Annotated in this window: 101 protein-coding genes and 1 riboswitch (1 of these 102 running past the window's edge); of the genes, 62 read left to right on the top strand and 39 right to left on the bottom strand. The window is 67.8% G+C overall.

Annotated features, from left to right (window positions below):
- The 6 genes from AC5Y30_RS24550 to AC5Y30_RS24525 all read left to right on the top strand — a co-directional run.
- Positions 1-947, top strand: partial view of an AMP-binding protein gene (locus AC5Y30_RS24550; protein ID WP_499921730.1) — the 3' portion only. It extends 778 nt beyond the left edge of the window; only the last 947 of its 1,725 coding nucleotides appear in the window; its start codon lies beyond the left edge, outside the window; it ends in the stop codon at positions 945-947.
- Positions 948-997: 50 nt separating this feature from the next.
- Positions 998-1,579 (top strand): carboxymuconolactone decarboxylase family protein, encoded by a 582-nt coding sequence (locus AC5Y30_RS24545; protein ID WP_499921728.1) that lies wholly within the window; start codon positions 998-1,000, stop codon positions 1,577-1,579.
- A 32-nt stretch (positions 1,580-1,611) separates the two neighbouring features.
- Positions 1,612-2,736: an NAD(P)H-dependent flavin oxidoreductase gene (locus AC5Y30_RS24540; RefSeq protein WP_499921727.1), complete on the top strand. Its 1,125-nt coding sequence runs from the start codon at positions 1,612-1,614 to the stop codon at positions 2,734-2,736.
- A gap of 136 nt (positions 2,737-2,872) precedes the next feature.
- Positions 2,873-3,057: riboswitch (M-box (ykoK) riboswitch) on the top strand.
- Positions 3,058-3,343: 286 nt separating this feature from the next.
- Positions 3,344-3,589 carry an Rv1535 family protein gene (locus AC5Y30_RS24535; protein ID WP_499921726.1) on the top strand — a complete coding sequence of 82 codons (246 nt, stop codon included), beginning with the start codon at positions 3,344-3,346 and terminating at the stop codon, positions 3,587-3,589.
- Between the two features lie 282 nt (positions 3,590-3,871).
- Positions 3,872-7,003 (top strand): isoleucine--tRNA ligase, encoded by a 3,132-nt coding sequence (gene ileS / locus AC5Y30_RS24530; protein ID WP_499921725.1) that lies wholly within the window; start codon positions 3,872-3,874, stop codon positions 7,001-7,003.
- A gap of 93 nt (positions 7,004-7,096) precedes the next feature.
- On the top strand, positions 7,097-7,957 hold the full coding sequence (locus AC5Y30_RS24525) for a PDDEXK-like endonuclease domain-containing protein (protein WP_499921723.1): 861 nt from the start codon (positions 7,097-7,099) through the stop codon (positions 7,955-7,957).
- Positions 7,958-8,026: 69 nt separating this feature from the next.
- Here AC5Y30_RS24525 and AC5Y30_RS24520 read toward each other — a convergent pair whose 3' ends face one another.
- On the bottom strand, positions 8,027-8,542 hold the full coding sequence (locus tag AC5Y30_RS24520; protein ID WP_499921721.1) for a hypothetical protein: 516 nt from the start codon (positions 8,540-8,542) through the stop codon (positions 8,027-8,029).
- Entirely contained in the window at positions 8,542-9,105 is a 564-nt protein-coding gene (locus tag AC5Y30_RS24515; protein ID WP_499921719.1) for a class I SAM-dependent methyltransferase, read from the bottom strand. Before AC5Y30_RS24515 ends, AC5Y30_RS24520 begins: the two co-directional genes overlap by 1 nt.
- A 52-nt stretch (positions 9,106-9,157) precedes the next feature.
- Here AC5Y30_RS24515 and AC5Y30_RS24510 point away from each other — a divergent pair, with 52 nt between their 5' ends.
- A complete protein-coding gene (locus AC5Y30_RS24510; protein ID WP_499921745.1) occupies positions 9,158-10,561 on the top strand; it encodes a DNA polymerase IV in 1,404 nt (467 codons plus the stop codon).
- Here AC5Y30_RS24510 and AC5Y30_RS24505 read toward each other — a convergent pair.
- On the bottom strand, positions 10,526-11,482 hold the full coding sequence (locus tag AC5Y30_RS24505) for an asparaginase (RefSeq protein ID WP_499921717.1): 957 nt from the start codon (positions 11,480-11,482) through the stop codon (positions 10,526-10,528). The two genes, AC5Y30_RS24510 and AC5Y30_RS24505, sit on opposite strands and share 36 nt — an antisense overlap.
- 54 nt (positions 11,483-11,536) lie before the next feature.
- Between AC5Y30_RS24505 and lspA the strand changes: the two genes are divergently transcribed.
- Together lspA and AC5Y30_RS24495 are read left to right on the top strand one after the other, a co-directional pair.
- On the top strand, positions 11,537-12,163 hold the full coding sequence (gene lspA / locus AC5Y30_RS24500; RefSeq protein ID WP_499921715.1) for a signal peptidase II: 627 nt from the start codon (positions 11,537-11,539) through the stop codon (positions 12,161-12,163).
- Entirely contained in the window at positions 12,156-13,082 is a 927-nt protein-coding gene (locus AC5Y30_RS24495) for an RluA family pseudouridine synthase (RefSeq protein ID WP_499921713.1), read from the top strand. The genes lspA and AC5Y30_RS24495 overlap by 8 nt, the downstream gene beginning before the upstream one ends.
- A 1-nt stretch (position 13,083) precedes the next feature.
- Here the strand turns inward: AC5Y30_RS24495 and AC5Y30_RS24490 are convergent, their stop codons facing one another.
- Positions 13,084-13,842: a class I SAM-dependent methyltransferase gene (locus tag AC5Y30_RS24490; protein WP_499921711.1), complete on the bottom strand. Its 759-nt coding sequence runs from the start codon at positions 13,840-13,842 to the stop codon at positions 13,084-13,086.
- 128 nt (positions 13,843-13,970) lie between these two features.
- Positions 13,971-14,381 (bottom strand): group I truncated hemoglobin, encoded by a 411-nt coding sequence (locus AC5Y30_RS24485; protein WP_499921709.1) that lies wholly within the window; start codon positions 14,379-14,381, stop codon positions 13,971-13,973.
- 284 nt (positions 14,382-14,665) lie between these two features.
- Between AC5Y30_RS24485 and AC5Y30_RS24480 the strand changes: the two genes are divergently transcribed.
- From AC5Y30_RS24480 to dnaE, 4 genes are all read left to right on the top strand, one after another.
- Positions 14,666-15,706 (top strand): SDR family NAD(P)-dependent oxidoreductase, encoded by a 1,041-nt coding sequence (locus AC5Y30_RS24480; protein ID WP_499921707.1) that lies wholly within the window; start codon positions 14,666-14,668, stop codon positions 15,704-15,706.
- Between the two features lie 4 nt (positions 15,707-15,710).
- On the top strand, positions 15,711-16,514 hold the full coding sequence (locus AC5Y30_RS24475; protein ID WP_499921705.1) for an SDR family NAD(P)-dependent oxidoreductase: 804 nt from the start codon (positions 15,711-15,713) through the stop codon (positions 16,512-16,514).
- A 111-nt stretch (positions 16,515-16,625) separates the two neighbouring features.
- On the top strand, positions 16,626-17,057 hold the full coding sequence (locus tag AC5Y30_RS24470; RefSeq protein WP_499921703.1) for a type II toxin-antitoxin system Rv0910 family toxin: 432 nt from the start codon (positions 16,626-16,628) through the stop codon (positions 17,055-17,057).
- A 122-nt stretch (positions 17,058-17,179) separates the two neighbouring features.
- Entirely contained in the window at positions 17,180-20,719 is a 3,540-nt protein-coding gene (gene dnaE, locus AC5Y30_RS24465; RefSeq protein ID WP_499921701.1) for a DNA polymerase III subunit alpha, read from the top strand.
- A gap of 96 nt (positions 20,720-20,815) precedes the next feature.
- On the opposite strand, the gene AC5Y30_RS24460 is transcribed toward dnaE, so the two are convergent.
- Entirely contained in the window at positions 20,816-21,754 is a 939-nt protein-coding gene (locus tag AC5Y30_RS24460; protein ID WP_499921699.1) for an MBL fold metallo-hydrolase, read from the bottom strand.
- Positions 21,751-22,200, bottom strand: a complete 450-nt coding sequence (locus AC5Y30_RS24455; protein WP_499921697.1) for a PPOX class F420-dependent oxidoreductase — start codon at positions 22,198-22,200, stop codon at positions 21,751-21,753. The genes AC5Y30_RS24460 and AC5Y30_RS24455 overlap by 4 nt, the downstream gene beginning before the upstream one ends.
- Before the next feature lie 61 nt (positions 22,201-22,261).
- On the opposite strand from AC5Y30_RS24455, the gene AC5Y30_RS24450 reads away from it, so the two are divergent.
- The 5 genes from AC5Y30_RS24450 (at position 22,262) to AC5Y30_RS24430 (ending at position 27,792) form a co-directional block, all read left to right on the top strand.
- Entirely contained in the window at positions 22,262-22,663 is a 402-nt protein-coding gene (locus tag AC5Y30_RS24450) for a helix-turn-helix domain-containing protein (RefSeq protein WP_499921695.1), read from the top strand.
- A complete protein-coding gene (locus AC5Y30_RS24445; RefSeq protein ID WP_499921693.1) occupies positions 22,660-23,130 on the top strand; it encodes a VOC family protein in 471 nt (156 codons plus the stop codon). Before AC5Y30_RS24450 ends, AC5Y30_RS24445 begins: the two co-directional genes overlap by 4 nt.
- A gap of 64 nt (positions 23,131-23,194) precedes the next feature.
- Positions 23,195-25,021, top strand: a complete 1,827-nt coding sequence (gene fadD11 / locus AC5Y30_RS24440) for a fatty acid--CoA ligase FadD11 (protein ID WP_499921691.1) — start codon at positions 23,195-23,197, stop codon at positions 25,019-25,021.
- Complete coding sequence (locus AC5Y30_RS24435; protein WP_499921689.1) at positions 25,018-26,910, top strand: lysophospholipid acyltransferase; 1,893 nt, start codon at positions 25,018-25,020, stop codon at positions 26,908-26,910. The genes fadD11 and AC5Y30_RS24435 overlap by 4 nt, the downstream gene beginning before the upstream one ends.
- Positions 26,911-27,015: 105 nt before the next feature.
- Positions 27,016-27,792 (top strand): DUF6065 family protein, encoded by a 777-nt coding sequence (locus tag AC5Y30_RS24430; RefSeq protein ID WP_499921687.1) that lies wholly within the window; start codon positions 27,016-27,018, stop codon positions 27,790-27,792.
- Here AC5Y30_RS24430 and AC5Y30_RS24425 read toward each other — a convergent pair.
- The gene (locus AC5Y30_RS24425) at positions 27,789-29,267 is read right to left on the bottom strand and encodes an FAD-dependent oxidoreductase (protein WP_499921685.1); all 1,479 of its coding nucleotides are present in this window, start codon (positions 29,265-29,267) and stop codon (positions 27,789-27,791) included. The two genes, AC5Y30_RS24430 and AC5Y30_RS24425, sit on opposite strands and share 4 nt — an antisense overlap.
- The gene (locus tag AC5Y30_RS24420) at positions 29,264-29,671 is read right to left on the bottom strand and encodes a hypothetical protein (RefSeq protein WP_499921683.1); all 408 of its coding nucleotides are present in this window, start codon (positions 29,669-29,671) and stop codon (positions 29,264-29,266) included. The genes AC5Y30_RS24425 and AC5Y30_RS24420 overlap by 4 nt, the downstream gene beginning before the upstream one ends.
- 96 nt (positions 29,672-29,767) lie before the next feature.
- On the opposite strand from AC5Y30_RS24420, the gene AC5Y30_RS24415 reads away from it, so the two are divergent.
- Genes AC5Y30_RS24415 through AC5Y30_RS24400 form a run of 4 tightly spaced genes read left to right on the top strand, consistent with a single transcriptional unit; the run spans position 29,768 to position 33,021 of the window.
- Positions 29,768-30,319: a TetR/AcrR family transcriptional regulator gene (locus tag AC5Y30_RS24415; RefSeq protein WP_499921681.1), complete on the top strand. Its 552-nt coding sequence runs from the start codon at positions 29,768-29,770 to the stop codon at positions 30,317-30,319.
- Between the two features lie 45 nt (positions 30,320-30,364).
- Positions 30,365-30,802, top strand: a complete 438-nt coding sequence (locus tag AC5Y30_RS24410) for a nitroreductase family deazaflavin-dependent oxidoreductase (RefSeq protein ID WP_499921679.1) — start codon at positions 30,365-30,367, stop codon at positions 30,800-30,802.
- A 38-nt stretch (positions 30,803-30,840) separates the two neighbouring features.
- On the top strand, positions 30,841-32,124 hold the full coding sequence (gene ilvA / locus AC5Y30_RS24405) for a threonine ammonia-lyase (RefSeq protein WP_499921677.1): 1,284 nt from the start codon (positions 30,841-30,843) through the stop codon (positions 32,122-32,124).
- Positions 32,125-32,139: 15 nt separating this feature from the next.
- A complete protein-coding gene (locus tag AC5Y30_RS24400) occupies positions 32,140-33,021 on the top strand; it encodes a phosphatase PAP2 family protein (RefSeq protein ID WP_499921675.1) in 882 nt (293 codons plus the stop codon).
- Between the two features lie 4 nt (positions 33,022-33,025).
- Here the strand turns inward: AC5Y30_RS24400 and AC5Y30_RS24395 are convergent, their stop codons facing one another.
- Positions 33,026-33,697, bottom strand: coding sequence for a pyridoxamine 5'-phosphate oxidase family protein (locus tag AC5Y30_RS24395; protein ID WP_499921673.1), 672 nt, complete (start codon positions 33,695-33,697; stop codon positions 33,026-33,028).
- Positions 33,698-33,737: 40 nt separating this feature from the next.
- Between AC5Y30_RS24395 and AC5Y30_RS24390 the strand changes: the two genes are divergently transcribed.
- Entirely contained in the window at positions 33,738-35,066 is a 1,329-nt protein-coding gene (locus AC5Y30_RS24390) for an aminotransferase class I/II-fold pyridoxal phosphate-dependent enzyme (protein ID WP_499921671.1), read from the top strand.
- 4 nt (positions 35,067-35,070) lie between these two features.
- Here the strand turns inward: AC5Y30_RS24390 and AC5Y30_RS24385 are convergent, their stop codons facing one another.
- The 7 genes from AC5Y30_RS24385 to AC5Y30_RS24355 all read right to left on the bottom strand — a co-directional run bounded on the left by AC5Y30_RS24385 (position 35,071) and on the right by AC5Y30_RS24355 (position 45,452).
- Positions 35,071-35,241 (bottom strand): hypothetical protein, encoded by a 171-nt coding sequence (locus tag AC5Y30_RS24385; RefSeq protein WP_499921670.1) that lies wholly within the window; start codon positions 35,239-35,241, stop codon positions 35,071-35,073.
- Between the two features lie 37 nt (positions 35,242-35,278).
- Positions 35,279-37,018: a malto-oligosyltrehalose trehalohydrolase gene (gene treZ, locus AC5Y30_RS24380; protein ID WP_499921669.1), complete on the bottom strand. Its 1,740-nt coding sequence runs from the start codon at positions 37,016-37,018 to the stop codon at positions 35,279-35,281.
- Entirely contained in the window at positions 37,011-39,311 is a 2,301-nt protein-coding gene (gene treY / locus AC5Y30_RS24375) for a malto-oligosyltrehalose synthase (protein WP_499921667.1), read from the bottom strand. The genes treZ and treY overlap by 8 nt, the downstream gene beginning before the upstream one ends.
- Before the next feature lie 3 nt (positions 39,312-39,314).
- Positions 39,315-41,516 (bottom strand): glycogen debranching protein GlgX, encoded by a 2,202-nt coding sequence (glgX, locus tag AC5Y30_RS24370; protein ID WP_499921665.1) that lies wholly within the window; start codon positions 41,514-41,516, stop codon positions 39,315-39,317.
- 62 nt (positions 41,517-41,578) lie between these two features.
- Positions 41,579-43,735, bottom strand: coding sequence for an acetyltransferase SucT (sucT, locus tag AC5Y30_RS24365; protein WP_499921663.1), 2,157 nt, complete (start codon positions 43,733-43,735; stop codon positions 41,579-41,581).
- A gap of 145 nt (positions 43,736-43,880) precedes the next feature.
- On the bottom strand, positions 43,881-44,636 hold the full coding sequence (gene ripD, locus AC5Y30_RS24360; RefSeq protein WP_499921744.1) for an NlpC/P60 family peptidoglycan-binding protein RipD: 756 nt from the start codon (positions 44,634-44,636) through the stop codon (positions 43,881-43,883).
- Positions 44,637-44,975: 339 nt separating this feature from the next.
- Positions 44,976-45,452, bottom strand: a complete 477-nt coding sequence (locus tag AC5Y30_RS24355; RefSeq protein WP_499921662.1) for a hypothetical protein — start codon at positions 45,450-45,452, stop codon at positions 44,976-44,978.
- A 62-nt stretch (positions 45,453-45,514) separates the two neighbouring features.
- Here AC5Y30_RS24355 and AC5Y30_RS24350 point away from each other — a divergent pair, with 62 nt between their 5' ends.
- Genes AC5Y30_RS24350 through AC5Y30_RS24335 form a run of 4 tightly spaced genes read left to right on the top strand, consistent with a single transcriptional unit; the run spans position 45,515 to position 49,173 of the window.
- Complete coding sequence (locus AC5Y30_RS24350) at positions 45,515-46,819, top strand: adenosylmethionine--8-amino-7-oxononanoate transaminase (RefSeq protein WP_499921661.1); 1,305 nt, start codon at positions 45,515-45,517, stop codon at positions 46,817-46,819.
- Between the two features lie 6 nt (positions 46,820-46,825).
- Complete coding sequence (locus AC5Y30_RS24345; RefSeq protein ID WP_499921659.1) at positions 46,826-47,971, top strand: 8-amino-7-oxononanoate synthase; 1,146 nt, start codon at positions 46,826-46,828, stop codon at positions 47,969-47,971.
- A gap of 9 nt (positions 47,972-47,980) precedes the next feature.
- Positions 47,981-48,661 (top strand): dethiobiotin synthase, encoded by a 681-nt coding sequence (bioD, locus tag AC5Y30_RS24340; RefSeq protein ID WP_499921658.1) that lies wholly within the window; start codon positions 47,981-47,983, stop codon positions 48,659-48,661.
- Positions 48,661-49,173, top strand: a complete 513-nt coding sequence (locus tag AC5Y30_RS24335) for a 2'-5' RNA ligase family protein (protein ID WP_499921656.1) — start codon at positions 48,661-48,663, stop codon at positions 49,171-49,173. Before bioD ends, AC5Y30_RS24335 begins: the two co-directional genes overlap by 1 nt.
- On the opposite strand, the gene AC5Y30_RS24330 is transcribed toward AC5Y30_RS24335, so the two are convergent.
- The 6 genes from AC5Y30_RS24330 to AC5Y30_RS24305 all read right to left on the bottom strand — a co-directional run bounded on the left by AC5Y30_RS24330 (position 49,170) and on the right by AC5Y30_RS24305 (position 56,691).
- Positions 49,170-50,576: a mechanosensitive ion channel domain-containing protein gene (locus AC5Y30_RS24330; RefSeq protein WP_499921655.1), complete on the bottom strand. Its 1,407-nt coding sequence runs from the start codon at positions 50,574-50,576 to the stop codon at positions 49,170-49,172. The two genes, AC5Y30_RS24335 and AC5Y30_RS24330, sit on opposite strands and share 4 nt — an antisense overlap.
- A complete protein-coding gene (locus tag AC5Y30_RS24325) occupies positions 50,576-52,750 on the bottom strand; it encodes an adenylate/guanylate cyclase domain-containing protein (protein WP_499921653.1) in 2,175 nt (724 codons plus the stop codon). Before AC5Y30_RS24325 ends, AC5Y30_RS24330 begins: the two co-directional genes overlap by 1 nt.
- Positions 52,751-52,822: 72 nt before the next feature.
- Positions 52,823-54,187, bottom strand: a complete 1,365-nt coding sequence (locus AC5Y30_RS24320) for a hypothetical protein (protein ID WP_499921651.1) — start codon at positions 54,185-54,187, stop codon at positions 52,823-52,825.
- On the bottom strand, positions 54,184-54,549 hold the full coding sequence (locus AC5Y30_RS24315) for a hypothetical protein (RefSeq protein ID WP_499921649.1): 366 nt from the start codon (positions 54,547-54,549) through the stop codon (positions 54,184-54,186). Before AC5Y30_RS24315 ends, AC5Y30_RS24320 begins: the two co-directional genes overlap by 4 nt.
- 4 nt (positions 54,550-54,553) lie before the next feature.
- Positions 54,554-56,386 carry a hypothetical protein gene (locus AC5Y30_RS24310; protein ID WP_499921647.1) on the bottom strand — a complete coding sequence of 611 codons (1,833 nt, stop codon included), beginning with the start codon at positions 56,384-56,386 and terminating at the stop codon, positions 54,554-54,556.
- Positions 56,387-56,499: 113 nt separating this feature from the next.
- Positions 56,500-56,691 (bottom strand): hypothetical protein, encoded by a 192-nt coding sequence (locus AC5Y30_RS24305; RefSeq protein WP_499921645.1) that lies wholly within the window; start codon positions 56,689-56,691, stop codon positions 56,500-56,502.
- Positions 56,692-56,822: 131 nt separating this feature from the next.
- Here AC5Y30_RS24305 and bioB point away from each other — a divergent pair, with 131 nt between their 5' ends.
- The 3 genes from bioB to AC5Y30_RS24290 are packed head-to-tail and all read left to right on the top strand — an operon-like array spanning position 56,823 to position 58,774.
- The gene (gene bioB, locus AC5Y30_RS24300) at positions 56,823-57,860 is read left to right on the top strand and encodes a biotin synthase BioB (protein WP_499921643.1); all 1,038 of its coding nucleotides are present in this window, start codon (positions 56,823-56,825) and stop codon (positions 57,858-57,860) included.
- Positions 57,861-57,890: 30 nt separating this feature from the next.
- The gene (gene bsaP, locus AC5Y30_RS24295; protein WP_064883538.1) at positions 57,891-58,118 is read left to right on the top strand and encodes a biotin synthase auxiliary protein BsaP; all 228 of its coding nucleotides are present in this window, start codon (positions 57,891-57,893) and stop codon (positions 58,116-58,118) included.
- Positions 58,115-58,774 carry a DUF2567 domain-containing protein gene (locus AC5Y30_RS24290; RefSeq protein ID WP_499921641.1) on the top strand — a complete coding sequence of 220 codons (660 nt, stop codon included), beginning with the start codon at positions 58,115-58,117 and terminating at the stop codon, positions 58,772-58,774. The genes bsaP and AC5Y30_RS24290 overlap by 4 nt, the downstream gene beginning before the upstream one ends.
- On the opposite strand, the gene AC5Y30_RS24285 is transcribed toward AC5Y30_RS24290, so the two are convergent.
- Both AC5Y30_RS24285 and AC5Y30_RS24280 read right to left on the bottom strand, forming a co-directional pair.
- Positions 58,769-60,109, bottom strand: a complete 1,341-nt coding sequence (locus tag AC5Y30_RS24285) for a lipase family protein (RefSeq protein ID WP_499921639.1) — start codon at positions 60,107-60,109, stop codon at positions 58,769-58,771. The two genes, AC5Y30_RS24290 and AC5Y30_RS24285, sit on opposite strands and share 6 nt — an antisense overlap.
- Before the next feature lie 160 nt (positions 60,110-60,269).
- The gene (locus tag AC5Y30_RS24280; RefSeq protein ID WP_499921637.1) at positions 60,270-60,995 is read right to left on the bottom strand and encodes an NUDIX hydrolase; all 726 of its coding nucleotides are present in this window, start codon (positions 60,993-60,995) and stop codon (positions 60,270-60,272) included.
- Between the two features lie 46 nt (positions 60,996-61,041).
- On the opposite strand from AC5Y30_RS24280, the gene nadA reads away from it, so the two are divergent.
- The 3 genes from nadA to nadC are packed head-to-tail and all read left to right on the top strand — an operon-like array spanning position 61,042 to position 64,525.
- Positions 61,042-62,091, top strand: coding sequence for a quinolinate synthase NadA (nadA, locus tag AC5Y30_RS24275; RefSeq protein WP_499921636.1), 1,050 nt, complete (start codon positions 61,042-61,044; stop codon positions 62,089-62,091).
- Complete coding sequence (locus tag AC5Y30_RS24270) at positions 62,088-63,668, top strand: L-aspartate oxidase (protein ID WP_499921635.1); 1,581 nt, start codon at positions 62,088-62,090, stop codon at positions 63,666-63,668. The genes nadA and AC5Y30_RS24270 overlap by 4 nt, the downstream gene beginning before the upstream one ends.
- Positions 63,665-64,525: a carboxylating nicotinate-nucleotide diphosphorylase gene (gene nadC, locus AC5Y30_RS24265; protein WP_499921634.1), complete on the top strand. Its 861-nt coding sequence runs from the start codon at positions 63,665-63,667 to the stop codon at positions 64,523-64,525. Before AC5Y30_RS24270 ends, nadC begins: the two co-directional genes overlap by 4 nt.
- 65 nt (positions 64,526-64,590) lie before the next feature.
- Here the strand turns inward: nadC and AC5Y30_RS24260 are convergent, their stop codons facing one another.
- Positions 64,591-65,004, bottom strand: coding sequence for a nitroreductase family deazaflavin-dependent oxidoreductase (locus AC5Y30_RS24260; RefSeq protein WP_499921633.1), 414 nt, complete (start codon positions 65,002-65,004; stop codon positions 64,591-64,593).
- 96 nt (positions 65,005-65,100) lie between these two features.
- Here AC5Y30_RS24260 and hisD point away from each other — a divergent pair, with 96 nt between their 5' ends.
- From hisD to AC5Y30_RS24215, 9 genes are all read left to right on the top strand, one after another.
- The gene (hisD, locus tag AC5Y30_RS24255; RefSeq protein ID WP_499921632.1) at positions 65,101-66,447 is read left to right on the top strand and encodes a histidinol dehydrogenase; all 1,347 of its coding nucleotides are present in this window, start codon (positions 65,101-65,103) and stop codon (positions 66,445-66,447) included.
- Positions 66,444-67,577 (top strand): histidinol-phosphate transaminase, encoded by a 1,134-nt coding sequence (locus AC5Y30_RS24250; protein WP_499921631.1) that lies wholly within the window; start codon positions 66,444-66,446, stop codon positions 67,575-67,577. The genes hisD and AC5Y30_RS24250 overlap by 4 nt, the downstream gene beginning before the upstream one ends.
- Positions 67,574-68,194 carry an imidazoleglycerol-phosphate dehydratase HisB gene (gene hisB / locus AC5Y30_RS24245; RefSeq protein ID WP_499921630.1) on the top strand — a complete coding sequence of 207 codons (621 nt, stop codon included), beginning with the start codon at positions 67,574-67,576 and terminating at the stop codon, positions 68,192-68,194. Before AC5Y30_RS24250 ends, hisB begins: the two co-directional genes overlap by 4 nt.
- The gene (hisH, locus tag AC5Y30_RS24240; protein ID WP_499921629.1) at positions 68,191-68,814 is read left to right on the top strand and encodes an imidazole glycerol phosphate synthase subunit HisH; all 624 of its coding nucleotides are present in this window, start codon (positions 68,191-68,193) and stop codon (positions 68,812-68,814) included. The genes hisB and hisH overlap by 4 nt, the downstream gene beginning before the upstream one ends.
- 76 nt (positions 68,815-68,890) lie before the next feature.
- Positions 68,891-69,622 (top strand): bifunctional 1-(5-phosphoribosyl)-5-((5-phosphoribosylamino)methylideneamino)imidazole-4-carboxamide isomerase/phosphoribosylanthranilate isomerase PriA, encoded by a 732-nt coding sequence (gene priA, locus AC5Y30_RS24235; RefSeq protein WP_499921628.1) that lies wholly within the window; start codon positions 68,891-68,893, stop codon positions 69,620-69,622.
- A 6-nt stretch (positions 69,623-69,628) separates the two neighbouring features.
- A complete protein-coding gene (locus AC5Y30_RS24230) occupies positions 69,629-70,429 on the top strand; it encodes an inositol monophosphatase family protein (protein WP_499921627.1) in 801 nt (266 codons plus the stop codon).
- Between the two features lies 1 nt (position 70,430).
- The gene (gene hisF / locus AC5Y30_RS24225; RefSeq protein ID WP_499921626.1) at positions 70,431-71,219 is read left to right on the top strand and encodes an imidazole glycerol phosphate synthase subunit HisF; all 789 of its coding nucleotides are present in this window, start codon (positions 70,431-70,433) and stop codon (positions 71,217-71,219) included.
- Positions 71,216-71,563, top strand: coding sequence for a phosphoribosyl-AMP cyclohydrolase (gene hisI, locus AC5Y30_RS24220; RefSeq protein ID WP_499921625.1), 348 nt, complete (start codon positions 71,216-71,218; stop codon positions 71,561-71,563). Before hisF ends, hisI begins: the two co-directional genes overlap by 4 nt.
- An 80-nt stretch (positions 71,564-71,643) precedes the next feature.
- Positions 71,644-72,735 (top strand): calcium:cation antiporter, encoded by a 1,092-nt coding sequence (locus AC5Y30_RS24215; protein ID WP_499921624.1) that lies wholly within the window; start codon positions 71,644-71,646, stop codon positions 72,733-72,735.
- A gap of 3 nt (positions 72,736-72,738) precedes the next feature.
- Here AC5Y30_RS24215 and AC5Y30_RS24210 read toward each other — a convergent pair whose 3' ends face one another.
- On the bottom strand, positions 72,739-73,197 hold the full coding sequence (locus AC5Y30_RS24210) for a peroxiredoxin (RefSeq protein WP_499921623.1): 459 nt from the start codon (positions 73,195-73,197) through the stop codon (positions 72,739-72,741).
- A 63-nt stretch (positions 73,198-73,260) separates the two neighbouring features.
- On the opposite strand from AC5Y30_RS24210, the gene AC5Y30_RS24205 reads away from it, so the two are divergent.
- The 10 genes from AC5Y30_RS24205 (at position 73,261) to AC5Y30_RS24160 (ending at position 84,533) form a co-directional block, all read left to right on the top strand.
- Positions 73,261-74,793: an anthranilate synthase component I gene (locus AC5Y30_RS24205; protein ID WP_499921622.1), complete on the top strand. Its 1,533-nt coding sequence runs from the start codon at positions 73,261-73,263 to the stop codon at positions 74,791-74,793.
- Positions 74,786-75,460 carry a TIGR02234 family membrane protein gene (locus AC5Y30_RS24200; protein ID WP_499921621.1) on the top strand — a complete coding sequence of 225 codons (675 nt, stop codon included), beginning with the start codon at positions 74,786-74,788 and terminating at the stop codon, positions 75,458-75,460. Before AC5Y30_RS24205 ends, AC5Y30_RS24200 begins: the two co-directional genes overlap by 8 nt.
- Before the next feature lie 111 nt (positions 75,461-75,571).
- Positions 75,572-76,390, top strand: coding sequence for an indole-3-glycerol phosphate synthase TrpC (gene trpC / locus AC5Y30_RS24195; protein WP_007776189.1), 819 nt, complete (start codon positions 75,572-75,574; stop codon positions 76,388-76,390).
- A gap of 70 nt (positions 76,391-76,460) precedes the next feature.
- Positions 76,461-77,723: a tryptophan synthase subunit beta gene (trpB, locus tag AC5Y30_RS24190; protein WP_499921742.1), complete on the top strand. Its 1,263-nt coding sequence runs from the start codon at positions 76,461-76,463 to the stop codon at positions 77,721-77,723.
- A complete protein-coding gene (gene trpA / locus AC5Y30_RS24185; protein WP_499921620.1) occupies positions 77,720-78,535 on the top strand; it encodes a tryptophan synthase subunit alpha in 816 nt (271 codons plus the stop codon). The genes trpB and trpA overlap by 4 nt, the downstream gene beginning before the upstream one ends.
- The gene (locus AC5Y30_RS24180; protein ID WP_499921619.1) at positions 78,532-80,043 is read left to right on the top strand and encodes a prolipoprotein diacylglyceryl transferase; all 1,512 of its coding nucleotides are present in this window, start codon (positions 78,532-78,534) and stop codon (positions 80,041-80,043) included. Before trpA ends, AC5Y30_RS24180 begins: the two co-directional genes overlap by 4 nt.
- A gap of 179 nt (positions 80,044-80,222) precedes the next feature.
- Entirely contained in the window at positions 80,223-80,576 is a 354-nt protein-coding gene (locus tag AC5Y30_RS24175; protein WP_499921740.1) for a DUF2752 domain-containing protein, read from the top strand.
- 66 nt (positions 80,577-80,642) lie between these two features.
- Positions 80,643-82,061 (top strand): pyruvate kinase, encoded by a 1,419-nt coding sequence (gene pyk, locus AC5Y30_RS24170; RefSeq protein WP_499921618.1) that lies wholly within the window; start codon positions 80,643-80,645, stop codon positions 82,059-82,061.
- A gap of 14 nt (positions 82,062-82,075) precedes the next feature.
- Positions 82,076-82,993 carry an acyl-CoA thioesterase II gene (locus AC5Y30_RS24165; protein WP_499921617.1) on the top strand — a complete coding sequence of 306 codons (918 nt, stop codon included), beginning with the start codon at positions 82,076-82,078 and terminating at the stop codon, positions 82,991-82,993.
- 139 nt (positions 82,994-83,132) lie between these two features.
- Entirely contained in the window at positions 83,133-84,533 is a 1,401-nt protein-coding gene (locus AC5Y30_RS24160; protein ID WP_499921616.1) for a bifunctional lysylphosphatidylglycerol flippase/synthetase MprF, read from the top strand.
- On the opposite strand, the gene cydC is transcribed toward AC5Y30_RS24160, so the two are convergent.
- From cydC to AC5Y30_RS24125, 7 genes are all read right to left on the bottom strand, one after another.
- Complete coding sequence (cydC, locus tag AC5Y30_RS24155) at positions 84,480-86,183, bottom strand: thiol reductant ABC exporter subunit CydC (RefSeq protein ID WP_499921615.1); 1,704 nt, start codon at positions 86,181-86,183, stop codon at positions 84,480-84,482. The two genes, AC5Y30_RS24160 and cydC, sit on opposite strands and share 54 nt — an antisense overlap.
- The gene (cydD, locus tag AC5Y30_RS24150; RefSeq protein ID WP_499921738.1) at positions 86,170-87,783 is read right to left on the bottom strand and encodes a thiol reductant ABC exporter subunit CydD; all 1,614 of its coding nucleotides are present in this window, start codon (positions 87,781-87,783) and stop codon (positions 86,170-86,172) included. Before cydD ends, cydC begins: the two co-directional genes overlap by 14 nt.
- A gap of 62 nt (positions 87,784-87,845) precedes the next feature.
- Positions 87,846-88,886, bottom strand: coding sequence for a cytochrome d ubiquinol oxidase subunit II (gene cydB, locus AC5Y30_RS24145; protein WP_499921614.1), 1,041 nt, complete (start codon positions 88,884-88,886; stop codon positions 87,846-87,848).
- Between the two features lie 36 nt (positions 88,887-88,922).
- The gene (locus tag AC5Y30_RS24140; RefSeq protein ID WP_499921613.1) at positions 88,923-90,395 is read right to left on the bottom strand and encodes a cytochrome ubiquinol oxidase subunit I; all 1,473 of its coding nucleotides are present in this window, start codon (positions 90,393-90,395) and stop codon (positions 88,923-88,925) included.
- An 87-nt stretch (positions 90,396-90,482) separates the two neighbouring features.
- On the bottom strand, positions 90,483-91,088 hold the full coding sequence (locus tag AC5Y30_RS24135) for an HdeD family acid-resistance protein (protein ID WP_499921612.1): 606 nt from the start codon (positions 91,086-91,088) through the stop codon (positions 90,483-90,485).
- A 27-nt stretch (positions 91,089-91,115) separates the two neighbouring features.
- Positions 91,116-92,447: an adenylate/guanylate cyclase domain-containing protein gene (locus tag AC5Y30_RS24130; protein WP_499921611.1), complete on the bottom strand. Its 1,332-nt coding sequence runs from the start codon at positions 92,445-92,447 to the stop codon at positions 91,116-91,118.
- 701 nt (positions 92,448-93,148) lie between these two features.
- Positions 93,149-94,750: an alkaline phosphatase family protein gene (locus tag AC5Y30_RS24125; protein WP_499921610.1), complete on the bottom strand. Its 1,602-nt coding sequence runs from the start codon at positions 94,748-94,750 to the stop codon at positions 93,149-93,151.
- Between the two features lie 413 nt (positions 94,751-95,163).
- On the opposite strand from AC5Y30_RS24125, the gene AC5Y30_RS24120 reads away from it, so the two are divergent.
- Complete coding sequence (locus tag AC5Y30_RS24120) at positions 95,164-95,871, top strand: GAF and ANTAR domain-containing protein (RefSeq protein WP_499921609.1); 708 nt, start codon at positions 95,164-95,166, stop codon at positions 95,869-95,871.
- Here the strand turns inward: AC5Y30_RS24120 and AC5Y30_RS24115 are convergent.
- Together AC5Y30_RS24115 and AC5Y30_RS24110 are read right to left on the bottom strand one after the other, a co-directional pair.
- Positions 95,868-97,271 carry a hypothetical protein gene (locus AC5Y30_RS24115; protein ID WP_499921608.1) on the bottom strand — a complete coding sequence of 468 codons (1,404 nt, stop codon included), beginning with the start codon at positions 97,269-97,271 and terminating at the stop codon, positions 95,868-95,870. The genes AC5Y30_RS24120 and AC5Y30_RS24115 overlap by 4 nt on opposite strands.
- A 46-nt stretch (positions 97,272-97,317) precedes the next feature.
- A complete protein-coding gene (locus AC5Y30_RS24110; RefSeq protein WP_499921748.1) occupies positions 97,318-97,662 on the bottom strand; it encodes a hypothetical protein in 345 nt (114 codons plus the stop codon).
- On the opposite strand from AC5Y30_RS24110, the gene AC5Y30_RS24105 reads away from it, so the two are divergent.
- The 4 genes from AC5Y30_RS24105 to AC5Y30_RS24090 all read left to right on the top strand — a co-directional run bounded on the left by AC5Y30_RS24105 (position 97,576) and on the right by AC5Y30_RS24090 (position 102,335).
- The gene (locus AC5Y30_RS24105) at positions 97,576-98,838 is read left to right on the top strand and encodes a glycosyltransferase (protein WP_499921736.1); all 1,263 of its coding nucleotides are present in this window, start codon (positions 97,576-97,578) and stop codon (positions 98,836-98,838) included. The genes AC5Y30_RS24110 and AC5Y30_RS24105 overlap by 87 nt on opposite strands.
- A gap of 84 nt (positions 98,839-98,922) precedes the next feature.
- Complete coding sequence (locus tag AC5Y30_RS24100; RefSeq protein ID WP_499921607.1) at positions 98,923-100,317, top strand: nucleotide sugar dehydrogenase; 1,395 nt, start codon at positions 98,923-98,925, stop codon at positions 100,315-100,317.
- Between the two features lie 31 nt (positions 100,318-100,348).
- Positions 100,349-101,380: an NAD-dependent epimerase/dehydratase family protein gene (locus AC5Y30_RS24095; RefSeq protein WP_499921606.1), complete on the top strand. Its 1,032-nt coding sequence runs from the start codon at positions 100,349-100,351 to the stop codon at positions 101,378-101,380.
- Complete coding sequence (locus AC5Y30_RS24090) at positions 101,364-102,335, top strand: class I SAM-dependent methyltransferase (protein WP_499921734.1); 972 nt, start codon at positions 101,364-101,366, stop codon at positions 102,333-102,335. Before AC5Y30_RS24095 ends, AC5Y30_RS24090 begins: the two co-directional genes overlap by 17 nt.
- A 5-nt stretch (positions 102,336-102,340) precedes the next feature.
- Here AC5Y30_RS24090 and AC5Y30_RS24085 read toward each other — a convergent pair whose 3' ends face one another.
- The 3 genes from AC5Y30_RS24085 to AC5Y30_RS24075 all read right to left on the bottom strand — a co-directional run bounded on the left by AC5Y30_RS24085 (position 102,341) and on the right by AC5Y30_RS24075 (position 105,431).
- Positions 102,341-103,126: a GAP family protein gene (locus AC5Y30_RS24085; RefSeq protein WP_499921605.1), complete on the bottom strand. Its 786-nt coding sequence runs from the start codon at positions 103,124-103,126 to the stop codon at positions 102,341-102,343.
- Positions 103,127-103,226: 100 nt separating this feature from the next.
- Positions 103,227-104,495, bottom strand: a complete 1,269-nt coding sequence (locus AC5Y30_RS24080) for a glycosyltransferase (protein ID WP_499921604.1) — start codon at positions 104,493-104,495, stop codon at positions 103,227-103,229.
- A gap of 144 nt (positions 104,496-104,639) precedes the next feature.
- Complete coding sequence (locus tag AC5Y30_RS24075) at positions 104,640-105,431, bottom strand: GAP family protein (RefSeq protein WP_499921603.1); 792 nt, start codon at positions 105,429-105,431, stop codon at positions 104,640-104,642.
- A gap of 62 nt (positions 105,432-105,493) precedes the next feature.
- Between AC5Y30_RS24075 and AC5Y30_RS24070 the strand changes: the two genes are divergently transcribed.
- The 5 genes from AC5Y30_RS24070 to AC5Y30_RS24050 form a co-directional block, all read left to right on the top strand.
- Positions 105,494-106,927, top strand: a complete 1,434-nt coding sequence (locus AC5Y30_RS24070) for a wax ester/triacylglycerol synthase domain-containing protein (protein WP_499921602.1) — start codon at positions 105,494-105,496, stop codon at positions 106,925-106,927.
- A 121-nt stretch (positions 106,928-107,048) separates the two neighbouring features.
- Positions 107,049-107,963, top strand: a complete 915-nt coding sequence (locus AC5Y30_RS24065) for a sulfotransferase family protein (RefSeq protein ID WP_499921601.1) — start codon at positions 107,049-107,051, stop codon at positions 107,961-107,963.
- 49 nt (positions 107,964-108,012) lie between these two features.
- Positions 108,013-109,281 (top strand): glycosyltransferase, encoded by a 1,269-nt coding sequence (locus tag AC5Y30_RS24060; protein ID WP_499921600.1) that lies wholly within the window; start codon positions 108,013-108,015, stop codon positions 109,279-109,281.
- A 176-nt stretch (positions 109,282-109,457) separates the two neighbouring features.
- Entirely contained in the window at positions 109,458-109,688 is a 231-nt protein-coding gene (locus AC5Y30_RS24055; protein WP_499921599.1) for an MbtH family protein, read from the top strand.
- Positions 109,685-115,343 (top strand): amino acid adenylation domain-containing protein (locus AC5Y30_RS24050; RefSeq protein ID WP_499921598.1); only part of this gene is annotated, 5,659 nt, incomplete at its 3' end. The genes AC5Y30_RS24055 and AC5Y30_RS24050, both read left to right, overlap by 4 nt.

Here is a 115,343-nt window from a genome sequence, read left to right as displayed (position 1 = left end):
CCGTCACGGCGGGACCGAACTTTGCCTACGAGCTGGCGGTGCGCAAAACCACGGATGAGGACATGGCCGGGCTCGATCTCGGCGACGTCGTGGCGTTCATCAGTGGTAGCGAACGGATACATGCGGCGACCCTGCGGCGTTTCACCGAGCGGTTCGCCAAGTTCAATCTCGACCACACGGTGCTTCGCCCGTCGTATGGCCTGGCCGAGGCGGTTTTGTACGTGGCGACCAGCGCCTCGGGTCAACCCCCACGGATCGTCCGCTTCGATTCCGATGCGTTGTCCGCCGGGCGTGCGGAACCTTGTGCCAGCGGGGGTGCTCCGCTGGTCGGCTACGAGCTGCCGCCCTCGCCGATGGTGCGGATCGTCGATCCCGAGACCACCATCGAGTGTCCGGACGGGACGACCGGCGAGATCTGGGTGCACGGCCACAATGTCGCGTCGGGGTATTGGGGCAAAACCGAGGAGACGCAACAAACCTTCCGCGCGAAACTCGTCGATCCGTCGACGGGCACACCCGAGGGGCCTTGGCTTCGGACCGGCGATTTGGGTTTCGTTTCGGGTGGCGAGTTGTTCGTGATGGGGCGCATCAAGGATCTTTTGATCGTCTACGGGCGCAACCACTCTCCCGATGACATCGAGGCGACGATCCAAGAGATCACGCGGGGCCGGTGTGTGGCGATCGCGGTTCCCGACAAGGAGACCGAAAAGCTGGTCGCGATAATCGAATTCAAGAAGAACGGCGACTCCGCAGAGGTCGCGGCGGAGAAGCTTGTCGCCGTCAAACGCAAAGTCGCCTCGGCGATATCCAACTCACATGGGTTGGGCGTGGCGGACCTGGTTGTGGTGGCTCCCGGCTCGATTCCGATCACCACCAGCGGCAAGGTCAGGCGAGCGGCCTGCGTCGAGCAGTACCGGCAGAATCAGTTCGCCCGCTTGGACGCCTAGGCACTGGGGCGTCGGCGGAATTTGCGCCGGGCGCGTGGGATGCTCAGAGCATGACAACAGCCCGTGTACCGGGACTGCCGCCCGGTGAGGCCCAAGCCGCCGCCGACGAAGCCGCAGTGCCCAACTACATGGCCGAACTCAGCATCTTTCAGGTGCTTCTCAACCATCCGCCGCTGGCGCGCGCCATCAACGATCTGCTCGCCACCATGCTGTGGCACGGCGCGCTCGACCCCCGGTTGCGCGAGTTGGTCATCATGCGAATCGGCTGGCTCACCGCGTGCGACTACGAATGGACGCAGCACTGGCGGGTTGCGTCGAGGCTGGGCGTGGCCGCCGACGATCTGCTCGGAGTGCGCGACTGGCAAGGTCACGCCGGCTTCGGTCCCACCGAGCGCGCTGTGCTGGCCGCGACCGACGACGTGGTGATCCACGGTGCGGTGAGCGCCGACAGCTGGGCGGCCTGCGAACGTGAATTAAACGGCGACACAACGGTTCTCATCGAGCTCGTCACCGCCATCGGCGCGTGGCGGATGGTCTCGTCGATCCTGCACAGTCTGCAGGTCCCGCTTGAAGAGGGCGTGTCCAGCTGGCCCCCGGACGGCCGAGGGCCAACGCAGGCCGTAATCGATTGACATATCAATTCGTATCTCCTTAGCGTCGGGCAATGAGAACCAGAGTCGCCGAGCTGCTCGGAGTCGAATTCCCGATCTGCGCCTTCAGCCACTGCCGTGACGTGGTGGCGGCGGTGACCAATGCCGGCGGCTTCGGGGTCCTCGGCGCCACCGCGCACAGTCCCCGGCGCCTGGAGAGCGAGCTGGCCTGGATCGAGGAGCAGACCGGGGGCAAGCCCTACGGAGTCGACCTGCTGCTTCCGCCCAAATACGTTGGCGCCGAGCAAGGCGGCATCGACACCTCACAGGCCCGCACTCTGCTGCCCGACGAGCATCGCGCGTTCGTCGAGGACCTCCTGGCCCGCTACGGCGTCACGGCGTCCGCCGAGGAATCGCCCGGCTCAAGGGGCGGCCTGAGCATCTCGCCCAAGATGTACGAGCCGCTGCTCGACGTGGCGTTCTCCAGCAACATCCGGCTGATCGCCAGCGCACTCGGGCCGCCCCCGGCGGACGTCGTCCGCCGGGCACATGACCACGACGTGCTGGTGGCCGCGCTGGCCGGCACCACCCGGCACGCGCAACGGCACGCCGCGGCGGGTGTCGACCTGATCGTCGCCCAAGGCACCGAGGCGGGCGGTCATACCGGCGAGGTGGCGACGATGGTCCTGGTGCCCGAGGTCGTCGATGCCGTGGCGCCGGTGCCCGTCCTCGCCGCCGGTGGAATCGCCCGCGGTCGCCAGATCGCGGCGGCGCTCGCCCTGGGCGCCGAGGGCGTGTGGTGCGGCTCGGTGTGGCTGACCACCGAAGAAGCCGAGACGGTGCCCGTGGTCAAGGAGAAATTCCTGGCCGCCAGTTCTTCGGACACGGTGCGATCGCGCTCGATGACGGGCAAACCGGCACGGATGCTGCGCACGGCCTGGACCGACGAGTGGGAGCGGCCGGAAAATCCGGATCCGCTGGGCATGCCCCTACAGACCGCGCTGATCACCGAGCCCCAGATGCGCATCAACCAGGCCGCCGCGCACCAGGGCGCCAAGGCGCGTGAGCTGGCCACCTACTTCGTCGGCCAGGTGGTGGGGTCGCTCGACCGGATCCGCCCGACGCGCTCTGTGGTGCTCGACATGGTCGACGAGTTCATCGACACCATCGGCCGGCTCGACGGCCTGGTCGAGAAGTGATCCCGGGGCGTTTGTCCAGGTCAGGGTCGCAAACCTGACCGGATGCTGTGCGCTCGCCGCAGGAATCCGTACAGAATCCCCGACACGCCATCCAGGGATTTGACCGCGACATACCCGTCGTGCATGATCGGTCCGGTAAGCACCTCGTTAGGTGAGGCGTCTACACGAATACAGGCCACTGACCCCGAACGTCGAAAGACGCCCCGGGTCAGGACAGCTCCTCCCGGCTTAAGGGTTGAGCCCAGGTGGCTTCCGGCTCGGATGGTTTTCCAGGCCAGGACACGTCGTGTGGTGCCGAAGCTCTGACGAGAGGGGTGCGGTTCTCCGACGGTCGTCGGGTTCTGCTCCTTTGCTGCGCATAGATCGCATGCGAACCGCGTGTGCGTCGTGACCGCGAGGAGGTGAGGGACAGATGCGTTCTAGCGACAGTCCGGATCGAAGTCCGAACTGTGTTTCGTCCCGATCCGGTCTCCGGCGCGACCTTCTCGGCTGAGTCGTCGCAACGCTAAGTGGTTATCGGCCAAGCGTTCTCGAGATCGGAACCGACACGGGGCGGGACACGTCAGTCCAAACAGTCCGCGTTGGATCTCCCCTCTAGGAGGCGAAAATGACCGCAGCTTTCTACGACGAAGTAACGACCGTAGCGCCCGTCCGCACGCTGACCGTGGTGCGCGACACCGACACCTTCCCGGCGGCCGCTCCGGCTCCCGAGGTGCGCCGCCGGGCGGACAACCCGCAGTTTGCCGCTAGTGGCGACCTGCTGGTGGACGGCGCCGCTCGGCTGCTGAGCGTGCCGCTGCGTCACGTGTACGCCGCGCTGTGGCGGGTTGGCGTCCTCGAGGTCCGGGCCTGACTTTCCTTGCCGCGAGACTGCAACTGCCGACGACTTCACTCGGCGTTCGCGTGGGCAGTTGCCGTCTCGCGGTAAAATCAACTGGCGTCGATCCGGCCATCACCGGGGAGCCTTCGGAAGAACAGCCGTCGGCGGCTCAGTAGAACCGAACGGGTAGGCCCGTCACAGCCGTCATCGAGTGGCCACGCGAAAGCGCGGCAAGCGGGGTGGTACCGCGGCGCTCGCGCAGCCAGCGCGTCGTCGTCCCCGGTTTGCACCGTGGCACAGGAGACAACGCGCATCGTGACCGACAAGGCCGACGTCAACACCTACCCGAAGCCAGGAGCGCCCGACTTTCCCGCGCTTGAGCTCGAGGTGCTGGACTACTGGGCCCGCGACGACACCTTCCGGGCCAGCATCGCGCGGCGCGATGGCGCACCGGAATACGTGTTCTACGACGGGCCGCCGTTCGCGAACGGCCGGCCGCATTACGGGCACCTGCTCACCGGCTACGTCAAGGACATCGTCCCGCGCTACCGCACGATGCGCGGGTACAAGGTGGAGCGCCGCTTCGGCTGGGACACCCACGGCCTGCCGGCCGAACTCGAAGTCGAGCGCCAACTGGGCATCACCGACAAATCGCAGATCGACGACATGGGCATCGCCGCGTTCAACGACGCCTGCCGCGCCTCGGTGCTGCGCTACACCGACGAGTGGCAGGCCTACGTCACCCGCCAGGCGCGCTGGGTCGACTTCGACAACGACTACAAGACGCTCGATCTGCCCTACATGGAGTCGGTGATCTGGGCGTTCAAACAGCTGTGGGACAAGGGGCTGGCCTACGAGGGCTACCGGGTGCTGCCGTACTGCTGGCGCGACGAAACGCCGCTGTCCAACCACGAATTGCGGATGGACGACGACGTCTACCAGAGCCGCCAGGACCCGGCCCTCACGGTCGGATTCAAGGTGGTCGGCGGACCGCTGAACGGGGCCCACCTGCTGGTGTGGACGACGACGCCGTGGACCCTGCCCTCCAACCTCGCGGTCGCCGTCAACCCCGACGTGACCTATGTCGAGGTGCGCTCTGGGGAGCGGCGTTTCGTGCTGGCCGAAGCGCGGCTGGCCGCCTACGCGAAGGAGCTGGGCTTCGAAAAAGGAGATGCACCCGAGATCCTGGCCACTTATCTCGGCGCCGACCTGCTCGGCACCCGCTACCTGCCGCCCTTCCCGTATTTCATGGATGCGGCCAACGCATTTCAGGTGCTGGCCGGCGACTTCGTGACGACCGAGGACGGCACCGGCATCGTGCACATGGCGCCCGCCTACGGCGAGGACGACATGGCGACCACCGACAAGGTCGGCATCACCCCGGTCACGCCGGTCGACTCCAAGGGGCGATTCGACGGCACCGTCCCGGATTACCAGGGACAGCACGTGTTTGACGCCAACCCGCACATCATCCGCGACCTGAAGAACGGCAGCGGTCCGGCCGCGGCCAACGGCGCGGTGCTGCTACGCCACGAAACCTACGAGCACCCCTACCCGCACTGCTGGCGCTGCCGCAACCCGCTGATCTATCGGGCGGTGTCGTCCTGGTTCGTCGCGGTCACCCAATTCCGGGACCGGATGGTCGAACTCAACCAACAGATCACGTGGTACCCCGAACACGTCAAGGACGGCCAGTTCGGCAAGTGGCTGCAGGGCGCCCGCGACTGGTCGATCTCGCGAAACCGCTACTGGGGCACCCCGATTCCGGTGTGGAAGTCCGACGACCCGGACTATCCGCGCATCGACGTGTACGGCAGCCTCGACGAACTCGAACGCGACTTCGGGGTGCGGCCCACCAACCTGCACCGGCCCTTCATCGACGAGCTGACCCGGCCCAACCCCGACGACCCGACCGGGGCAAGCACCATGCGCCGCATCCCCGACGTGCTCGACGTGTGGTTCGACTCGGGATCGATGCCGTATGCGCAGGTGCACTACCCGTTCGAGAACGACGAGTGGTTCGACGGTCATTACCCGGGTGACTTCATCGTCGAGTACATCGGCCAGACCCGGGGCTGGTTCTACACGCTGCACGTCCTGGCGACCGCGCTGTTCGACCGCCCCGCCTTCAAAACCTGTGTGGCACATGGCATCGTGCTGGGCTCCGACGGCCAGAAGATGAGCAAGTCGCTGCGGAACTATCCCGATGTCAGCGAGGTGTTCGACCGCGACGGCTCCGACGCCATGCGCTGGTTCCTGATGGCCTCGCCGATTCTGCGCGGCGGCAACCTCATCGTCACCGAGCAGGGCATCCGCGACGGCGTGCGCCAGGTGCTGTTGCCGTTCTGGAACGCCTACAGCTTCCTGGCCCTATACGCGCCCAAAGTCGGTACCTGGCGGACGAATTCAACGCAGGTGCTCGACCGTTACATCCTGGCCAAGCTCGCCGCGCTGCGCGACGACCTGACCCACGAGATGGACACCTGCGATATCTCGCGGGCCTGCGAGCAACTGCGTCAGTTCACCGAGGCGTTGACGAACTGGTATGTGCGACGGTCGCGTTCGCGGTTCTGGGCGGAGGATGTCGATGCCATCGACACTTTGCACACCGTGCTGGAGGTGACCGCGCGGCTGGCCGCGCCGTTGCTTCCCTCGGTGACCGAGATCGTCTGGCGCGGCCTCACCGGCGAGCGGTCGGTGCACTTGACCGATTGGCCGCAAGCCGGCGACGTGCCGGGCGATTCAGACCTGGTCTCCGCGATGGATCAGGTCCGCGAGGTCTGCTCGGCCGCGTCCTCGTTGCGCAAGGCCAAGAAGCTGCGGGTGCGGCTACCACTGCCGAAACTGACCGTGGCGGTGGACAATCCGCAGCGACTGGAGCCATTCGTGGACCTCATCGCCGACGAACTCAACGTCAAGAGCGTGGAGCTGACCGATGCGATCGACACCTACGGCCGCTTCGAGCTCACCGTGAACGCGCGGGTGGCCGGGCCGCGGCTGGGCAAGGACGTGCAGGCGGCCATCAAGGCGGTCAAGGCGGGGGAGGGCGTCGTCAATGCGGACGGCACCCTGACCGCCGGGCCCGCGGTGCTGCAACCCGAGGAATACAGCTCCCGACTGGTCGCCGCCGACCCGGAATTCACCGCGGCCCTGCCCGACGGGGCGGGCCTGGTGGTGCTGGACGGGACGGTGACCCCCGAACTCGAGGCCGAGGGCTGGGCCAAGGACCGGATCCGCGAGCTGCAGGAGCTGCGCAAGTCGTCGGGTCTGGATGTCTCCGACCGGATTTCGGTGGTGATGGCGGTGCCGGACGAGCGCGCCGACTGGGCGCTCACTCACCGCGACCTCATCGCGGGTGAAATCCTGGCCACCAGTTTCGAATTCGGCGATCCGGCCGACGGTGCCGAGATCGGTGATGGCGTGCGGGTGAGCATTTCGAAATCCTGACCGCGAAACTGTATTCCACGTCGCATTTCCCGAGTGGAGCTGTCGGCAGTTGCAGTTTCGTGAGATGTCAGGGGCGTCTGGCACCCTGCTGTCGTGAGCGCAGAACTTTTCGTCGGTACTGAAGCCGTTCGCGCGGGAGCGTACACGGAACGTGAGCTTCGGCGCTCCTGCACCCGCATCTACCGGAACGTGTATCAGCGGCCGGGCAGGGAGCTGACTGCCCGGGATCGTGCGATCGCCGCGTGGCTATGGTCGGGAAAGGAAGCCGTGGTGGCAGGCTGCTCTGCAGCAGCGCTGCTCGGCACTGAGTGGATCGACCCCCACACGCCTGCTGAATTGGTATGTGATCGCACCCGTCCGCCGTCGTTGATCATCACCCGCAACGAAACCTTGAGCGACGGGGAGATTACAGCGGTCAACGGCGTGCCGGTCACCTCGCCAGCCCGTACGGCGTTTGACCTTGGGCGGCGGCCAGGATTGACGGTCGCGGTGATCCGGATCGATGCTCTTGCACGGGCCACGGGAGTTACCGCCAAAGACGTGTATCCGCTGGTGCACTCCCGCCGTGGCGCCCGCGGCATGAAGCAGTTGCGGCGCGTGCTGCCCTTGATCGACGCGGGTGCCGAATCGCCGCAGGAGACGCGGACCAGGCTCGTCCTGATGCGCGGCGGTCTGCCCAGGCCGCAGACCCAAATCGAGGTGCGCAACCTCTGGGGCGCGGTGTTGGCCAGGATCGACATGGGTTGGGAGGAGTGGCTTGTCGGGGTGGAATACGACGGCGCGCAGCATTGGCTGGATCCGCGCATTCGCGCCGACGATATCGATCGCACCGCCGAACTGGAGCGACGGGGATGGCGCTTGGTCCGGGTCAGCGCCGACCTACTACGACATCGGCCGGAGGTCGTCGTGGACCGAGTTCGACGTGCTTTGGCGGCCGCCGGCTGTCCAGTGTGACAGCGAGATTGCAACTGGCAACACGTTTTCCGAGATGACCGGCCGCCACTTACAGTTTCGCGGAAAATTCTAGGGCCGCAGCGCCCGCTGAGCATGCGGCCAGAACGGCATGCCGGCCACCACGGTCGCGCCGGTGGCGATGACTCCGACCGCGACGTCCACGCTCTTGCGACCATCCGATGCCCAGTAGACGTCCTTGAGGTCTAACAGCAGCGCCAGCTCGTCGACGATCATGGCGTTCGCGGCGCCGTACGCCACCGCGGCCGCGGGATGACGCCGTTGCGCTTCCGTGCCGCGCAGGCCGATGCCGGCCACCGTCGCCAGCATGCCGATGCCGATGTTGTAGTGGTGGAAGTGATTGCCGCCCAGGGACATACCGCCACCCGAGGGGCCATGGCCGGCGCGAATCCAGTGGGTGAGGCCGCGCAGGCCGGCGAAGGTGAGGGTGAACGACGCCCAGGCCAGCACCGTCGTTTGTTCCCCGGGCTGCAGCCGCTGGTCCCACTGATGACGCAGCCGCGCCCACCGCGTCGAGGGCGGCGAGCCCCCGGACGGAACGGCCGTGTCGCCGGGCCCGGTGTCCATTATTTGACTGCGCGCCAGCGCAGCCGGCCTCCGCGAACTTCGACCTCGACGCGACCAAACCCCGCCGCGCGCAACCGATCCGGCAGGGTATCCGGTGACACGGTGTTGCAGGTGTCACGAAAATGCAGGATCCGGAACCACAGCGAGGTCACGCTGTCGCTGCCGGCGAACACGCCGCCGGGCCGGAGAACCCGGAACGCCTCGGCGAACAACCGGTCCTGCAGCTCGCGCGTCGGGACGTGATGCAGCATGGTGAACGACACCACCGAGCTGAACTCGTCGGACGGCAATCCCGTCGCGGTGGCATCGCCGTTGATGATGCGCGCCCGGTCGCCGTAGAGCCGCTGCAGGCGCTCGGCCATCGGGGGGTCGATCTCCACCGCGGTGAGCCGCGGCGTCTTGTCCACGAGCACCCGCAGGATCGCGCCGTAACCCGGCCCGATCTCGAGGGTGTTGTCGCCCAAATCCACATCGGCGAGCGCCCACGGCAGCAGATCCTCCTCGACCGCCTTGGCCCAGCGGTTCGAGCTGCAGATCCGGCGGTGCGCGAGGTTCATGGCCATGGCGAAAACGTTAGTCGAACTGGCCCGGCGGGTGGGCCCTAGCATCGAGGGAGTGGAGTCGCGGTGGGTGCTGCACCTGGATATGGATGCGTTCTTCGCCTCCGTCGAGCAGCTCACCCGCCCGACGCTGCGCGGCCGCCCGGTGCTCGTCGGCGGGGTGGGCGGGCGCGGCGTCGTGGCCGGCGCCAGCTACGAGGCCCGAGTGTTCGGAGCGCGTTCTGCCATGCCCATGCATCAGGCCCGCCGGCTGGTCGGTGTGAATGCAGTGGTGCTGCCGCCGCGCGGCGTGGTCTACGGACTGGCCAGCCGGCGCGTCTTCGACACCATTCGCGCCGTGGTGCCCGTCGTCGAGCAGCTGTCCTTCGACGAGGGTTTCGGCGAACCCGCCCAACTCGCGGGCGCGTCCGCCGAGGACGTGGAGGCGTTCTGCGAGGACCTGCGGCGGGTGGTCCGCGATCACACCGGCCTGATCGCCTCCGTGGGCGCCGGTTCGGGCAAGCAGATCGCCAAGATCGCGTCCGGACTGGCCAAGCCCGATGGGGTCCGGGTGGTGCGCCGCGAGGAGGAACGACTGCTGCTCGGCGGGCTGCCGGTGCGCAGGCTGTGGGGTATCGGGCCGGTCGCCGAGGAGAGGCTGCATCGTCTCGGGATCGAGACCATCGGCGAGCTGGCCGCGCTGACCGAGGTCGAGGCGGCCAACATCCTGGGCGCCACGATCGGGCCCGCGCTGCACCGGCTGGCGCGTGGCATCGACGACCGCCCGGTCGCCGAGCGCGCCGAGGCCAAGCAGATCAGTTCCGAATCGACCTTTGCCGTCGACCTGACCAGCCTGGAGCAGTTGCGAGAGGCCATCGAGCCGATCGCCGAGCACGCCCATCACCGCCTGCTGCGCGATGGCCGCGGCGCGCGCACCGTGACCGTCAAGCTGAAGAAATCCGACATGAGCACGCTGACCCGGTCCGCGACGCTGCCCTACGCCACCACCGAGGTTGGCGCGCTGGTCGGCATGGCCCGCCGGCTGCTGCTCGATCCGCGCGAGATCGGCCCCATTCGCCTTCTCGGCGTGGGCTTTTCGGGGCTGAGCGACGTGCGCCAGGAGTCGCTGTTTCCGGACCTGGAACTGCCGGAGCCGCAATCGGATTCACCGTCGGCCGAGACCGCGACCGAGGCGATGTTCGCCCCGGGCCCAGCGGAGGCCGCGGGGTGGCGGATCGGCGACGACGTGGCCCACCGGGAGCTCGGGCACGGCTGGGTACAGGGGGCGGGCCACGGCGTCGTCACCGCGCGATTCGAAACCCGCAGCTCCGGTCCCGGTCCGGCCCGGACGTTCCCCGCCGACGGCGGCGACCTGGTGCGCGCCAACCCGGTGGACTCACTGGATTGGCCCGATTACACCGGCGGGCTGCAGGCCGAGGCGCTGTCAGCCCCACCGCGCGACGACGTCGGCGACCGGTAGCTCCGCGGCCAGCGCGGCGATCAGCAGGACGCGCGCCTGAGGCGGTCGCAGCCGCGGCACCAGCACGGCCCCGGCGGCCGCCATCTCGTGCCCGGGGCCATAGCTGGCGCCGACCCGCCCGCCCGGGACGCGGGTGGACACCGCGACGACGACCCCGTCGCCGCAGTGCCGGCGCACCGCCTCGACCACCGCCGGCCCGGCGTTTCCCGAACCCAGCGCCTCGAGCACCACGCCCCGCGCCCCGGCGGCCACGCACGCGTCGAGGGCCACCCCGTCGCTGCCCAGGTACGCCGCAACGATGTCGACGCGCGGCGCGGCGGCCGCCCGCAGATCGCCGACGTACGGCCGGGTCTTCGGGCCGGTGAGTGTCACCTGGCCGGTCACGGCGCCGAGCGGTTGACCGATGAAGCCGCTCAGGTCATCGGTGGCCACCTTGCTCATGCCCAGCGGCTGCAGCACCCGGCCGGCGAAACACAGCACCACGCCTAAGCCGCGGGCGGCCGGGCTGGCCGCCACCGCCAGCGCGTCGCGCACGTTTCGGGGGCCGTCCGCATCGGCGGCGTCGGCGCTGCGCATCGCCCCGGTCAGCACGACCGGCGCCTGGCCCGCATAGGTGAGATCGAGCCAGAGCGCGCTCTCCTCCATGGTGTCGGTGCCATGGAGCACCACCACACCGTCGGCGCCGCCGTCGACCGCGGCCGTCACCGCGTCACGGATCCGGTCCCAATCGGCCAGCGTCAGCTCCGAGCTGTCGACCGCCAGCAGGTCCACGACGTCCACGTCGTGTTGTTCGCGGAAGGGCGCCGTCAGATCCGCCCCGCTGTACGAGGGTCGGTGCACCCCGTCGGCGCCGGTGCCGGTCGATATCGTGCCTCCGGTGGCGATCACGGTGAGCCGGGCCATGCTGGCATCATTGCGCATCGCCCCTGCGCGAACATGACTAGCCTGCGTGGGACAGTAGGGGATGATGGGGAAGTGCCTGAAGAACCAACGAAGTCGACCGAGCCGGTGACCTCGGCCGAAGAGGCCGGTGCGGCCGCCCCGGTTGAGCGGGACGCGCTGCCGGGGACCGACGCGGCACCCAAACCTGCGCCACGGCGGCTGCGGCTGCTGCTGTCGATCGCGGCGATAGTCCTGATCCTCGACGTCGTCACCAAGGTCCTCGCCGTCAAACTGCTGCCGCCCGGCCAGCCGGTGCCGATCATCGGCGACACGGTGACCTGGACCCTGGTGCGCAATTCGGGCGCGGCCTTCTCGATGGCGACCGGCTACACCTGGGTGCTGACCCTGATCGCGACCGGTGTGGTTGTCGGCATCTTCTGGATGGGGCGGCGGTTGGTGTCGCCCTGGTGGGCGGTGGGCCTGGGCATGATCCTCGGCGGCGCCATGGGCAACTTGGTCGATCGCTTCTTTCGCGCCCCGGGACCGCTGCGCGGGCATGTCGTGGATTTCCTGTCGGTCGGCTGGTGGCCGGTGTTCAACGTCGCCGATCCGTCGGTGGTCGGCGGCGCCATCCTGCTGGTGGTGCTGTCGATCTTCGGGTTCGACTTCGACTCCGTCGGTCGGCGCAAGGGCGACGGCGGAGACCGTACGGGTGAGTGACCGCTCCATGCCCGTCCCCGAGGGACTGGCGGGTATGCGCGTGGATGCCGGGCTGGCACGGCTGCTGGGATTGTCGCGCAGCGCGGCGGCCGCTCTTGCCGAAGACGGCGGTGTCGAACTCGATGGTGTGCAGGCCGGCAAGTCCGACCGGTTGACCGGCGGCGCATGGCTGCAGGTGCGCCTGCCCGAGGCGCCCGCGCCGCTGCAGAACACGCCCGTCGACATCGAGGGCATGACGATCCTGTACTCCGATGACGACATCGTCGCTGTCGACAAGCCTGCGGCGGTGGCCGCGCACGCGTCGGTGGGCTGGACCGGGCCCACGGTGCTCGGTGGGCTGGCCGCCGCCGGTTACCGGATCACCACGTCGGGGGTGCCCGAGCGGCAGGGGATCGTGCATCGCCTCGACGTCGGCACGTCGGGGGTGATGGTGGTGGCGCTGTCCGAACGGGCTTACACCGTGCTCAAGCGGGCGTTCAAACAGCGCACCGTCGACAAGCGCTATCACGCGCTGGTGCAAGGACATCCGGACCCGTCCAGCGGCACCATCGATGCGCCGATCGGGCGTCATCGCGGCGGCGAGTGGAAGTTCGCCGTCACCAAGGACGGCCGGCACAGCCTCACCCACTACGACACCGTGGAGGCGTTCGTCGCCGCGAGTCTGCTCGACGTGCACCTGGAAACCGGCCGCACCCACCAGATCCGGGTGCATTTCTCCGCGCTGCACCACCCGTGCTGCGGTGACCTCGTCTACGGTGCCGACCCGAAGCTGGCGAAAAGGCTTGGGCTGGAACGGCAATGGCTGCACGCGCGTTCGCTCGGCTTCGCCCACCCCGCCGACGGCAGGCGGATTGAGATCGTCAGCCCCTACCCGCCGGATCTGCAGCACGCGCTCGACGTGCTGCGCGACGAGGGCTGACTCAGCCCGGCTTTCTGGCCTCGACGAGGAGGCGTACCGAATGGGTGACGAACGGCCCTTCGGATTCGATGCGCTGGTGCAGTTCGAACAGCCGCTCGCGGTAGCGCTGCACGGTGAAGTCGGGGACCGTCCAGATCACCTTGCGCAGGAAATACACGACGGCGCCGATGTCGAAGAACTCGGCGCGCATCCGTTCCATCCGTAGATCCACGATCTGCAGGCCGGCCGCCTCGGCCTGGGCGCGCACGGCGTCCGGGTGGAACTCGGCCCATTTCTGTGGTTGCGGACCGATGAAGTGCTCGACCAGCTCGCCCATGGTGGCCGGCCCGATCTGCTGGGCGAAGTAGGTGCCGCCGGGCCGCAGCACCCGCAGGATCTCGGTCCACCAGACGGAGATCGGATGACGCGTGGTCACCAGGTCGAAGGCGGCATCGCCGAACGGCAGCGGCGGCTCGTCGGAAGTCGCGACGACCACCACGCCGAGCGGATGCAGGCGCTGGGTGGCCAGCGCGGCGTTAGGCGGCCAGGTCTCGACGGCCGCCATGGTGGGCGGGAACGGCGCCGCGCCGGACAACACCTCCCCGCCGCCGGTGTGAATGTCCAGCGCGGCCGACACCGTCGCCAACCGGTCCCGGAGCAGGCGCTGGTAACCCCACGACGGGCGTTCCTCGGTGGCCCGGCCGTCCAGCCACGAAAAATCCCAGCCCTCGACCGGGGCGGCGTCCGCCTCGGCGATCAGGTCGTCAAATGTGCGCCGCATGTCACGCATGCTAGGCGCCGCTGCCGGGCACGCGCCGATGCCGGGGACGCGCCGAGATTGCCGCCACGGTCGTGATCCCCCCATGACCGCAGCCGCCGCGGCAATCTCGGCGCAACCGCGGCAACCGCTCAGACGTTGACCTTGCCGGCGTCGGCCGTCGCGATCTCTGGAGCAAGCGGTGCGATCGCGCCGAGAATCTCGGTCACGGTCTTGGACGGCACCCCCGCGGCCGCCAGCGCGTCGGCCAAATGTCCGGCCACCAAACTGAAGTGGTGCATCGTGATCCCGCGGCCTTGGTGTACCTGCCGCATCGGGGCGCCGGCGTAGGGCTCCGGGCCGCCCAGGGCGGCGGCGAAGAACTCGACCTGTTTGCCCTTGAGGCGGTTCATGTTCGTGCCGGTGAAAAAGCCGGACAGCTGATCGTCGGCGAGCACCCGAACGTAGAAGTCCTCGACCACGACTTCGATCGCCTCGTGTCCACCGATGCGGTCATAGATGGGTGCCGGTGCCGGCTTGCGGAAGCGCGCCAGAATTTTCATGAGCACGATTGGAACATCTCGGCGTTGCTCGTCGGTAAGTGCGCGATCACGGCCGGATTGCCTTGTGTAACAAGCGGATTGCCCAACGCTGGCGGTAGTACTGGTCGGGCCGTGAGAGTGGTCGCGGTGTTACATGACCGCAATCCGCATCGGGGTGAGCCGCCGATGTCCTAGGTTGGCTTAATGATGCACGTCACATCACTCGCACAGCCCCGCAAGGCGGTCGTGGTCTACGGGCAGGCCAGTTGTGGTCGGGGGGCTCACATCATCAGGAGCGAAAGCCGATGAATCTTGGTGACTTAACGAACTTGGTGGAGAACTCGATCGGAAACCTGGTGGAAAAGCCGCTGGCTACGGTGTCTCACCTCGTCAACACCCCGAACTCGGCCGGACGGTACCGGCCGTTCTATCTGCGGAACCTGCTGGACGCGGTGCAGGGCCGCACGCTCGAGGAGGCCGTCAAGGGCAAGACCGTCCTGATCACCGGGGGATCGTCGGGCATCGGTGAGGCCGCCGCGAAGAAGATCGCCGAGGCCGGGGGGACCGTGGCGCTGGTCGCCCGCACCCGGGAGAATCTGGAGAAGGTCGCCGACGAGATCCGCGGCGACGGCGGCACCGCCGAGGTGTATCCCTGCGACCTGTCCGACATGGACGCGATCGCGGCCATGGCCGACCAGGTGCTCAGCGACGTCGGCGGCGTCGACATCCTGGTCAACAACGCCGGGCGGTCGATCCGGCGCTCACTCGAGCTGTCCTACGACCGCATTCACGACTATCAGCGGACCATGCAGCTGAACTACCTGGGCGCGGTCCAGCTGATCCTCAAGTTCATCCCCGGGATGCGCGAGCGCGGACACGGGCACATCGTCAACGTCTCCTCGGTGGGCGTGCAGACCCGCGCGCCGCGCTTCGGCGCCTACATCGCCAGCAAGGCCGCGCTGGACAGCCTGTGCGACTCGCTGCAGGCCGAGACCGTCAACGACGGCGTCAAGTTCACCACGGTGCACATGGCTTTGGTGCGCACCCCGATGATCAGCCCGACCACGCTCTACGACAAGTTCCCGGCGCTGACGCCGGACCAGGCGGCCGGGGTGATCGCGGACGCGATCGTGCACCGGCCCCGCCGGGCCAGCTCGCCGTTCGGGCAGTTCGCCGCCGTCGCCGATGCGGTCAACCCGGCGGTGATGGATCGGGTGCGCAATCGGGCGTTCGCCATGTTCGGCGACTCGAGCGCCGCAAAGGGCGATGAGAAGTCAAGCGACACAACGGAATTCGACAGACGCAGCGAGAACTTCGTGCGGGCGACCCGAGGGATACATTGGTGACACCATGAGCCTTCCAAAACCTGACATTCAAACCACCGTTGTCATCACGGGCGCGTCGTCCGGCATCGGCGCCGAACTGGCTCGCGGGCTGGCCCGTCGTGGCTTCCCGCTGTTGCTCGTCGCGCGGCGCCGCGAGCGCCTCGACGAGTTGGCCAACGAGGTCGGCCAGGAGTACTCGGTCGCCATCGAGGTGCTGCCGCTGGACCTCGGCGACAGCAAGGGCCGCGGCAAATTGGCGGACCGGTTGCGCAGCGAGCCGATCGCCGGCCTGTGCAACAGCGCAGGTTTCGGGACCAGCGGGGTGTTTCACGAGCTGCCGCTGGAGCGCGAGAGCGAAGAGGTCACCCTCAATGCGCTGGCGTTGATGGAACTGACCCACGCGACGTTGCCGGGCATGGTCAAGCGCGGTGCCGGCGCGGTGATGAACATCGCGTCCATCGCGGGGTTTCAGCCGGTTCCGTTCATGGCGGTGTACTCGGCCACCAAGGCTTTCGTGCAGACGTTCTCCGAAGCGGTGCACGAGGAGTTACACGGGACCGGCGTGTCGGTCACCTGTCTGTGCCCGGGGCCGGTGCCGACGGAGTGGGCCGAGATCGCCAATGCCGAGCGGTTCAGCATCCCCATTGCGCAGGTGTCGCCGCGCGACGTGGCCGAGGCGGCCATCGGCGGCATGCTGTCCGGCCGGCGGACGGTGGTGCCCGGCGTGGTGCCCAAGGTGGTCAGCACCGGCGGCCGGTTCGCGCCGCGCAGCCTGCTTTTGCCCGGCATTCGGATCGGCAACCGATTCCGCGGCGGGCCCAAGAAGTAATCTTTCGCCGAGCTGGGGGCACCTCCCGCTTGCGGACGTCACGCTAGCGTGGCATCGAGCACCCAGCGTCACGCCAGCGTGGCGGTCGGGGAGTGAGCAAGGAGGATTCGCGTGGCCGCTGTGGACCTGACCGCCGACGTCCCGATGACCCCGCAAGACATGTGGGACCACGTCTCCGACCTGTCGGACCTGGGCGACTGGCTGATCATGCACGAGGGATGGCGCGGCGAACTGCCCGACGAGATCGCCGAGGGCACCCAGATCGTCGGCGTGGCGCGGGCCAAGGGACTGCGCAACCGGGTGACTTGGACGGTCACCACGTGGGACCCGCCGCACGAGATGGCGATGTCAGGGTCCGGCAAGGGCGGGGCGAAATACGCCGTCACCCTCAGCGTGCGGCCCACCGCGGAGGGGTCGACGCTGGGTCTGCGCCTCGAACTGGGCGGACGGCCGCTGTTCGGTCCGGTGGGCTCGGCGGCGGCGCGCGCCGTCAAGGGCGACGTCGCGAAGTCACTGCAGAACTTCGTCGAGTTGTACGGATAAACCGGTTCGTGGCGATCGCAAGCGCGGCGAAGCCGGGCGCGGCGGGTCGCCACCAATAAACACAGACACACGCCGCGACACGCCGAACTCGTGTCGGTCCGCGGTCATAGACTGGCGTCCCTATGAACCACTCGTCCTTCGTGCACCTGCACAACCACACCGAGTATTCGATGTTGGACGGTGCCGCGAAGATCGCGCCGATGCTGGCCGAGGTGGACCGGCTGCAAATGCCCGCGGTCGGGATGACCGACCACGGAAACATGTTCGGCGCCAGCGAGTTCTACAACGCGGCGACCAAGGCCGGGATCAAGCCGATCATCGGCGTCGAGGCCTACATCGCGCCGGCCTCGCGCTTCGACACGCGGCGCATCCTGTGGGGCGACCCGGGCCAGAAGTCGGACGACGTGTCGGGCAGCGGCTCCTACACGCACATGACGATGGTGGCCGAGAACGCCACCGGCCTGCGCAACCTGTTCAAGCTGTCCTCGCTGGCGTCGTTCGAGGGTCAGCTCGGCAAGTGGTCGCGGATGGACGCCGAGATCATCGCCGAACACGCCGAGGGCATCATCGCCACCACCGGCTGCCCGTCGGGTGAGGTGCAGACCCGGCTGCGGCTGGGCCATGAGCGCGAGGCGCTGGAGTCGGCCGCCAAGTGGCGCGAGATCTTCGGCGCCGACAACTACTTCCTGGAGCTGATGGACCACGGGCTGTCCATCGAGACGCGGGTCCGCGACGGGCTGCTGGAGATCGGCCGCAAGCTGGGCATTCCGCCGCTGGCCACCAACGACTGCCACTACGTCACCCGCGACGCCGCCCACAACCACGAGGCGCTGCTGTGCGTGCAGACCGGCAAGACGCTCTCGGACCCCAACCGGTTCAAGTTCGACGGCGACGGCTACTACCTGAAGTCGGCCGCCGAGATGCGACAGATCTGGGACGGCGAGGTCCCCGGTGCCTGCGACTCGACCCTGCTGATCGCCGAGCGGGTGCAGTCCTACGACGAGGTGTGGGCGCCGCGCGACCGGATGCCGATCTTCCCGGTGCCCGAGGGTCACGACCAGGCGAGCTGGCTGCACCACGAGGTGCTGGCCGGGTTGGCGCGCCGCTTTCCGTCCGGTGTCGGCCAGGACTACATCGACCGGGCCGAGTACGAGATCAAGGTCATCTGCGACAAGGGCTTCCCGTCCTACTTCCTGATCGTCGCCGACCTGATCAACTACGCGCGGTCGGTCGACATCCGGGTGGGGCCGGGGCGTGGCTCGGCGGCGGGCTCGCTGGTGGCCTACGCGCTGGGCATCACCAACATCGACCCGATCCCGCACGGTCTGCTGTTCGAGCGCTTCCTCAACCCGGAACGCCCGTCGGCGCCCGACATCGACATCGACTTCGACGACCGTCGTCGCGGCGAGATGGTGCGCTACGCCGCCGAGAAGTGGGGCTCCGACCGCGTCGCCCAGGTCATCACCTTCGGCACCATCAAAACCAAAGCGGCGCTGAAGGATTCGGCCCGCATCCACTATGGCCAGCCCGGCTTCGCGATCGCCGACCGGATCACCAAGGCGCTACCGCCGCCGATCATGGCCAAGGACATTCCGCTGTCGGGCATCACCGACCCTGGCCATGAGCGGTTCAAGGAGGCCGCCGAGGTCCGCGGCCTGATCGAAACGGACCCGGACGTGCGCACCATCTACCAGACCGCGCGCGGCCTGGAGGGCCTTATCCGCAACGCCGGTGTGCACGCGTGCGCGGTGATCATGAGCAGCGAGCCGCTGACCGAGGCCATTCCGCTGTGGAAGCGGCCCCAGGACGGCGCGATCATCACCGGCTGGGACTACCCGTCGTGCGAGGCCATCGGCCTGCTGAAGATGGACTTCCTGGGCCTGCGAAACCTGACGATCATCGGCGACGCCCTGGAGAACATCAAGAGCAACAGGGGAATCGACCTCGACCTGGAATCGGTGCCGCTGGACGACAAGCCCACCTATGAGCTGCTCGGCCGCGGCGACACCCTGGGCGTGTTCCAGCTCGACGGTGGGCCGATGCGAGATCTGTTGCGCCGCATGCAGCCCACCGAGTTCAACGACATCGTCGCGGTGCTGGCGCTGTACCGGCCCGGGCCGATGGGCATGAACGCGCACAACGACTACGCGGACCGCAAGAACGGTCGTCAGGCGGTCAAGCCGATCCACCCCGAGCTCGAGGAGCCGCTGCGCGAGATCCTGGCCGAAACCCACGGGTTGATCGTCTACCAAGAGCAGATCATGTTCATCGCCCAGAAGGTCGCCTCCTACACGATGGGCAAGGCCGACGCGCTGCGTAAGGCGATGGGTAAGAAGAAGCTCGAGGTGCTCGAGGCCGAGTACAAGGGCTTCTACGAGGGCATGACCGCCAACGGCTTCTCCGAAAAAGCGGTGAAAGCGTTGTGGGACACCATTCTTCCGTTCGCCGGTTATGCGTTCAACAAGTCGCACGCGGCCGGCTACGGCCTGGTCTCCTACTGGACCGCCTACCTCAAGGCCAACTATCCGGCCGAGTACATGGCCGGCCTGCTGACGTCGGTGGGCGACGACAAGGACAAGGCGGCCGTCTACCTGGCCGACTGCAGAAAGCTCGGCATCACCGTGCTGCCGCCGGACGTCAACGAGTCGCTGGTGAACTTCGCCTCGGTGGGGCGCGACATCCGGTTCGGGCTCGGCGCGGTGCGCAACGTCGGCGCCAACGTGGTCGGCTCGCTGATCGGCACCCGCAACGGCAAAGGCAAATTCACCGACTTTTCGGACTACCTGAACAAGATCGACGTCGCGGCCTGCAACAAGAAGGTCACCGAGTCGCTGATCAAGGCGGGGGCATTCGATTCGCTGGGTCACGCCCGTAAGGGTCTGTTCCTGGTGCATACCGACGCGGTCGACTCGGTGCTGGGCACCAAGAAGGCCGAGGCGATGGGCCAGTTCGACCTGTTCGGCGGCGGGGAAGACGGGGTCGGCTGCGACTCCGTGTTCAACATCAAGGTGCCCGACGACGAGTGGGAGGACAAGCACAAGCTCGCCCTGGAGCGAGAGATGCTGGGCCTGTACGTGTCCGGGCATCCGCTCAACCAGGTGGCGCACCTGTTGACCGCTCAGGTCGACACCCAGATCCCGGCCATCCTCGACGGTGATGTCCCCAACGACGCCCAGGTGCGGGTCGGGGGCATCCTCGCGTCGGTCAACCGGCGGGTCAACAAGAACGGGATGCCTTGGGCGTCAGCTCAATTGGAGGACCTCACCGGTGGGATCGAGGTGATGTTTTTCCCACAGGCGTACTCCGTGTACGGGGCCGAGATCGCCGACGACGCCGTGGTGCTGATCAAGGCCAAGGTATCGCTGCGCGACGACCGCGTCGCGCTGATCGCCAATGAACTTGTGGTGCCGGACTTTTCCAATGCGCAGCCGAACCGGCCGCTGGCGGTCAGCCTGCCGACACGGCAGTGCACCATCGACAAGGTCACCGCGCTCAAGCAGGTGCTGGCTCGTCATCCCGGCACGGCACAGGTGCATCTGCGGCTGATCAGCGGGGACCGGATCACCACCCTGGAACTGGATGCCTCCCTTCGGGTTACGCCGTCGCCGGCGCTGATGGGGGACCTCAAGGCGTTGCTCGGCCCGGGCTGCCTGGGCGGGTAGACGCCGGCGCGCCCTCCGCCGCTCCTCCGCGAGTGTGAAGTTAGTTTCACACTCGCGCTCGAATGTGAAACTAACTTCACGTTCGACCCCGAACCGCTAACCGGCCAATCGCAACGCGGCCTGGTGATCGTGGGTCGGGATGATTGTGACCGCATGCCGCGCCAGGTGCAGGCGCTGCAGGGTCTTGAAGGTCTCGTCACGATCCTCGTCCACCAAATTGCCTGGATAGCTTGACTTCTGCCGGATCTTGTCGATCTGCAAGTAGTGCCAGGCGGCGTCGCCCGCGATCAGGATCCATCCTCGTGCGGTGTGGGCGAGCACCCCGACGCTGCCCGGGGTGTGCCCGGCAAGGTCGACCAGCAGCACCGAGTGGTCGCCGAAGAGGTCATGGCTGGCGGTGAAGGTCAGCACCGGCGGACCGTCCAGGTCGTATTCGTTGACGGGCCGGTCGCGCAGCGAATCGCGCACGCCGCCGACGGGAGCGACGCCACCCGAGCCGATCCAGCTGTGCTCGCGGCGGTGCAGGTGCACGGGGAGGCCCGGTAGATCCAGCAGACCTGACACATGGTCCCAGTGCGCGTGGGTGGGAAGCGCGAAATCCAGGCGAGCGTCGGGCAGGCCGTTCAGTGCGGTGCGGGTGGGGATCGTGCCGGCCGGCGGGCGGACCGCCACCCGCAGCACGGCGGGCAGCTGGGCGATCGCTCGTCGCTCGACGTCGCCGCAGACCGCGGGGTCTACGATGAACGTCGCCGCCGGGTGGGTGACGACGAACGACGTGAGCGAGTTCTCGATGCGCGCCGGGGTGAAGGCGCCCTCCACGATGGCGGCGGTCGGCACCGGGCGCGGCAGTTGGGGCAGCGCCGTCACCGTCACGGTGCGGCCGGGATCCGGCAGGCCCGCGTCGACGACGCTGCGCAGGAACCGCTCGTCGGGCCGCCTAGGGCGCACCATGCCCAGCACCAATCCCGCTGCCGCACCGCAGCATTGGCGCAAGCCGGGGGAGCGGACGGGGTCCGACGTCGTGGTGCGCGTCATGGCAGCTCCACCCGCACGATGACGCTGTCCGGCCACACGCCGCGATCGCGGGCGCGCCGCAGCTTCTCTCGCGCGCACAGGTCTTGGTGCACGTTGGTCACGCCGGGAAGCTTGATCAGCGGGAGAATGTTCCACTGCCAGCCGTAGCGCCGGTGCAGCACGCGGTTGGCGCGGGCGGCCGCGGCGCCGGACAGCACCGTGGCGCGGCCGGCCACCGTCGTCGCGCCGGGGTGCACCTGGCCCCGGTAGTCGCACGGGACGAGTTCGACGCCACGGCGCGCGGCCAGCCGCCTGGTCTTCGGGCCGACCTTGGTCCGGAACAACACGCCGCCGTCGTCGTCGAACGCGAACCAGATCGGGGTGCCGACGGGCGTGCCGTCGCGGCGGAATGATCGCAGCAGGGCATAGCGAGAACGGTTGAGTTCGGCGTATCGGGGGATGGTCATGACGCCAGTCAATGACTTAGAGTTGGCTCTAAGTCAAGCATCCAATTCTCGGGAGATTGCGATGGCGCCAAGCCTGACGATCGGGGAGGTGGCGCGCCAGGCCGGGGTGGCCGCGACGGCGTTGCGTTACTACGAGCAGATCGGCCTGGTGCCCGAGCCGGCGCGGCTGGGCGGCCAGCGCCGCTACGACGACTCGATTCTGGCCCGCCTCGAGGTGATCGCGCTGTGCAAGTCCGCCGGGTTCTCGCTGGAGGAGATCCAGCTGCTGTTCGCCGACGACGCTCCCGGACGGCCGGTCAGCCGCGCCCTGGCCGAGGCCAAACTGGCCGAGATCGACGCGCACATGGAGTCGCTGGCGCGCGCCCGCGCCGTCATCGAGTGGGGGATGCGCTGCACATGTCCCTCCATTGACGCCTGTACCTGCGGCATTCATCCACCCCACGTCGACAAGGAGTCCGCATGACCCATCCCATCGCGGTGCAGAACTTCTCCCACGTCTGCATCGGCGTCTCCGACATCGAGGCCTCCCTGGCGTTCTACACCGCGGTGCTGGGCATGGACGTGGTGTTCGACGTCGAACTCGAGGGCGCGGGACTGGATTCGGTCACCGGCGGTGCCGCCCAGCGGGGCCGCATGATCGGCGGGCTGATCGGGACGGCGATGGTGGAGCTGTTGTCGTTGGGCGTGGTGCCCGAGTGCCCGAGCGGACCGCACCTGGGCTACACCAACATGTCGTTTCGCGTCGACGATCTCGACGCCGCCTACGAGACGGTGACGCGCGAGCACCCCGGCGTCCGCGCCGAGCCGCCCGTCGACATCGGCGGCGTGCGGATGTTCTTCGTCTATGACCCCGACGGGACGCCGATCGAGCTGGTGGAACTGCCCGGCGGCGCGACGAGCACGGTGCAACTCTGGCGTCCCGGGTCGTGAACGTGCGAACTGGACGTAGGCTCACGAAGGCAGGGCTGATGTCGCGCCGCCGAGGAGGACGGAAATGACGACAGCGCAGGATCCGGTCACCTTCTGCGAGGCTTTCCAGCGCACCGCGTCGGTCGATCCGGAGGCCGTCGCGCTCCGGACGCCCGGCGACACCCAGGTGTTGACGTGGCGAGAGCTCGCGACGCAGGTGCGCAAGGTCGCCGCCGGCCTGGCCGGCCTGGGGGTCCGGCGGGGCGACACGGTGTCGCTGATGATGGCCAACCGAATCGAGTTCTACCCGTTCGAGATCGGCGCCCAACACCTCGGGGCCACATCGTTTTCGGTGTACAACACGCTGCCGGCCGAGCAGCTGACGTACCTGTTCGACAACGCCGGCACCAAGGTCGCGATCTGCGAGGAGCAGTACGTCGACCGCATTCGCGCCAGCGGTGCGCCAATCGAGCACATCGTCTGCATCGACGGTACGCCGCCCGGCACCCTCTCCGTGGACGACCTGTATGGCGCCGCGCAAACGGATTTCGACTTCGAGGCGACCTGGCGGGCGGTGCGGCCCGAGGACGTCATCACCCTCATCTACACCTCCGGGACGACCGGCAATCCCAAGGGGGTGGAGATGACGCACGCCAGTCTGCTGTTCGAGGCGTACGGACTCGACGCCGTGCTGGGCAGCCGGTTCGGCGATCGGACCACGTCGTACCTGCCGTCGGCCCACATTGCCGACCGGATGATGGCCCTGTATCCCCTCGAGGTGTTCGGCACCCAGGTGACTCCCGTGGCTGACGCGCGTGCCGTTGCCGCGGCCCTGCCCGACGTGCGGCCCACGGTCTGGGGGGCCGTGCCGCGAGTGTGGGAGAAGCTCAAGGCCGCAATCGAATTCGTTGTCGCCAACGAAGCCGACGAGACAAAGCGCCAGGCGTTGCGCTGGGCGCTGTCGGTGGCCGGCAAGCGCGCCGACGCTCTGGTGGCCGGCCGTGAGATCTCGGAGGAGCTGGCCGCCGAATGGGCCCAAGCCGACGAGCTGGTGTTGTCGAAGCTGCGCGAGCGGCTCGGGTTCGGCGAATTGCGCTGGGCGGTGTCCGGCGCGGCGCCGATCCCCAAGGAGACGCTGGCGTTCTTTGTCGGGATCGGGATCCCGATCAGCGAGGTTTGGGGCATGTCGGAGCTGAGTTGCGCTGCCAGCGTGGCACATCCGGACGACACGCGGCTGGGCACGGTCGGCAAGCTGCTTCCCGGCCTCGAGGGCAAAGTCGCCGAGGACGGCGAATATCTGATCCGCGGTCCGCTGGTGATGAAGGGCTACCGCAAGGAACCCGCGAAGACCGCCGAGGCGATCGACGCCGACGGCTGGCTGCACACCGGCGACATCATCGAGGTCGACGCCGAGGGTTACCTGCGCATCGTCGACCGCAAGAAGGAGCTGATCATCAATGCGGCCGGAAAGAACATGTCGCCGGCCAATATCGAGAACGCCATCCTGGCTTCCTGCCCCATGGTCGGGGTGATGATCACCATCGGTGAGGGACGGCCGTACAACACCGCGCTGATGGTCTTCGACGCCGACTCCGTCGGCCCGTATGCGGCCCAGCGCGGGTTGACCGACGCCTCGCCCGCGGCCCTGGCGGCTGACCCGGAGGTGGTCGCGGAGATCGCGGCCGGGGTTGCGGCGGGCAACGACAAACTCTCCCGGGTTGAACAGATCAAGCGGTTCCGCATCCTGCCCACCGTGTGGGAGCCCGGCGGTGACGAGATCACGCTGACGATGAAGCTCAAACGCAAGCCGATCATGGCGAAATACGCCGACGAGATCGAGCAGCTTTATGCACCCGAACCGCATCCGGAGGTGCACGAGCCCGCCGAAGCCGCCAAGGTGCAGCCGGTATGAGCGGGGGACCGGCGGCGACCGCCCGGGAAATAGGCCGGCTGGGGGTGCGAAAGCTGTTGCAGCGCACCGGTATGTTCGAGGAATCGGCGTCACCGCTGTCGACGGATCCGGCCGAGGTCGTCGAATTGTTGAGCGCCCCATGGTATGACGACCGGCTGGTCGAGTTGGCCCGCCAGCTCGGGCGTGAGCCGGATAGCGTGCGTGCCGAGGCCGCCTGCTACCTGCGCGAAATGGCGCCCTCGCTCGACGAGCGGGCCGTGAAGGCGTGGCGCAGCTTCAGTTGTTGGCTGATGCGTGCCTACGATGTGCTGACCGATGAGGACCAGATCGCGCACCTGCGCAAGCTGGACCGCAAAGCCACGCTGGCGTTTGCCTTTTCGCATCGCTCCTATCTCGATGGGCTGTTGCTGCCCGAGGTGATCCAGGCCAATCGGTTGTCGCCCGCGCTCACCTTCGGTGGCGCCAACCTGAACTTCTTTCCGATGGGCGCCTGGGCCAAACGCACCGGAACCATTTTCATCCGGCGGCAGACCAAGGACCTTCCCGTCTACCGTTTCGTGCTGCGGGCCTATGCGGCGCAGCTGGTGCAAAACCACGCCAATTTGACCTGGTCGATCGAAGGCGGCCGGACCAGGACGGGCAAGCTGCGGCCGCCGGTGTTCGGAATCCTGCGCTACATCAGCGATGCCGTCGACGAAATCGAGGGCCCCGAGGTGTATTTGGTGCCGACCTCGATCGTGTACGACCAACTGCACGAGGTGGAGGCCATGACCACCGAGGCTTACGGTGCGACCAAGCGGCCCGAAGACTTTCGCTTCCTGGTCCGCTTGGCGCGACAGCAAGGCGAGCGGCTCGGCCGCGCCTACCTCGATTTCGGTGAACCGCTGCCGTTGCGCAAGCGGCTCGAGGAGTTGCGCGCCGAGGAGGCCGGCACGGGCACTGAGATCGAACGGATCGCCCTGGACGTCGAGCACCGCATCAACCGAGCCACGCCGGTCACCCCGACGGCGGTGGTGAGCCTGGCGCTGCTGGGCGCCGATCGCTCACTGTCCATCAGCGAGGTGCTGGCCACCGTGCGGCCGTTGGCCAGCTACATCGCGGCGCGCAACTGGGCGGTGGCCGGCGCAGCCGACCTGACGAATCGCTCGACCATCCGCTGGACCCTGCACCAGCTGGTCGCCTCCGGCGTCGTCAGCGTGTACGACGCCGGCACCGAACCGGTCTGGGGCATCGGGGCGGAGCAGCACCTGGTCGCCGCGTTCTACCGCAACGCCGCCATTCATATCGTGGTCGACCGGGCGATCGCCGAGACTGCATTGCTGGCGGCCATAGAGGACGCCGAGGGTTCGGTGGACGGATTGGTGCAACCGACGGCTGTGCGCGATGAGGCGCTGAGCCTGCGCGAGTTGCTCAAATTCGAGTTCTTGTTCTCGGCGCGCGCGCAGTTCGAGAAGGAACTCGCCGACGAGGTGCGCCTGCTCGGGCGGGTCGATGACACCAGCAAGGCGGCCGGCGCGGCCGACGTGCGCGGGCTGCTGGAGAAGGCCGACGTCTTGCTGGCGCACCTCGTGCTGCGCCCGTTCCTGGACGCCTACCACATCGTCGCCGACCGCCTCGCCGCCTACGACGACGAATCATTCGACGAGAACGCTTTTCTGGCCGAGTGCCTCGAGGTGGGCAAGCAGTGGGAGCTGCAACGCAGGATCGCCAGCGCCGAATCGAGGTCGATGGAGTTGTTCAAGACGGCGCTGCGCCTGGCACGGCATCGCGAGTTGGTGGGCGGCGTCGAGGACCTGGATATCGCCCGGCGGCGTCGCGAGTTCGCCGACGAGATCGCGGCGGCTGTCCGGCGGGTCAACACCATTGCGGAGCTGGCCGGATCGCGCTGAGACGCTGTTTGCCGACGAGCGGCGGGGTTCACGGACCGTTAACGTTTGGTCGCGATAGTGCGTTGGCGAGTGATGGTCGGCATAGGCCGGTGGAGCGAGGATGTGATGAGCGAGAAATCCGGTGGGCAGTCCCGCCCGCTGATCGGCTATGTCACCCACGAGATCGCGCCCCCGATCGGCCCCGCGCCGATAGGCCGGACGTGGATGTCCGAGATTCGGCAGGGCTGGCCGCACCGGTGCCTGCCGATGCTGATCGCCAACCAGAGCGGCTGGGAGGTGCGCAACCGCAGCGCGTTCACCGCGACCTGGATGGGCGGCAACGACCGCGCGAACCTGATGATCGCGCCCGACACCCGCGAGAGCGGTCAGTTCCTGCCCTCCAGCCACTTCGGCTACGGCATCCTGACCTGGCACCTGCCGATGCTGTTTCGCACCCCGCCCGGCTACAACCTGCTTGTCCGTGGGCCGGCCAACCATCCGAAGGATGCCATCTCGCCGCTGGAGGGCATCGTCGAAACCGATTGGTCCAGCTCGAGTTTCAGCATGAACTGGAAGTTCACCCGCGAATTCATGCCGGTGCGATTCGAGGTCGACGAGCCGATCTGCATGATCGTGCCGCAACGGAGGGCCGAGCTCGAGGAGTTCGCACCCGAGCTCAGGCCCATCGAATCCGACGAGGAGCTGTACGCAAAGCACGAGCACTTCCTCGGTTCACGTGGCGCGCTGGGCCGCGAACAGGAAGCCGCGGAGAACGAGAAGGCGCCCTGGCAAGGCGATTACACGCGGGGCCGGCACAGCGACGGCGAGCCCGGTGCGGAAGACCACCAAACCCGCCGTCGCTTGCGGTCGTTCGCTACGCATCGGCCCGAGAACGGGGGCTAGGACGAAATCACCTCGCGGGCAGGGTAACCGCCGCGGTTCGTGATGTTCATGACCGCGGCGGCCGCCTGCGCCGACGCGCCCGCCCACGCGATGTAGCCGTCGGGGCGCACCAGCACGGCCGGCCCGCCGTCGGCCCGCTCGGCCTGCAACGTCCCGGGTGTCTCAACCGGGGCGGCGCCGTATTCGCGGATGAGGACGAAGCCGCCGCCGCGCTGCAGGTGCGTCAGCCGCCCCTCGACGAGGGGGATCGCATCGGCGCGGGTGCCGACCAGGCCGCGCCGGCCGTAACGCAACGTCGTGCCCGCGAAGCTGCCCCCGACGAAATCCTGCACGGCAGCAATCCGAAACAGGTTGGGCACCAGCAGATTACGCAGCCAGATCGCGGGCCGTCGATGCAGCGTCGCGCCGCGGGCGACCATGCCGGACTGCAACAGCACCCGCTTGCCGATCGGGTGGCGTTCGTCCTGGTAGGTGTCCAGCAGCCCATCGTCGGCGCCGCCGAGCACGGCGTCGAGCTTCCAGGCCAGGTTCGCCGCGTCCTGGATACCGGTGTTCATGCCCTGGCCGCCCATGGGGGAGTGCACGTGCGCGGCGTCGCCGGCCAGGAATACCCGCCCGTGCCGGTACTGCGCGACTTGCCTTTCGTCGCAATGGAATCGCGACTTCCAGCCGATCTCGATCACACCGAAGTCGGTCCCCATGGCGCGGCCCAGGACGTCGACGATCTCGTCGTCGTCGACGGGCGCGCTGTCGGGCAGCTGATGGTCGCGGTCCCATACCAGAGCCCGGTACCACGATCCGTCCTCGTCGTGACGGTTGTACGGGGCCAAGAAGCCCAGCACGTCAGCGGTGGTGCCCACCACCAACCCGTTGGCCGACGGGCGGTGCGCCAGCTTGACGTCGGCCAGCATGAGCGAGGTCAGCACCGTCTTGCCGGGAAAGCGGGCGCCCAGCAGCGTTCGGACGGTGCTGTGCGCGCCGTCGGCGCCGATCACGTAGCGCGCCCGCCACGTCTGGCGGTGCGCGGGGTCGTCGTCGCCCTTGGGGCGGGCGGTGACGGTGACGCCGTCGGCATCCTGCTCGAGTGCCATCACCTCGACGCCGCGCCGTATCTCGGCCCCTTCGGACACCGCGTAGCGGCGCAGTGCCGTGTCGACGTTGGTCTGCGGGGTGACCAAGACGAGGGGGTAGGCCGAGTCGAGGCGGGTCAGGTCGAGGCGGGCCTTGGCGAACAGCGTGACGTCCGGTCCGCGCTGGCCTTGCGCCAGCAGTTCGTCGGCGGCGTCACGCGCGTCGAGGAGCTCCAGCGTCCGGGGCATGACGGCGAACGCGCGGCTGGTCGTGTTCTCGGCGGGCCAGCGCTCCAGCACGGTCACCGCCCGCCCGGCGCGGGCCAGGTCACCGGCGGCGGTCAGGCCCGTGGGGCCCGCGCCCACCACCAGGACGTCGACGTCGCGAACAGGGGTTGTGTTCATCGGATCGCTCCTTCCGGTTCGGGGTACCAGCGACGAATGTCGCCGGGGGTGGCTTGGGCTGTGCGGTTGAAGACGAATCGGCAGCCGGGCTGGGTCGCGTGCGCCATGTTGACGATCGACTCGAACAGCTGGGTGTTGCCGGCGACCAGGCGAATTCCGGCGCCGATCAGCACCGCGTCGTAGCGCTTGGCGCGCAGCCACTCGCCGGCCTTCGCGGCGCCGGGGGCGCCGAAGTCGATCAGGCAGTTGTCGACCTGGTAGCCCGCGGCGCGCAGCCCCGCGACATTGTCGTCGTTGGCGGCCCGCAGCAGCTCCTTGGACAGGCCCGCGAACTGGGCGAACTCCGGTGACGAGTAGTCGATCACCTCGGGATCGAGCCCGATCTGGATGACGGTCACGGTCATGTCCGGCCCCCTCGATGAACCGATTCAACAACTGTTGAAATCAACGTAAGCCCATGTAGTAGCGATGTCAACAGTTGTTGAACTACAATTTTCGACATGCCCACCCGGGACGGCAAAGCCACCCGCGCGACAATCCTCAGTGCGGCGCGCAGCCTGTTCTCCGCCCACGGCTTCGAGCGGACCACCATCCGTTCGATCGCGGCCGAGGCCGGTGTCGATCCAGCGCTCGTCATGCATTACTTCGGCAACAAGGCCGACTTGTTCGCCGCGGTCTCCCGGCTCGACATCGCCTTCCCCGACCTCGCCGGGCTCGCCCCGGACCGCATCGCCGACGTCCTGGTGCCGTTCCTGGTACAGGTATGGGATCCGGATGGATCTTTCCTGCCGCTGCTGCGCGCTGCCGCAACCAACCGGGCCGCCGCCGACGCCCTATTGGAAGTGTTCGTCGAGAAGGTGGCGCCGGCCCTGACCACCGTCACTCCCGACCGCGCCGCTGAGCGCACCGCGATGGTGGGGTCGCAGGTGTTGGGAATCGCCATGGCGCGCAACGTTGTTGGCGTTCCGGCCCTGGTCGCGATGGACGACACGACGCTGACGGAGTGGCTGCGCCCGGTGCTCGCCCACTACCTCACCGGCTCGTTACCGTGATCGCGGGCGATCACAGCCGGGAAATCCGCGCCTAGAGTTGATGACATGCCGCTAGAAGGAGAGTACGAGCCGTCGCCATGGGATTGGTCTCGCGAGCAAGCTGACAAGTACGCCGAGTCGGGGGGGACCGAGGCCGCCGACATGAAGGGCAAGCCGATCATTTTGCTGACTACGGTCGGCGCCAGGACCGGCAAACTGCGCAAGACGCCGCTGATGCGCGTCGAGCACGATGGCGAGTACGCGGTGGTCGCCTCCCTGGGCGGGGCGCCGAAGAACCCGGTCTGGTACCACAACATCAAGAAGAACCCCCGCGTCGAGCTGCAGGACGGCTCGGTGACCCGCGATTACGACGCCCGCGAGGTCTTCGACGACGAGAAGGCCACGTGGTGGGAGCGTGCCGTCGAGGCGTGGCCGGACTACGCCGAATACCAGACCAAGACCGACCGCCAGATCCCGGTGTTCGTGCTGACCCCGGTCGGCTGAATTCCAGAGTTGGTCGGCTGTCGTGGCACCATTGACCAGTGTCCGCCGAATTGAGCCGTCCCCCGAGCGTCTCGCCGTTATCCGCGGCTGACATCGACGGCGCGGCCAAGCGGATCGCGGCGGTGGTTACGCCGACCCCGTTGCAGTTCAGCGACCGGTTGTCGGCGATCACCGGCGCGCAGGTCTACCTCAAGCGCGAGGACCTGCAGATCGTGCGCTCCTACAAGCTGCGCGGCGCCTACAACCTGTTGGTCCAGCTGTCCGAGGCGGAGCTTGCCGCGGGCGTGGTCTGCTCGTCGGCCGGCAACCACGCGCAGGGCTTCGCCTACGCGTGCCGGATGTTGCAGGTGCGCGGCCGCGTCTACGTGCCGGCCAAGACGCCCATGCAGAAGCGCGACCGGATCCGCTACCACGGCGGGGAGTTCATCGACTTGATCGTGGGTGGCGCCACCTACGACCTCGCCGCCGAGGCGGCGCAGAGCGACGTGGAAAGCACCGGCGCCATCCTGGTGCCCCCCTATGACGACCTGCGCACGATGGCGGGCCAGGGCACGATCGCCGCGGAACTGCTCGACCAGCTCGACGGCGAGCCGGATCTAGTGGTCGTCCCGGTGGGCGGCGGCGGCTGCATCGCCGGCATCACCACCTACCTGGCCGAGCGCACCGACAACACGTCGGTGCTCGGCGTCGAACCGGCCGGCGCCGCGGCGATGATGGCCGCGCTGTCCGCCGGGGAGCCGGTGACGCTGGACGTCGTCGACCAGTTCGTCGACGGCGCCGCGGTGCGGCGGGCCGGAGACCTGACCTACGCCGCCTTGGCGGCGGCCGGCGACATGGTGTCGATCACCGCCGTCGACGAAGGGGCGGTGTGCACCGCGATGCTCGACCTCTATCAGAACGAGGGCATCATCGCCGAGCCCGCGGGAGCCCTGTCGGTCGCGGGATTGCTGGACGCCGACATCGAGCCGGGCTCGACGGTGGTCTGCCTGGTCTCGGGCGGCAACAACGACGTGTCGCGCTATGGCGAAGTGCTCGAGCGCTCGCTGGTCCATCTCGGCCTCAAGCACTATTTCCTGGTCGACTTCCCGCAGGAGCCCGGCGCGCTGCGCCGCTTCCTCGACACGGTGCTCGGGCCGAACGACGACATCACCCTGTTCGAGTACGTCAAGCGCAACAACCGGGAGACCGGCGAGGCGCTGGTCGGCATCCAGTTGGGATCCTCGGCCGACCTGGACGGCCTGCTGGCCCGGATGCGCGCGACGGAACTTCACGTCGAGACGTTGAAACCGGGCTCGCCCGCCTATCGCTACCTGCTGTTCTAGGGCCTCCCCGCCGACATGCACCCACCGTCTGGACCCGGTGCCGCCGGTTTCGGGCTGGTCAGCGCTGCCACGGTAGCGTCGCTCGCACTGCTTGGGTGGGCAGCGATCTGGGTCGCTCGCCGTGGGCCGCGGTTACGGGCACTCACGGCGCGGATGTCCGACGTTCCCGCGATCGGCGAAGCGATGCGATGGGTGCGGGGGCGAATCGGTCGGTTGCCCACCAGCGAAGTCGCCGGCATCGCAGTGCTTCTCGGGCTCGCCGCGGTCGTGTCGTTGGCGGTCGGCTTCACCGAAGTGCTCGACGACGTGCTCGAGGGCGACGGCGTCGCCGGAATCGACCAGCCGACAACCGGGTGGCTTGCGGCCCACCGTGATCTATGGCTGACCAGCACCCTGCGGGTGGTCACCCACGCTGGTGGTCCCCTTCTGCTGGCGGCGGTCGCCTTGCCGATTTCCGTTGCCGCCGCCTGGCGATGCAGGTCGTGGCGGCCCCTGGTGCTTGCTCTCGTTTGTGGCGGTGGGATTCCCTTGATCCTCTTCACCGCCAAAGCCTTGGTGGGGCGGGAACGCCCGCCCGTGCCATTCGCCCTGGTCGACGCCGACGGGTATTCGTTTCCCTCCGGACACGCCACCGGCACCGCGGCGACCATGGCCATCACTGCGTGGGTCCTGACCCGCTGGCTGATCCCGTGGTGGACCGGGCGCGTGGTGGTGTGGACGGCGGCGATCGGGTCGGTGTTCCTGATCGGGTTCTCGCGCGTCTATCTCGGCGTCCATTACCTCAGCGATGTGCTCGCCGGCTGGATGCTGGGCGTGGCTTGGGCCGGCGCCGTCATGCTCGCCGGATTCTGGTGGGACAACACCACGCGGACCGGCAAACGGCAGCCGGATCCGTGACGGCTCAGAGGCGGTGCTTCCCGAGGTACCCCGGCACGGGAGTGCCGGGACTGAGGTCGTCGGCCGGCACCGGCGTTCCGGCAGACAGGCTCAGCGGCACCACACCCGCCCAATGAGGCAGCGGAACGTCCTGCGGATCGTCGGCTGGGGGGCCGCTACGCACCTTCGCCGACACCTCGACGAGATCGAGCGCGAGCACCCCCGTCGCGGCGAGCTCGCGGGCGTCGGGGGCGCGGCAGTCTTCGGCGCGCCCGGGCGCGATGTGGTCGAGCAGGCAACGCAGCGCTTGCGCCTTCTGGGCGGGATCGTCGACGACGCGCGCATCACCCATCACGACCACCGAGCGGAAGTTCACCGAGTGGTGCATCGCGGACCGGGCCAGCACCAGACCGTCGACCAAAGTGACGGTGACGCAGACCGGCAGCCCAGCCCCCGATGCGCCGGCCGCCTTGGCCGCCAGCAACGGGCCGCTGCCCGTCGAACCGTGCAGGTAGAGGGTCTCGCCGCGCCGGGCATGCGTCGTGGGCAAGACCACCGGCCGACCGTCGCTCGAGTAACCCAGATGGCAGATCAGCGCCTCGTCGAGGATGGCGTGGATGGTGTGGCGGTCGTAGTGCGCGCGCTCCCGGTAGCGGGTCGGGGTGGTGCGTGCCGTCGGCTGATATGCGGTGTCCACAGGATTGCCCTCGTATTTGTTCTAGTACATAATTAGTTGCGTGCCAGTACAAAACAGGATAACCGGAACGGGCGCTGAGTCCATAGCCGCCAGCATCGAAGCGGCGATCTCCGCCGGGGCGCTGGCACCCGGCGACGCGCTCCCGCCGGTCCGCGAGCTCGCCGGCCAACTCGGCGTCAACGCCAACACCGCCGCCGCGGCCTACCGCCTGCTGCGCCATCGCGGGGCGGTCGAGACGGCCGGCCGACGCGGCACCCGCGTGCGCCACCGCCCGGCGACCAGCCCGCGCTCGCTGCTCGGTCTGGACGTGCCCGCGGGCGTGCGTGACCTGTCGACCGGCAACCCGAACCCGGACCTGCTGCCCATCACCGGCGCCTCGCCGGCCGGCTCGGGTACCGGCCAACCGGTCCTCTACGGTGAGCAGGCCGTCTCGCCCGAGCTGGCGGAATTCGCCCGCCGCGCGCTGGCCGCGGATGGGATTCCCGCCGATCACCTGGCCGTGACCAGCGGCGCGCTGGACGGCATCGAACGCGCGCTCACCGCACACCTGCGCCCGGGCGATCGCGTCGCGGTCGAGGATCCCGGCTGGGCGAACCTGCTCGATCTCCTTGCGGCACTGGGGCTTTCGGCCGAGCCGGTGCAGGTCGACGACGACGGTCCGCTGCCCGACGACCTCGCCCGGGCGTTGGGGAGCGGGGTACGTGCCCTGGTGCTCACCAACCGCGCGCAAAACCCCACGGGCGCCGCGCTTTCGGCGGATCGGGCCGAGTCGTTGCGGGAGCTGTTGGGGCGGCGGGCCGACGACCTGCTGCTGGTCGAAGACGATCACTGCGCGGGCATTGCCGGGGTATCGCTGCGCGCCCTGGCCGGCTGCACCGCGCACTGGGCGTTCGTCCGGTCGGCGTCCAAGGCCTACGGCCCCGATCTGCGGGTGGCCGTCCTGGCCGGCGACCATCGCACCGTCGAGCGGGTGCATGGCCGGTTGCGGCTCGGACCTGGCTGGGTCAGCCACTTCCTGCAGCGGCTCGCCGTCGACTTGTGGTCCGACCCCGCGGCGGTGGCGCTGGTCGCGACGGCCGAAAGGCAGTACGCCGCCAGGCGTCAACGGCTATGTGACGCCTTGGCCGAACGCGGGCTGCCGGCGCACGGCCGCTCGGGGCTCAATGTGTGGGTGCCGGTTCCCGACGAGGCGGTCGCGGTTTCCCGGCTGCTCGGCGCGGGCTGGGCCGCGGCACCGGGCAGCCGGTTCCGGATGAACACGCCCGCGGGCATCCGCATCACGATCTCCGAGCTCGCTCTCGATGAGATCGATCCACTCGCCGGCGCGGTCGCACGCGCGGTGCACCCCGATGGCCGGGCGATCGTGTAGCGGCTCAGGCGTCCTCGTCGTCGTCGGTCGCCGCAGCGGGCCGGGGGCCGCTGCACAACGGATCGACGCCCGCAGTGGGCGCGATGTCGTGGCGCACGGTACGCCGACCCGACATCGTGTTCGCGCGAAGGCTCGGGTTGTGCAGGCAGACCCGTCGTTGACCGAATTGACTCATGGCGGCATCTTCGGGGGTAAGGCGGCGCGGCCGCCAGTCAGCTATCCACAGCCGACAGGATGGCGAACGAATGGCCCTGTAGCACAGTGCCGCCGGCGTCGGTGGTCGGCTCGTCCCAGGCCAGCACCACGTGACCGCTGACCGGGACCCGCACCGGCTCGGCTCCGAGGTTGCACACGATGTGCAACCGGCCGCGGGAGACGGTGATCCAGCGCTCGTCCTCGTTGTAGTCGACCGTGAGGTGGTCGAGCCAGGGATCCGCCATGTCGGGGTGGTTGCGCCGCAACGCGATGAGGTCCCGATACAGTCGGTGCAGCCGGGCGTGCTCGCCGGTGTCCACCTCGTTCCAGTCGAGTTTGCAGCGCGCGAACGTCTGGGGGTCCTGCGGGTCGGGGATCTCGTCGGCGTCCCAGCCGTGTTCGGCGAATTCGGCCTTGCGTCCTTCGGCGGTGGCCCTGGCCAGCTCCGGTTCGGGGTGCGAGCTGAAGAACTGGAAAGGGGTCGAGGCCGCGTATTCCTCACCCATGAAAAGCATGGCGGTATAGGGGGATCCGAGCGCGAGTGCGGCTTTGACGGCCAGCTGGCCGCCGGTCAGGTTCTGCGAAGGACGGTCGCCCAGGGCGCGATTGCCGACCTGGTCGTGCGTGCAGGTGTAGGCGACCAGCCGGGTGGCCGGGATGCCCGTTTCCTCGCTGGTGTCCAGCGGCCGCCCATGGCGGCGGCGCCGGAACGACGAGTAGGTGGCGGCGTGGTAGAAGCCGTGGCGCAGCGTCTGCGCCAGGGTGGCCAGGCTGCCGAAATCGCCGTAGTAGCCCTGACGCTCGCCGGAAACAGCGGTGTGGATGGCGTGATGAATGTCGTCGGCCCATTGCCCGGTCAGACCGTAGCCGCCCCGGTCGCGCGGGGTGATCAGCCGCGGGTCGTTCAGGTCGCTCTCGGCGATCAGCGACAGTGGCCGCCTCAATTGCTGTGCCAGCCAGTGTGTTTCGGTGGCGAGCTCCTCGAGGATGTGGATCGCGGTGGTGTCCACCAGGGCGTGGACGGCGTCCAGCCGCAGGCCGTCCGCGTGGAAATCGCGCATCCAGCGCAGCGCGCAGCCGATGATGTAGCGGCGCACCTCGTCGGAATCGGCGTCGGCGATGTTGATGCCCTCGCCCCACGGGTTGCTCGCCGACGACAGGTAGGGCCCGTACCGCGGCAGGTAATTGCCCGACGGGCCGAGGTGGTTGAAGACCGCGTCGATCAACACCCCCAAACCCTTGCCGTGGCAGGCGTCGACGAAGCGCACCAGCCCGTCGGGTCCGCCGTAGGGCTCGTGCACGCTGTACCACAGCACACCGTCGTATCCCCAACCATGCGTGCCGGCAAAGGAATTCACCGGCATCAGCTCGACGAAGTCGACGCCGAGGTCGACCAGATAGTCCAGCTTCTCGACGGCGGCGTCGAAGGTTCCGGCCTCGGTGAACGTGCCCAGGTGCAGCTCGTAGATGACGGCGCCCTCGACCGCGCGGCCGGCCCACCCGCCGTCGGTCCATGTCGCGGCGGCCGGGTCCCACAATTGCGAGCGGGCGTGCACGCCGTCGGGCTGGCGGGGCGAGCGCGGGTCGGGCAGCACGGTGGGGTCGTCGTCGAGCAGGTAGCCATAGCGGGCGTCCGGCGCGGTATCGACGGTCGTGTGCCACCAACCACTTGCAGAGCGGGTCATGGCGTGCACCTGGCCCTCGACGTCGAGTCGAACCTGCGCGGGTATGGGCGCCCAGACCCGGAATTCAGTCATGGTGGCGCTCCAGCAGAACCACGGGCAGGTCGGCGAACAATTGGGCGGCCGACGTCGGGCCGTCGGCGATCACCCCGGTCAGGGCGTCCTTCCAGGTGCCGTCCGGCAGTGGCAAAACCGTGTTGCCCCAGCCCGTTTCGGCCAGGCGCACGGTCCAGCGGGTCACCGCCACCACGATGTCCTCGCCGCGACGGAAGGCCAGCACGTGATCGCCGGCGTCGCCGTTGGCGAGTAGCGGGACGTAGTCGCCGTGCAGGAAGGTGTCCGGGTGGTTACGGCGCACGCGAAGTGCGGTCGTGACGACCCGGATCTTCGGATGCTCCAGGGCCTGCAGGGCTGCACGGCGGGCGGCATAGTCGACGGCCCGTCGATTGTCCGGGTCGACCAGGCTGTCGTCCCACAGCTCGGTCCCCTGATACACGTCAGGAATGCCGGGCACGGTCAGCGCGAGCAGCTTCTGGGCCAGCGCGTCGCTGGCGGCGTGCGGATTCAGTTGGGCGACAAGCTCGGTCAGCTGGCCCGCCACCGGGCCGTCGAGCACGGTGTCCAGCCATTGGTGCACCGCACCCTCGAAATCGGCGTCCGGCTCGTTCCACGAGGTGTGCCAGGCCGCCTCCCGGATGGCCTTCTCGGTGTAGTTGTGCAACCGCTCGCGCAGGGCCTCGGTGACCTCACCGTTCACGGGCCACACGCCGAAGATGTTCTGCCACAAGAACTGTCCGGTCGCCGGATCGGGGGAGGGCGCGTCGATCTCCCAGCGGGCGAGGAACTCGGTCCACAACGAGGGCACCTGTGACAGCACCGAAATGCGGGCCCGCACATCCTCGCCGCGCTTGGTGTCATGGGTGGTCAGTGTGGTCATGGTCTGCGGCCACAGCCGGGCCCGGCTGGCGGCGCTGTGATGGAATTCGGCCGCGCCGACCCCGAAGCGGTGCGGTTCGCCGCCCACCTCGTTCAGCGAGACCAGCCGCGCGTCGCGGTAGAACAAGCAGTCCTCGACGGCCTTGGCGGTGACGGCGCCGCACAGCTGCTGCAGCCGGGTGGCCGGCTCCCCGCCGCGGGCCAGCGCCGCCGCCAGCACCTGCAGCGCGGGGCCCAACTGCGGTGCGGCCGCCTCGGTTTCGGCCAGCGCGGTGGGCAGCAGCGCGGCCAGGCCGGGATAGTCGCAGCGGTAGACCTCGATACGGGTGAGCAGCGCGGCCACAGCGTCGGGCAACAACGGGTGGTCGACGCCGGCCGCGGCCACGATGCTGCGGCGCAGGCGGCGTAGCTCACTGGCCAAGGTGTCGGTGGCCGAACGAATCTTGAGGTCCGCCAGCATGTCCGGCATCGCCGAGTAGTCCACGCCGGTGGATTCGACCAGCTCGGTCAGTGCCCGGGCCCCGCCCGGATCCACCAGGACGCCGCCGACTTCGCGCAGCACGTCATAACCGGTGGTGCCGCCCACCGGCAGGGTGGGCTCGAGGGCCTCGTCGACGGCCAGGATCTTCTCGATCACAATCCAGGCTTCCGGGCCGGTCAGTTCGCGCAGCCACGCCAGGTACCCGCACGGATCGGATAAGCCGTCGGGGTGGTCGATGCGGATGCCGTCGACCAGCTCGTCGGCGAACCACCGGCCGACCTCGGCATGAGTGGCGTCGAACACCGCGCGGTCCTCCTGGCGCAACCCGGCCAGCGAGGTGATCGAGAAGAAGCGGCGGTAGCCGCACACGCCGTTGCGCCAGCCGACCAGCCGGTAATGCTGGCGGTCGTGCACTTGCGCGCCGCTGCCCCCCGCGGTGCCGGGCGCGATCGGAAACGCCAGATCGCCCAGGCGCAACACGTCCCCGTCGACCGTGAGGTCGGCGGCGTCGTCGTCGGAACCCAGCACCGGCAGCACGATGCGGCCGTCGTCGTCGAGGTCCCAGTCGATGTCGAAAAACGTTGCGTATTGCGAAGATCGGCCGTTCCGCAGGACGTCCCACCACCACGGGTTCTGCCGAGGATCGTCGATACCCACATGGTTGGGCACGATGTCCACGATCAAGCCCATGCCGCGCGCTCGGGCCGCCGACGACAACCGTGCCAGGCCGTCGGCGCCGCCGAGCTCGGGGGACACCCTCGTCGGGTCGGTGACGTCGTAGCCATGGCTCGATCCCGCCGTCGCGGTCATGATCGGAGACAGGTACAGGTGCGACACCCCGAGGTCGTTCAGGTAGTCGAGCAGGTTTTCCGCGTCGGCGAAGGTGAACGCGAACCCACTCGATTCACCACGCAGTTGCAGCCGATAGGTGGAGATGACGGGTAAAGCCATGCGTCACTGCGTCTTACGCAAGACCAGCAGCGAGCGCGACGGCAGGGACACCTTCTCCTCGGCGGTCACCACCTGATCGGCTCCTTCTTTGCGCCCCGTCGGTTCGTTGGTGTCCAGTTCCACTGCCCACTCTTTCGCATAGTCGCTGTTCGGCGTCACGAAGTCCACCGGATCTTCACCGGCGTTGAAACACAACAGGAATGAGTCGTCGATGACCTGTTCACCGCGGGCGTTGGGCGCGGTGATGGCCTCGCCGTTGAGGAACACCGCGACACACTTGTGAATGCTTTCGCCCCAGTCCTCATGCGTCATCTCGCGGCTGCTTGGATTCAGCCAGGCGATGTCGCGCACCTCGTCGCCGCTGCGGATCGGTTCGCCTTCGAAGAACCGGCGCCGGCGGAACACCGGATGGCGCTTGCGCAGCGTGGTCACCCTGCGTGCGAACTCCAGCAGGTCGGCGTTCTTGTCCACCAAAGACCAGTCCATCCAAGACAATTCGGAGTCCTGGCAGTACACGTTGTTGTTGCCGTTCTGGGTGCGGCCGAACTCGTCACCGTGGGCGATCATCGGCGTGCCCTGGCTGACCATCAGGGTCGCCCAGAAGTTGCGCATCTGGCGGCAGCGCAGCTCGATGATGTCCGGGTCGTCGGTGGGGCCTTCGACGCCACAGTTCCACGATCGGTTGTGGCTTTCCCCGTCCCGGTTCTCCTCCCCGTTGGCCATGTTGTGTTTCTCGTTGTAGGACACCAGGTCGGCCAGCGTGAAACCGTCGTGCGCGGTGACGAAGTTGATGCTTGCGCTCGGACGCCGGCCGGTCGCCTCGTACAGGTCCGACGACCCGGTCAGCCGGGAAGCGAACTCGCCCAGGGTTGCGGGCTCGCCCCGCCAGTAGTCGCGCACAGTATCGCGATACTTCCCGTTCCACTCGGTCCACAAACCCGGGAAATTTCCGACTTGGTAGCCACCCTCGCCGACGTCCCACGGTTCGGCGATCAATTTGACCTGACTGACGATGGGATCCTGCTGCACCAGATCGAAGAACGCGCTCAATCGGTCGACGTCGTGCAGTTCGCGGGCCAGCGTGGCGGCCAGGTCGAAGCGGAAACCGTCCACGTGCATCTCTGTCACCCAGTACCGCAGCGAGTCCATGATCAGCTGCAGCACGTGCGGGTGGCGCGGATTCAGGCTGTTGCCGGTGCCGGTGTAGTCCTTGTACAGGCGCAGGTCGGTGTCGACCAGCCGGTAGTACGCGGCGTTGTCGATGCCGCGGAAATTGATGGTCGGCCCGAGGTGGTTGCCCTCGGCAGTGTGGTTGTAGACCACGTCGAGGATCACTTCGATGCCGGCTTCGTGAAAGCTGCGCACCATAGACTTGAACTCGGCGACGCTGGACGTTCGGTTGGCCGCGTATTGGTTGTGCGGCGCGAAATACCCGAAAGTGTTGTAGCCCCAGTAGTTTCGCAGCCCCAGATCCAGCAGTCGCGAGTCGTGCATGAACTGATGCACGGGCATGAGTTCGATGGCCGTGACCCCTAGCGACTTGAGGTGGTCGATGATCGCCGGGTGGGCCAGCCCGGCATAGGTGCCCCGAAGCTCCTCGGGAACGCTGGGATGGGTTTGCGTCATCCCCTTGACATGGGCTTCGTAGATGACGGTTTCGTGATAGGGCGTCAGCGGTGCGCGGTCGGATCCCCAGTCGAAGAACGGATTGCTCACCACGCTGGTCATGGTGTGGCCCAGCGAATCGACCATCGGGGGAATGCCCGGATCGGCTCCATCGGCGTTGGGTCCGTCCGGGTCGACCGCCTTCATGTCGTAGGAGAACAGCGCCTGGCCGAAAGTGAAGTCGCCGTGAAAAGCCTTGCCGTACGGGTCCAGCAGCAGCTTGCTGGGGTCACAGCGGTGACCGGCTGCCGGGTCGAAGGGGCCGTAGACCCGATAGCCGTATTGCTGGCCGGGGTTGATGTTGGGCAGATAGGCGTGCCAGACGAATCCGTCCACCTCTTCCAAGGCAATCCGCGACTCGCCGCCGTGATGGTCGATCAAGCACAACTCGACCTTCTCGGCGATTTCGGAGAACAACGAGAAGTTGGTTCCCGCGCCGTCGTAGGAGGCGCCGAGCGGATACGGGTCACCCGGCCACACGGTGGCGAGTTTGGGTTGGTGGTTACCGCCTGCTTCTGAAGCGGGACTGTTTGTTGACACCCATCGACCTTATCCGCGCCCGGTTGCGCTCACGCGCGTTGGAGACCAGGGAGTAAGGCGGGTCACCACCAGCCCGTGGCCTCGGCGATCTGGCGGCCCAATTCGGGTGCCATGGTCCGCACGTAGGTGGGGGACAGGTGGTGGGCGCCGTGATAAATCAAGATGTTTCCCTCGACCGGGCGGCACACGTCGGCGCGGCAGATCGCGTCCGACATGTCGAGCACCTTGAGCTGCGGGAACTGCGCGACGAAGTCGAGCGTCTGGTTGCGGTCGGAGAGCATATCGGAACGCTTGATGGCGCATGACTGCGCGGTGCCGCCCCGTTTGGCCAGGCAGTCCGCCGGGTCGAACGGCTGACCGTTTTTGACCAGCCAGGGCGTGTCCCGCATGCCGAGAATGGGAATGTTGTTGTCGGACAACGTTTGCCAGATCCCGATATAGGTGGCAGGCATCACATCGCCGGCCCTGATGTTCCACGGCCGCGTGGTGGTGGTGAAGACGTAGTCGGGCCGGTCGGTGACCAGTTTGGTCATCGTTCCCTGCACCCATTCCCGGCATTGGGGATAGGGGGCGTTGTTGCCCATGATCAACGGGACCTGCTCGGTCGACAGGGGGCAACCCATCTTGAGGTACGTCACGACCTTGAAGCGGTGCAGCCTGCCCAGGACGTCCAGCGCGGGCAGCCAGTGTTCGGCATGGGACCCACCGGCGAGTGCGATGGTCCGGTCGGCGGCCACATCGCCGTAGGTGCAGGTGACCACCGCGGGGTTGACGAAGTCGCTGATGCACCCGTCCCGGGTCGAAACGGGCAGGTCCTGCTTGACCTCTAAGACCGTGGGCCGCATGGGCAGCGCGGGCACGCGCAGGTGTTCGGTGAGGGCTCGGGCACCCGGATAGTCCTGCGGGTTGAGGACGCTGAGCTCCTTGCCGGCCGACCGCAAGACCGTCACGTGCTGACGCCAGGTGAAGGACGTCGCCGTCAGGGTCACACCCAGCAACACGATGGCCGATCCCAGCGCCATGGTCGGCCGGGCCAGGCGCGTCAGCCACGGAATGGTCGGTGCCGCCGCGGCCGGCTTCGAGGACGCGCGGTAGCGCAGCGGGTCCTCGACGAGCCGATTGGTCAGATACGCCAGCACACCAGACACCAGCAGCAGAACCGCGCCTTCGACGAAGCCGGCGTGCTTGTGGCCGCTGTAGGACAGCCAGAAGATCAGCAGCGGCCAGTGCCAGAGGTACAGCGCATACGCCATGGCGCCCAACTCCACCAACGGGCGCGTCGCCAGCAGCCGATTGGGCAGCGGCAACCGACCACCCCGCAGATTGGCTCCGGCGAGGATCATCAGCATGGCGGCGCCGACCGGCACCAGGGCCCACGGGCCGGGGAACTCGTGCACGCCGTCGATCAGCGCCCCGCAGGACAGCACCGCGGCCAGCGCGACCGTGGCCGATACCGTCCGCAACCACATCGGCCAGCGGACGCGGGTGACCAGCGCGCCCACGAGTGCGCCCAGCAACAGCTCCCAACCTCGCGCGAAAGTGTTGTAGTAGGCGGCCGGCTGGTCCTGCTGATGCGCGATGATCGCGTAGCCGAACGAGGCTACCGTCAACGCGGACAGCGCCGCCACGAACACGGTGCGCAACCGGGCGCCCATCCGGCGCCCGAACAGATAGGCCAAGCCGGCGATCAACACCAGGAAGCTGACGTAGAACTGGCCCTGCACGGACATCGACCAGATGTGCTGCAGGGGGCTGACGGCTTCGCCCGCGCGCAAATAATCGGATGCGGTGTTGGCCAGCTCCCAGTTTTGGTAGTAGCCGAGGCTCGCGAGGCTTTGATCGGCAAACGTCTCCCACCGGGTCTCCGGTTGAACCAGGATGGTCAACACCGCGCACCCGGCCAGTACCACGACGAGGGCGGGAACGAGGCGTCGGGCCAGCCGGATCACCTCGGACACCGGCGACAGTGTCCCAGCGGGGTTCAGCGCGGCGCGAATCACCTTGCCGCCGAAGAAGAACCCGGACAGCGCCAGAAACACGTCCACGCCGCCCGACACCCGGCCGAACCAGATATGGAAGACCGCGACCAGCGCGATCGCAATACCGCGCAGGCCGTCGAGGTCGTACCGATAAAACCCCTCGGACCCCCCTTTGCGCACCCCCGTGACCCGCGGATCGGCGATGGCGTCCGGCGCAGGAGGCGGTGGCGGGGTCTGCATGATCGACAGTCAATTTACCGAAAACCCGCCACCGGCTCCCGACTGCTCACGGCGCGGCGGCTGCTCAGGTGGGTCGCTGAGCTTCCGCGCCGGGTTGCGGGGGAGCGGGTGGCGGGCGTCGGACGGTCGAGAACGGACCGCGAAATTACCTGGCGATGCCGGCGCCGGTCGGCTGCAGCGGCGACTGCTGGGTCGGCACCTGCTGCACCGGGGCCTGCTGGAACGGCGACTGCTGCAGCGGCGCGTGCTGGGCGGGTGCCTGCTGCAGCGGCGTCTGCTGGGCGGGCAGCTGCTGCGGTGCCTGCTGGTACGGCGACTGCTGCAGCGGGGCCTGCTGGGGTGCCTGCTGGGCGGGCAGTTGCTGAGGTGCCTGCTGCAGCGGCGCTTGCTGGGCCGGGGCGGAGGCACCGAGAACCCGGACCATGTAGGGCGTCATGCCGTTGGCGCGCACCGGCGAGACCTGCACGACGTCGCCGACCTCGAGCATCTGGTTGTTGCCCAGGTACATCGCGACGCTTTGCGTGCCCTCCGGGCCGTAGAAGATCAGATCGCCCTTGCGGGCCTGCTGCGGCACGATCTTCTGGCCGACTCGGTAGATCGCGCCCGACGAGCGCGGCAGCTTGATGCCGGCGCCGGCGTAGGCGTACTGCATCAGCCCGGAAGCGTCGAAACCGACCGTGTTGATGCCGGTGCCGGTGCCGCGGGTGGGGCCGTTGATGCCGCCACCGGCCCAGGAGAACGGCACACCGCGCTGCGAAAGACCGCGGGCGACCACCACGTCGGTGGCCTGCTGGTAGTCCATCGACCTGGCGCCCGGGTCGGCGGTCGCGATGGTGGTGGGAACCACCATCGGCGCCCCGAGCAGGGCTAAGCCGATCGCGAAGGCGTAGATGCGTTTCATGTTCATGGCCTTTCCCTGGCCTCTCCAGGCGCTCAACTGGCCTCGGCGCGGTGACTTCGCGCGTCCGCCCCGGTTCATGAACCAAAGCGAGGCCCCCACGCTGGGGCCGAACGCGGTCCATGGCACTTGCGAGTGAATCAGCGGTCGGGCCGCTCAATTCACATCAGTCACAAAAGCCACTTTGACAACAGATGGTGTTAGCCGCCAGGTCCACGCGGGATTTTTTGTCGTACCGTGACCGGATGGTGACGGGCGCGCCCAATTCCGTATGCGCAGTTGTGATTTCGGTCTCAGTCGGCTACGGATTCGCACGTCCGCCAACGGCCGGCGGCGGCGTGATCAAAGCCAGTAGCGTTCGCTGAACATCGTCAGCAGCGATCCGGCTATCGAGCTGACCATCACCAGCGCCAGCGACAGCACCGGCCAGAAGGACATGTACCAGCCCTTGAGCAGGGAAACGACCGGCCCGATGACCGCCGCGGTCATGGCCGCACCGATGCCGCCCCAGACCACCGGGTGGATATACAGGTCGAGCCCATAGGGAACCGGCCCGCAGGTCTCGTCCTCGCACACATTCGCCAAGAAGCCGAAGAGCCGCGTCGGCCAGGTCGTCGCCGTGGCCAGCACCGCGAGCAGGATCAGCAGCGCTACCGTGCAGGCGATGTCCCAGGGCGCCACCCGCACGCGCAGCACCCGAGGAGCTTCGTCCTCGTACTCGAGCAGCGGGTAGTGGGTGTCGGGGGACCAGCCTGGCCCCGGCGGCGGCCCGGCCTCGGCTCCGGGCGCTGCGCTGTCGGGCTGCTGCGGCGTGGCCATGATGTCCCATGCTTCCCGACGTCGGAGTTTTGCGCGAATCGGCTGCTTTACCCTCGATCACTATGCCCGCGGCAAAGGCCGGCCTGACGCCCGATCAGATCAGCGCGATCGACGCCGCGCACCTGTGGCATCCCTACAGCACCATCGGCGCCGAATCCGTCGCACCCGTGGTGGCGGTCGGCGCCCGCGGCGCGTGGCTCACCCTGATCCGCGACGGCAGGCCGCTCGAGGCGCTCGACGCGATGAGCTCCTGGTGGACCGCGATTCACGGGCACGGCCACCCGGTGCTCGATGCGGCCCTGTCCGCCCAGCTCGGCGCCATGAACCACGTCATGTTCGGCGGGCTGACCCACGAACCCGCCGCGCGCCTGGCCCAGCTGCTGGTGGACATCACCCCGGCGGGTCTGGAGACGGTGTTTTTCAGCGACTCCGGATCGGTGTCGGTGGAGGTGGCGGTCAAGATGGCGCTGCAGTACTGGCGCAGCCGCGACCGGCCCGGCAAGCACCGGCTGATGACCTGGCGCGGGGGCTACCACGGCGACACGTTCACGCCGATGAGCGTCTGCGACCCCGACGGCGGCATGCATTCGCTGTGGACCGACATCCTGGCCCGCCAGGTGTTCGCCCCGCAGGTGCCGCGGCACTACGACGCCGGCTACAGCGCGGAGTTCGAGGAGCAACTGGTCGGGCACGCCGCCGAGTTGGCCGCCGTCGTCGTCGAGCCCGTCGTGCAGGGCGCCGGCGGCATGCGCTTCCACGACCCGCGATACCTGCGCGACCTGCGCGACATCTGCCGGCGGCACGAGGTGCTGCTGATTTTCGACGAGATCGCCACCGGCTTCGGGCGCACCGGCGAGCTGTTCGCGGCCGACCACGCAGGCGTGAGCCCGGACATCATGTGCGTCGGCAAAGCGCTGACCGGGGGATATCTGACCCTGGCCGCCACCCTGTGCACGGCCGACATCGCCCACACCATCAGCGGCGGCGAGGCCGGAGCGCTGATGCACGGCCCCACGTTCATGGCGAACGCGCTGGCCTGCGCGGTATCAGTGGCCAGCGTCGAGGTGCTGCTCGGGCAGGACTGGCGGTCGCGGGTCGGCGAGATCGGCGCCGGCCTGGCGGCCGGACTCGAGCCGGCGCGGGCATTGCCCGGCGTAAGCGACGTGCGGGTGTGCGGCGCCATCGGCGTCATCGAGTGCGAGCGCCCCGTCGACCTGGCCGTCGCCACCCCCGCGGCCCTGGACCGCGGCGTCTGGCTGCGCCCCTTCCGCAACCTGGTCTACGCGATGCCGCCCTACATCTGCACGCCCGACGAGGTCGCCCAGATCACCTCGGCGATGGTGCAGGTCGCCCACCTCGTAGGCTGAACGCCGATGAAGGCACCGATCGAGGTTTCCCCGCTGGCCTGGCTGGAAGCGGTGGAACGGCAACGCCGGGAGGCCGGGCTGCGCCGTTCACTGCGGCCGCGTCCCGCGGTCGCCACCGAGCTGGATCTGGCCTCCAACGACTACCTCGGGCTCTCGCAACACCCCGACGTGATCGATGGCGGGATCGCCGCGCTGCGCATGTGGGGTGCCGGGGCGACCGGGTCCCGGCTGGTCACCGGGGACACCGAGTTGCACCAGCAGTTCGAGTCCGAGCTGGCCGACTACGCCGGCGCCGAATCCGGGCTGCTGTTCTCCTCCGGCTACGCGGCCAACCTGGGCGCCGTCGTCGGGTTGTCGGGCCGGGGTTCGCTGCTGGTCTCCGACGAGTATTCGCACGCGTCGCTGGTGGACGCCTGCCGGCTGTCGCGGGCGCGGGTGGCGATCACGCCGCATCGCGACGTCGGCGCCGTGGAGGCGGCGCTCGCCGCGCGCCCCGAGGAGCGCGCGGTCGTCATCACCGAGTCGGTGTTCTCCACCGACGGCGCGCTGGCGCCGCTTCGGGAACTGCACGAGGCGTGCCGTCGCCATCGCGCCCTGCTCATCGTCGACGAGGCACACGGCTTGGGGGTGCGCGGCGGCGGGCGCGGGCTGCTGCACGAGGCCGGGCTGGCCGGTTCGCCGGACGTGGTCATGACCACCACGCTGTCCAAGGCGCTGGGCAGTCAGGGCGGCGCGGTGCTCGGGCCGGCGTCGGTGCGCGCCCATCTGATCGACGCGGCGCGCACCTTCATCTTCGACACCGGCCTGACCCCGGCGGCGGTGGGCGCCGCACGGTCCGCGCTGGGCGTGCTGCGGTCGGAGCCCTGGCGGGCGGCCGCGGTGCTGCGCCATGCCGCCATGCTCGCCGAAGCGTGCGGGGTGGCCGAGGTGCCGCAGTCGGCGGTGGTGTCGGTGATCCTGGGCGACCCGGACGTGGCGGTGGCCGCCGCGACCGCCTGCCTGGATGCCGGCGTGCGGGTGGGCTGCTTCCGGCCCCCGACCGTGCCCGCCGGGACGTCGCGGCTGCGGCTGACCGCCCGCGCGTCGCTGGACGACGCCGAACTCGAGGTCGCGCGGCGCGTGCTGACCGATGTGCTCGCCACGCTCGGCTGAGGCGCGCCGGTGACGGTCCTGGTCGTCACCGGCACCGACACCGGGGTCGGCAAGACGGTCGCCACCGCGGCACTGGCGTGTCACGCTCGTCAGGCCGGCCTCGACGTCGCGGTGTGCAAACCGGTTCAGACGGGCACCGACGCCGGCGACGACGACCTCGCCGAGGTGGCCCGGCTGTCGGGGGTGAGCGAGCTGGCTGGACTCGGCCGGTATCCGCAGCCGCTGGCGCCGGTGGCCGCCGCCGAGGCGGCCGGAATGCCGCTGCCCACCCGCGAGCAGCTGCTGGCGCTCATCGGCGAGCTGGACCGCCCGGGGCGGCTGACGCTGGTCGAGGGCGCCGGGGGGCTGCTGGTCGAACTCGGCGAAAACGGTGTCACCGCACGCGATCTCGCCGTCGCGCTGGGCGCCGCGGTGCTGGTCGTGGTCGGCCCGGCGCTGGGCACCCTGAACCACACCGCGCTGACCCTGGAATCTATTGCCGCACAGGGGCTTTCGTGTGCGGGCCTGGTCATCGGCAGCTGGCCCCGGCGGCCCGGGGTGGTCGAGACGACCAACCGGTCCGCGCTGGCCCGGCTGGCCGCGGTGCGCGCGGTGCTGCCCGAAGGTGCGGCGTTACTGGACACCGCCGAGTTCGCGACGCTGTGCGCCACGGCGTTCGACCGCGACTGGGTCACCGCCCTGGTGGCCTGATGGTCCACTCCATCGAGCTGGTCTTCGACCGCGATACCGAGGTGGCTATCCGGAACATCTGGGAAGCGTTGGCCACGGCGGGGATACCCAGTCAGGCGCCCGCCAGCCGGCCGCATGTGACATTGGCCGTGGCCGAAGGCATCGCCGCCGACGTCGACGCGCTGCTGCGCCCCGTCGCTGAGCGGCTGCCGCAGCGCTGCCTCATCGGTGCACCGGTGTTATTCGGGCGCGCCAGTGCGGTTTTCGCGCGGTTGGTGGTGCCGACCGGCGAACTGCTGGCCCTGCACGCGCAGGTGCACCGGGTGTGTGCTCCGCACTGCAAGCCCGGCCCGATGCCCAACAGCCTGCCCGGTCAGTGGACCGGGCACGTCACGCTGGCGCGCCGCGTCGGCGGCGCCCAACTCGGGCGGGCGTTGCGCGTCGCGGGCCGGCCCACCCAAATCGAGGGCAATTTCGCGGGTTTGCGTCGCTGGGATGGCAACAAAAAGGTCGAACACCTGATCGGTGGCTAGGCGTCCGCCAGCACCGGCGCGGTGGCCGCCTGCACCCGGGCGCGCCGCTCGTCGATGGCCCGGCCCAGGTCCTGCAACAGCAGCGGCTTGTCCATGACCAGCTCGACGAGGTGATCGCGATCGATCTCCAGCGCGGTCAGTTCGCCGATGGCCTGGGCGTCGGCCAGGTTGGGTTGTCGGGTCAGCGCGGTCACACCCAGGAACGAGCCCTCGTCCAGCCCCCCGACCGCGACCACCGTTCCATCCGTCGCTGTGGCGGTCAACCGCACGCCGCCCTCGAGCAGAAACGTCATTCTGGCGGGAACGTGACCGGCCTGCTCGACGATCTCATTCGCCCCGTAGCGAACGATTTTCGCGTGCGACACCAGGGCCTGCTGATCCTGTGGGCTGAGCCGCAGCGCCGGTGCCACCACGGTCCGCACCGCCCTCTCGATGCGCTCGCTCGTCGAGATGTCGTCCTGGGCGCCGTCGAGGTGCAGGCCCTCGCGCCGCGCGGCGTACCAGAGCCAACGCAGAAACGCGGCTTGCGCGGCGGAGTCGTCCGCAGGCGACGTCAGCCCGACGCTGACCCGGTACTCGGCCCCTCCGGTCGGCACCGACGCCGCCACCGCGCCGGGCCTGCGCTGCGGCAATGCGTTGGCAATCCGTTCCAGCAGCGCACACACCCGATCCGGCGGGTCGATCTCGGAAAACGTTGTGGTCATTGTCAATTGGTGCCCGCCGGCCGGGCGGCTGAGATTGGTGAACGAGGTGGTGGCAAGCACCGAGTTCGGGGTGATCTGAAGCCCGTGACCGGACTCGATGTGTACGGACCGCCAGTTCGCCTCCACGATCCGGCCGCGGGCCGATGGGGTGTCCAGCCAGTCACCGATCCGGAACGGCTGCTCGAACAACATGAACAGGCCCGACACGATCTGGCCGACGGAATTCTGCAGCATCAGGCCGATGACCACCGAGGTCACCCCCAGCGCGGTGAACAGGCCGCCGACGCGCACACCCCAGACGTAGGAGAAGATGACCGCCAGCCCGACCCCGATCAGCACGAATCGGGTCACGTCGAGGAAGATGCGCGGGATCCGCTGGCGCCAGGACCCCTGCGGTGCACCTTCGAAAACCGTTGCCTTGAGCCCGGATAACACCAGCACCAGCACCACGAAACCGAACACCGTCGCAAGCACCCGAACCGACGTGAACTGCGCGGGCATCTGGGCCACATTCACCAGCAGCACCAGCAGGGCGCCAAGCGGGATGAGATAACTGCGCAACAGCAGGACGGGCCGCGCCAGTGGACTCGTCTTGCGGACCAGCCCCTGGTGCCATTCGGTCAGCGCGATCAGCAGCAGCGGCAGGCCGAACACCACACCGGCGGCCCAATAAAGCGATGACGAGTCGAAGGTTGTCACTATTCCTGCCCTTCCGACAACTTCCAGATCTGTTGCTCGGTCCCGCCGACGGTGATGGTGCCCGCCGGAGTGAATCGGCGGATGTCACGCATCACCTCGTATACCTGTGCGGTGACGAAGATTCCGGATTGCGTTGTGCTGCTGCGTGTCTGGTGGGCCAGGTTGACGGCCGCCCCCCACATGTCGTAGACGATGCTGGATCGCCCGACCAGTCCGCTGATTACATGGCCGGTGTTGATGCCGGCCCGCAGTCCCAGGTGATAACCCGTCCTGCTGTTGAAGCGCGCGATGATGTCTTGCATCTCGATGGCGAATTCGACGGTGCGGTGGACGCTGTCCAACCGGGGGAAGTTCAGGCCGCAGCTGGCGAGGTATCCGTTGTGCAGTGTGCGAATCGGCTCGATGCCAAGGGATTCCGCCGCCGAATCGAGTTCCCGGATCAACTCGTCGACGATGCCCACCAGTTCGCGGCCGGAGAGCTTGCCGGAGATGTCGTCGAGACCGACGATGTCGGCGAAGATGACGGTGACGTCCTGGTGCTCCTGGGCGATGGTTTGTTCCCCGTCGCGATAACGCCGCGCCACCGGCTCGGGCATCAACGAAGCGAGCAGCCGGTCGTTCTCTTTGCGCTGCTCGGTCAGCAGTTCCTCTTTGATCTGCAGGTTGCGGCTCATGTCGTTGAAAGCGGCCATGAGTTCACCGATTTCATCGCGTGAGGTGACCGGGATCGCGACGTCGTAGTTGCCGGCGCCGATCTCACGCGCCCCGGCCTGCAACCGGCGAATGGGCCGCACGAATATCTGGGCGACCAGCAGCGCGGCCACGCAGATGACGAATACCATTGCCGTAGTTGTCAATATCAGCGTCTGGGTGAGCGACGCCACCCGGGCATTGGCCTCCGAGGTTTCCCTGGTCGCCACGATCGACCAGTGCAAATCGGAATTCGGCAGGGACAAGGGAGCGTAAGACGCCAGCTCTCGCCGGCCCAGATAGCCGGTGTCGGTCACCGTTCCGGTCTCGCCGCGTTGCGCGGCAAGCACGGCCGGGGTGGCGACGGGCTGGACCAGTGTGGTGCCGCCCCACCTGATCGCGGTGTCGACGGTCTCGCGGCGAGCGCCGGCGGCGAGTGCCTCCCGCCGATATCGCTGCGGGTCTTCGATGAACAGCCGCGAGTCGGAGCGCATGAGATTGTCCGGGCCCGCGAGATAGGTTTCGGCGGTCTGGCCCATGCCCGCGGCACGCCACTGCTTGTCCGCGGTCATGATCCGATTCACCTTCGCGATCGGCAGCGGCAGCGCCAGCGCCCCGGCGGGCCTGCCCGGCGGCCCGATGGGCGCGACCAACCACGCGATGGGCTGCCCGAGCTGGGGCTGATAGGGCTGAAAATCGGTGATCCACACGAAATTGACCGAGTTCGCCGCCATCGCCTTCTCGTAGGCGCCGCGCAGGTTCGACTGTCGATACGGGCCGGTGAGCACGTTGGTGCCCAGCGAGGCGCTTTTGCGGACGGTGTAGACCACGTTGCCGCGAGTGTCCAGCAGCAGCGCGTCGCGGTATTCGAAGCGGGTGGCGATCTCGCGGAAGTAGTCGTTGAAGCGGGCGTTGGCGGCCGACCAGGCGCTGCCGTCGCCCGCGTCGTCGGGTGCGGATCCATTCGGAGTCCCATGTGCCGCAACGGTGTAGTGCGCCTGCAGATATCGCTGTGAGTTGTTGGTCGGCAGCAAGGCATCGAGAGCCAGCTTGTTTCCGGTGTCGCGCTCCAGCGGTTTGATCAGCCGCTCGTTGTAGAAGTCCACCAGCGCGCGTTGCTGCCCGGGGTCGACGGGCGCGTTGGCCAGCTGGTCGAAGCCGGCGGTGAAGGCCTGCACCGCGTCCAGCGCGGTGGATCCGCGGCTGTAGACGACCAGCGAGTCCGACAAGTCCGAGAACAGCGTCTCGATCGCGCGTTTCTGCGCCTCGCGCAACTGCGTCATGCGCTCGGAAGCCGCGGGCAGCAGCGCATTGCGCGCCGCGACGTACTCGACAGTCCCGATCACACCCAGCGACGCCAGGCTGGACACCAGCAACATCAGCATGACTTTGGACTGAATGCTGACCCACGACAGCGCGCGCGGGCGGTGCCTCTTGGGGGCCGCGGCCTGCTCGTCCGGGGGAGCCGACTCTTTCGGGCGCATCAACTCCCCTGGTGTCCCCGACGCCACGGCGCCGCTTCTCGCGATGGCGTTACGAAGCGCACGCCCCGACGCCTACCCCCCGAAGAGCAGATACAAACCGGTGAAGGTGTAGCCGACCATCACCAGCATCATCGTCAGCTGCCCGGTGAGCTGGTGGCCGGTGGGCAGCAGCCGCAGCGCTTTGTCGTGGGCCGCGATCACCGCGACGATGTGCCCGGTGACCACACAGGTCACCTTGACCGCGGCCAGCACCGGGGGGTGCATGGACAACACGTAGGCGACGTGCAGATGCGCCAGGCCGAGCAGATTCCACCCGTGGCCGAAGGGGTCGGCCAGCGCGAAGAGCGCCTGTTGTCCGCGCTCCACGAGATAGGACAGGTAGTGCGCGAAGATGTAGCCCACCACGATCGGGATCAGCGAATGTGCCATCTCGCCGGGCAATTCGCGGCGATGCTCTGCGGTCACCCCGCCGGTGGCGCGTGCGGCGAGTGAAAACGTCAGTGCCACAACGCAAATGAAAACGATCAGGCCGACGGTGCGCAGCGTCGATGACGCCAAGGTCGGGGGCGCCCCGAATTCGCGGGTGACCTGGTCGGAGAAGCCGCGCCACGTCGGCGACGACGAGAAACTGTCGAACGCCGTCGAGCCGAGCAGCACCGCGAGCAGCACGACGACACCCGGCCGCACCGGCAGCGACGGCAGATGGTCGAGCGGGTTCCCGATGACGACCCGGCCGGTCTCCCGGTTGCGCCGAAACGGCGAGAGCCGGGAGACGGCCACGCTGTAAACGCCGAACGGGTCGGCGCGGGCCAGCCAGCGCTGCCCGCACAGCCACGCGCCGACCAGCATCAGCACGGCGTAGCAGGCTATCCATGTCCTGACCCACGGCAGTGACGCAGAATTCGGGCTGGCCAGCTCCATCCAGACGAAGGCGAACAGGCCGACCGCCGCGGGCCGATAGCCCCAGCCTTCGGGGTAGGACAGCCGTGGGCGGCCCAGCCGCTCCGGGGCGATGCGTCGCAGCAGCAGATACACCGTGCGCATCGGCGAAATCACCCGCCACACCGGTCCGAAGGCCAACGACAGTGCCACCAGCCCGACCCACAGCAGCACGTAGAACGCGCCGAGCAGCGCGTTGGACTCCGATTCGGGACCCCACACCCCGGCGGCCACCGCCCACGCCGCGAACGCCAGGGCCACCGCGGCCGCCGACCACCGCGCCGCCCGGGAATCGACCAACGTCGTCAGCGCCGCCGGCAAGGGACGCCCCGGCTTGAGCGGATCGAACCGCGGCCGGCGCCACGCGAAAGCCACCAGGGCGAAGGTGAACGTCAGCGCCCAGGCCGCCCCGACCATCGCGTAGGCGTAGGGCACCGGGAGGTCGCCCGACCCCCCGAGTCCGTGCGCGAGCACCACCGCCGCGGCGGCGGAGCTCACGACCGCACTTGGATGGTTGCGACGGTGCGGTCCAGATGGTGCAGCTCCACCGCGACGTTGCCGGGAACGTCGACGGCGAACCCGAACGTCTGGTTGGGCGCGGCCGCGACCTGGAACTTATGGTCGGGCGTCGAATGCACGTGCAGCTCATCGGCGGCGTCGCTGGTCACGTGCAGGGTGATCTGCTGGTGCACCTTTGCCTGCAACGTGGCGTTGGTCGGAGTGACCTGCCCGTTTGCGATGGTCACGTCGATCGTCAGCGGTGCGGCCGGAGATTTGCCCGTAGAACCGCCGCTGCAGGCGACCAGGCCGCAGGCCAGCGCCGCTGCGCCCGCCGCTCCCAGCGTGCCCCGTAGTGACATGGCCCTACGCCGCCCGAGGAATCGGCTGCTTGTCTTCCACCGGTTCCGGCTCGGCGAGGGAGTTGTTGAGTCGGCCGGCGCCCCAGGTCAAGCCGGCGATCACCATGAGCGTCAGGAACAGCACCACGATCCCGCCCGCGGTGAACAACCACGCCGGCGCGCTTTGGTCGCGTTCGCGCTGCAGGATGGTGACCTCCAGGACGAACGGCCGGGTGCTCGATGCCAGCGCGGGGACCTCGGGGGCCGGAATGGCGGAGTCTGCCGGTTCCCAGATCGGCACGGCCGTCATCGTGCGGCCGTCCTGGACGCGGAGCAGGGTCTTCCAATCTCCCCAGACCGGGACCGGCTGGGTGGAGCGGTAGTGTCCCGGCCCGACCTTGGCGAGCCGGTCGATGACGAGGCCGCGGTCGTTGTTCATGCGCCCCTGCCAGGACAGGATCGTCAGCCAGTCCGGATTGTCGCTGACCATGTCGGCGGGTAGGAGTTGGACGTCGGCCGACACCATGCGCTGCCCCGGCGGACTGGGCAGATCGGTCAACGTGATGGTGGCGTTGTTCTGGCCGGGCACCACGATGTGCAAGCCGTTGGCCACCGCGCCGCCGATCACCAACACCGTCACGACGATCACAGAGATGCCGATGGCGCGCCCGGGGAGGCGCTGTCCGGTGAGCACCATGCCGAACATGGCGCCGCACATACCCATCAGGATCGCAACCGGCACGGCCATGGCCAGGGCCTCGGGCCACATGCTCATCGGCCAGGGGTAGTGGTAGACCGCCGCGATCCACAGCGACTCAAGCCAAAGCCCGACCGTGCCCACGCCCAGCCCGGCGACGGCGCCAAACAGGATGGGGCGCTTGAGAAGCGGGGTCAGCGCGACCAGCTCGACTGCCAGCGCGGGTCCGAGGTAGAGCGGGAACCAGTTGATGGGAGCGCCCAGTATCGGCCCGACCAGCAAGGCGACACCACCACGCAGGGCGATGGCGAAGACGGCCGAGATCAGGGCCGCGCCTCGTCCCATGGTGATGCGGGCAGCGATCGCCGCCAGGGCTGAAGCGCCGGCGATCAGCATGGGTTGGAACACCAGGCGGAATTGCGGGACGCCGAAATCGAACTCGATCTGATAGACCGACAGGCCGATGAACAACCCACCGAACGACAGGTAACGCAGGAAGGTGATGAAGACGCCGTGGTAGACGTCTTCGCCTTCTTCGGCCTCACCCTCGCGCTCCAGCATCAGCACCGCGAACAGCGAAAAGCAGGCGCCGCCGATCATCATCAAATGCGTTGGGCCCCAGAGGGTGACGTCTTGGCCGAAGATTCGGTGCCAGATGTCGTCGAGCGGGAACCCGATCATCGCGTACATCCCACAACCGGCCATCAGCACGCCGCCGACCGGCGCGCGCCAGTTCTGCGTGATCCGCACTGCCGCCGGGCCGGGCTGGTCGAATGGCAGCACGACCGCCGTCATCCCACCAAGGAAGATGCCGAACAATCCGATGATGATGAAGTAGTGCGCCGGGTTGGCCAGCGGCCCGGGATCGCGGCCGTTGCCGATATGCCAGCTGACGTCCCAGATGAAGCCGAACAACGCGCAGATGATCGACGTGGTGAACACCAGAACCGGCAGGGCGACCCAGCCGGGGCGGTGGAACTTCTCGCCGAGCTTGTCGGCGAGGCGGGTCAACCAGGTGATGCGACGGGTGCGATGGGCATGGCCCACCCACAGCAACAGCAGGGTGATCACCACCGCGGCGATCGAGAGCCCGATCACCTGATTCAGCCCCGCACCGCGAGCCGGTGCCTCGGCAACAATCGTCAGTTCATTCGACCGCATCGTCGTGCCTCCCAACCGCGCCGGGCTGCCCCGGAGGATCCGATTGAAGTCAACCGCTTATTACTGTCAAGTAGGTCTGCGATTGCTTGTTTAATGCCCCGATGCAGCGCTCGTCAATCACGCTTTTGGTCGGGCGTGTCGGAATGGGGGCCGTCGCCTGTCGAACGTGTGGCATTGCGGCCCTCGCGGCGGTCGCGCAGGGCGATGTACAAGATCACCCCTACGACGATCACCGCAGGCAGGAAGGCCGGCGCCGCCAACAGCAGCATGTGGTGCGCCAGGATTTCGGCGTGCGGAGTCACCAAGGTCGTATACCCATAGCTAGGTCGGGTCGTTCGGCCGTTACCCTATTTTGAACACTTTTCATTCCGGCTGCCATCACCATGTGGCAGGTGTCCCCACGCGCGGACACGAAAAAGAGGCAGGGGAGTACCTGGTGACGCAAGCGGCAACTCGACCGACGGCCGAAACCGGCAACGACGAGGACATCTTGGCGGTGGCCCGGCAGCAGGTGCTGGAGGACGGCCAGGGATTGAGCCGTGACCAGGTGCTGCGGGTGCTGCAGCTGCCCGACGACCGGCTCGACGAACTGTTGGCGCTGGCCCACGAGGTACGCATGCGCTGGTGCGGACCGGAGGTCGAGGTCGAGGGCATCATCAGCCTGAAGACCGGCGGCTGCCCGGAGGACTGCCATTTCTGCTCACAGTCGGGCCTGTTCGCGTCGCCGGTGCGCAGCGCCCGGCTGGACATTCCCAGCCTGGTCGAGGCGGCCAAACAGACCGCAAAGTCCGGCGCCACCGAATTCTGCATCGTGGCGGCGGTGCGCGGTCCCGACGAGCGGCTGTTGGCCCAGGTCGCCGCCGGTATCGAAGCGATCCGCAACGAAGTCGAGATCAACATCGCCTGTTCGCTGGGCATGCTGACCGCCGAGCAGGTCGAGCAGCTCTCCGAGATGGGCGTGCACCGCTACAACCACAACCTCGAGACCGCCCGCTCGTACTTCACCAACGTCGTGACCACGCACAGCTGGGAGGAGCGCTGGGAGACGCTGTCGATGGTCCGTGACGCCGGCATGGAGGTGTGCTGCGGCGGCATCCTCGGCATGGGGGAGACCCTCGAGCAGCGCGCGGAATTCGCCGCGGAGCTGGCCGAACTCGGCCCCGACGAGGTGCCGCTGAACTTCCTCAACCCGCGGCCCGGAACCCCGTTCGGCGACCTCGAGGTCATGCCGGCGAGCGAGGCGCTGAAGTCGGTGGCCGCCTTCCGCCTGGCGCTGCCGCGCACCATGCTGCGGTTCGCCGGTGGCCGCGAGATCACGCTGGGGGATCTGGGTGCCAAGCAGGGCATCCTGGGCGGCATCAACGCCGTGATCGTGGGCAACTACCTGACCACGCTGGGTCGTCCCGCCGAATCCGACCTGGAATTGCTGGACGATCTGCAGATGCCCCTCAAGGGCCTCAACGCCAGCTTGTAGGCCGGCTGTCGCGGCTAGGGTTGGAGACTTGTGGTTGGCGATCTGGGCGCTGCGGTGAGCGCCGGCGTCTACAACGTCTACACCGGGGAATTAGGGGGCACCTCCGTGCCGACAGCGGCTCAGTTGGGTCTCGAGCCTCCCCGGTTCTGCGCGGCGTGCGGGCGCCGGATGGTGGTGCAGGTTCGCCCCGACGGCTGGCGGGCGCGCTGCTCGCGGCACGGTGAGGTCGATTCCGGTGATCTGGAGACGCAGCGGTGACCGAGCCGGCCGGGCCGGAGGCTGTGGATGTTCCCGCTTCCCGCCGGGCGCGTACGCGTGCGCTCCTGGTCGTCGTCCTGGGCTCGGCGCTCACCGGTGTGGTGATCGGCGGGGTGTGGGCGTGGATCGCCCCGCCGATTCACGCCGTGGTGGCGCTCACCCGCTCGGGTGAGCGCGTCCATGACTACCTGGGTAATGAGTCCGAGCATTTCTTCGTCGCGCCGGCCCTGATGCTGGGGCTGCTGACCGTGCTGGCGGTGGTGGCCTCGGTCGGGGTGTGGCAGTGGCGCGAACACCGCGGGCCGGCAATGGTGATCGCCCTGTCGAGCGGCATGGTGGCGGCGGCCGCCGCGGCCTCGGCGGTGGGGGCCGGGCTGGTTCGGCTGCGCTTTGGCGCCCTGAACTTCGATGCGATACCGCTGACGAAAAGCCCGTCGGTCGCGTACGTCGTCCAGGCGCCGCCGGTGTTCTTCTCGGACGGCCCGCTGCAGATCGCGGTGACCCTGCTGTGGCCGGCCGGTATCGCGGCTCTGGTCTACGCCGTTCGTACGGCCGCGGACGCCCGCGACGACCTGGGGGCGCTTCCGCCGCAGCCTAGGCCTTCCGAGACGCTGCCGGTGAAAGGCGGAGGCGCCGCGGAAGTGCCAACGTCATAGCGGGCGACGGCCGATCTTGCGGCCCGTGACGACTTTTGCCGCGATCTTCAGCAGCCGGGCCATCCCGACGTAGGTCATCGGGTTGAACATCGTCGGCCACGTGGTCCGGATCAGGTGTTCGGTCAGCGGGCGGCTCTCGAAGCGATCCGTCAGCCAGCGCAGGGCCATCGGCGCCGACAGCGGATGCAGCATCATGTGCTCGTTGAAGGCGTCACGGTGGTAGGTGACGTGCGCGCCGCCGGCGGAATACGCATCGGCAAGCACGTCGATGTCGTGCACGTCGATCAGGTAGTCGTGCACTGCCTGCACGATCAGCACCGGCGGTGTGGGGACCGCGGCGCCGAGCTTGATGTGGTCGAAGACGTAGGTGACTTCCGGGGTGGACAGAATCTGCTCGAGCGGCTCGTCGAGGTAGTCACCCATGTTCTTGCCGGCCATCCGCACCACGGCTTGCACCGTCGTCATCTTCTCCAGCGAGTCGAGCAGGGCGCGACCCTCCTCGTTGGTGTGCTCCCGGATCACCCGGTCCAGGTCGGGATAGATGTGCGCGAGCGCGGCTACCACCAGCGCCGGAAGCCCGGACAGGAAGCTGCCGTTGAGGCGGCGGAAGGTGTTACCGAGGTCCCCCACGGGCGAGCCCAGCACCGCGCCGACGATGTCCAGTTCGGGCGCGTATTCGGCGCAGATCTCGGCAGCCCACGCGCTGGCCAGTCCGCCACCGGAGTATCCCCACAGCCCGACGGGGGCCGAGGAGGACAGGTTCAGGCGCTCCGAGCTCCGCGCCGCCCGGATGCCGTCCAGAACGCGGTAGCCCGGTTCATACGGCGCGCCCCACAGGCCGCGCAGGCCCTCGTGGTCGGGCACGGAGACGGCCCATCCCTCGGCGACGGCGGCGACGATGAGGAAAAGCTCGAACTGGCCGATCGCGCCCAGTGCTTTCGCCCTGCGGCGCAGCGCGTAGGAGGGAAAGCAGCGCGACGAGACGGCGTCGATCGCGCACTGGTACGACAGCAGCGGGCACGACTGACCCGGAGCGAGGTCGGCGGGGACGATCACCGTGGTGGCGGTGGCTTCCGGCTCGCCGTTCATGTCCATGGTCCGGTAGAGCAGCTGGACGGCTTTCATGGGTTGCGGGATCAGCCCCAGGAACGCCAGCTCGACGTCGCGCGAGCGCAGCACGGTGCCGGGCTCGGCGTGCTGAAACCCCAGCGGCGGCTGGTAGAACGGGTCGTCGGAGGGCAGCAGCGGACGCACCTTGTGCTGCAGTTCCTCGTGCGGCGGCCGGGCGATCCATTCCGCCCCGTGCGTGCCTGCCAGATTGCCGAGCTCAGCCATTGAGGCTCCCTTCGTGGCCACCCGGCATTCTCGCGCACGAACGGCAGGTAACCAAAACGTAATCGCCGCAGTGTGAGCGACTTCTCGTCACATTGGCCAGGTCAGAGCGCTACTGAAGTCGAATTGCCCCCGCGTCGCCCGACGACGCTTTTCCATCAGCCTAGCCAGGGAGCCCCGGCGGCTTGAGCGCGGCGAATTCGTCGGTCACCCGCAGCGCCGCGTCGGTGAACCGGTACAGCGCGGCCGGACGGCCGCCGCTGCGCCCGGATTGTGCGATGGTGCCCGTCGCCGTGATCACGCCGCGCCGGGCCAGCACCCGCTGCAGGTTCGTCGCGTCGACCTGATAGCCCAGGGCGGCGCCGTAGATGTCGCGCAGCGTGGAAAGCGCGAATTCCCTTGGTGCCAAGGCGAAACCGATGTTGGTGTAGGACAGCTTGGCGATCAGCCGGGTGCGGGCGTTGTCCACCATTCGACCGTGGTCGAAGGCCATCGGCGGCAGGGAGTTCACCGGATGCCAACGGGTATCCGGTGGCAGCTCGGGGCTGGCGGGGGAGGGCACCAGGCCCAGGAAGGTCGACGCGATCACCCGGGTGTCCGGAACCCGGTGCGGGTCGGAGAACACCGCGAGCTGCTCCAGGTGTGCCAGCTCTTTGAGGTCGACTTTCTCGGCGAGTTGCCGCCGGACGGAGGTGATCATGTCCTCGTCGTTGCGCAGCTGCCCGCCCGGCAGCGACCACTTGCCCCGCTGTGGCTCCCTGGCGCGCTGCCATAACAGCACGTTCAGCTGTGGTTTTGCCGTGTGGCGTCCCTTCGTGACCCGTCCGGTCACTCCGCGAACCTGGAACACGACCGCGAGCACTTCGTGGGCGGTGCTACCATGGGCCATGTTTTCGATTGTAAGTCGAAAACCTCCTGGGCTGAAAGGACCCGCCATGACGGTTATCAATCGCATGGACACGCTCGCCGAAAGCATGGTTGCCGACATCACGGATTCACCCACCGGGTACGCCGGGGTGGCCGGTGATGAGCGATGGGCGGCCGAGGCTCGCCGCCTGGCCAAGCAGCGTGGCGCCACCGTCCTGGCGCACAACTACCAGCTGCCCGAGATCCAGGACGTCGCCGATCACGTCGGCGACTCCCTGGCGCTGTCACGGATCGCCGCCGAGGCGCCCGAGGACACCATCGTGTTCTGCGGTGTGCACTTCATGGCCGAGACCGCCAAGATCCTCAGCCCCGACAAGACGGTGCTCATCCCGGACCAGCGCGCCGGGTGCTCGCTGGCGGACTCCATCACCGCCGACGAACTGCGCGCCTGGAAGGACGAACACCCCGGCGCGGTCGTCGTTTCCTACGTCAACACCACCGCGGCGGTCAAGGCGCTCACCGACATCTGCTGTACCTCGTCCAACGCGGTGGAGGTCGTCGAGTCCATCGACCCGGCCCGCGAGGTGCTGTTCTGCCCGGATCAATTCCTCGGCGCCCACGTGCGTCGGATGACCGGTCGCGAGAACCTGCATGTGTGGGCGGGCGAATGCCACGTGCACGCCGGGATCAACGGCGACGAACTGCGCGACCAGGCCCGCGCCAATCCCGATGCCGAGCTCTTCGTGCACCCCGAATGTGGTTGCGCCACTTCGGCGCTGTATCTCGCGGGCGAGGGCGCCTTCCCGCCGGACCGGGTGAAGATCCTGTCCACCGGCGGCATGCTGGAGGCCGCCAACCAGACCGACGCGCGCAAGGTGCTGGTCGCCACCGAGGTCGGCATGTTGTACCAATTGCGCCGGGCCGCACCGCAAGTCGACTTCCGCGCGGTCAACGACCGGGCCTCCTGCAAGTTCATGAAGATGATCACCCCGGCCGCGTTGCTGCGCTGCCTCGTCGAGGGGGCCGACGAAGTCGATGTCGACCCCGAGATCGCCGCCGCCGGGCGGCGCAGCGTGCAGCGAATGATCGAGATCGGGCAGCCGGGCGGCGGCGAATGACCGCCCGACCCCAGTGGACGCACAGCGCCGACGTCGTCGTCATCGGCACCGGCGTCGCGGGACTGGCCGCCGCGCTGGCGGCCCACCGCACCGGGCGCAGCGTCGTGGTGCTGAGCAAGGCCGACCAGGCCCGCGGGGCGACGGCGACGCACTACGCGCAGGGCGGCATCGCGGTAGTACTGCCCGACAATGACGACTCGGTGGAAGCCCATGTCGCCGACACCGTGGTCGCGGGGGCGGGCCTGTGCGATCCCGAGGCGGTCTACTCGATCGTCGCCGACGGATACGCGGCGGTCACCGAATTGGTAGGCGACGGAGCACGATTCGACGAATCCTCGCCCGGCAAGTGGGCGCTGACCCGGGAGGGGGGACACTCCCGGCGGCGAATCGTCCATGCCGGCGGCGACGCCACCGGCGCCGAAGTGCAGCGCGCCCTCGACCACGCCGCTCGCATGCTGGACATTCGCACCGGCCATGTGGTGCTGCGGGTTCTGCACGACGGCGCCGCCGTGACCGGTGTCCTGGTCGGCACCCCGAACGGGTGCGGAATCATCAGCGCGCCTTCGGTGATCCTCGCCTCCGGCGGCCTCGGGCACCTGTACGGCGCGACCACCAACCCCGAGGGCTCCACCGGCGATGGACTCGCGCTGGGCCTGTGGGCCGGTGTCGCGGTCAGCGATCTCGAGTTCATCCAGTTCCACCCCACGATGCTCTTCGCCCCGGACGCCCCCACCGGGCGGCGTCCGCTGGTCACCGAGGCCATCCGCGGCGAGGGTGCGAAACTGATTGACCGGCAAGGCGATTCGGTGACGGCCGGTGTTCATCCGATGGGAGATCTGGCGCCGCGCGACGTCGTCGCCGCGGCCATCGACGCGCGATTGAAGGCCACCGGCGACGCCTGCGTCTTCCTCGACGCCCGCCACATCGACGACTTCGCCAACCGGTTTCCGACGGTGACGGCGGCCTGCCGGGCCGCCGGCATCGATCCCGTCCGGCAACCCATTCCGGTCGTGCCCGGGGCGCACTACAGCTGCGGGGGCATCGTCACCGATGTGTACGGCCGAACGGAGCTGCCCGGGCTGTTCGCCGCGGGCGAGGTGGCACGCACCGGACTGCACGGAGCCAACCGGCTGGCGTCCAACAGCCTGTTGGAAGGTTTGGTGGTCGGCGGGCGGTCCGGCAAATCGGCGGCCGCGCATGCCGCGACGACCGGGCGAGTGCACGCGGTCGCGCCGGATCCGGTCGTGCACACCGCGCCCGAGCGCGCAGAACTGCAGCGCGCGATGAGCCGCGACGCTTCGGTGGTGCGCGATGCCGCTGGGCTGACCCGGCTGTCCACCGCGCTGTCACAGGCGCGGATCCGGCCGGTGTCCGGCCGCCGCGACTTCGAGGATGTCGCGCTGGCCGTCGCCGCTCGCGCGGTCACCGCCGCCGCCCTGGCCCGCACCGAGAGCCGGGGCTGCCACCACCGCGAGGAATATCCGCAGACCGCATCCGAGCTGGGACGCAGCAACGTGCTGCGCTTGGCCGACGACCAGAACGCGGTGCTGGTGGAGGCGTTGGCGGCGGTCGTATGACCACGATGTCCGACTGTGAACTGACCGCGGCGCGCGAAACCATCGAGCGCGGCCTGGCCGAGGATCTGCGCCACGGACCCGACGTCACCACCCTGGCGACGGTGCCCGCCGAAACGATGGCGACCGCGGCCATGGTGCCCCGCGAGCCCGGTGTGATCGCCGGCATCGATATCGCTTTGTTGGTGCTCGACGAGGTCCTCGGTGCGCGCGGCTACGAGGTGGTCGACCGCGTCGAGGACGGGGCCCGCCTGGAGCCGGGCCAGCCGGTGCTGACGCTGCGAGCCGAAACCCGCGGCCTGCTGACCGCCGAGCGGACGATGCTGAACCTGATCTGCCACCTGTCCGGGATCGCCACCACGACGGCGCACTGGGTGGCCGCCGTGCACGGCACCAAGGCCAAGGTGCGCGACACCCGCAAAACCCTGCCCGGCCTGCGCGCCTTGCAGAAATACGCGGTCCGGGTCGGCGGCGGGGTCAACCACCGGCTGGGGCTGGGCGACGCGGCCCTGATCAAGGACAACCACGTGGTGGCCGCGGGCTCGGTGGTCGACGCGCTGCGTGCCGTGCGCGACGCGGCACCGGAGCTGCCGTGCGAGGTGGAAGTGGACTCACTCGAGCAGCTCGACGAGGTCCTGCCCGAAAAGCCCGAGCTGATCCTGCTGGACAACTTTCCGGTGTGGCAGACGCAGATGGCCGTGCAGCGCCGCGACGCGCGCGCACCCGCCGTGCTGCTCGAATCGTCGGGCGGGCTCAGCCTGGAGAACGCGGCCGCCTACGCCGGAACCGGGGTGGATTACCTGGCCGTCGGCGCGCTGACCCATTCGGTGCGGGTGCTCGACATCGGCCTCGACATGTAGCTGGGGCTTTCAACCCCGCCAGCGCACGCCCGACGCAGAACCGGCGGCCCGGAAAGCGAACGGCCTCAGGCGATGTCGGCGACGAATACCCCGATCCGGCGCAGCTGCATGCGCGCCATCCCGGGCAGGCCATCGCCGTCCGAGCCGGCCGGCAGGATCCGCGGGTTGATCAGGTGCACCGTTCGATTGCGGCTGAATTCCACGTCCGCCTCACCGGCCGCCAGCACATTCTTCACCCAGTTGGTCTTTCCGTGGCCCAGCGCGATCGCCAGGGTGTTGCCCTTGCGGTACGGCGTGACGATCGTCTCGTACGCCTTGCCGGAGGTTCGGCCGCGATGCTTGATCGTCGCCGTCCCGGGCAGAAAGCGGGCTATCGGCTTGAGCGCCGGGTTGAAGTATTTGATCTGGAAACGCTCGAACCACGGCGGGAAGACCATCGGGACGCCCGGGGCATTGTTGGGGTGATCCTTGGCGGACATGGCGGCTCCCTGAGTCGGCTCTACTTTTCAGCGCGGGGTATGGCCTCGATACCGGCACTGTACCGGTCGGATATCGACTTGAGTTCCTCTGGGACAATGGACACCGTGAGCACCATCCAAGCGTCGCCGATGGCCCGCATCGACCTGCGGGGCGCGGAGTTGACGGCTGCCCGATTGCGGGCGGCGCTGCCCCGCGGCGGCGCCGACGTGGAGACGGTGCTGTCGAAGGTCCGGCCGATCGTGCAGGCCGTCGCCGAGCGCGGCGCCGCCGCCGCCTTGGAGTTCGGCGCCACCTTCGACGGGGTCCGGCCCCCGGCCGTGCGGGTACCCGATGCCGCGCTCGAGAAGGCTTTGACCGAGTTGGCCGCGGACGTGGCCGACGCGCTGCGGGTGATGATCGAACGCACCCGCGCCGTGCACGCCGACCAGCGTCGCACCGACGTCACGACCACGCTCGGCCCGGGCGCGACCGTCACCGAGCGGTGGGTCCCCGTCGACCGGGTGGGCCTCTACGTGCCCGGCGGCAACGCCGTCTACCCCTCCAGCGTGGTGATGAACGTGGTGCCGGCCCAGGCCGCCGGCGTCGCCTCGCTGGTGGTCGCCAGCCCGCCGCAGGCCCAGTTCGGCGGCCTGCCGCACCCGACGATCCTGGCCGCCGCCCGGCTGTTGGGGGTCGACGAGGTGTGGGCCGTCGGCGGCGCGCAGGCGGTGGCGCTGCTGGCCTACGGCGGCACCGACGTCGACGGCGCCGAGCTGGCGCCCGTCGACATGATCACCGGGCCGGGCAACATCTACGTCACCGCGGCCAAGCGGCTGTGCCGGTCGCGCGTCGGGATCGACGCCGAAGCCGGGCCGACGGAGATCGCGATCCTGGCCGACCACACCGCCGACCCGGCGCACGTGGCCGCCGACCTGATCAGCCAGGCCGAACACGACGAGATGGCGGGCAGCGTGCTGGTCACGCCCAGCGCGGACCTGGCCGCCGCCACCGACGCCGAGGTGGCCGCCCAGCTACAGACGACCGTGCACCGCGAACGGGTGACGGCGGCGCTCGGCGGACGCCAGTCGGCCATCATCCTCGTCGACGACCTGGACGCCGGAATCGACGTCGTGAACGCCTATGCCGCCGAACATCTGGAGATCCAGACCGTCGACGCGGCCGCCGTCGCGGGCCGAATCCGTTCGGCCGGCGCCATTTTCGTCGGACCGTATGCGCCGGTGAGCCTGGGTGACTACTGCGCCGGGTCCAATCACGTGCTGCCGACCGCCGGCAGCGCCCGGCATTCCAGCGGCCTGTCCGTGCAGACCTTCTTGCGCGGCATCCACGTCGTCGACTACACCGAAGCGGCCTTGAAAGACGTGTCCGGGCATGTGATCGCGCTCGCCGAGGCCGAAGACCTGCCGTCACACGGCGAAGCGGTGCGGCGGAGGTTCGAGCGATGAGCGGACAATCGGAGCCCACGCTGGACGATCTGCCGCTGCGCGACGACCTGCGCGGTAAATCGCCCTACGGCGCACCACAACTGGATGTCCCGGTGCGGCTGAACACCAACGAGAACCCGCACCCGCCCAGCAAGGCGTTGGTGGACGACGTGGTGCGGTCGGTGGGCGCGGTCGCCGCCGAACTACACCGCTACCCCGACCGCGACGCGGTGGCCCTGCGCGCCGACCTGGCCGCCTACCTCAGCGCCCAGACCGGTGTTCAGCTGGGCGTCGAAAATCTATGGGCGGCAAATGGTTCCAATGAGATTTTGCAACAGCTGCTGCAGGCGTTCGGGGGGCCTGGCCGCACCGCCATCGGGTTCGTCCCGTCCTACTCGATGCACCCGATCATCTCCGACGGCACCCGCACCGAGTGGCTGCAGGCCGCCCGCGCCGACGACTTCAGCCTGGATGTCGACGCCGCCGTGGCCGCCATCGCCGACCGCCGGCCCGATGTGGTGTTCGTCGCCAGCCCGAACAACCCGTCCGGGCAGAGCGTTTCGCTGCCGGACCTGCGCCGGCTGCTCGACGTCGTGCCCGGCATCCTGATCGTCGACGAGGCCTACGGCGAATTCTCTTCGCAGCCCAGCGCGGTGAGACTGGTGGAGGAGTATCCGACCAAACTCATCGTCTCGCGCACCATGAGCAAGGCGTTCGCGTTCGCCGGTGGCCGGCTTGGCTACCTGATCGCCACCCCGGCGGTGATCGACGCGATGTTGCTGGTGCGGCTGCCCTATCACCTGTCGGTGCTCACCCAGGCCGCCGCACGCGCCGCGCTGCGGCACGCCGATGACACGCTCGGCAGTGTGGCGACCCTGATTGCCGAACGCGAACGTGTCTCAACGGCCTTGGCCGGCATGGGGTTTCGGGTGATTCCCAGCGACGCGAACTTCATGCTGTTCGGGGAGTTCGCCGACGCGCCCGCCACCTGGCAGCGCTATCTGGATGCCGGCGTGCTGATCCGCGACGCCGGAATCCCCGGCTACCTGCGCGCCACGACCGGCCTGGCGGAGGAGAACGACGCCTTCCTGCGCGCCAGCGCCCAGCTGGCCACCACCGAACTCGCCCCCAGCCCCGTAGGAGCACCGTGACAGCGACCGCTACCCGCCGTGCGCGCATCGAGCGCCGCACCAAGGAATCCGACATCGTCGTCGAACTCGACCTCGACGGCACCGGCCAGGTCGACGTCGACACAGGTGTGCCGTTCTACGACCACATGCTCACGGCCCTGGGCAGTCACGCCAGCTTCGACCTGACCGTGCGCACCAAGGGCGACGTAGAGATCGAGGGACATCACACCATCGAGGACACCGCCATCGCGCTGGGCACCGCACTCGGCCAGGCCCTGGGTGACAAACGGGGCATCCGGCGGTTCGGCGACGCCTTCATCCCGATGGACGAGACGTTGGCCCACGCGGCGGTCGACGTGTCCGGCCGGCCCTACTGCGTGCACAGCGGAGAGCCGGATCACCTGCAGCACACCACGATTGCCGGGAGCTCGGTGCCCTATCACACCGTCATCAACCGGCACGTGTTCGAATCGCTGGCCATGAACGCGCGCATCGCGCTGCACGTGCGCGTCCTGTATGGGCGGGATCCACACCACATCACCGAGGCGCAGTACAAGGCGGTAGCCCGCGCGCTGCGCCAGGCGGTGGAATCCGACCCCCGGGTGTCGGATGTGCCGTCCACCAAAGGGGTTCTGTGACGGCACACAAGAAAGTAGTTGTCCTGGACTACGGCTCGGGCAATCTGCGGTCGGCCCAGCGCGCCCTCGAGCGGGTCGGTGCATCGGTCGAGGTGACCGGCGACGCCGATGCCGCGGCCGCTGCCGATGGATTGGTGGTGCCGGGCGTCGGCGCCTACGAGGCGTGCATGACCGGGCTGCGCAACATCGGCGGCGAGCGCATCATCGCCGAGCGGATCGCCGCCGATCGCCCGGTGCTGGGCGTCTGCGTCGGCATGCAGATCCTGTTCGCCCGCGGCGTCGAATTCAGCGTGGAGACGCAGGGATGCGGTCAGTGGCCGGGATACGTCACGCGACTGCAGGCGCCGGTCATTCCGCACATGGGCTGGAACGTCGTCGAATCCGGGCCCGGCACAGTGCTGTTCAAGGGGCTTGATGCGGACACCCGGTTCTACTTCGTGCACTCCTACGCCGCGCAGCAGTGGGAGGGTTCGCCCGACGCGGTGCTGACGTGGGCCACCCACGAGGGCCCGTTTCTGGCGGCGGTCGAGGACGGGCCGCTGTCGGCCACCCAATTTCACCCGGAGAAGAGCGGGGATGCCGGCGCGGCCGTACTGAGCAATTGGGTCCAGGCATTGTGAGGGACCTCGCGAAAGCGCTTTCTACCAAGCACAAGCCGGGGTGCTGCGTGACGCGTCTCGGCACACAGGAGGGAATGTGTTGATCTTGTTGCCCGCGGTCGACGTGGTCGACGGCCGCGCCGTGCGGCTGGTGCAGGGCAAGGCGGGCAGTGAAACCGAATACGGCTCGGCGCTGGATGCCGCGCTGACCTGGCAGCGCGACGGCGCCGAATGGATCCATCTGGTCGACCTGGACGCGGCGTTCGGACGCGGATCGAACCGCGAACTGCTGGCCGAGGTGGTCGGCAAGCTCGACGTGCAGGTTGAGCTGTCCGGCGGGATTCGCGACGACGATTCGCTGGCCGCCGCCCTGGCCACCGGCTGTGCGCGGGTGAACCTGGGCACCGCGGCCCTCGAGAACCCCGGGTGGTGTGCCCGGGCGATCAGCGAACACGGCGACAAGGTCGCGGTGGGCTTGGACGTGCAGATCGTCGACGGTGAGCACCGGTTGCGTGGGCGGGGCTGGGAAACCGACGGGGGCGACCTGTGGGACGTGCTGGAACGCCTTGACGGGCAGGGATGTTCGCGGTTCGTGGTCACTGATGTGACCAAGGACGGCACGCTGGGCGGTCCCAATCTGGACTTGCTGGCGTCCGTCGCCGAGCGCACCGACGCCCCGGTGATCGCCTCCGGTGGGGTTTCCAGCCTCGACGACCTGCGTGCGATCGCCACCCTCACCGACCGCGGGGTCGAGGGCGCCATCGTCGGCAAGGCCCTCTACGCGGGGCGATTCACGTTGCCGCAGGCGCTGGCCGCGGTGGCGGAGTAGCACCGCATGGACGTGCACACCCTGGTGGCGCAGGCGTCGGCGATTCTCGACGATGCCTCCGAGCCGTTCCTTGCCGGTCACCGCGCCGATTCCGCGGTCCGCAAGAAGGGCAACGACTTTGCCACCGATGTCGACCTCGCGATCGAGCGTCAGGTGGTCGCCGCGCTCGTCGAGGCCACCGGGATCGGGGTGCACGGTGAGGAATTCGGCGGCTCGGCCGTCGACTCGCCATGGGTGTGGGTCTTGGATCCCGTGGACGGCACGTTCAATTACGCGGCCGGATCGCCGATGGCCGGCATCCTGCTGGGTCTGCTGCGGCACGGCGAACCGGTGGCCGGATTGACCTGGCTGCCGTTCATGGACCAGCGCTACACCGCGGTGGCGGGCGGTCCGTTGCGCAAGAATGGGGTGCCGCAGCCGCCGCTCACCCCCGTCGATCTGGCCGACGCCCTGGTCGGCGCCGGGTCGTTCAGCGCGGATGCGCGGGGCCGATTCCCCGGACGTTATCGAATCGCCTTGCTGGAGAACCTCAGCCGGGTCTCGTCGCGTTTGCGCATGCACGGGTCCACCGGAATCGACCTTGCGTTCGTCGCCGACGGAATACTCGGTGCGGCAATAAGTTTCGGCGGCCACGTGTGGGACCATGCCGCCGGAGTCGCGCTGGTCCGGGCTGCCGGTGGCGTCGTCACCGATCTGGCCGGCGAACCGTGGACTCCCGCATCCGATTCCGCGCTGGCGGCCGGCCCCGCCGCCCACGCCGAGATCTTGGAAATCCTGCGCGCCACCGGCCGACCGGAGGACTACTGAGATGCCCCCTGCCCCCAACGGGCTCGCGGTGCGAGTGATCCCGTGCCTCGATGTCGACGGCGGCCGGGTGGTCAAGGGTGTCAATTTCGAGAACCTGCGCGACGCCGGCGATCCCGTGGAGCTCGCGGCGGCCTATGACGCCGAAGGCGCCGACGAGCTGACCTTTCTCGACGTGACCGCATCCTCGTCGGGACGGGCCACCATGCTCGATGTGGTGCGCCGCACCGCCGAGCAGGTCTTCATTCCGCTGACGGTCGGCGGCGGGGTGCGCACGGTGGCCGACGTCGACGTGTTGCTGCGCGCGGGCGCCGACAAAGTTTCCATCAACACCGCCGCGATCGCCCGTCCCGAGCTGCTGGCCGAGATGGCGCGGCAGTTCGGCTCCCAGTGCATCGTGCTGTCCGTCGATGCGCGAACGGTTCCGCCGGGCGCGGTGCCGACACCATCGGGCTGGGAGGTCACCACCCATGGTGGGCGACACGGCACGGGGCTCGATGCGGTCGAATGGGCTTCGCGCGGAGCCGATCTGGGGGTAGGGGAGATCCTGCTGAACTCGATGGACGCCGATGGCACCAAAGCCGGATTCGACCTGGAGATGCTGCGCGCAGTGCGCTCTGCGGTCACGGTGCCGGTCATCGCCAGCGGGGGCGCCGGTGCGGCCGAACACTTCGCGCCCGCCGTCGCCGCCGGCGCCGATGCTGTGTTGGCGGCCAGCGTGTTCCACTTCCGGGAGCTGACCATCGGCCAGGTGAAGGCCGCGATGGCCGCAGAAGGGATCACCGTGCGATGACGCTCGACCCCCAGATCGCCGCGCGGCTGAAGCGCAACGCCGAGGGCCTGTTCACCGCCGTGGTGCAGGAGCGCGGCAGCGGTGACGTGCTGATGGTCGCCTGGATGGACGACGCCGCCCTGGCCCGAACACTGGAAACCCGTGAGGCGACCTACTTTTCACGGTCCCGCGGGCAGCAGTGGATCAAGGGAGCCACGTCCGGTCACACCCAATATGTTCATTCGGTGCGTCTGGACTGCGACGGCGACGCCGTGCTGCTGACCGTAGACCAGGTGGGCGGCGCCTGCCACACCGGCGACCACAGTTGCTTCGACGCCGACGTGTTGCTGGCACCGGAGCGCTGACCCTCGCTCGGCAGCGCGAGGCGTGTGTAGGGTCACTTTCCGCGGGCGTGGGCACATCACTTCGACAAGAATGGCGGTCAATGTCGAAATGGTCGTCCTGGAACGTCGTCGTGCCGGTGCTTTCCGTCGTCGTGCTGGCATTGATCTGGGGCAAGACGCTCGGGCCGGTGCTGGTCGGGCTGACGGCGTTGTTTCTCATCGGTGCGGTGGTAGCCGCCGTGCACCACGCGGAGGTGGTCGCACACCGGGTCGGTGAGCCGTTCGGGTCGTTGGTGCTCGCGGCGGCGGTGACGGTCATCGAGGTAGCCCTGATCGTGGAGCTGATGGCGTCCGGCGGTAACGAGACGGCGACCCTGGCCCGCGACACGGCGTTCGCCGCGCTGATGATCACCACCAACGGGATCGCCGGGCTGTCGCTGCTGCTGGGTTCCCGGCGCTACGGCGTGACGATATTCAACGCCGAAGGCAGCGGCGCCGCGCTCGCAACCGTGACCACCCTGGCGACGCTGAGTCTGGTGCTGCCCGCGTTCACCACCACCACCGTGGGCAAGGAGTTCTCGCCCGGCCAGCTCGCCTTCGCCGCCGTCGCCTCGCTGCTGCTCTACCTCGTGTTCGTCTTCACGCAGACCGTGCGGCACCGCGACTTCTTCCTGCCGATCGCGCAGAAGGGCCAGAAAAGCCTGTTCGCCGACGAAAGCCATGCCGACCCCCCGACCACCCGCGCCGCGCTGACCAGCCTCGCGCTGATGCTCGGCGCTCTGGTGGCGGTGGTGGGCCTGGCCGAAGAAGAGTCGCCGGCCGTGGAGAGAGCGGTGACCGCGGTCGGCTTTCCGCAGTCGTTCGTGGGCGTGATCATTGCGGCGCTGGTGCTGCTGCCCGAGACGCTCGCGGCCGTGCGGGCGGCGCGGCAGGGCCGCATCCAGATCAGCTTGAATCTGGCGTACGGCTCGGCGATGGCCAGCATCGGGCTCACCATCCCGGCGATCGCGCTGGCGTCGATCTGGCTCAAAGGGCCGCTGCTGCTCGGCCTCGGCGCCATCCAACTGGTATTGCTTGCCCTGACCGTCGTGATCAGCATGCTGACGGTGGTGCCCGGGCGGGCGACCCGCTTGCAGGGCGAGGTGCATCTGGTGCTGCTGGCTGCCTACGTGTTCCTGGCGATCAACCCCTGACGCTTACGCGCGGGCCCGCAACGTCGCCAGTGCCTTGTCGGCGTGGGTGTCCATATTGAACTCGCTGGAGATCACCTCGAGCACCGTGCGGTCGGTGTCGATGACGAACGTCGTGCGTTTGACCGGCATCAGCTTGCCGAGCAGGCCGCGTTTGACGCCGAATTGGGTCGCGACGCTGCCGTCGCTGTCCGAAAGCAGCGGGTAGTCGAACTTCTGCATGTCCGCGAACTTGGCCTGCTTCTGCACGGCGTCGGCGCTGATCCCCACCCGGTTGGCCCCGACCGCGGCGAACTCGGCGGCCAGGTCGCGGAAGTGGCACGCTTCCTTGGTGCAACCGGGCGTCATCGCCGCCGGGTAGAAGAACAACACCACGGGCCCCCCGGAAAGCAGTTCGCTGAGCGTGCGCGGCGTCCCGGTCTGATCCGGTAGTTCGAAGTCCGCGACGGTGTCACCAGGTTTCATGGCGGACACGCTACGCCGCCAAGCTCTCCGCTCGGGCTTCCACGCGTCTGGGAGGATGGTTCGGTGCACGCCCACCTCGCCGCGACGACCTCACGAGAGGATTTCCGCCAGCTGGCGGCCGAGCACCGCGTGGTTCCGGTGACCCGCAAGGTGCTCGCCGACAGCGAGACGCCCTTGTCGGCCTACCGCAAACTCGCCGCCGACCGCCCGGGCACTTTTCTGCTGGAATCCGCCGAGCACGGCCGTTCCTGGTCACGCTGGTCGTTCATCGGCGCGGGAGCGCCGTCGGCGCTGACCGTACGTGACGGTGAAGCCGTCTGGCTGGGCGTGGTGCCGCAGGACGCGCCGACCGGGGGCGACCCGCTGCAGGCCTTGCGGGCCACGTGCGAGCTGCTGGCCACCGGCCCGCTCCCGGGGCTGCCGCCGCTGTCGGGCGGCATGGTGGGGTTCTTCGCCTACGACATGGTCCGGCGCCTGGAACGACTGCCCGAACTGGCGGTCGACGACCTGCAGCTCCCCGACATGTTGTTGCTGCTGGCCACCGATGTGGCGGCGGTCGATCACCACGAGGGCACCATCACGCTGATCGCCAACGCCGTGAACTGGAACGGGACCGACGAGCGGGTCGACGAGGCCTACGACGACGCGATCGCCCGCTTGGACGTGATGACCGCGGCGCTGGGCCAGCCGCTGCCGTCGACCGTCGGCACGTTCGAGCGACCCGAGCCGCGCTATCGCGCGCAGCGCAGCGTCGAGGAGTACGGAAAGATCGTCGACTACCTCGTCGAGCAGATCGCCGCGGGCGAGGCCTTCCAGGTGGTGCCCTCGCAACGGTTCGAAATGGACACCCATGTCAATCCGATCGACGTGTACCGGATGTTGCGGGTCACCAACCCGAGCCCCTACATGTATTTGCTGCACATCCCGAATGACGTTGGCGGAACTGACTTTTCGATCGTCGGCTCCAGCCCCGAGGCGCTGGTGACAGTCGCCGACGGCACCGCGACCACCCATCCGATCGCCGGAACGCGGTGGCGCGGGGGCACCGAGGAAGAGGACCAGCTGCTGGAAAAGGAACTGTTGGCCGACGAGAAGGAACGCGCCGAGCACCTGATGCTGGTCGACCTGGGCCGCAACGACTTAGGCCGGGTCTGCGCACCGGGCACCGTGCGCGTCGAGGACTACAGCCATATCGAACGCTATAGCCACGTCATGCACCTGGTGTCGACGGTGACGGGCACGCTCGACGAGGGCCGTACCGCGTTGGACGCGGTGACCGCCTGCTTTCCCGCCGGCACGCTCTCGGGCGCGCCGAAGGTACGGGCCATGGAACTCATCGAAGAGGTGGAGAAGACCCGCCGCGGCCTGTACGGCGGCGTGGTCGGCTACCTGGACTTCGCCGGCAACGCCGACTTCGCGATCGCCATTCGCACCGCCCTGATGCGCGACGGCACCGCCTACGTGCAGTCCGGCGGCGGGGTGGTGGCGGACTCCAACGGCCCCTACGAATACACCGAGGCAACCAACAAGGCCCGCGCGGTGCTCAGCGCGATCGCCGCCGCCGAGACGTTGACCGAACCCGTGGGCGATGGCTGACACCGGACGGCCGAGGAGCCGGTGGCTGATCCGAATTGCCCAGGCAGTGCTAGTGGTTGCCGCCGGGACGTTGTGGGTGGCCTCGCGCCTGCCGTGGGTCGTCATCCGGTCGTTCGACGGGCTGGGACCGCCCAAGCAGGTGACATTGGCCGGCGCGGCGTGGTCGACGGCGCTGCTTCCGCTGGCGTTGCTGCTGCTGGCCGCGGCCGTCGCCGCCATCGCCGTGCGGGGCCGGCTCTTGCGCGCGCTCGCGGGCCTGCTGGCGCTGGTCAGTCTGGCGGTCGGCTACCTCGGGGTCAGCCTGTGGGCACTGCCGGACGTGGCGGTCCGCGGCGCTGAGCTGGCGCACGTCTCGGTGATGTCGCTGGTCGGAAGCGAGCGGCGGTACTGGGGTGCGGGCGTCACCGTCATCGCTGCGGCGTGCACGCTGGTAGCCGCCGTCCTACTCATGCGGTCGGCGTCGGACTCGGGGTCGGCACGGTCGAGTGCAATAAAGTACGCGGCACCGGCGACGCGCCGGTCGAATGTGCGGCGCGGACAGCCCGGCGGGGCGATGCTGGAGGAGCCGGAGACGCCGGGAATGTCGGAGCGGATGATCTGGGACGCGCTTGACGAGGGACGCGACCCAACCGATCAGGCAGGTGAGTCTGACACCGAGGGTCGGTGACGGGCTGCAAGCCGCGGGCCGCTACCCTTCATTGACGTCGTCGCAATCGGCTGGGGACACGAAGTGGCCGTGGGATGACAGCGGACGACAGGGCGAAGGGAAACGACAGGCATGAGTCCGGCAACCGTGCTTGACTCCATCCTCGAGGGAGTCCGGGCCGACGTTGCCGCCCGCGAAGCGCTCATCAGCCTGTCGGAGATCAAAGCCGCCGCAGCGGCCGCACCCCCGCCCCGCGATGTGATGGCGGCGTTGCGCGAGCCCGGTATCGGCGTCATCGCCGAAGTCAAGCGCGCGAGCCCGTCGGCGGGTTCCCTGGCGACCATTGCCGATCCCGCCAAGCTGGCCCGTGCCTACGAAGACGGTGGCGCCCGCATCATCAGCGTGTTGACCGAAGAGCGCCGTTTCCACGGCTCGCTCGACGATCTCGACGCGGTTCGCGCGGCGGTCTCGATTCCGATTCTGCGCAAAGACTTTGTCGTGCAGCCCTATCAGATCCACGAAGCGCGTGCGCACGGCGCCGACATGCTGCTGCTCATCGTCGCCGCGCTGGAACAGTCGGCGTTGGTGTCGATGCTCGATCGGACCGAATCGCTGGGCATGACGGCGCTCGTCGAGGTGCACACCGAAGAGGAAGCCGACCGGGCACTCAAGGCCGGGGCCAACGTAATCGGCGTCAACGCCCGCGATCTGGCGACCCTGGAGGTGGACCGGGATTGCTTCGCGCGCATCGCTCCCGGGCTGCCCAGCAACGTGATCAGGATCGCCGAATCCGGCGTGCGCGGTACCGGAGACCTGCTGGCGTATGCCGGTGCAGGTGCCGACGCGGTGTTGGTCGGCGAAGGCCTGGTCAAAAGCGGCGATCCGCGCGCCGCGGTCGCCGACCTGGTTACCGCTGGCACCCACCCGTCCTGTCCGAAACCGGCTCGCTAGTCACTACGTCACTCCAGAAGCCCCTGCGCTGATACGTTGAACCCATGAGCCATCCCCGCGTAGAGCCTTGGTGATGGTGGACCTGTCCCGCCCGGACCTTCCGCTCCCGAGCGCAGCCATCGCAGAACCCACCCGTCACGAACCCGATGCGGGCGGGCATTTCGGCGTGTACGGCGGCCGCTACGTCGCCGAGGCGTTGATGGCCGTGATCGAAGAGGTCACCGCCGCCTACGAGAAGGAACGTGTCAACCAGGATTTCCTGGACACCCTCGATTACCTGCAGGCGAACTATGCGGGCCGACCGTCACCGCTGTATGAGGCGCCCCGGTTGTCCGAACAGGCCGGCGCGCGCATCTTCCTCAAGCGAGAAGACTTGAACCACACCGGTTCTCATAAGATCAACAACGTGCTCGGCCAGGCGTTGCTGGCTCAGCGGATGGGTAAGAAACGGGTGATCGCCGAGACCGGGGCCGGCCAGCACGGCGTCGCGACCGCCACCGCGTGCGCCTTACTCGGTCTCGAATGCGTGATCTACATGGGCGCCGTCGATACCGAGCGTCAGGCGCTCAACGTGGCGCGCATGCGCCTGCTGGGGGCCACGGTCGTCTCGGTCGAAAGCGGTTCGAAGACGCTCAAGGACGCGATCAATGAGGCGTTTCGGGATTGGGTTACCAATGCCGACACCACGTTCTATTGTTTCGGCACCGCTGCCGGCCCGCATCCCTTTCCCGCCATGGTGCGCGACTTCCAACGCATCATCGGCCTCGAGGCGCGCGCCCAGATCCAGGCCCAGGCGGGCCGGTTGCCCGACGCCGTCGTGGCCTGTATCGGCGGCGGCTCCAACGCCATCGGCATCTTCCACCCGTTCATCGACGACCCCAACGTGCGGTTGATCGGATTCGAAGCCGCCGGTGATGGGGTCGAAACCGGAAGGCACGCTGCGACTTTCAGCGGCGGCTCACCCGGGGCGTTTCAGGGATCGTTCTCGTATTTGCTGCAGGACGAGGATGGGCAGACCATCGAATCCCATTCCATCTCAGCCGGTCTCGATTACCCGGGAGTGGGTCCAGAGCACGCGTATCTGCGCGAGACGGGGCGCGCCGAATACCGTCCGATCACCGACTCGGAGGCGATGGACGCGTTCCGCGTGTTGTGCCGCACCGAAGGGATCATCCCGGCGATCGAATCGGCGCATGCGGTAGCCGGTGCCCTGAAATTGGGCCCCGAGTTGGGGCGGGGCTCGATCATCGTGGTGAACCTGTCCGGCCGCGGCGACAAGGACGTCGAGACCGCGGCGAAGTGGTTCGGGCTGTTGGGATCCAGCGATCGATGACGGTCAAACACAGCGAGGCGGACAAGCTCGAGTCGGTTTTCGATGGCTGCCGCAAAGACAACCGCGCGGCGCTTATCGGCTATCTGCCCACCGGCTACCCCGACGTGTCGACGTCGGTGAACGGGATGACCACCCTGGTCGAATCGGGTTGCGACATCATCGAAGTCGGCGTCCCCTATTCGGATCCCGGCATGGACGGCCCGACCATCGCCAAGGCCACCGAGATCGCGCTGCGCGGTGGTGTGCGCGTTCGTGACACGCTTGCCGCGGTCGAGGCGATCAGCGCGGCGGGCGGCCACGCCGTGGTGATGACGTATTGGAACCCGGTGGTGCGCTATGGGGTTGACGCATTCGCGCGGGACCTGGCATCGGCCGGCGGGTACGGCTTGATCACCCCCGATCTCATCCCCGACGAAGCCGGGCAGTGGTTGGCGGCCTCTGACGATTATGGGTTGAACCGCATCTTTCTCGTCGCGCCGTCCTCGACGCCGCAGCGGTTGGCGATGACGGTGGAGGCGTCGCGTGGCTTCGTCTACGCGGCTTCGACGATGGGCGTGACGGGGGCGCGTGACGTCGTGTCCAACGCGGCACCCGAATTGGTGAGCAGGGTAAGGGAGATATCCGACATACCAGTGGGTGTCGGACTGGGGGTGCGATCGCGGGAGCAGGCCGCCCAGATCGGCAGCTACGCAGACGGTGTCATTGTCGGGTCGGCGCTGGTGTCTGCGCTGGGAGACGGAGGGTTGACTGCATTGCGTGCGCTGACTGAAGAACTCGCCGCCGGTGTTCGTCAGAGGGCGGCCGCCTCATGACGAAGCTACTGGCCTATTTTCCGAGCCCGTCGCAGGGCGTATGGCACCTCGGGCCGCTGCCCATCCGGGCCTATGCGCTGTTCATCATTGCCGGCATCGTGGTCGCATTGCTGATCGGTGACCGGCGCTGGGCGGACCGCGGCGGCGAGCGCGGCGTCATCTACGACATCGCACTGTGGGCGGTGCCGTTCGGGCTGATCGGTGGTCGGCTCTACCACCTGGCCACCGACTGGCGCACCTATTGGGGCCCGGGCGGCGCGGGAGTCGGCGCGGCCGTGCGGATCTGGGACGGCGGACTGGGCATTTGGGGCGCGGTGGCGCTCGGCGGCGTCGGCGCCTGGATCGGCTGCCGCCGGCGCGGGATCCCGCTTCCTGCCTTCGCCGACGCGCTGGCCCCGGGAATCATCCTGGCGCAGGCCATCGGTCGGCTCGGCAATTACTTCAACCAGGAGCTCTATGGCCGCGAAACCACGCTGCCGTGGGGCCTGGAGGTCTTCTACCGCCGAGACCCCTCGGGATACATCGACCCCCATTCGCTGGATGGCATCTCGACGGGCCAGATTGCCTTCGTGGTGCAGCCGACGTTCCTCTACGAATTGATCTGGAATGTCCTGGTTTTCGTCGCGTTGATCTACGCCGACCGGCGCTTCAATCTGGGCCACGGCCGACTGTTCGCGCTGTATGTGGCGGGCTATTGCGTGGGGCGATTCTGTGTCGAGTTGCTGCGCGATGACACCGCAACCCACATCGCCGGCATCCGGATCAACTCGTTCACATCGACTTTCGTGTTCATCGGGGCCGTGGTGTGTCTGATGGCGGCGCCAAAGGGCCGCGAAGACCCCGCCACACTGCGCGGCAACGAGTACCTCGAAGAGGAAGCGGCCGGCGTCGAGTCGGAGTATGAGCCCGCAACGGTGGCGGTCGCGACGACTGCGGCGGGCGCCGCGGCCACAGCCGACGCGTCGCCGGGCTCGGCCGAGGCGGCGGAGGCTGACGACACCCCCGCCGCCGCCGCGGAAGCCGAAGAACCGGTCGCGGACTCGACGGAAGCCGCCGTCGACTCGGGCGAAGCCGGGGCAGACGAGCCCGAGGTCGAATCGGAAGCCGAAGTGCCGGAAGTCGAGCCCGAAACCGAGGCGTTGGCCGAGGCCTCCGAATCGGACGAGCCGACAGCCGAGGCTCAATTGGTCGACGGGGAACCGGAAGAGGCAGAAGCGGAAGAGCCCGACGCCGAAGCGGAGGAACCGGAATCGGAAGAGCCTGAAGCGGAAAAGCCTGAAGCCGAAGCCGAAGAACCGGAAGCGGAAGAACCGCAAGCCGAAGAACCGGAAGCCGAAACCGAAGAACCGGAAACCGAAGAACCGGAAGCCGCAACCGAAGACGAGCCCGTCGACGAGGAATCGGACGGAAAGCCCGCCGTCCAGGAGCCCGCCGAAACGACGCCTGCCCAACCGGAACCCCGTCGGCGATGGGGCTCGCGGCTGCGGAACCGGTTGTCGGGCCGCTAACGGCCGCCCGTGTCCCGATTCCCGCGGCCGGGCGCGACGGATCTGGCATCCTGAGAGGCGTGACCAACGCGAGGTCAGCGGGCTAGGTGATGCAGCCTCACACTCCCGCGCATGCTCCGGGACAACCCCGTCCACGCGGCGGGCGGGGTCACCGCCTGCTCATCAGGGCCGGTACCGGCGTGGTGCTGGGTGGCGCGCTCGGCTACGTCGCGCTGGTCGACCCGCACAGCCCGAGTTCGGTCTACCCGGCGTGTCCGTTCAAGCTGCTCACCGGCTGGAATTGCCCGTTTTGCGGTGGCCTGCGGATGACGCATGACCTGATGCACGGCGACCTGATGGCCGCCATCCACGACAACGTCTTCGCGCTGGTGGGAATCCCGCTGCTGGCCGCCTGGCTGCTGGTGCGCCGCGCGCGCGGCAAGGGGCTGCCGCCCACGGCGGCGTTGCTGGTGGTCGTGGTCGCGACGATCGCCTGGACGGTGCTGCGTAACCTGCCGGCCTTCCCGTTGTTTCCCACCGTTCTTGGTGGGTAAGAGCACACCGCGCGCGAGCGATTATGTGCGGGCCGCGGGGGTTGCACGCGACTATGCTGGGTCGGCGTGAGTAGACGCGGAAAGATCGTCTGCACCCTTGGCCCCGCGACCAGTTCGGATGAGTCGATCCTGGCCCTGGTTGGGGCCGGCATGGATGTCGCTCGGTTGAACTTCAGCCACGGCGACTACTCCGACCACAAAGCCGCCTACGAGCGCGTCCGGTCCGCTTCCGACGCCACGGGCCGAGCCGTCGGCGTGCTCGCCGACCTGCAGGGCCCCAAGATCAGGCTGGGACGTTTCGCCACCGGACCCACGTACTGGGCCGACGGCGAAACGGTGCGCATCACCGTCGCGGACTGCGCAGGCGACCACGACCGGGTGTCGACCACCTACAAGAAGCTGGCCGAGGACGCCGCCGTCGGTGATCGGATTCTGGTCGACGACGGCAAGGTCGGCCTTGTCATCGATGGCATCGAGGGCGACGACGTGGTCTGCACGGTCGTGGAGGGCGGCCCGGTCAGCAACAACAAGGGCATCTCGCTGCCCGGCATGAACGTGTCGGCACCGGCCTTGTCGGAGAAGGACGTCGACGACCTCACCTTCGCCCTGGAACTCGGCGTCGACCTGGTCGCGCTCTCCTTCGTCCGTTCGCCGTCCGACGTCGAGTTGGTGCACGAGGTGATGGACCGTGTCGGCCGTCGGGTGCCGGTGATCGCCAAACTGGAGAAACCGGAGGCCGTCGACAATCTGGAAGCCATCGTGCTGGCCTTCGACGCGATCATGGTGGCCCGCGGCGACCTTGGCGTCGAGCTGCCCCTGGAAGAGGTTCCGCTGGTGCAGAAGCGGGCCATCCAGATGGCCCGGGAGAACGCCAAACCGGTGATCGTGGCGACCCAGATGCTCGATTCGATGATCGAGAGTTCTCGGCCGACCCGGGCCGAGGCCTCGGACGTCGCCAACGCCGTCCTCGACGGCGCCGACGCGGTGATGCTGTCCGGGGAAACCTCGGTGGGAAAGTACCCGCTGGCGGCCGTTCGGACGATGGCACGCATCATCTGCGCGGTCGAGGACAACTCCACGGCCGCGCCACCGCTGACACACGTGCCGCGTACCAAACGCGGGGTGATCTCGTATGCGGCCCGCGACATCGGCGAGCGGCTCGACGCCAAGGCGCTGGTCGCGTTCACCCAGTCCGGCGACACGGTCAAGCGCCTCGCGCGCCTGCACACCCCCCTGCCGCTGCTCGCCTTCACCGCGTGGCCCGAGGTGCGCAGCCAGCTCGCCATGACGTGGGGAACCGAAACGTTCATCGTCCCGATGATGACTTCCACCGACGGCATGATCCGCCAGGTCGACAAGTCGCTGCTGGAGCTCGGTCGCTACAAGCGCGGCGACCTGGTGGTCATCGTCGCCGGCGCGCCACCTGGCACAGTAGGGTCAACCAACCTCATCCATGTGCACAGGATCGGGGAGGACGACGTCTAGCTAGAGGAGAGCGTGTGGCGGCCGGCTGTGAGTCTGAAAGGCCAGGAGAAGCCGCCACACAGGCCCATTCGGATTTCGCGGAGCTGCTGGCGACTCTCGACCTCCATCGCGTCGACGACAACTTGTTCATCGGCTCGCATCCGAGCAAGAACCCGATGCGGACCTTCGGTGGCCAGCTGATGTCGCAGTCATTCGTCGCGAGCACCCGCAGCCTGCTTCGCGCCGACCTGCCGCCGAGCGCGCTGTCGGTGCACTTCATCAACGGGGGAGACACCGCCAAGGACATCGAATTCCACGTCACCCGCCTGCGCGACGAGCGCCGCTTCGCCAATCGGCGCGTCGATGCGATGCAAGACGGCACGTTGCTGTCGTCGGCGCTGATCTCCTATATGTCAGGCGGCCGCGGCCTGGAGCACGGCATCGAGCCGCCGCAGGTTGCCGAGCCGCACACGCAGCCCACGATCGGCGAACTGCTGCGCGGCTACGAGCAGACGGTTCCGCACTTCGTCAACGCACTGCAGCCGATCGAATGGCGCTACACCAACGACCCGGCATGGGTGATGCGCACCAAGGGCGACCGGCTGCCGCACAATCGGGTCTGGGTCAAGGCCCTGGGCGACCTTCCCGACGACCCCGTATTGCACACGGCAACAATGGTGTATTCGTCGGATACCACCGTGTTGGACTCGGTTATCACCACGCACGGTCTTTCGTGGGGATTCGACCGCATATTCGCCGCGTCGGCCAATCATTCCATTTGGTTTCACCGGCAGGTCAACTTCAACGACTGGGTGCTGTACTCCACATCGTCGCCGGTGGCGGCCGACTCGCGCGGGCTGGGCACCGGGCACTTCTTCGCACGCTCCGGGCAACCGCTGGCCACGGTGATGCAAGAAGGAGTGCTCAAATACTTCCCTCCATCCGGCCGATAAAACGTTATCGAATAGGTGCATAACCTCTCGTTCGAATTCGGCCGCGAAACGGTCGTCGTCGGGCGTAGCGTTGACGTAGTCGGGTATTCGGTGCAAAGGGCGGCCACAAGCCGCCGTGTCATTGCATCGGGAGGTGATGGTGAACGGGCCAGTGGTCGACGTCACGGCGGCGAGAACCCGCGCGCGCGAACGCGTTGTCGTCTCCGTCGATTCACTCGGGGCCCGGCTGATCGGCGCTCTGGCGCTGTTGTGCGCCGCATGCTGGTTCATCGGGATACTCGCCCGGCACCACACCCATCCGAGTTGGGACTACACCGACCGGTTGGCCTGGTCACTGACCGTTCTGGTGGCGGTGGCGTGGATGGCTCGCGGTATCTTCCTGGGCCGGCCAGTGACGACGATGCATGCCGTCGTCGCCGCCTTATTCGTGCTGGCCGGGCTGGGCTTGCATGTGCTGTCCTTCGATCTGTTCGGCGACGTGGTGATCGCCAGCTCCGGTCTGGTGTTGATGTGGCCGACGGCCTCCCACCCACGTCCCGATGATCTGCCCCGGCTGTGGAAGCTGATCAACGCGACCTGCGGCGACGCGCTCGCCCCGTTCACGATGCAGACCGGCAAGAGCTACCACTTCACCGCCGACGGCACCGCGGCGCTCGCGTACCGCACGCGGATGGGGATCGCCGTGGTGGGGGGCGACCCGGTGGGCGACGAGGCGCGCTTTCCGGAACTGGTCGCCGATTTCGCCGCCACCTGCCACGCGCACGGATGGCGCATCGCCGTAGTGGGGTGCAGTGAGCGGCGGCTGAGCCTGTGGACCGATTCGTCAGTGCTAGGACAACCGTTGCGGCCCATACCGATCGGCCGTGATGTAGTCGTTGATGTTACCGGTTTCGACATGGTGGGCCGCAAATTCCGCAACCTGCGTCAAGCGGTGAAGCGGACCCACAACTGCGGTGTGACAACCGAAATCGTGGCGGAGCAGGAGCTCGACGAGAAGTCGCTGGCCGAGCTCACGGAGGTGGTCCGGGAGTCGTCCAAGGGGGCCCACGCCGACCGCGGATTCCACATGAACCTCGACGGCGTACTGGAAGGCCGGTTCCCCGGAATCCAGCTGATCATCGCCAGGGACAAAGCGGGCACCGTGCAGGCGTTTCACCGATACGCCACGGCCGGCGCCGGCAGCGACATCACCCTCGACGTGCCGTGGCGCCGGCGCAGCGCCCCCAACGGGCTTGACGAGCGGCTCAGTGTCGACATGATCATGGCGGGCAAAGAGACTGGGGCACAGCGGGTATCGCTTGCGTTCGCCGCGTTTCCCGAGATCTTCGATGACAAGAACCGCGGCCGGACCCAGCGCGTCTTCTATCGGTTGATCCACGTGCTCGACCCGTTGATCGCCCTCGAGTCGTTGTATCGGTATCTACGCAAGTGGCATGCCCTCGACGCCCGTCGCTACGCGCTGATCTCCATGGCGCAGATCGTCCCGCTACTGTTCGTGCTGTTGTCGCTGGAGTTCATGCCGCGCCGGCGACACCTCTGAGTGTGTCTGCGCCTGTGTCACAGTGAGTTGCTGACAGCCCAGCCCCGTGGGCAGGTGGTGAGTCGCGACCACCACCGTCCGTTGCGGGGAAAACAACCGTGAGTTCGGGGTCAACAGATCTCGCAGAATCCGTTCCGAGTCGGTGACATCGAGATGTTCGGTGGGTTCGTCGAGCAGCACGATCCCCGCGGGAGAGATCACCGCCCGCGCGAGCAACAGCCTCCTGCGCTGGCCGGCCGAAAGAGCCTGCGCCCCAGCGGTGAGCACCGTGGCCAAGCCGTCGGGAAGACCGGCGATCCACGAGTGCAGTCCGACCGCGTCCAGCGCTGCCGTCAATTCTTCGTCGTCGCAGTCTCCGCGCGCGACCAGCAGGTTGTCGCGGATGGTGGTGGCGAAGACATGGGCGTCCTCGGCGAAAAACCCGATCGCGCTGCGTAAGTCGGATTCGTCGAACTCGCTCACGTCGGTGTCGCCCAGCCTCACCCGCCCGCCCAGCGGTGGCAGCAGGCCGGCGAGCGTCATCAGCAGGGTCGTCTTCCCCGAACCGCTGGCGCCGGTGACGGCCAGCCGCGCGCCGGCCGGCAGATCCACCTTGATGCGGGTCGAGCGTGCCGCGCCGTCATGACCGGAACGTACGTCGGCCGACAACCGTCCGGTACCGACCGGTGCGGGTACGCTCGCCGTCGCGATCTCGGACCCGGGCGGTGCCAGTTCGAGCAGGCGGCGCGCGGCGATCCGCGACCGCGTCAATTGCGCCGCGGCGGCCGGTAACGGCGTCATCGCCTCAAAAGCGGACAGCGGCAGCAGCATCAGCACGGCCAGCGTGGTGGGCGCGACCGCGTGCGCCAACCCGATCGCGCACACCACCGCGCCCAGCACGCTCGCCCCGATCGCCGCGGTCGGCATCGCCGCTGCGACAGCCGCCGGTTTCGCGGCGGCGTCCAGCGCATCGCCCCAAGCGCGTTGCCGGCGTTGCGATTCGGCGATGACATCGGGAAGCAGGCCGGCCACCCGGAGCTCGGGCGCGTGCTCAAGGGCGAGCATGGCCGACGTGTCTCGTTCGGAATGATGCTGTCGCGCAACGTCTTCCTGGGCTGCGGCGGCACGGCCGGCGATTCGGGGCGCGACCAAGCCGGCGGTCAGCAGGCAGACGGCCAGCACCACGGCCGCCGCCGGCGAAATGGCCGCGACGACCGCGGTTGCCGCCAGCGCCAGCACGACCGCGACGCCGATCGGCACCACGGCGCGAACCAGGACGTTGGCCAGCTCGTCGACGTCAGCGCCCGCGCGGGCTACCAGTTCACCGCTGTGCAGCCGGACGGAGGCCGCCACCGGTCCGCGCGCCAACCGTTGGTAGATCTGTACGCGTGCGGTGCCGGCCGTCCGCAGGGCCGTGTGATGGGTGGCCAGTCGCTCGCAATAGTGCAGCACGCCCCGCGAGATCGCGAACATGCGAACCGCGACCGCCGCCACCGACAGGTCCAGGACGGGCGGCATCTGCCAGGCGCGCGTGATCAGCCATGCCGAAACGCCGGCCAAGGCCAGTGCGCTGCTTAGCGAGAGCACCCCGAGCGCGATCGCCGCCAGTACGCGGGTTAGCCGCGGGCACAGCAGTGCCAAACCGTCGATCAGCGGATCAGGTTGCGACATAACGCACCCCGCGCTCGGCGACCACCTCGACGACCTGGTCGCCGATGGCCAGGACAGGCGCACGGTGGCCGACGACGATCACGGTCGCACCGGCCCGCGCCCGCTCGACGATGGCCCGCAAGACGCGCTCCTCGGTGGCGGCGTCCAGGTGGGCGGTCGGTTCGTCGAGCAACAGCACGGCGGCCGTCGAGCCGAGAGCCCGGGCCAGACCCAGCCGTTGTCGTTGTCCCAGCGACAAACCGGCACCGCCGCGCCCGAGCGCGGTGCCGCCGGCATCTGGCAGTTCGGCCAGCACCGCGTCGAACCCGGAATCGGCACAAGCCTTTTCGACGTCGTCGAGGTTCCCGAGCAGCATCAGGTTCTCATCGACGGTGCCCGGCACCAGCACCGGACGTTGCGGAAGCCAGGACAGTTGCGGCCACCATCCGGTGGGCTCCAGGTCGGCGACGTCGACGCCGTCCACGCTGACCCGGCCCGACGAGGGCACGCTGATGCCGGCGATCGCCTGCAGGGTGGTGCTCTTGCCGGCGCCGTTGCGCCCGGTCAGCACCGTCACCGAGCCGGGTTCGATGACCGCGTTCAGATCGCGCGGCGCCCGGCCGTCGCGGCCGCCCACGGTCAGATGATCGAGGTGAATCCGCGCGCCGCGCGCGCTGACCGTCAAAGTCCCGGCCTTCGGCGCGGTCGGCTCGCCGATGAGGGCGAACGCCGCAGCGGCCGCGGTCCTGCCGTCCTGCGCGGCGTGGAATTCCACGCCGATGCGGCGCAGCGGCCAGTACACGTCGGGAGCCAGTAGCAGGACCGTCAACCCGGTGGTCAGGGTCATCTCACCGAACACCAGCCGAAGACCTATCCCGACCGCGATCAGCGCCACCCCGAGCGTGGCCAACAGCTCCAGCACCAAAGCCGACAGGAATGCGATCCGCAGCGTCGCCATGGCCGAACGGCGATGTGCCGCAGCCAGTTCGGCGATACGGCGCTCGGGCCCCACGACGCGCCCCAGTGCGCGCAGGGTGGGGATGCCGGCGATCAGGTCCAGCAACCGGGCCTGCAGCGTCGTCATCGCGGCCAGCGCCGCGGCCGACCGGTCAGCGGTGGCGAGTCCGATCAGCACCATGAAGATCGGTATCAGGGGCAGCGTGATCGCCACGACCACCGCCGATTTCAGGTCGTACGCCGCGATCACGGCGACCGTGGCCGGGGTCAGGATCGCGGCGAGCAGCAACGTCGGCAAGTAGCCGGTGAAATAGGGGCGCAAGCCGTCCAGTCCGCGGGTGACCACAACGGCGGCCGAGTCGCGTTGCGTCGCGAGTTCGCTGGGTTGCCTGGCGGTCACCGCGGCAAGCACCTGGCCGGACAGATCGGCGATGACCGCGCTGGCCCCCCGTTGCCCCAGCCGGGCCTGCAGCCAATGCGTCACGGCACGGACTACCCAGAGCGCCAACAGGATTGACAGCGGGACCAGGAAGGCGCGCAAACCGCGGGCGCCGGAATCGCCGACGGCGCGCGCGACGATGCCCGCCAGGACGACCGCCGAGCCGATCGCGCAGCCCGAGATCAGAACGCCGCAGCCCACCACGGCGACCAGGTAGCGGCGCAACGCCGCCGACGCCCGCCACAGTCGCGGGTCCAGGGGCGCCCGGCTGGTACGGTCCGTACCGCTCAGGACGCGCGCCTTGCCAGGCCGATGGGCGCGGGTATCCGGTCGGCCGAGATCCGTTGCCGGAATACCCAATACGTCCATGCCTGGTAGATCACCGTCAGCGGAGCCATGAACGCCGTCACCCACGTCATGACTTTGAGGGTGTAGTGGGTGGAGGAGGCGTTGTAGATGGTCAGGCTCCAGTGCTGGTTCAGCGTCGAGGGCACCAGGTTCGGATACAGCGACGCAAAGAGCAGGATCACGACGGCCGCGACCACCAGTGCGACGCAGGTGAACGCCCACCCGTCGGAGGCGCGCCGCCACACCAGCAGCACCGCCGCCAGCTGCGCCAGCACCGCCGCGGCCAGCACCACCCAGCTCCAGTCCTTGCCATGGGCCAGCTGCGTCCAAAGGCCGAAGGCCGCGACCAATCCGGTGACGGGCAGGGACAACCAGACGCCGAATCGGTACGCGTCGTCGCGGATTGCGCCGGAGGTCTTCAACGCGACGAACGTCGTTCCGTAGAACAAGAACAATCCGGCCGTGGCCAGGCCGCCCAGCACCGTGTAGGCGTTGAGCACATCGGAGATCGAAAGGTGAATGTGGCCATTGGCCTCGACCGGGAGTCCACGCACCAGGACGGCGAAGGCAACGCCCCACAAGAAGGCCGGCAACCAGGACCCGGCCGCGATGCCGGCATCGGCCCAGCCGCGCCATTTGGTGTCATCGATCTTGCCGCGCCACTCGATCGCCACCGCGCGCACGATCATGCCGAACAGGATCGCCAGCAGCGGCAGATACAGCGTGGAGAACACGGTGGCGTACCAGCCGGGAAAGGCGGCGAACATGGCCGCGCCGCCGACGATCAGCCAGACCTCGTTGCCGTCCCACACCGGTCCGATGGTGTTGAGCGCCGTGCGCCGCAGCGGTTCGGGCTCGCCGATGCCGATGCGCGCGAACGGTTCCATCAACATGCCGACGCCGAAGTCAAAGCCCTCGAGGATGAAGAATCCCAGGAACAGCATTGCGATGATGCCGAACCACAACTCCTGCAGTCCCACCGTGTCAACTCCTTTCGGCGTCGGGCTAGGTCGTTGTCAGTACGCGAAGGACAGAGGTGCCACCTCGTCATCGCTGGGGGCCTGCGGGGGAGCGGGTTCCGCATCGTGTTCCAGTGGCCCTTCGACCACGTAACGTTTGAGCAAGAAGAACCACAGGACCGCGAGCACCGCGTAGACGAGGGTGAAAGTCACCAGCGAGGTAATCACCATGCCGGGCACATGATTCGACACTCCTTCGCGGACCGTCATCCGAACCAATTGATCCCCAGTGGGATTGGGCGCCACCACCCATGGCTGACGGCCCATCTCGGTGAATACCCACCCCGAAATGTTGGCCAGGAACGGCGTGGGAATGGTGAGCAGCGCGAACCAGGACATCCAGCGGCTCCTGGGTGTTCGCCCACCGCGGGTAACCCACAACACGGTCAGGGCAAACAACACCGGGATCACCAGGAGCCCGATCATCGCCCGGAACGACCAGTAGGTGACGAACAGGTTCGGCCGATAGTCGTCGGGTCCGAAGCGCTGCTGGTAATCCTGTTGCAAATCGTCGACCCCGCGCAACGTCACGCCGCTGAACTTGCCCTCGGCCAGCAACGGCAGCACATAGTGCACCTTGATGACTTCGGCGACGCTGCCGCAGTTGTTGTGCGTTCCGATCGTCAGCACGGAGAAGTCGGGATCGGTCTGCGTGTGACACAACCCCTCGGCCGACGCCATCTTCATCGGCTGCTGCACGAACATCAGCTTGCCCTGACGGTCACCGGTGAAGAACAAGCCGATCGCGGCGAGCAACACCACCCCGCAGCCGAGGATGGCCGCCGGACGAAACATGGTGCGGGCGTCGGTTTGCGCATCGGGCGCGACCGACCCTGGCTCGCGTGAGCGCACCATCCACCAAGCGCTGACGGCGGCGACGAAGGTGCCGGCAACCAGCAACGCCCCGGTTATGGTGTGCGAAAACGCCGCCTGCGCCGTGTTATTGGACAGCAGGGCGAAGATGTCGTCCAGCTCGGCGCGACGCGTCGCCGGGTTGTAGTGCGCGCCGACCGGATGCTGCATGAACGAGTTCGCCGCGATGATGAAGAAAGCCGACGCGTTGACCCCGAACGCGACAATCCAGATGCAGGCGAGGTGTATCAGTTTCGGCAGTCGGCTCCAGCCGAAGATCCACAACCCGATGAACGTGGACTCGAAGAAGAAAGCGAACAAGCCCTCCATCGCCAGGGGCGCGCCGAAGATGTCGCCGACGAACTTCGAGTACTCAGACCAGTTCATGCCGAACTGAAATTCCTGGACGATCCCCGTTGCCACGCCGATGGCGAAGTTGATCAGGAACAGCTTGCCGAAGAACTTGGTCAGTCGGTACCAGGCGGTGTTACCGGTGGCCACCCACACCGTTTGCATGATGGCGATCAGCGGCGCCAAACCGATGGTGAGCGGCACGAAGATGAAGTGGTAGACGGTAGTGATACCGAACTGCCACCGCGAAATATCGACGACATTCATCTGTCATCTCCCGAGACTGCGGAGGCCCGATCAACGGCTACGACAGAGTGTAGTAGATATGTCGGCGCCAGCGCTACCCGCGCCCCCTCAGCCGGCGAGGGTCTTGGACGCCTTACGGATTCCGAACGACGAGACGATCTCGAACACGCCGATCACCACGAACCACGCGCCGACCACGATGGCCAGGGTGACGATGGAATCGAAAGGTGACGCCAGGACGACGATGCCGGCGATCAGGCTGATCGCGCCGACGAAGATGTTCCAGCCCCGTCCGGGAAGGTGCGGGTCACTGATCGCCGAAATCGTTGTTGCGACACCGCGGAAGATGAATCCGATGCCAATCCAGATGGCCAGCAGCAGGATTGCATATCCCTGGCCGAAATGGCGGAAAGCCAGCAACGCCAGAATCAGCGACGCCGCGCCACTGATGAACAGCAGGATCCGGCTTCCCGCCGAGACGTGAAGTGAGAACGCGAAGACGACCTGCGCGATACCGGTAATCAGTAGATAAACGCCGAAGGCGACGGCGGCGACCAGGATGGAAATTCCCGGCCACGCCAACACCAGGACACCAACGACAAGCGACAGCATTCCCGACAGCAGAGCGGATTTCCACAGATGCGGCAGCAAGCTCGGAACGGGGTGGGTTCCAGGAGTGCCAGGGGAGATAGTCATGGCCGCAGTCTGGCACAAACGTGCGCCGTGGTACAGGGACTTTGGTCAGACGTGGACCGTGCGGGGATCCTCGGCACGCAGGTCGGTGGGCTCTTCGCCTGCCGTGCGGCCGATTAGATACCAGGTGCGCATAACGCCCTTGCCCTTGACTTCGATGCGGCCGCGTTCTTGCAGAACGAAGTCGTTGTTGAGGCGCTCGTACATCGCCTCGGGCACTTGAATCCGGCCCACCGAATCGGTGGACTCCATCCGCGACGCGACGTTGACCGCGTCGCCCCACACGTCGTAGAAGAACCGGCGCGAGCCCACCACACCGGCCACGACGGGCCCGCAGGCCATGCCCACCCGCAATGGGACGGCCCCGCCATACGGATCATGCAGCGTGGCAGCGACATTGGCCATATCGATCGCGAAATCGGCCAGCGCGGAGGCGTGATCCGGCCGCACCCGTGGAACCCCGCTGACCACCATGTAGGAGTCTCCGCTGACCTTGATCTTCTCCAGGCCGTGCTTGTCGACCAACTCGTCGAAGGCGCCGTACAGCCGGTCCAGGAACCGCACCAGGTCGGCCGGGGCTGTGCTGCTGGCGCGTTCGGTGAAGCCGACGATGTCGGCGAACAAAACGGAGGCCTCGTCGTACTTGTCGGCGATGACGTTTCCGTCGGCGCTCTTGAGACGCTCGGCGATGCTGCCCGGGAGCATGTTGGCCAGCAGCGCCTCCGACCGCTGGAACTCGGATTCCATCACCGCCTCGGCGCGCTGCGTGTCGCGCAGCGCGTACCACACCGTGATGAACACCATGACGCAGGCGGAGACGATGGTGACGATGAACATCATGGACTGTGCCCACGCGGGCACCAGACCAGTGTTGCGGGGCACGAGGAACTCCAACCCGATGACGAGGCCCGCGGCGATCGCCGCCAGGCCTGCCGCCAAGACGATGTGTTCGAGGCCCAGCAGCAACACCACCAGGCACGCACCCACCACCAAGAAATATTGCGAGCCCGAGGACGTGCCCGCATCCCAACAGCTGGCGGACACGGTGACGTAGGCCGCGCCGATGAAGGTCAGCGGCGCGACCAGGTCACCGAAGCGGTGCAGCCACGGCACGCTCGCGAAGATCAAGGCCGCGACGACGTTCAGGACAAGCATCTGCCATATCCAGGCACCGGTGACCACCTGCAGCACCACGAAATTGGTGCTGACGATGACCGCCAGCCAGGCAGCGATCGTGAGCACTCGATACTGGCGTGCGGCGCTGTCGGCGTAATGCTGATTGCGGTCGCGTGACTGGGCGCGCGCCACGGCCACGCAGTCCGGGCGCTCCGACGAGCCGTCTGGGCGTGTGGGTGGGGCACCACATTTCTTGGCCGCCACGCAAGTAAGCGTAACCGCTGCGCTGCACGCTTGTCGGCTGTCCTTAGGAAAACTCGCGAATGAGCGGAACGCCCGGCCGGATGATTCCCGCGACTAGCTCGCCATCGGCGGTCGCCATTTCGCGTACCGCACCGACTCGCTAATCGGCCGACTTTCGACCAATTCGGTTTTACGAACCAAGGCTTCGCGGCGATATCCGCGATCGACCGACCGGGCGCCCGACCGGGCAGCTGCGAGTGGCCTGGGGTGCTGTCGGCGCTGGGTCCGTAACCGGCTCTTCTTCATTCCACGGCAGCGAGCAAACCACGCGATCGGCCGCCTCGCCGCGCAGATTGGGGCCAGCAGCGCCAACGTCACAAAAACGGCTTGCTGTAGATGTGACACGTCAGTTCTCCAATCTTCGGCTTGCGCCCGGCAGGCCGACGCAACCGCCCCGGTAACGCGGCGACATGCACAGAGCGTATGAGAGGACTCCGTCGACTCGACCCAACGACGCGCCAAATTCCGGCCGCGAATAGTCACTTTTTGATAACCGTTGAGCGATGTCGGCATAGTCGGATGCCCGGTGAGCGCGGCGGCTCACTCGTTCATTGGCAAAATGCGCAGGCAAACGGTGCAAGAATGACACCCAACCGATTGCTCGGCGCTGAATCCAGATGCGCATTAGGACTCATCCGCCGCATCGGGTGGCAACCTCCGCTTCAGCCCGCTTGCCAATATTCGTTCATCGGCTGGGCGAATTTGTCATTGTTTGTGAGCCTGGGAAGTTGCAGTGAGTCTTCGATCGTGCGGAGCAAGCTGTAATGGTTGTTGTAGTTGGTGGCAACGATGTGACCTTGGCGCATACCGGAATTCGGTGATGGGATGACGATCATGGGGACGTGGTTGCCTTCGTTGCCGATGCCCAGTGACAGGTTGTTGTAGTCCTCGTCCCACGTGATGAAGATGGCGCTGCGCTGCGTTTGGAATGCGGGTGAGTTCAGGATCGTGGGCAGCGTGGCCGCGAGGAACTGGTCGCCGGCCTTGATGTTGTATTGGTGGGTCGTCAGCAGGCTCAGGATGAACTCGAGGTTGACGGGGCCTTCCATGTTGTGGTCTTCGTCGGCCGCCCACCACACGTAGTTCGGGGTGGTGGCCGGCGAAGCGAGATCCGTGGCCATCCGCTCCAGCGGCAGCACGTGCGCCTGGCAGCGAGCGTCATTGGCGACGATGTCGTGGAAGGCGAGGAACGGTAGTTCACCGGGGCTGTAGGGACCCGCGGACTGCTTGAAGCATGGCTGCGGCATGGATTGCTCGTAGGAGGCCCAACCCCCGTGCGCCGCTTCGATGTTGTCGACCAGGTTGGGTTTGTCGAAGCAGTCCAGCTCGCAGTTGTAGTTGAAGCTGAAATCGGAGCCGCCGAGGATCGGGTAGTAGTTCGGAAGGCTCGGATGCGTTTGCGCGTAGTAATTTTTGCCGTACCCGTAGTTGTTGATGAGGCCGTTGGTGTATGGCGCATTACGGCTGCCGACGATGTCTTTCACGCCATGGTTTTCGAGATAGATCATGAATACGTGGTCGAGGGGGCCGACTTTCGACGCCGGCGGTGTCGGCGGCGGCGGGACAGGCAACGGGGCGCCGACGGTCAACGAGATGTTGTCGGCGTAGGCGTTGTTGTAGTTGCCGATCACCGGGTTTCTGTCTTTGAGGGTGACCACCACGTTCGCGCCGCGGGCTCCCCGGGGAATCATCCCGGTCGTCTCGCGTTGCAGGAGCGCGGTTTTCAAGCGGCGGTCCAGCACAGTGACCGGCCCGATCTTGCCGGCGCCCAGCGGCGTTTGGTGGTCGGCGGCAGTGAAAGTGACGGTGACCGACGCTTCGGACGGGTCTTCAAGGAAGCCGCCGAGCCATCCGCTCAGCATGTATGGCACTGTGCCGGTGTCGATTTGCGGCGCCGCACCGGACAGATCGACGAATTGGGTGAGCGTCGACGTCGCCACATTCCCACCGCCGAAGAATTGCGCCGCGCCGTCGGGCGGCCCATTCTGGGGCCGCGGAAATCCCAGGGCCGCTGGCAGAGTCGGGCCGGGCGACCCCAGTGGCCACGGCAGCCGGCGCATGGTGCCGTACTTGATGACGGTCGGTGTGCCGGTCACGGTCCACCCCGGGATGGACACCGAGCTGTACGCCGACAACGACGGGTCACCGAACTCGGCACCCGGATTCATCAACAAATTCGGGCTCATCACCACGGCGGCGGACACTTTCGGCGCGGTGAACGCCGACAGCACCAGCACGGCAGCCCCGGCGACGGCACCAGCCACACGACCAAGCCGACAGAACATCAGGTACCACCTCTGCGGTTAGGGCGCCGCGAATTGCTCCGTCGATCGTGAGCTATGTCACGTCGAACTCCTATGTTGTTGCGCGAATCGATATCCAGCAGTTGCCATTCGGTGACCGAGTCGGAGAAGCGATTCACCGTGCAATCGTGTATGGACGGTCTTGACTTCGCGTGGAAAACAGGCGGTACGAAGGCCCCGGCCCTCCCGACCTCTGATTGGCGGCGGATCTTCGCCGCGCGGCTCGGCAACGGGTGGCTCGCGCCCGTCGAATCGACGCGGCGGATGCGCTGCTGGGATCAACGCGGTAACCTGACCGGTTATATACATGTCTAACAATTCCGCTGAACCCCCGGCGTGCCGTTGAATTTGGCCGGGTCGAATCGGGTAAGTAAATGAGTATGCCTTTGGGCCACGAAAACCTGGCCGAAGCGTTCGCGGACCTCGCCGCTGAACTGCAGTTCGATCGGGGATCTCCGGACACGCTGCAATCGATCGTCCATTCCGCGGCGCGGATCGTTCCTGGGGCGCGGTGGGCGGGCATCTCGCTGGTCGACGGCGAGACCGTCATGCCGAAAGTCCCAACCAGCCCCGCTGTGGCGGAGCTTGACGAGATGCAGTCCGAGCTCAATGACGGGCCGTGCTTGACGTCGTTACGAGGCCACCGCACCGTGCTGGTTGATGACATGCGCACCGATCCGCGCTGGCCCAGATATGTCCATGCGGCACGGCAACAGGGCTTTCTCAGCCTGTTGTCGTTCCGGCTCTTCGTCGAGGGCAACACCCTTGGCGCGCTCAACATCTACAGCGACAAGAGCTGCGCCTTCACGTCGGACTCGATCGTCCAGGGCAAGGTGCTGGCCCAGCACGCCGCGGTGGCCATGTTCGGGGCCGCAGCGGAAGCACAGTTCGCGGCCGGATTGGCTACCCGCGACGTCATCGGCGAGGCCGAAGGCATACTCATGCACTGGTTGGACTTGACCAGGCTGCAGGCGTTCAGGCTACTGACCCGTCTCTCGCAAAAGTCCGACACGAAACTGGTCGAGATCGCCCGCTTGGTCGTCGAGCACCATCGATCCAAGGTGAAGGCTGCGAGTTCCTAGTCGATCTCGCCGGTCAGATCGAACTCGGCAAGGGTGCGCCGAGCCAGCTCACGCACAGCTTGCTTGGTGTTCTCGGCACCGGGTTGGTAGGCGTTGATGGTGAGATAGATCTTCGAGCCGCCGCTGCGCCAAGACTGGAGGGTCATTTGACCGCGGGTCTGCTCGAGCCACTGTCGCGTCACGTGCTGCCCGGTCGCCCGGGTCATGACAAGTTCGCCGTAGGTGCCGTCGAGGCGGCACACCAACGGGTCGAAGTCGCCGAGGTTGGAGCAGAGCATCGGCGCGTCGGGGTCGGTGAATCCCGCGTCGACCATCCGTTTCAGCGCCTGCTTCGGGGTGAACGGGATCAGCGAGCGTAACTTCAGCGCCTCGTCCGGAGTCTCCCGCAGCGTGGCCAGCGCCCGCGTGATCCCGGCACGAAGGTCACTCAAGTCCGTCGTTACCCGTGTCGGATCGACGCGGACGATCGCAATCGACATTGCGTTTGCACGCATGTCACCCTCAGTGCGGTCGTTCATCGGCAGATGCAAGGTGACCACACCGTCACCGTCACGCCGACGCCCCGCGTGCTCAGCGAACTTCGCGGCGAACGCCGCGACCAGCGTCTTACCCGTTCCGCCGAGTTCCTTTGCGCGGGCGTCCCATTCGGCCGCGTCGATCTGGATCCATGCGGCCGGCACGACGATAGGGTCATCGCCCTCACACGCGCGGAGCGGGACGGCTCGCGGGGCCGGCGACCGTGCGAGCTCGCGCCGCGCACGACGGGCCACCTTCATCGCCACGACGAGAGCCCGGGCCACGTCTGGGGCGTCGCGCGCGGTCTCGCGGGCGTCCTGCACCGCCGCGCGCGCACGAGTACGTGATCCCGGGAGTGGATAGTCAAGGGCGGCACGGTTGCCCAGGGCGGCATCGACAACTGCAAGGGCGAGCCCGAGGCCGTCGAGCAGGTAGTGGGAAAGGACCAAGCTGACCGCGGTCGAGCCGTCGGTAAGAGGAAGCACGCCAAGATGCCAGCCGCTGCCCTGTTCTGCATCGATCGGCAGTTGTGAGCGTTCGTCGGCCCAGTCGCTGAGTTCGGTTCGTGGGCGCGCGTAGTCTGCGACATCGATGTCCGACGGTCCACGCTCCAAGACCCAGCGCGGCCGGCCGAACGGCAGTGGCGAGCGCTCGATGCGGCGTCCCACCAGCCCGTGGCTGAGATTGCGGTGAAAACTTCGCAGTTCGGCGAAGTCGATAGCGTGCTCATAAATCCATACGCATTGGATGACGAGGTTCAGACCGGCGGCGCGGTGGCCGGCAAACAAGCCTTGATCCACCAGCGCGAGCCGGTTGTCCGCCCTCGCATCACCGCGTGATGCGAGGGCCTCAACGAATGCGCGCGCCCGGCCAGGCCAATTCATCAGATGAGGGTAGCCGAGCCAGCCTGTCGGCCGGCGCGGTGCGGGATCAAGCGGTTTGCGCCTTTGCGCAGAGGGCCGTTTTCGCCTCGGTCGACTGGTTGGCAACGGCATCGGCCGGCTCGAATAGCGCGGTGCGACAGGGCTTTTCGAGCGCGTTGCCGACTCGCGCGAGCGGCGATGGTGCGTCGGCGCCGGTGCGCCGCAGCCTTTCGGCGCCCGCCCAGCCGGCCGGCCGGCCGGATAACCAGGCATCATGACTGATGCCCCTCCGCCGCACGATCACCGAAAGGCCGAAACCTCCGCGATGAAATTTGTGTTGGCCGTTTATGGAACGCGCGGCGATGCCGAGCCCGGTGTAGCTGTCGGTCGTGAGCTGTTGCGCCGAGGGCACGACGTGCGTATGGCCGTCGCGCCCGACCTGGTTGGCTTCGTTGAGTCGGCGGGCCTTACGGCGACCGCCTACGGGCCGGATGCGCGGGCCTGGCAGGACGTCCACCGCGACCTTTTGACGCGGTTGTTCCGCGCGCCCTGGAAGGTCCGCGAGCTCAAAGGCGCAATCCGCGAAGATCGGGAGCTGTTCAACCAGCTCTGGGAGGAGATCAACAAGACGCTGATGTCGCTGGGGGACGGGGCAGACGTGCTGGTCGCCAGCGCCATTGGTGAGCAGTCCGCGGCCAACATCGCTGAGTACTACGACGTTTCGTTGGCGATGCTGCACACCTTCCCGATACGGGCCAACGGCCAGCTCCTTCCGGGCCTGCCGACGCCGGTGGGCCGTTCCGCGATGCTCCTGTCCGAGCGGCTGAGTTGGCCCATGATGAAGAGGCGTGATGACGTGCAGCGTCGCGAACTCGGGCTACCGAAGGAAACGGGCCTGTGGTCGGGACGGATCGCCGAACGCGGAGCGCTGGAAATCCAGGCATACGACGACGTGTGCTTTCCCGGGCTGGCGGCCGAATGGGCGAAGTGGGAGGGGCAACGCCCCTTCGTCGGTGCGCTGACGATCGAATTGCCCACCGAAGCCGATGCGGAGGTCGCGTCATGGATCGCCGCGGGAACACCGCCGATCTTCTTCGGGTTCGGCAGCACGCTGGTCAAGTCTCCCGCCGAAACGGTGGCCATGATCGGCGCGGCTTGCGCGGAGATCGGCGAGCGGGCGTTGATCTGTTCCGCAGAGACCGACTTCAGCGACGTTCCGCATCTCGAGCACGTCAAGACCGTGGGTGCGGTGAACTACGCGGCCGCCTTTCCCGCCTGCCGCGCGGTCGTGCACCATGGCGGCACCGGCACCACGGCGGCGGGTCTGCGCGCCGGAGTTCCGACGTTGGTCCTTCCGACCTTCGGCGATCAGACGCTTTGGGGAAATCAGGTCAAAAGGCTGAAAGTCGGTTCTGCTCGGCGGTTTTCGAGCACCACCCGCGAATCGCTGGTTGCCGACCTGCGCCGCGTCCTGGCCCCGGAATGCGTCGCCCGGGCTCGTGAGATCTCGGCCCGGATGACCAAATCCGGCGAAAGCATTGCCGCCGCCGCGGACCTTTTGGAAGGTCTCGCCGCGCGCCGACCGTGAGCTGAGCATCGGCCCCGGATGCGCGATGCCTGGGCGGGCATGGCACCCTATTGCACGTCTGTGCAGTGAGCGGAATGACGCTAGATGGGCGGGTCAATGCCGGCATGCGTATTCGGGCGTACCGACGCCGAGGTCGACTTCCTGGTGCGTGGCCAACAGTCGGGGATCGCGGTGGTCGGCTTCGGCTACATCGGCACCGTGATCGGTGCCGTGCTGGCGGACCGAGGCTGGCCGGTGACCGGGATCGACGTGAGGCAGAGCGTCGTCGACGAGATCAACCTGGGCAAGACCACCGTGCCCGAGCCGGGGCTCAGCGAGCTCGTGTCTGACAACGTACGGATCGGCCGGCTTCGCGCGACGACCGATTTCGGCGCCGTCGCGGACAACGATTTCGTGATCGTGAACGTCGGTACGCCGCTCGGTCCGGGCTACGAGCCCATCGTCGACGACATCAAGGCGGCCGCCCGGGCGGTGGGGGAGCACCTGCAGCCGGGCCACATCGTGATCCTCAAGAGCACGGTGCCGCCCGACACCACCGAAACCCTTGTGCTGCCGATCCTGGAACAGGCCTCGGGCCTACGCGCCGGCGTCGACTTCGGGTTGGCGTTCTGCCCCGAGCGGCTCGCCGAAGGCCAAGCGATCCACGAGCTCACGTCGATTCCCGTCGTGGTCGGCGCCGTCGACGAGCGCAGCGCCCGCGCTTGCGCGACGCTGTGGCGACATGCACTCGGAGTCGACTCTGTCGTCGTCGACAACCCCCGCACCGCCGAGATGGTCAAGCTGGCCGACAACCTCTGGGTGGACCTCAACGTCGCGCTTGCGAACGAGCTGGCCAAGGTATGCGACAGACTCGGCATGGACGCCCTGCAAGTCATCGACGCGGCCAACACGATGCCCAAGGGCGGCGGCGACGTGAACATCTTGCGGCCGAGCATGGGCGTCGGCGGTTACTGCCTGACGAAGGATCCGTGGTTCGTCAACCATCTGGGCGAGTCCGTGGGGTTGGAGCTGGCGATTCCGCGGACGTCGAGGACTGTCAACGACACAATGCCCGCATACACCTTTGGGCTGCTCGAGCAGCTGCTCGCCGATCAGGGCAAGCCGCTCGAGACGAGCAGGATCGCGGTGCTGGGTATCGCGTTCAAGAACAACACCGGCGACTGCCGGCTCACACCCACCAAGTCCGTCGTCGACTTGCTCGAGGAGTCCGGCTGCGGGCTCTCCATCCATGACCCGTGGGTGACGGACGCGGAGGCCCGCACGGTGACAAAGATCCCCCTGACCGCAGACATCGAGACCGCGGTCGAGGATGCGGACGCGTTGGTGGTCCTCGCGGGCCACCGACAGTTCCACCAGATGCCCCTGGTCCGGCTCGCGGACCTGGCGGGGCCCCGGTGCGTGTTCCTCGACGGGCGGAATAGCTTCGACCCGGCAGCGGTGCGCACGGCTGGCTTCGTCTACAAGGGCATCGGCCGGTAGGCGTGCCCAAACCCGAACTGAGAGGGCGTTCATGTCCAATGTCGTGGTGACGGGCGGCTACGGCTTCATCGGATCGCACCTGGTCGCCGCGTTGCTGGGCCGCGGGGACTCGGTCACGGTGTTCGACCTTCAAAAGGACACGCGCGACTGCGATCTCGACTTCGAGCGGCACCCCAACTTCCGGTTCGTGCAGGGCGACGTGACCGATATGGACGCGCTCGAGAAGGCGCTCACCCCCGACGTCGACAGGGTCTTCCACCTGGCCGCGATCGTCGGCGTCGAAAACTATCTCAAAGACCCGCTGCGGGTTCTCGATGTCAACGTGACCGGCACTCGCAACGTCCTCGAACTGAGCCATCGGCACCAGGCGCATGTGGTGTTCGCCAGCACATCCGAGGTGTTCGGGAAGAACCCGAACCCGCCGTTCGCCGAGGACGACGATCGCGTCCTCGGCTCCACAAGAACCGCGCGGTGGAGCTACAGCACCAGCAAGGCCATGGCCGAACATCTCGTCTTCGCGATGCATGCGTCCCGCGCGTTGCCGGTGACGGTGGTTCGCTACTTCAACGTCTATGGCCCGCGGCAACCTCCGATTTTCGTGATTTCGCAGAGCATTCACCGGATCCTCAATGGCCGCAGGCCGTTGCTCTACGACTCCGGTGACCAGACGCGGTGCTTCACCTATGTCGACGACGCGGTCGCCGGAACCTTGCTCGCGGCCGAGAGCGGCGCGGCGATCGGTGCGGCCTTCAACATCGGCAGTATGACCGAGACGACGGTGCGCGACGCCGTCGCTCTGGCGATCAAGATCGCGGATGTCGCCTCGGTGACGGATGCCGAAACTGTCGACACTGCAGCGCGTTACGGGGATCGCTACGAGGACATCCCGCGCCGAATCCCCGATTCGACCAAGGCGCAGCGGGAGTTGAGTTGGCGCCTCCAGATAGACCTCGAGGAGGGGATTCGTCGCACCATCGATTGGGCACGGGCGAATCCCTGGTATCTCAAGGGATTTGCCGCGCATCAATCTGTTGCTGGAGGTTCAACTGAACGAGATCAGTAAAGAGTGCCGCCTATGCGGATCGACTGGCCCACATCGGCCTCTTGTGGTTCGCGAAATGATGTTCGGGACCCGCGAGCGGTTCGACTACTACCTTTGCGCCGCATGTGAGACGTTACAAATCGTGCGCGTGCTCGAGGGTGATGAGCTGATGCGCCACTATCCCCGGAATTATCACTCGTACAACGAGCCCCGGCTTCTCCGATGGCTCATCACCCAGCAGGACCGCTACAAGTTGCGCGCCGGCGGCCGGCTCGTCGGCCGTCTGCTGACCCGGCGCCTGCCCGACGGTATCCTTCGCCTTCTGCTCGGTGGAGACGTGCTCGGCATGCTCGCTGCGCTTCCGCTTGACGGTGACGCGCGGATTCTGGACGTGGGCTGCGGTAGCGGTTTGCTGCTCGACCGATTGGCCAGGGTCGGATTCAGCGACTTGTGCGGCGTGGATCCGTTCATCGCGGGCGATGGCCGGACGCCGCGAGGAGTGCCGCTGCTCAAGCGCGATTTCAGCGAGGTGACAGGCGAATTCGATCTCATCATGTTCAATCATTCGCTCGAGCATGTTCCGGACCCGGTCGCCATGCTCAAGGTCGCGCGCGAGAAGCTCGCCGCCGGAGGCATGTGCCTGGCTCGCGTTCCGACGACCTCGTCGGACGCGTGGGCCAGTTATGCGGCCGACTGGGTGCAGATCGATGCCCCTCGGCATTTCGTCATACCGTCGTGTCAGTCAATGGCATTGGCAGCCGAGAGGGCCGGGCTGCGGGTGGAACAGACGATCGATGATTCGAATCTGGGTCAGTTTCTGGGGAGCGAAGCCTATCGAAGAGACGTCGGGGTGACCGACCCGCAGATCCTTCGGATGTTCGGGCCAAGGCAAATGTGGAAGTGGGCAAAGCGCGCGGATCGGCTCAACAGCCAGGGCCGCGGCGACCAGAAGGGTTTTGTCCTGCGGGCCAAGTGATCCCGTCAGATGGCCCCCGCGCCCCTTGCCACCAGCGAGAGCGCAACCACCGCAAAGATCGCCGCCAAAACCTGCGCACGGTGGGCCAACGCCCATTCATGCAGCGGTTGCAGCGCCGCTTTGGTTTTCTGCGGCGTGAGCAGATAGCTCAACAGGGTGATCTCGAAAACCGCAAGCATTCCGACGACGAATGCGATGGCGGCGATCACCTGCGTGCCGATCGGGGCTCCTGACGCCACGATGGTGGTGTCTACGAGCAGGACCAACAGCGGGCCCGGCAGGATGGACATGCCGACCGCCAACGCCACCCACAATGACCCGTTCTCCCACGCATCGTTGGCACGGCCGACCAGCCGACGTATGGCAGATCCGCGTTCGTTCGCCGCATCGGTTTCGCCGCCCCGCGGCAGCGAAACCGCGGCCGGTGTTGAGTCGAGCACCACGGTCGAGGAGTTGGCGACCGGTGCCGGCGCGCTTCGCCTCGCGCGTGAGCGCACCACGATCAGCGCTGCGATCGCCAGCCCGAGTACACCCAGGCCGAGTTGGATGTGCCGGGCCATGGAATTCGGGCCCGCGGTGGCCAATTCATGTGCAGTAGATCTGAACGCCGGCATGACGTGCAGCGCCACCAGCGGGACCAACAGGGCGGGAACGTTTGTGATCAGGCAACCGATCCAGCAGGCGAGCAGGCTTTGCACCGGCCGCGGCCGCGAAATCAGGAGAAGGATGAGGCCGAGAAGCACGGGATTGAGCGCCCACAGAAGCGCCATCCCGAGCACGGAACCCCACACCGGCCGAGACACTACCCTGTCGACTCCCGGCCGCGGGGGTCGCGGTCCCGGTCCGCACGGCGGGCCGGCGTCGACGGCCTTCCTACACGGGGCCCGCTGGTCAGCCGGCGTGTCTCAAGCCAGCGAAGTTCTCCAGGAGATCGGCGGTGTTGGCAACGCTTTCGGTGGGTTTCGTTGTCCGGGTGGCCACGTCGCGTGCCCGCGCGGCATAGTCGTCGTCGAGGATCGTGCGCAGGTCCGCAACCAGCGATTCCTGGCTGGCGGCTGAAAAGCGGCGCCCGAAGCCAACTTTCAGCCGCTTCACCTGTGCCGCCCAAAGTGCTTGATCGGGCGCCGTCCACAGGATCAACATGGGGACTCCGGCACGCAGTCCCGCGGCTATGGTGCCCATGCCGCCGTGGTGCACGACCGCGCGGCAAGTGGGAAACACGGCCGCGTAGTTCACCGCGTCCACGACCTTGACGTGGTCGAATTGCGGGAGATCGCCGAAGTCACTCCAGCCGGAGCAGACCACCGCTCGCTCGCCCAACTGGGCGCACGCCGCGCCGATCATGGCGAGCGTGTCGGCCGGAGATTTGACCGGGGTGCTGCCGAAGCCGAAAAAAATGGGTGGCGTTCCCGCGGCAATCCATGACGCGACCTCCTCATCGGCGTCCGTGGGCATTTCGATCGTCAGCGCGCCGGCGAAGGGGCGTTGGGAGATCGATGCCGCCCATTCGGCCGCCAGCCCGGGGAAACAGACTTCTTCGTAGGCCTGAATTTCCAGCGATCCGCGCTCGGTGATCCGTCGCGGAGCGGAGCGCGTCGCCTTCGGCAGGCCCAGCTCCCGGCGCTGCACGTCGTCGAACTTCTTCATCCCGCGCCAACCCACCCACTCGTACGCCCTTACCGCGGAGCGGCACCATGCCGGCGACAGGAACGGCAGGACCTGGCCGTTGACCCGTACCGGGGCGAGATGCAGTGTGGCCAACGGAATGTCGTAATACTCAGCGACATTGGCGGCGGGCTGCTCGAAATTCAGAAAGGTGATCAGCAGGTCGGCGCCGTCCGCCAGCGACCGCAGCGTAGCGTTGATCTCCGCCCAGTAGTTGGTGACGGATTCCCCGATCTCGCGCCACGACCGGATCAGATCCCGCACCTTCCAGAAGTTCTGGAATGAGCGTGTCCATAGGTCGCGGTGCGCGCCCCACCACTCGCGCGTATCCGGTCCGTAGGCGACGGCCGTGAGTCCAGCGGCCTCGGCGAAGCCGACCAGATCGGGCGGCACTGCCATGCGCACGTCGTGCCCGCGGCGCAGCAGTTCGCGGCCGACAGCGACGCACGGCTCCACATCGCCACGCGTCCCGTAGCTCGCCAGCACACATTTCATCGCGCACCCCGCGGCATCGGAATCTCCCTCTAAGCTGCAGCGAACTGCGCTATATGTCTGGCTTTAGGCCGTTTACGGCTAATCGCGATGTGACTATAACGGAGTGGTGACCCCGGGCCGCCGCGAATTGTCAACTGACCCGCCTCATCTGCCGCCGATGCCGCCGACGATCAGCGACATCCCGCCCAACGCGATCATCGTCACCAAAATTTTGCGGCGGTGCGCCAATGCCCAGTCGTGTAGCCGTTGCAGGAGTGTCTCCGTTTTGGCCGGCATGGCCAAGTAACTGACGAGGGTGACCTCGGCGATCGCGAGCACCCCGATGACGAACGCGATGGCGGCGCCGACCTGCGTGCCGAGCGCGGCTCCCGAGGCCACGATGATGGCGAACAGCAGCAGACCGACATCGGGTTCCACGCCGCCGAATGCCAAGCCGATCACGAACGCGACCCACAAGGATCCGTTTTCCCAGGCGTGGTGGACGCGGCCGAGCAGCCGCCGCAATGCCGGCTTGTCCTCGGTGGCCGCATCCCGGGCGCGGTCCAGCACCCGCGACATCATGGGTGGTGTGTTGCGGTCCAGCAGCCGGGTCGAGGTGTCGCCGCCTACCGGCTGGTGTTCGGGCTGACGCCGGCGGGTCACCGAGCGCACGATGATCAGCGCGGCGACGCATAGCGCAAGCACTCCCATCCCGATCCGGACCTCCCGGACGATGGTGCCCGTCGCCAGATCGTCGGCAAGCGATTTGAACGTCGGCGTGACGTGCAGCAGTGTCAGCGGAACCACCACGGCCGGAATGCACCCGCCCAGGCAGCCGACGCCGTAGGCGAGCAGGTTGTGAATGGGCCGCGGCCGGGAGATCACCAGAAGCATGATGGTGAGGCGCACTGGGTTCAGTGCCGTCACAAGTGCCAGCGCCAGCACCGAGCCCCACATGGCCGGACACACTACCTTGGCCGTTTGCTCCTGCGAGGATTCCCGCGAGAGCGCCCCCCGGCATGACGATCAACAATGTTGCGCTGCAACGGGTTACGCTCAATTCCGGGACCAGCGGTCAGGAAGACGCCGGCCGGAAGTACGGTACGACGATGGACAACGTGCTCGATCCGTTCGACCAGCTCACGTTCGACGCGGAGCGAGCGACGGGAGTCGCGTCGATTCCGCATCCGTTCTGGGTGTACAGCCACCCGGTCGACATCGACGGTTTGCGGAGGTTTCATCATCATCTCCAGCGGGGACGGCTGGCCCGCCGCATCGAACCGTCACGATTGCGGTTCGGACGCCACCGGTGGGTATCAGCCGGGCGTCCGTCCGAGATCGAGATCGCCGCGACGCCTCGCCCACGTGCGGAACTCGACGCCTGGCTCGACGAGCAGGCCGCCAAACCGATCGATGCCCGAACCGGGCCCGAATGGCGCCTTGCTGTGCTGCCCTTCAGCGACGGCGGCGCGGCGGTGAGCTTGGCCGTCTCGCATTGCCTCGTCGACGGGGTCGGGTTGTTGGAGGCGATGGCGGATGCGGCCGATGGCCGCGATCACCCGAGCAGCTGGCCCGGCGCCGGGTCGCGCCGGCGGTGGCAGGCCGTGCGCGAAGATGCCGGTCAAACCGTGCGTGACATCCCCGCTCTCGGCCGCGGCGCCGCGGCGGCGGCACGGCTGACCCGGCGTGCCCTGCGCCAGGGCGCCGCAGCCGCGCCGTCCACCACGCCACTTCGGCTCCCCGCGGGCTACGACGAACCGCTCACGCCCCCAACCGCAACGGTCTTCATCGATGCCGGCGAATGGGAGACCCGTGCCCGCACGCTGGGCGGGACCAGCAACGTGCTGCTGCTGGGACTGGCGGCGCACCTGGCAAAGCGAATGGGACGGGTCACCGCGGACGGGTCGGTCCTGGTGAAGATGCCGGTCAATGAGCGCGCCGGCGGGGACACGCGCGCCAACGCGGTCAGCCATCTCACCGTCACGGTCGATGCCGCACCCGCGACCACTGACCTGTGCGAGATTCGGACCGCGGTCAAGGGAGCGCTGACGAGCCATCAGGAGTCGCGCGACGACGAGCGGGCGGTGCTGGCGTTCGTTCCCCTGTTGGGCCTGTTGCCCAAGCGTCTTGTCCGGCTCGTCGACAACGCCGTCGTCTCGTCCAACCTCGGGGTGATCAGCCCGGCCGTCGTGCGGCCGGACGGTACCGACGCCGACCTCTTCGCCGCGAGGCTTTCCTACCGGGGCGTGACCAAGGAGTTGATGCACCGTCTGGGCGGAGCCCTGTACGTGCTGTCGGGCACCGCGCAGGGCCTGGTCTTCATCTCGGTCACCGTCCATCACCCGGGCTATGCCAATTCGAATGAAGCTTTGCGCCAAGACCTTTCGACCGCCTTGACTGACTTCTCGCTCACCGGGACGTATCTCGGGGCGCCCCCGGTCGCACACCGCTGACGACGACCACCAGCGTCGGTGCGGGGCCTTCGCTGTCGCGAGCGCTTTTACACACACGTACTATTACCCCGTTTGACCGGGTTCGGTGCGGTGCGGCAGCCGAGGGATCGAGGAGAGGCCAATGACAACCGTCTTGTTCGTGCTCGGGATGGCCCGATCCGGCACCTCCGCGATGACGCGCGTTCTATCCCTGTCTGGTGCCGCACTTCCGCCCGGCATGATCGGCGCCGCCAAAGCCAATCCGCGCGGCTTCTGGGAACCACGCCAGGCCAGTTACCTCAACGAGAAAATCCTGCGCCGCCACGACAGCGCCGCCACCGACCCCACCCTGCGCCTCCACGAAGAAGCCGCCGACGGACGCGACATCGCCGAGATCAACTCCTATCTCGCGAAGCTGCCGCCGTCGGACCTCTACGTCATCAAGGATTTGCAGATGGCCCCGATCGCCCCGCTGTGGTTCGAGGCCGCACGTATAGCCGGCTACCAGGTCGGCACCGTGATCGCGCTACGCCATCCCCACGAAGTCATCAAATCCGTCACCGCGATGATGCCGATCGTCAAACCCGAACTCGCCGCCGCGCTGTGGCTGAAAAACAGCCTGCTCGCCGAGCGCTACACCCGAGGCCGGCCGCGCGTGTTCGTGGAGTATTCCTACCTTCTCGAGGATTGGCGCCGGGAGGTCAAACGCATCTCCACGACCCTCGATGTCGATCTCAACCCCGACGAGCCCGCCATCAACGAATTCCTCGCCGCCGACGATCGTCACCAGCGGGCCGACGGTTCCCCATGCCCGGAACCATTCGGCACCGAGTGGCTGACCACGACCTACCGCAATCTGCGCCGGGCCGCTGGCGGCGACACGTGGAGCCACCAGGAGCTGGACCAGGTCTTCTCCGACTACCGGGCCGGCGAACAGCGCCTGCGCACCGCGTTCGACAACTATCGGCGCGTAGTCAGGGCGCAGCGCTTCGTTCCGCGCAAACTCATCTTCGAACTCGCCGCACTCGCCCACCGGCGCAAAGGCACCTGGGCCTAGACAGGCCGCTTCGATTAGCCGCACCGGAAGTGAAAGGCCAAGACCAGCAATGAAATTCGCGCTTGCAACCTTCGGGAGCCGCGGCGATGTCGAGCCGTGCGTCGCGATCGGGCGTGAGCTGCTGCGCCGCGGGCACGACGTGCGCATCGCCGTCCCACCCGATTTGGTCGGCTTCGCCGAGTCGGTTGGGCTTGCGGCGGTCGCCTTCGGGCCGGAGGTGCAGCCCATCCTGGACGCGCACCGCACCTTTTGGACGGATTTCTTCCGCAACTTCTGGAGAGTCCGGCACCTGGTCAGGCTGCGGCACGAGATAGCGGACCCCGTCATTCATCGCTGGGATCAGATCTGCGCCTCGCTGAAGTCGCTGGCCGACGGTGCCGATCTCCTGGTCAGCGGGCTGAATTTCGAGCAGGCCGCAGCCAATGTCGCCGAGTACCACGACATTCCACTGGCCACGGTGCACATCTTTCCCGTTCGCGCCAGCGGGCAGTTCCTGTCCGTTCTGCCGGCGCCGGTGGGACGTAGAGCGATGCGCGTGTACGAGTCGGTCGCCTGGCGCGCGGCGAAAAAGCTCGAGGACGCCCAGCGCGCCGCACTGGGCCTTCCGAAAGCGACTGGCCCGCTGCCGCGGCGGATCGCCGAGCGCGGCTGGGTGGACATCCAGGCCTTCGACGAGGTCTGCTTTCCCGGGCTGGCAGCCGAATGGGCGGAATGGGACGGCCACCGGAGTTTTGCCGGTGCGCTGACGCTGGACTTGCCGACGTCGGCCGATGACGACGTCGCGTCGTGGATCGCCGCGGGAACACCGCCGATTTTCTTCAGCTTCGGCAGCACCCCGGTCAAGTCTCCGGCCGACACGATCGCCATGATCGGCGCGGCCTGCGCGCAGTTGGGCGAGCGTGCGCTGGTGTGCGCCGCCGGGACCGACTTCGGCGACGCCGGCCGTTTCGAGCATGTCAAGGTCGTCAATGCGTTGAATTACGCGACGATCTTTCCGGCCTGTCGCGCCGTCGTGCATCACGGCGGCACGGGCACCACGGCCTCGGGGCTGCGCGCCGGAGTTCCCACGCTGATCCTCTCGACGGACATCGATCAGACGATTTGGGGCGCGCGGGTCAAACGCCTGAACGTCGGCACCGCCCGGCGCTTTTCGAGCGCCACCGAGCAATCGCTTGTCGAGGACCTGCGCCAGATCCTCGCCCCGGATGTCGTCGCGCGGGCCCGCGAGCTGGCCGCCCGAATGACCACCTCGGCCGAAAGCGCTGCGGCGGCAGCTGATTTGGTGGAAAAGTACGCCCGGCCGGTCAGCGATGGCTAAGACGGACTGGTCGTCCGAGGCGAGGCTTGGGCCGCGCGGGCCAGGGTTTCCGGTGTGATCGACATCACACGATGACCCCCGGTCACCCCCCTTGTTGACCCGCTATTGGACTCAAGTAGGGTAGTCATCTTGTTCCACTCATGTCGACTAGATGTTCGGGAGATCTGGGAGAAGTGGTGAGTCTCAATCCGCTTGACGATGACGATGGCAGGTTTCGGGTCTTGGTCGATGGCGAGGAGCAACACGGCCTGTGGCCGACCTTCGCCGATGTGCCGGCCGGTTGGGGGACGGCTCACGGCAAATCGGACCGGATCGCTCGCGTCGGCCGCATCGAACTCAACTGGACTGATATACGGCCGACGAATCTGCGCGAGCGGCTGTTAGCAACGCGGTCTTCTAACAGGTGACCCGGCCGGAGTCGGGGACTTCGGGGGAACTAAGCAGTCGGGTATTTCCGCTCACGCGGGGACAACGCGACATCTGGCTGGCCGAGGAAACGGGTCGGTTCGGCGCCAAGTGGCAACTGGGCGTGCTGGTGCGAATCGCGGGTCCGGTCGACGCCCGTCTGTTCGAGTCGGCGGTTCGCCAAGTGGTGCGCGAGGCCGAATCGTTCAGGGTTTCCGTTTTCCAGGTGGATGGCCACGTTTTCCAGAGGGTCGTCGATTATCCGGACGTCGAGCTCGCTCGCTACGACCTGGTGGGATCGCAGGATCCCGCACAGGACGCGTATCGGTTGGCGGCTTCAATCCAGGGCACGTTGATGCCGTTCAGCGGCCCGCTGTTCAAGTTCGCGTTGTTGCAGACCCGGTCAGACGAATTCTATTTCTTTGCGTGCTGCCATCACATCGTGGCGGATGGGCTGGGCCTGGGCCTTTTCTGCCATCGTATTGCGGCTGTTTACAACGCAATTGCCTCGGGACAACAGATTCCTCCCGCATTCTTCGGCACGCTGCGCGATCTGATCGACGCCGAACTCGAGTACGAGGCGTCGGCCGAATATCTCGACGATCAGGCGTATTGGACTGAAAACCTGCCGCCGGAAACCGAAGTGCGCTATCGGTCAACGCATGCCGGAGACGGGACTGATTCGGATGGGTGTTCGGCACCCGTTGAACTGGATCCCGTCGTCGTATCCGGGATTCGTGAGTTCTCCCAGAAGTTGGGGGTTCGCCGCTCGGCGGTGATCACGGCGGCGTGTGCGTTGCTCGTGCGCGGATATGACGCGGAAAGCACAGACGTCGTGCTCGACCTTCCGGTAAACCGGCGGGTGCGTCCGGAAACACGACTGGTGCCCGGGATGGTTTCCGGGGTGGTCCCGCTGGTGTTCAGGGCTCCGCCGGACGCGACGGTCGCCAGCTTCTGCGAACACGTCGGCACCCGAATGGGAGAGGCGTTGCGGCATCAGCGATTCCCGGTGCATGCGATGGAGCTGGCCGCCCGTTCCCGCGACTCCGGGCGGACGCCGAACCGGGTGATCGTCAATTTCATCCCGCCCACCTATATGTCCGATCTCGCCGGCTCCCCGGCATCGGCGACGCTGACCAATTCCGGCCTCGTGGATCAGTTCGGGCTGCTGTTTACCAGGGACGGCGATCAGCTTTTCCTGAGCACCGCGGGCGCTGGGCATCTGTTTACGAATTCCGATGTCGACGATTTGGCGCGGCGGCTGGAACGCGTGCTGGCGGCGATGATCGCCGACCCTGGGCGGTCGTTGTCGTCAATAGGCGTCCTGACCGGCGGTGAGCACGCCGAGTTGGATGCCTTCGGCAACCGGGCGGTGCTGACCAACCCGACGAGCGCACCGGCGTCGATTCCGCAGTTATTCGCCGCGCAGGTGGCGCGTACCCCCGACGCGGTGGCGCTGACATGCGGGGAGCGTTCGTGGACGTACCGCGAATTCGACGAGACCGCGAACCGGTTGGCCCACCTGCTGCGCGCTCAGGGCGCGCAACCGGGTGAGTATGTCGCGCTGTTGTTTTCGCGATCGGCCGAGGCGATCGTCGGTCTCGCGGCGGTGCTCAAGACCGGGGCGGCGTATCTGCCGGTCGACCCCGCGCTTCCGGCGGCCCGCATCGAGTTCATGCTCGCCGACGCCGCGCCGGTTGCGGCGATCGCGGCACCCGGGCTGCGAGCCCGCCTAGACGGGTACGCGCTGCCGGTCATCGATGTCGACGACCCCGCCGTTGCGAGCCAACCCAGCAGCGCGTTACCCGGACCGGCCCCCGACGACATCGCCCACCTCATCTACACCTCGGGCACGACCGGCGTCCCCAAGGGCGTGGCGGTCACTCACCGCAGCGTGACCCAGCTGGTCGCAACGCTGGATGCCGGATCGCCCCGCGAAGGCGTCTGGTCGCAGTGGCATTCGCTGGCCTTCGACGTCTCGGTGTGGGAGATCTGGGGCGCGCTGTTGCGCGGCGGGCGGTTGGTGGTGGTGCCCGAAGAGGTGGCCGGGTCCCCGGATGACTTGCGCGCGTTACTGGTCGCCGAACATGTCAGCGTCCTGTGCCAGACCCCCTCCGCGGTCGCGGCATTGTCGCCCGACGGGCTGGAGTCGACGGCGTTGATCGTGGCCGGTGAGGCCTGCCCGGCCGATGTGGTGGACCGCTGGGCGCCCGGCCGGGTGATGATCAACGCCTACGGCCCGACCGAGACCACGGTGTACGCGGCGACGAGTGCGCCGCTGCGGGCGGGACTGGGTGCGCCCATCGGCTCGCCGGTGCCCGGGGCGGCCCTGATGGTGCTCGACGGGTGGCTGCGGCCGGTGCCGGCGGGCGTGGTCGGCGAGCTGTATGTGGCGGGCGAGGGCGTGGCTTGCGGGTACCTGCGCCGGGCCGGGCTGACGGCGGCGCGGTTTGTGGCATGCCCATTCGGCCCGGCGGGGACGCGGATGTACCGCACCGGGGACCTGGTGTGTTGGGGCGCCGACGGACAGCTGCAGTATCTGGGGCGCGCCGACGAGCAGGTCAAGGTCCGCGGGTACCGCATCGAACTCGGCGAAGTCCAGGCGGCGTTGGCCGGCCATCCGCGGGTGGCGCAGGCGGCGGTGATCGCCCGTGCGGACGGCGCGGGTGGCGAGCAATTGGTGGGCTATGTGGTGCCGGATCAGCAGATGATGCTGGTCCGCGAGCCAGAGCGCGAAAAGCAGCTCGTCCAGCAGTGGTCCGGCGTGTACGAGGGTCTGTATTCGTCCGGCGCGCCGGCGGAGTTGGGCGACGATTTCGGGGGCTGGGTCAGCAGCTATACCGGCGCGCCGATTCCGCTGGAGCAGATGCGCGACTGGCGCGCGGCCGCGGTGGACCGGATCCGCGGGTTGCATCCCCACCGGGTGTTGGAGATCGGGGTGGGTTCGGGGCTGTTGCTGGCCCAGCTGGCCCCGGAATGTGACGAGTATTGGGGTACGGACTTCTCCGCGCCGAGCATCCGGAGTTTGCAAGCGGCGGTGGCTTCGCAGTCGTGGGCTGATCGCGTGCGGTTGCGGGTGCAGCCCGCCGATGTGGCAGAGGGGTTGCCGCAGGGGCACTTCGACGTAGTCGTGCTCAACTCGGTGGTGCAGTACTTCCCGAGCGCGGGCTATCTGATGGATGTGCTGGCGCTGGCGATGCGCCTGCTGGCACCGGGCGGCGCGGTGTTCATCGGCGACGTGCGCAACCTGTCGCTGTTGCGGGCGTTTACCACCGGGGTGGTGTGCGCCGACACGACCGTTGGTGAGGACACCGCGGCGATGGTGCGTGAGCGGGTGCGCCGCGAGATGCTGGCCGACCAGGAACTGTTGCTGGCGCCCGAATTCTTCGCCGGGTTGCCGCAGTATGTGCCCGAGATCGGTGCGGTGGATGTGCGGCTCAAGCAGATGCGGGCGGCCAACGAGCTGAGCGGCTACCGCTATGAGGTGGTGTTGCGCAAGGCGCCGGTGGCGGCGCACTCGCTGGCGGATCTGGCGTCGCAGCAGTGGGAGCGGTTCGGCAGCGTGTCGGTGCTGGGGGAGTTTCTGCGCTCCCAGCAGTTGCCGGGGTTGCGGGTGAGCGGGGTGCCGCACGCGGGAATCTGGTCCGATGTGGCCCTGGCCGCGGCGTTGGCCGGCGCCGACGAGCGCGTGGCGGTCAGCGCGGTGCGCGCCGGGCTATCCACTCCGGATACGTTGTCGCCGCACCAATGTCATCTGCTGGGCCGGCAACTGGGATACGCGACGGCGGTGACTTGGTCGCCGATAGCGGGGTTGATGGATGTGATCTTCACCCGCGCCACCGACGCGGTCTGGTCGGATGTGTACCTGCCGGCTACCCCGGTGGGTTCGTTGAGTGGGCATGTCAACGATCCCGCCGCGATTGAACGGGCCGCGGAGCTGCGTGGCTATGTGGCCGGCCGGTTGCCGGAGTTCATGGTCCCGGCGGCGATCATGGTGGTCGAATCGCTGCCGTTGACGGCCAACGGGAAGCTGGACAGGCGGGCGTTGCCGGCCCCGGAGTTCGTCACTGCGGTCGCCTACCGGGCACCGCGTGATGGCCGAGAGCTGGTGCTGGCCGGCCTGTTCAGCGAGGTGCTCGGGGTGACGCAGGTCGGCATCGACGAGTCGTTTTTCGACCTGGGTGGGCATTCCCTGTCGGCGGCACGGCTGGTGGCGCGCGTGCGCGCCGAACGTGGTGTCGACGTCCCGATCCGGGCGGTGTTCGACGCACCGACCGTGGCCGGGTTGGCCGAATGGATCAGCGCGCATGCCGGAAAACACGCCGGTGCGGCGTTGACCGCGCGGCAGCGGCCTGCGCTGGTGCCGTTGTCGTTTGCTCAGCGCCGGTTGTGGTTCATCGATCAACTCGAGGGGCCGTCGCCCGTTTACAACATGGCGATGGCGTTGCGGCTGGAGGGGCGCCTCGATACCGAGGCGTTGGGCGTGGCGCTGGCCGACGTGGTGGGCCGCCATGAGAGCCTGCGCACTCTGCTTGCGGCGACTGATGGCGTGCCCCAACAGGTTGTGCTGCCCGCCGAGCGGGCGGACTTTGGTTGGCAGATCACCGATGCTGCCGGCTGGTCGGGCGAGGGGCTGGAAGAGGCCATTGCTGCGGCGGCGGGCCACAAGTTTGATCTGGCGAACGAAATTCCCTTGCGGGCAAGGCTTTTCCGCCTCGGCGAGGAAGAACACGTCTTGGTGGCCGTGGTGCACCATTCCGCCGCCGACGGGTGGTCGTTAAGCGTGCTGGCCGCAGACATCGGTGTGGCGTACGGCGCCCGATCGGTTGGGCAGAAACCGGGCTGGACCGATTTGCCCGTGCAGTACGTCGATTACACGTTGTGGCAGCGCGAGCAGCTGGGCGACCTCGACGACAGCGACAGCCGGATCGCCGCCGAGTTGGCTTACTGGGAGCAACATCTGGCCGGGATGCCCGAGCGCCTGCAATTGCCCGCCGATCGGCCCTACCCGCCGGTCGCCGACTACCGCGGCGCCACCGTGGAGGTGGACTGGCCGGCCGAACTCCAGGTGCGGATAGCTCGGCTGGCCCGCGAGCACAAAGCCAGCAGTTTCATGGTGGTGCAGGCCGCCCTCGCGGTGCTGCTGTCCAAGCTCGGCGCCGGCAGTGATGTGCCCATCGGGTTCCCCGTCGCAGGGCGCCGCGATCCCGCGCTGGATGGGCTGGTCGGGTTCTTCGTCAACACACTGGTGCTGCGGGTGGAGCTCGCCGGAGATCCCACCGTCGCCGACGTGCTGGCCCAGGTGCAACACCGCAGCCTTGCCGCCTACGAGCACCAAGACGTGCCCTTCGAGGCGTTGGTGGATCGGCTCAACCCCAGCCGGAGCCTGACCCATCACCCGCTTGTGCAAGTGCTGCTGGCGTGGCAGAACTTCGCCGGAAAGGATGGTTACCCCGCCGCCGGGTTGGCTCTGGGCGATCTTCGGGTCACTCCGATGCCGGTGGACACGCACACGGCCCGAATGGACCTCACGTTCACCCTGTCCGAACGCTGGACCGAGGCCGATGAGCCCGACGGAATCGGCGGGACCGTGGAATTTCGCACTGATGTGTTTGATGCCGCCAGTGTCGAGGTGTTGGTGGGGCGGTTGCGGGGGG

Source organism: Mycobacterium sp. NGS27 (assembly GCF_059813005.1).
This window is presented reverse-complemented; position numbering and strand designations above follow the sequence as displayed.

Excerpts from the sequence above, each read along its gene's own strand:
- AC5Y30_RS24545 (WP_499921728.1), top strand. The coding sequence starts at position 998 with ATGACAACAGCCCGTGTACCGGGACTGCCGCCCGGTGAGGCCCAAGCC.
- AC5Y30_RS24540 (WP_499921727.1), top strand. The coding sequence starts at position 1,612 with ATGAGAACCAGAGTCGCCGAGCTGCTCGGAGTCGAATTCCCGATCTGC.
- AC5Y30_RS24535 (WP_499921726.1), top strand. The coding sequence starts at position 3,344 with ATGACCGCAGCTTTCTACGACGAAGTAACGACCGTAGCGCCCGTCCGC.
- AC5Y30_RS24520 (WP_499921721.1), bottom strand. The coding sequence starts at position 8,542 with ATGGACACCGGGCCCGGCGACACGGCCGTTCCGTCCGGGGGCTCGCCG.
- AC5Y30_RS24515 (WP_499921719.1), bottom strand. The coding sequence starts at position 9,105 with ATGGCCATGAACCTCGCGCACCGCCGGATCTGCAGCTCGAACCGCTGG.
- AC5Y30_RS24505 (WP_499921717.1), bottom strand. The coding sequence starts at position 11,482 with ATGCGCAATGATGCCAGCATGGCCCGGCTCACCGTGATCGCCACCGGA.
- AC5Y30_RS24490 (WP_499921711.1), bottom strand. The coding sequence starts at position 13,842 with ATGCGGCGCACATTTGACGACCTGATCGCCGAGGCGGACGCCGCCCCG.
- AC5Y30_RS24485 (WP_499921709.1), bottom strand. The coding sequence starts at position 14,381 with ATGAAAATTCTGGCGCGCTTCCGCAAGCCGGCACCGGCACCCATCTAT.
- AC5Y30_RS24480 (WP_499921707.1), top strand. The coding sequence starts at position 14,666 with ATGAATCTTGGTGACTTAACGAACTTGGTGGAGAACTCGATCGGAAAC.
- AC5Y30_RS24475 (WP_499921705.1), top strand. The coding sequence starts at position 15,711 with ATGAGCCTTCCAAAACCTGACATTCAAACCACCGTTGTCATCACGGGC.
- dnaE (WP_499921701.1), top strand. The coding sequence starts at position 17,180 with ATGAACCACTCGTCCTTCGTGCACCTGCACAACCACACCGAGTATTCG.
- AC5Y30_RS24460 (WP_499921699.1), bottom strand. The coding sequence starts at position 21,754 with ATGACGCGCACCACGACGTCGGACCCCGTCCGCTCCCCCGGCTTGCGC.
- AC5Y30_RS24455 (WP_499921697.1), bottom strand. The coding sequence starts at position 22,200 with ATGACCATCCCCCGATACGCCGAACTCAACCGTTCTCGCTATGCCCTG.
- AC5Y30_RS24450 (WP_499921695.1), top strand. The coding sequence starts at position 22,262 with ATGGCGCCAAGCCTGACGATCGGGGAGGTGGCGCGCCAGGCCGGGGTG.
- AC5Y30_RS24445 (WP_499921693.1), top strand. The coding sequence starts at position 22,660 with ATGACCCATCCCATCGCGGTGCAGAACTTCTCCCACGTCTGCATCGGC.
- fadD11 (WP_499921691.1), top strand. The coding sequence starts at position 23,195 with ATGACGACAGCGCAGGATCCGGTCACCTTCTGCGAGGCTTTCCAGCGC.
- AC5Y30_RS24435 (WP_499921689.1), top strand. The coding sequence starts at position 25,018 with ATGAGCGGGGGACCGGCGGCGACCGCCCGGGAAATAGGCCGGCTGGGG.
- AC5Y30_RS24430 (WP_499921687.1), top strand. The coding sequence starts at position 27,016 with ATGAGCGAGAAATCCGGTGGGCAGTCCCGCCCGCTGATCGGCTATGTC.
- AC5Y30_RS24425 (WP_499921685.1), bottom strand. The coding sequence starts at position 29,267 with ATGAACACAACCCCTGTTCGCGACGTCGACGTCCTGGTGGTGGGCGCG.
- AC5Y30_RS24420 (WP_499921683.1), bottom strand. The coding sequence starts at position 29,671 with ATGACCGTGACCGTCATCCAGATCGGGCTCGATCCCGAGGTGATCGAC.
- AC5Y30_RS24415 (WP_499921681.1), top strand. The coding sequence starts at position 29,768 with ATGCCCACCCGGGACGGCAAAGCCACCCGCGCGACAATCCTCAGTGCG.
- AC5Y30_RS24410 (WP_499921679.1), top strand. The coding sequence starts at position 30,365 with ATGCCGCTAGAAGGAGAGTACGAGCCGTCGCCATGGGATTGGTCTCGC.
- AC5Y30_RS24400 (WP_499921675.1), top strand. The coding sequence starts at position 32,140 with ATGCACCCACCGTCTGGACCCGGTGCCGCCGGTTTCGGGCTGGTCAGC.
- AC5Y30_RS24385 (WP_499921670.1), bottom strand. The coding sequence starts at position 35,241 with ATGAGTCAATTCGGTCAACGACGGGTCTGCCTGCACAACCCGAGCCTT.
- treZ (WP_499921669.1), bottom strand. The coding sequence starts at position 37,018 with ATGACTGAATTCCGGGTCTGGGCGCCCATACCCGCGCAGGTTCGACTC.
- treY (WP_499921667.1), bottom strand. The coding sequence starts at position 39,311 with ATGGCTTTACCCGTCATCTCCACCTATCGGCTGCAACTGCGTGGTGAA.
- sucT (WP_499921663.1), bottom strand. The coding sequence starts at position 43,735 with ATGCAGACCCCGCCACCGCCTCCTGCGCCGGACGCCATCGCCGATCCG.
- ripD (WP_499921744.1), bottom strand. The coding sequence starts at position 44,636 with ATGAAACGCATCTACGCCTTCGCGATCGGCTTAGCCCTGCTCGGGGCG.
- AC5Y30_RS24355 (WP_499921662.1), bottom strand. The coding sequence starts at position 45,452 with ATGGCCACGCCGCAGCAGCCCGACAGCGCAGCGCCCGGAGCCGAGGCC.
- AC5Y30_RS24350 (WP_499921661.1), top strand. The coding sequence starts at position 45,515 with ATGCCCGCGGCAAAGGCCGGCCTGACGCCCGATCAGATCAGCGCGATC.
- AC5Y30_RS24345 (WP_499921659.1), top strand. The coding sequence starts at position 46,826 with ATGAAGGCACCGATCGAGGTTTCCCCGCTGGCCTGGCTGGAAGCGGTG.
- AC5Y30_RS24335 (WP_499921656.1), top strand. The coding sequence starts at position 48,661 with ATGGTCCACTCCATCGAGCTGGTCTTCGACCGCGATACCGAGGTGGCT.
- AC5Y30_RS24325 (WP_499921653.1), bottom strand. The coding sequence starts at position 52,750 with ATGCGCCCGAAAGAGTCGGCTCCCCCGGACGAGCAGGCCGCGGCCCCC.
- AC5Y30_RS24315 (WP_499921649.1), bottom strand. The coding sequence starts at position 54,549 with ATGTCACTACGGGGCACGCTGGGAGCGGCGGGCGCAGCGGCGCTGGCC.
- AC5Y30_RS24310 (WP_499921647.1), bottom strand. The coding sequence starts at position 56,386 with ATGCGGTCGAATGAACTGACGATTGTTGCCGAGGCACCGGCTCGCGGT.
- AC5Y30_RS24285 (WP_499921639.1), bottom strand. The coding sequence starts at position 60,109 with ATGGCTGAGCTCGGCAATCTGGCAGGCACGCACGGGGCGGAATGGATC.
- AC5Y30_RS24280 (WP_499921637.1), bottom strand. The coding sequence starts at position 60,995 with ATGGCCCATGGTAGCACCGCCCACGAAGTGCTCGCGGTCGTGTTCCAG.
- nadA (WP_499921636.1), top strand. The coding sequence starts at position 61,042 with ATGACGGTTATCAATCGCATGGACACGCTCGCCGAAAGCATGGTTGCC.
- AC5Y30_RS24270 (WP_499921635.1), top strand. The coding sequence starts at position 62,088 with ATGACCGCCCGACCCCAGTGGACGCACAGCGCCGACGTCGTCGTCATC.
- nadC (WP_499921634.1), top strand. The coding sequence starts at position 63,665 with ATGACCACGATGTCCGACTGTGAACTGACCGCGGCGCGCGAAACCATC.
- AC5Y30_RS24260 (WP_499921633.1), bottom strand. The coding sequence starts at position 65,004 with ATGTCCGCCAAGGATCACCCCAACAATGCCCCGGGCGTCCCGATGGTC.
- hisD (WP_499921632.1), top strand. The coding sequence starts at position 65,101 with ATGGACACCGTGAGCACCATCCAAGCGTCGCCGATGGCCCGCATCGAC.
- AC5Y30_RS24250 (WP_499921631.1), top strand. The coding sequence starts at position 66,444 with ATGAGCGGACAATCGGAGCCCACGCTGGACGATCTGCCGCTGCGCGAC.
- AC5Y30_RS24230 (WP_499921627.1), top strand. The coding sequence starts at position 69,629 with ATGGACGTGCACACCCTGGTGGCGCAGGCGTCGGCGATTCTCGACGAT.
- hisF (WP_499921626.1), top strand. The coding sequence starts at position 70,431 with ATGCCCCCTGCCCCCAACGGGCTCGCGGTGCGAGTGATCCCGTGCCTC.
- hisI (WP_499921625.1), top strand. The coding sequence starts at position 71,216 with ATGACGCTCGACCCCCAGATCGCCGCGCGGCTGAAGCGCAACGCCGAG.
- AC5Y30_RS24215 (WP_499921624.1), top strand. The coding sequence starts at position 71,644 with ATGTCGAAATGGTCGTCCTGGAACGTCGTCGTGCCGGTGCTTTCCGTC.
- AC5Y30_RS24210 (WP_499921623.1), bottom strand. The coding sequence starts at position 73,197 with ATGAAACCTGGTGACACCGTCGCGGACTTCGAACTACCGGATCAGACC.
- AC5Y30_RS24200 (WP_499921621.1), top strand. The coding sequence starts at position 74,786 with ATGGCTGACACCGGACGGCCGAGGAGCCGGTGGCTGATCCGAATTGCC.
- trpC (WP_007776189.1), top strand. The coding sequence starts at position 75,572 with ATGAGTCCGGCAACCGTGCTTGACTCCATCCTCGAGGGAGTCCGGGCC.
- trpA (WP_499921620.1), top strand. The coding sequence starts at position 77,720 with ATGACGGTCAAACACAGCGAGGCGGACAAGCTCGAGTCGGTTTTCGAT.
- AC5Y30_RS24180 (WP_499921619.1), top strand. The coding sequence starts at position 78,532 with ATGACGAAGCTACTGGCCTATTTTCCGAGCCCGTCGCAGGGCGTATGG.
- cydC (WP_499921615.1), bottom strand. The coding sequence starts at position 86,183 with ATGTCGCAACCTGATCCGCTGATCGACGGTTTGGCACTGCTGTGCCCG.
- AC5Y30_RS24140 (WP_499921613.1), bottom strand. The coding sequence starts at position 90,395 with ATGAATGTCGTCGATATTTCGCGGTGGCAGTTCGGTATCACTACCGTC.
- AC5Y30_RS24120 (WP_499921609.1), top strand. The coding sequence starts at position 95,164 with ATGAGTATGCCTTTGGGCCACGAAAACCTGGCCGAAGCGTTCGCGGAC.
- AC5Y30_RS24115 (WP_499921608.1), bottom strand. The coding sequence starts at position 97,271 with ATGAATTGGCCTGGCCGGGCGCGCGCATTCGTTGAGGCCCTCGCATCA.
- AC5Y30_RS24105 (WP_499921736.1), top strand. The coding sequence starts at position 97,576 with ATGAAATTTGTGTTGGCCGTTTATGGAACGCGCGGCGATGCCGAGCCC.
- AC5Y30_RS24100 (WP_499921607.1), top strand. The coding sequence starts at position 98,923 with ATGGGCGGGTCAATGCCGGCATGCGTATTCGGGCGTACCGACGCCGAG.
- AC5Y30_RS24095 (WP_499921606.1), top strand. The coding sequence starts at position 100,349 with ATGTCCAATGTCGTGGTGACGGGCGGCTACGGCTTCATCGGATCGCAC.
- AC5Y30_RS24080 (WP_499921604.1), bottom strand. The coding sequence starts at position 104,495 with ATGAAATGTGTGCTGGCGAGCTACGGGACGCGTGGCGATGTGGAGCCG.
- AC5Y30_RS24075 (WP_499921603.1), bottom strand. The coding sequence starts at position 105,431 with ATGTGGGGCTCGGTGCTGGCGCTGGCACTTGTGACGGCACTGAACCCA.
- AC5Y30_RS24070 (WP_499921602.1), top strand. The coding sequence starts at position 105,494 with ATGACGATCAACAATGTTGCGCTGCAACGGGTTACGCTCAATTCCGGG.
- AC5Y30_RS24065 (WP_499921601.1), top strand. The coding sequence starts at position 107,049 with ATGACAACCGTCTTGTTCGTGCTCGGGATGGCCCGATCCGGCACCTCC.
- AC5Y30_RS24060 (WP_499921600.1), top strand. The coding sequence starts at position 108,013 with ATGAAATTCGCGCTTGCAACCTTCGGGAGCCGCGGCGATGTCGAGCCG.